This is a genomic window from Geobacter sp. AOG1 (genome assembly GCF_019972315.1).
In the GTDB taxonomy this organism is placed as follows: domain Bacteria; phylum Desulfobacterota; class Desulfuromonadia; order Geobacterales; family Geobacteraceae; genus Geomobilimonas.
This window is the reverse complement of the sequence record NZ_BLIZ01000001.1, coordinates 2,921,221-3,036,563: the sequence shown is the minus strand read 5'-3', so window position 1 is coordinate 3,036,563 and position 115,343 is coordinate 2,921,221. Positions and strand designations below refer to the sequence as shown.

The window sequence follows — 115,343 nt, the reverse complement described above, 5'->3', positions numbered from 1 at the left end:
GTCTCTTTGGCCCAGGCCGGGATGCAACCGTGCGTTGCATGCGATGCCTGCCACAGGACTGGCATCTGTCCCCTGCCAGACGACTATGAATCGATCAAGGAACAGCTCCTGGGGTGCGATGCGTTCATTCTCGCCAGCCCCAACTATATCTTCAGTGTCACCGCCCAGATGAAGACGTTCTTCGATCGCTGTAACGGTCTTATCCATTGCATGGCTCTTGACGGCAAGTACGCGGCGCTCGTGGAGACCTCGGGGAGTGGCGATGACGATGAGGTGCTCGCCTACATGGCGCATGTTGCAGGGACCTTGGGAGCGCTGACGGTCGGCAGCGTTGGCTCTGCTCAGGCCGGGGTGCGCACCTTTCCCAACGAGGACGAACTGTATGGAAGGGCGCGGGAACTGGGCGGGGCACTTTGCGCCGCGGTCCGTGAAAAGCGGGAATTCCCCGAACAGGATGCGTTCCGGCAGGCGTTCAGAGCCCGGATGCAGGGGGTGGTAGGGTACATGCAGGAGTACTGGCCCTTCGAACGGGAGTTCTGGCAGAAGAAAGGGTAGGTCGGGGGTCAGATAGCGGAGTTGAAATCGTTAAGTTCATGGGGGTCGAGTTCCACCCCTCCTTCGGCAACGGCGACACTCTTGATTTCCTGCGCCAGGCGTCTGATTGCTTCCATTGCCGTCATGATCAGCGAACTGGTATGGGAGTCGGGGCTCTCCGCGTAAGCCTGCTCAAGTGCATGCAGGGCGGTATCGGCATAGGACCGGGGGTCGGGATAGGAACCGGGCATTTTTTCTCTCCATGTTGCGTAGCGTTAAAAATGGTTATAAATCAGCATGGAGACTAATGTCAATTTGTTATTACTGAGGGACCTGGATATGCCAAGGTCACCCCAACCGGGCCAGTTTACCGCCCCTTTTTTGCTGGGGTATGTGAATTATGGTTCAACCAGCTTCCAGGTCTGGTCCGGATTATAGCTCGTCATTTTGCGTGCAATTTCTGCCGTTTTCGATCCCAGATTCTTCTCATACACCCTGCCCCGTTGATTCACGATGAACGTCATCACTCCCGAGACCCCCCACCGGGCGGGGTAGGCGACCAGCGCATGGCCGGCTACCATGTTGCCGTTGATGACGTAACTGAATTTCCCGCCTGGGGCGCTCGGTCCCTGCTGCTTGAGAATCCGGAAATAGTAGCCATTGTAAGGCCGTGGGCCACGCTCCCCCTCTTTGCGCGGTTGCATGTACCCTTCTTCCTTCGCTTTAGCGACCAGCGGACCGAGTGGGCTCTCTTTCTCACCGGCTACGGTCGGCCAGTAGAGGCCATCCTTTTTGCCTGGTTTGCTGATCATGTGCTGGGCATATTTCGGTAGTTGGTCGCCATCCGGTTCCGGCATGCTGTAATATTCATGCTGTGCCTCCACATAAGCCCGACAGACATTGATGGCAAGCAGTTCGTTATGGCCTATGCGGCGGTTGAGGATTTCTTCGCGCCCCTCTTCCGTGTTAAAAAGCCAGCTGGTACCTTTCTTGACGATTGGTACGGGGAAAGGCCATTTTTTCGCGCCGATAACGAGGATTGCTTTTGTTTCTCCCTCTTTGACGAGTTCGGCTCCCTCCGCCAAGTGGCTGGCAAAGTGGTCGAATTCAGTGGCCTGTTCCACCGGGTCGCCCGGTTCGAGCTCACGGGCAACCGGACCAAAAATCTCCCTCAAAGCTCCATGGTCTTTTTTCTGAACAGCACTGAGCAAAGCTTGCCGGGCCTCTTCCGGCGAGGCGAAAACCTGCTGCACCGTCTCAGGCTGGGTGGCGAAGCTGCCAGTCGGGAATGCCGCCAGTCCCAGTAGTACGGCCAGGCACCACATTCCCATGCCCCAGAACATGATTCTCCGAATATCTCTTATCATACCAGTGTTCCTTTCTTGAACAGGACCAGTAATCTGCAGGCACAAGTGTTGACGCCAGCGGGGTCAACCTAACGTTGTTGCAGTCTCCCCCCCCCAGCCGGTGCTTGGCGGGGAGCTTGCTGCTGCGTCGGGGTCGGGGTCGGGGCTGGCCTGGGGCTGGGAACCGCCGGGCGTTGTGCCGGGACCGGCCGGGTGAATTGTTGTGTGGCCCCCCTGCTGGTCTGGCCGCGTTCGCGGTACGTAGTAGCGTCCTTGCGGTTGCCGTAGCCGCCATAACCCGTTTGCGATGCTGGTTGTGCCTTCTGGACGTCACGGCCACGGTACACGTCCGTCGTGGCTGGACGTGCCGGCGGGCGACTTCCCGTTGAGGCCGGACCGGGCTGTACAACTCTGGCCGGAGGCAATGTGCGGCCAGTGCGCGCACGTTGGAGCTGCACGTTTCGACGAAGCTCCTCACGGTAGCGTACCGTATCGTGGCGGATTACTTTGTTGTTGACAGCTACTTCGCGGTAACTGTTGCTGATGTAGACATTGTTCCCGACACTGATATGCGGGCGGGAGCGGCTGATCCAGCCGCCTCCTTGCCAACCGTGGTAGTAGACACGATGCCTATGCCAGTCGCAATCGCGGTTCAGCCAGGCACCGATCGTGAATCCGATGCCAAAGGAAATGAACCCGTATCCAGCTGGGGGGGCTTCAACGTAAACCGCCATGGGATCGTACTGGGGGACATACACCACAGCGGGTTCGGCCGGAACGATACTGATGACCCCTCCTTCGTCGACCACCTGTTGCTCAGCAGTGGATACGAGATTGCCCTCAGCCTCTGCCTCTGCACGCAGGCGCTGGATCGCGTCCATCACATCCTGCGGCTGACTGGCGTAAGCCTGCCCCAGAGACACGGTCCAGTCATACTTCTGGTCCATCATGAAGAGCACGTCGGGATAATGGGCCACGGCCTTGACACTCACATCCCACAGCTGGTCGTCGATCCGGGCGGATTTCCCGTACTGTCCCACATAACGAGCCGCCAAATCGATCTCATCGATAAACGTCGCCGCCGGGAGGATCTGGGCGAGCAACGGATCAGGGTAGAGCGCAATAGGAGCGAGCAAATCATCCAGTTCCTCCGCAGTGAAAAGAGTAGCATTCCCCTCTTCCATTGTGTCGGGAGGAGCATACTGGTCACTGTCGGCGATTGCGACCTGTCCTGCGAAAAGACCCAAGGCGAGGAGTGCTGCAGGTAGGGTGATCAGAATTCTTGTCATGTGCCTCTCCATGAACTTCGGCTGTTGCACTCGTAGTGGTAAAGTTTACCACAAACTGGCAGAGCAGATATACGTGGAACTCGATGCCATTCGCGTCTACGGCCGTTTTCTGGCAGGTCAATAACTGGGATGCGGCGTGAAAGGTGCAAAGAGCCGGAGACCTCCTGTTGCCAGGAGGTCTCACAGGAGCATACATCGTTATTCAGCAGGAACAATAGGAGTGGCGTCATCTTTGTGACTTTTCTGGCGTAAGGATTTCAAGGTTTCCAACTGCGCGGGGGTCAGGATAGCGCGAAACTGTGCCCCAACCTTCGCCCTGTCAACATTGAGGTCGGCCTGAATTGCGGCTATTTTGGCAGTTTCCGCACGGATTGCCGCTTCATCGATGGTATCGGCATGCATCAGATCCCGAAGGTTTTTCTTCTCAGTGCGCAAATTTGCAACCATCGGTTTCACAACCGCTTTGTTCCCTTGAAAAATCACCTTTGCCTGCGCTTTCTGTGCGTCGGTCAGACCAAGTTTTTCCCCAAATTTCTTGAAATGTTGTCGCTGATGGCTACCACAATACCCGTCACCGTCACATCCCCCATCTCTTGCTTGCGCGATGCTTGCAAATGCCGTTAACGCCGCGATACAACACATCACTACGATTCTTGATACTGACATAACGATTTCCTTTCTGAATACTGAATGAGTATCTTTCTGCCCAAGAAACAATCTCCATTTTTTCTGGTATACGCGATGTATCACCTCCCTTTTGTCACTGTTCTTTCCACGCACTATCTCTGCCTTCCGCCACGAAATGCAGGACGATGGAATCGTCCATCAAAATGCTCTCGATCGTGCACATATCGCCCGTACTCCACGTCACGGAAATGACGGATTGAGTCAATTCGATACCTGCGTAAAGCTGGTGGGAAATATCTCCCCGGGGCGAGTACCCACGGGCCGTTGTAATAAGGCCCACGATACCAACGCCCGCCGTACAAGTACAGATAGTCGCTCCCCGTAAAGACCAGGTCATAAGGAACCCCGACTGCCACATACAGCCTGAGTGCAGGTGAATAGATGAACTGTGGGGCGTCATCCATATCCACCTCGGCGGGAGAGGGGTAGTCTTGCGGTGACAAGATCTCTGGCTGGCTGTCGGGTGGAACCATCACAGCTGGCGGGGGAGGTGTGGCAGGGGGCGCGGCTACTCCACGAGAGCGGTATCCTGGCACCTGATTCCCATAGGAATACATGCACTGAACATAGGCATTGTCATATCTGCGCTGTGCTTCCCTGCCGTATACCCTACCAGAATCCGAGCCCGCAGCCGTCCCGACGAGAAGCCCGCTTGCGGCTCCGATGAGGGCACCCGCACCGGTGTGACCGGAAGCTGAACCTAAAGCTGCGCCGAGCCCTGTTCCTACAGCCGTCCCGACGACTGCCCCTGTAGCAACATTTGTTTCGTAGGTCTCCTGCGCCGCTATCCCTATCTGTTGCTGTGCCCACTGCCTGCAGGTCGCGTCGTCGGTTCGGAACGTATCAAATGATTTCCCCTGTGCCGGCAGGACGTTGACGGACGGTCCCGGTGGAAGGGTTGCGCAACCGCCCAACACCAGCACCAGGAGAAGTGGTTTGATTCGTTGCATGGATCTCATGGGTACATACCTCCTGTCGGTAAAGGCGGAGAAGACACATCCAATGTCCTTACGCCTGGGAATACTCTCTATGGGTAGTTCGTCATTGTTGTTATTGCTGCTTTCTGGAAACAACGTACCTCAATAATGTGGAATGAATATGGAGAGAATGTGGATTTTTGCCCACTATCCGGAATCACGCTTTTATTTTTTCTGAAAACTGATTACGATTTCATCTGACTCACGCAGTCAATTCCATGAGTACGAGTTGTGAAACGATGAAAATGAATGTAACCCATAGGGTATTTGTGGCGATTCTCGCTGCCAATGCAATCATAGTCCTCTGCATGTTCCTGCTCATGCAGTGGAGTATGAATCGCGGTTTTCTCAAGTACGTTAACCAACTCGAACAAAACCGCATGGACCGCCTGGCGGTGAAACTCGGACGGGCTTACGGCACGGGGAATGGCTGGGAATCCCTGCGGAAGACACCCGACGAGATAGCAAGGTTAATCAGTGAAACGGTCGCCGAGGATTCCACCCAACCCCTCTCTTCTGTAGTTGCCAATGAACTGAAGCGTGACTCTCTTAACCATCCTGAACCATCCCCCCTGAGACGTTACTTTCGTCTGGAAAGACGTATCGTCGTCCTGAACGCCCGTCGGGAGCAGATCTTCGGCACGAGCAATCCCTCAGACATCGAAACCTTCAAACCAATTGACTTCAACGGGAAGGTGGTGGGGTATCTGGGGCTTCTCCCCAGTAAATTTCTTTCGGATATCCATCAGCTCAGATTCGTCAAAGAGCAGAAACTGGTTTTTGCTTTCGTTGCCCTGCTCATGCTGCTCGTTGCGGCCGCGATAGCGCTTCCCCTGGCGCGTCGTCTGGTCCGTCCGCTCAGAAAGCTGGCTGCAGCCACCAGCCATCTTTCGTCGGGGCGTTACGACATTCGGGTTCCCGTCGAGTCCGACGACGAGTTCGGTCACCTTTCCCGGGACTTCAACGCATTGGCGCTGAGTCTCGACAAAAACGAGCAGGCCCGTCGCCAGTTCGTGGCCGACATATCCCATGAATTGCGGACCCCGCTGGCCATTCTGGGGGGCGAAATAGAGGCTATCCAGGACGGGGTCCAGGATCTGTCGTACGAATCGATCTCTTCCCTCCAGGTTGAGGTTTTCCGCATTAACAGGCTCGTCGATGATCTGTACCAATTGGCCCTTTCCGACGTGGGAGCCCTTGCATACCGAAAATCCGAGGTAAACTTGTCGGAGATCCTCACGGAATCGATCAACCGCGTTCGACCGAAATTTGCCGAGAACAAGGTTTCCTTACATGTGGACGTGCCACAGGGGGCGGTTCCCGTCTACGCAGATGCAGAGCGTTTGGCGCAACTCTTCGGCAACCTGCTGGAAAATTCCCAAAAATATACCGATACCGGGGGGGCGCTTGACGTAACGCTCGAATCGGCAAACGGAGGGGTAATCGTCGATTTTAAGGATAGTGCACCGGGTGTTTCTGAAGAAGAACGGGGGAAGCTGTTCGATCGTCTCTATCGGGTGGAAGCATCACGCTGCAGGGCCACCGGTGGAGCGGGCCTGGGCCTTGCGATCTGCCGCAATATCGTCGAAGCCCATGAAGGTGCGATAGAAGCTTTCCCTTCGCCCCTTGGCGGTGTCTGGATAAGAATAACCCTGCCACTGGCGGAAAGTCACCGATGAATGATGCCATTCTGATTGTCGAAGACGAACCCAAGCTGGCGCGACTCCTGAGTAATTACCTGCTCCAGGCCGGGTATGAACCGCGTTGTCTGGAGAACGGCCTGGATGTCCTGCCGCTGGTTCGAGAAAGGATGCCGGCCCTGATCCTGCTGGACCTGATGCTGCCGGGGAAGAGCGGCATGGATATCTGCAAGGAGATCCGCTCGTTTTCAACGGTGCCGATTATCATGGTGACTGCCCGCATCGAGGAAATCGACCGGCTCCTCGGCCTCGAACTCGGTGCTGACGATTACATCTGCAAACCGTTCAGCCCCCGGGAGGTGGTGGCCCGCGTCAAGGCGGTGTTACGCAGATTCACCAACCAACAACCGTCCGGTGTGAATATCCTGCTTCGATTGGACGAAGAGCGCTTTCAGGCGACGCTGAGCGGCCGAGACCTGGAACTTACCGTTGTCGAATTCAAATTGCTCAGCTTTCTCGCGGCCAATCCCGGCCGCATCTATGGTCGCGACCAGCTTATGGATCATATCTATCCCGATCAACGCATTGTCAGCGACCGGACCATCGATAGCCACATCAAGAACCTGCGCAAGAAAATTGCTGGCATATCCCCGGAAACCGAGCTGATCCATTCGGTGTATGGGGTCGGGTATAAATATGACGAACTGCAGTGAAAACACAGATAGCCAATGAAATCGAGGGACGTACGCATGCAAGAAAATGGTAGCGAAACAATCGAATCAAATCCACACCCCGCCAAACGGCCATTCTTCAAGCAGTGGTGGTTCTGGATCATACTGCTCTGCCTGATTGCCGGCGGTTTCTTTGCTGTCTGGAAAGAACGGCAGCTTCCATCGTCAGCATCTGCGGCGGGCAAAAAGGGGGCCGTACTGCCAATGCCGGTATTCGTGGCTGCTGCCCGCACCGGCGACATGAATCTCTACCTGACCGGCCTGGGCTCCGTGACCCCCCTGAACACCGTGACGGTCCGCAGCCGTGTTGACGGCCAATTGATGGAGGTCCATTTTCGCGAGGGGCAGAATGTCACCAAGGGAAGCCTGCTGGCGGTCATCGATCCGCGACCGTTCCAGGTGCAGTTGACCCAGGCCGAGGGACAGATGGCCCGCGACCGGGAACAGTTGAACAATGCCCGACTGGACCTGGAGCGTTACCGCACCCTCTGGAGACAGGATTCCATACCCCGGCAACAGCTGGATACCCAGGAGGCGCTGGTCAGGCAGAATGAGGGGGCCGTCAAGATTGACCAGGGACAAATCGACAGTGCCAGACTCAACCTCACCTATAGCCGCATCACGGCTCCCATCAGCGGCAGGGCCGGCCTGCGTCTCGTGGACCCGGGGAACATGGTGCATGCTACCGATACGGGCGGCTTGCTGACGATCACCCAGGTGCAGCCGATTGCGGTGGTATTTCCGCTCCCCGAAGACAGCCTGCCCCAGGTTCTGCAAAAGATGAAGGGGGGGCGGCTGACCGTCGAAGCCTTCGACCGCGAGATGAAGCAGAATCTGGCTGCCGGAGAACTTGCCACCGTCGACAATCAGATCGACCCGGCAACGGGGACGGTCAAGCTCAAAGCGGTCTTTGCCAACCGGAACAGCGAGCTCTTTCCTAATCAGTTCGTCAATGCCCGGCTCCTGCTGGATGTGAAGAAAGATGCCATCATCATCCCGTCGGCTGCCATTCAGCGAAACCCTCAAGGGGCATTTGTCTTTGTACTGCGGCCGGACAAAACGGTGGCCATGCGAGCGGTCAGGATCGGTATTACCCAGGGAGGGGAAGCTACCGTCGTCGAAGGTCTGGCGGTAGGAGAGCAGGTGGTCGTAGACGGTGCGGAGCGGCTGCGGGAGGGGAGCAAGGTCGAAGTGAAGGAGAAGGGTAGGACACCCAACAAATGAATTTTTCTCGTCTTTTCATTCTGCGACCGGTTGCCACCACCCTGCTGATGATCGCCATCATCCTGGCCGGCGCCGTTGCCTACAAACAGCTGCCGGTTTCCGCTCTGCCGCAGGTGGATTATCCCACCATCCAGGTGCGCACCTTTTATCCCGGCGCCAGTTCCGATGTCATCGCCTCTTCCATAACAGCACCCCTGGAGCGCCAGTTCGGCCAGATGCCGGGGCTGACCCAGATGACCTCCACCAGTTCCCACGGCAGTTCGGTGATCACTCTGCAGTTCACGCTCGAACTCCCTCTGGATGTGGCCGAACAGCAGGTCCAGGCCGCCATCAACGCCGGTTTCAGCTTTCTCCCCAAAGATCTGCCCAACCCGCCGGTCTACAGCAAGGTCAACCCGGCCGACGCACCGATTCTGACCCTGGCGCTCTCATCCGATTCCCTGCCGCTGCCGAAAGTGGAGGATCTGGCCGATACCCGTTTTGCCCAGAAAATATCCCAGCTTCCGGGGGTGGGGTTGGTCAGTATCAGTGGTGGGCAGCGCCCTGCGGTGAGGATTCATGCCAACCCGACCGCCCTGGCATCCTACGGTCTGACCCTTGAAGACCTGCGCGCAGCACTAGCCGCAGCCAACGTGAACCAGGCCAAGGGGAGTTTTGACGGGCCCCGGCAATCCTTCATCATCGGCGCCAACGATCAGCTCTTTACCAGCAAGGACTACCGTTCCCTGGTAATTGCCTACAAAAACGGCGCTCCGGTCCAGCTCAAGGACGTGGCGGACGCCATCGACGACACGGAAAACGTCAACCAGGCGGCCTGGATGAACACAACTCCGGCGGTGATCGTCAACATCCAGCGCCAGCCGGGAGCCAACGTCATCGAAGTGGTGAATCGGGTCAAGCAGCTTCTGCCCCAGTTGCAGTCGGCACTCCCCGCCTCGGTGAAGGTCACCCCCCTGACCGACCGGACCGTCACCATCAGGGAATCGGTCAAGGATGTGCAGTTCGAACTGCTTCTGGCCGTGGCTCTGGTCGTGATGGTCATCTTCCTCTTTCTGCGCAACCTGCCGGCCACCACCATACCGAGCGTGGCCGTACCGCTGTCGCTCGTGGGCACCTTCGGTGTCATGTACCTGCTGAACTACAGCCTGAACAACCTTACCCTGATGGCGCTGACCATCTCCACCGGCTTCGTGGTGGACGATGCCATTGTCATGATCGAGAACATCTCCCGCTATGTGGAGGAGGGGGAAACGCCCCTGGAGGCCGCACTTAAGGGGGCTAAACAGATCGGCTTCACCATCCTGTCGCTGACGGTATCACTGATCGCGGTCCTGATCCCGCTCCTCTTCATGGGGGATGTGGTAGGGCGGCTGTTCCGCGAGTTTGCCGTTACCCTGGGGGTGACGATCCTGATTTCGGCGGCCGTCTCGCTGACCCTGACGCCGATGATGTGCGCCCGCATCCTGAAGCATGTCCCGGATGAACGCCAGGGACGCTTCTACCACGCATCGGGGCAATTCTTCGAGCGCCTGATCGCCTCCTACGGCCGCTCGCTTCAGTGGGTGCTGCGGCACCAGACCGCCACCCTGACCGTGGCCGCGGGAACCCTGTTGCTGACCGTCCTGCTCTACATACTGATACCCAAGGGGTTCTTCCCGGTCCAGGATACCGGGGTCATCCAGGGGATATCGGAGGCATCGCAAACCATCTCGTTTCCTGCCATGGCCGAGCAACAGCAGGCGCTTGCCAAAGTGATTCTCGAAGACCCGGCCGTGGAGAGCATTTCTTCATTCATCGGGGTCGATGGCACAAACACCACACTCAACAGCGGCAGAATTCAGATCAACCTGAAGCCGTTGAGCATGAGGGATGCCAACGCCACGGAGGTCATCCGTCGCCTGCAGCCCAAACTGGCCCAGGTGGCGGGTATCACCCTCTTCATGCAGCCGGTACAGGATTTGACGGTGGATGCCCGGGTCAGTCGTACCCAGTACCAGTTTACCCTGGAAACACCCAACTCCGATGAACTTGCGACCTGGGCTCCTCGTGTCGTGGAAGGGCTGCAAAAGCGGAGTGAATTGCGGGATGTGAGCAGCGATCAGCAGAATCAGGGGCTGCAGATGATGCTGAACTTCGATCGCCCCACGGCCGCCAGGTTCGGCGTTACCCCGCAGAATATCGACGATGCCCTCTACGACGCCTTTGGCCAGCGCCAGGTCTCGACCATCTTCACCGAACTGAACCAGTACCGGGTAATTCTGGCGGTCCAACCCCAGTTCCGGCAGGACCCCGGCGGCTTGCAGGCGCTCTATGTCCGCTCCAACAGCGGCGGCCAGGTGCCGCTCTCGGCCATCGCCTCGGCGACCGAGACCCGGGGGCCGCTGGTTATCAACCGCCAGGGGCAATTCCCTGCGGTGACTACCTCCTTCAACTTGGCGCCGGGCGTCTCCCTGGGACATGCCGTGAATGCCATCGAAGCCACCATGAACCAGCTGGGGTTGCCTGCCAGCATCGTGGGGAGCTTCCAGGGGACCGCCCAAGCCTTCAAGGCCTCCCTGACCAACGAGCCGATCCTGATCCTGGCGGCCCTGATCACGGTCTATATCGTGCTGGGGGTGCTCTATGAGAGCTACATCCATCCGCTCACCATTCTCTCCACCCTGCCGTCTGCCGGCGTGGGCGCGGTACTTTCCCTGATGCTGTTTCGCCAGGATCTTACAGTCATCGCCATCATCGGCATTATCCTTCTGATCGGCATCGTCAAGAAGAACGGCATCATGATGGTCGATTTCGCCCTGGACGCGGAGCGCACCGAAGGCAAGCCGCCTGAGGAGGCGATCTATCAGGCCTGCCTGCTCCGTTTCCGGCCGATCATGATGACTACCATGGCGGCGCTTCTGGGTGCCCTGCCATTGGCCATGGGGACCGGTGTGGGCTCCGAGCTCCGCCGCCCCCTGGGGATCTCGATTATCGGTGGCCTGGTGATCAGCCAGATTCTGACCCTCTATACCACGCCGGTCATCTACCTGGCCTTCGACCGGATGGCGCGCAGAAGAAGAGGGAAGGGTAGTTCCGGAGCGCCGATCACCCCATGAACGTCTCGGCCATCTTCATACGCAGACCGGTCGCCACCACGCTCCTGACCGCGGGGCTCCTGCTGTCCGGCATCATAGCCTTCCGGCTCCTGCCCGTATCGCCACTCCCCCAGGTGGACTTTCCGACCATCTCGGTTTCGGCCTCCCTGCCAGGCGCCGATCCCGAAACCATGTCCACATCGGTGGCCGCACCCCTGGAGCGGCAGTTCGGCCGGATCGCGGGGGTGACCGAAATGACCTCCGTCAGCAATCGCGGCAGCACCGGCATCACCCTGCAGTTCGACCTCAACCGGGATATCAACGGTGCGGCCCGGGATGTCCAGGCGTCTATCAACGCCGCCCGCAGCTATCTGCCGGCCAACCTCCCCAGCAACCCTTCCTACCGCAAGGTGAATCCTTCGGATGCACCGATCATGATCCTGGCGCTTACCTCGGACAGTGTCAGCAAGCCCCGGATGTACGATGCCGCTTCGTCGATTCTTCAGCAGAAACTGTCCCAGGTGAAGGGGGTCGGTCAGGTTTTCGTCGGCGGGGGTGCGTTGCCGGCCGTCAGGGCGGAGTTGAATCCCCTGGCTCTCAACAAGTACGGCATCAGCCTGGCCCAGGTTCGCGCAGTTCTGGCTGGCACCAACGTCAACCGCCCCAAGGGGATGCTTTCCAACGGCGACAGCTCGTGGGAACTGCATGCCAATGATCAGATGAAAAAAGCCGCCGATTATCGTGACCTGGTGATCAGCTACCATGGCGGATCCGCACTGCGGCTGGCCGACGTGGCCAGCGTCGAGGACTCGGTGGAGGATCTGCGGGTCAGCGGCTTTGTGAATGGCAAACCGGCGGTCATGGTGATCGTCTTCCGGCAACCGGGCGTTAATATCATTGACACCGTAGACAGCATCCGCGACTTGCTGCCGCAGATGGAAGCCTCCCTGCCGGGGGGGGTCAAGCTTTCCGTCGTGCTGGACCGGACCCCTCCCATTCGCGGCTCCCTGCATGACGTGGAGATTTCGCTGCTCTTGTCCGGAATCTTTGTGATCCTGGTGGTGTTCTGGTTCCTGCGCAACGTCCGGGCAACAATGATCCCGGCGGTGGCGGTCGCATCATCCATCATCGGCACCTTTGCCGTCATGTATCTGTTCGGCTACTCCCTCGACAACCTCTCTCTGATGGCCCTGACCATTGCCACCGGGTTCGTGGTCGACGATGCCATCGTGGTGCTGGAAAACGTCACCCGCTACCGGGAGATGGGGCAGTCACCGTATCAGGCAGCCCTTTCCGGCAGCCGGGAGATCGCCTTTACGGTCCTCTCCATGAGCGTTTCGCTGGTGGCGGTCTTCATCCCGATCCTGCTGATGGGGGGAATGGTAGGGCGTCTGTTCCGGGAGTTCGCCGTGACCCTCTCCGCGGCCATCCTGGTTTCACTGCTCATATCGCTCACTACGACCCCCATGATGTGCGCCACCATCCTCAGGGATGACACAGCCAAATCCCATGGCAAACTCTACCGGGCCAGCGAAGGGATGTTTGACTGGATGCACGGCCATTACGAAACCTCTCTCACCTGGTCGCTGGAACATCGTCGGATCATGCTGGGGGTGCTGCTTGCAACCGTCATGGCGAGTATCTCCCTGTTCATCGTCATTCCCAAAGGGTTCTTTCCCGAACAGGATACCGGCAGGATCGCCGGAAGTATCCAGGCTGCCCAGGACATCTCATTCCAGGCCATGCGGGACAAGCTGACCCAGGTTCTGGCGATCATCAAGCAGGACCCGGATGTGGAATACGTGATCGGCTTTACCGGCGGCGGGGGAGGTTCCACAGTCAATTCCGGCAGGATGTTCGTTTCTCTCAAACCCTTTGCACAACGGAAGGCAACGGCCAACCAGGTGATCGGGCGACTGCGCAAGAAATTGGCCCACATCCCCGGTGCCCCGACCTTCCTGCAGCCGGTCCAGGACCTGCGGGTCGGCGGCCGGATCAGCAACGCCCTCTACCAGTACACGCTGCAGGGGGAAAATGTCACCGAGCTGAACAGCTGGGGGCTGAAGATGCTGCAGAAGATGCGCAGCATGCCGATGCTGGCGGATGTGAGCAGCGACCAGCAGACCCGCGGGCTGGAGGCGGATCTGGTCATTGACCGACCGACCGCCTCGCGGCTGGGAATCACTCCGCAACAGATCGATGAAGCGCTTTACGACGCCTTTGGCCAGCGCCAGGTGTCCGTCATCTACACGCCGCTCAACCAGTACCATGTGGTCATGGAGGCGGCGCCTGCCTTCTGGCAGCAGCCCGACACCCTGCGGGACATCTTCGTGCTGTCGTCGGGAGGGCAGATGGTGCCGCTGTCCGCTTTCACTTCCTACAAGGCCGGCGCCAGCTCCCTGGCGGTCAATCACCAGAGCCAGTTCCCGGCGGTGACGACCTCCTTCAACCTGGCGCCGGGCGTTTCGCTGGGTGCAGCTGTCACTGCGGTGGAGGAGGCAACCCGCCAGATGGGGATGCCGGCCAGTATCAGGGGAAAATTTGCCGGTACCGCCCAGGCGTTCCAGGATTCGCTCAAGACCCAGCCTTTCCTGATCCTGTTTGCCCTGGTGGCAGTGTACATCGTTCTCGGGATACTGTACGAAAGCTACATCCACCCCCTGACCATCCTCTCGACGCTCCCCTCGGCCGGTGTGGGGGCGGTTGTTGCCCTGATGGTCTTCGGCTCCGATCTGAACCTGATCGCCATCATCGGCGTGATCCTCCTGATCGGCATCGTCAAGAAAAACGGCATCATGATGGTCGATTTTGCCCTGGCCGTGCAGCGGCGGGAAGGGAAGCCGCCTCGGGAGGCCATTTACGAGGCGTGCCTGCTCCGCTTCCGTCCCATCATCATGACGACCATGGCGGCCCTTTTCGGTGCGCTGCCGTTGGCCCTGGGGACCGGCGTAGGTTCCGAGCTCAGACGGCCTCTGGGAATCTCCATTGTCGGCGGGCTGATATTCAGCCAGATGTTGACCCTCTATACCACACCGGTGGTGTATCTTTATCTTGACCGGTTCCGGGCGTGGCTGGAGAGGAAGCGGCAGGGACGACGGATGGGAAAACGGATAGGAATGAAACGGGAGGACGCGTGAAAATATCAGGCATTACTGCACGGATTCTACTGGTTTTCTGCCCACTGCTGGGAGCCTGCACGGTTGGTCCGGACTACGTCAGGCCAACCCCGGTCGAAACAATGCCGACAGTATACAAGGAGCTGGAAGGGTGGAAGGTGGCGCAACCCCGGGATGGCAACATTCCCGAACGGTGGTGGGAACTCTACGACGATCCCGCGTTGAACTCCCTGGAAGAACAGGTGGCGATTTCAAATCTCACCGTTGCTGCGGCGGAGGCCCAGTTCCGTCAGGCGCGCGCGCTGGTGCAGGCTGCCAGGGCCGGCTACTTCCCCTCCGTTTCGGCAGGCGCCTCGGCGACACGCTCACGCAGTTCAGCCAATCTTGGTAACGGAAGAAGCGGGGGCGCAACGGTCTCTGATTTTCAGCTCCCGCTGGATCTGACCTGGGAGCTCGATCTCTGGGGCAGAATACGCCGCGGTGTCGAAGCCAGTCAGGCCAATGCCCAGGCCAGCGCCGCCGATCTGGCCGCAGTGACCCTGAGCACCCAGGCGGAACTCGCCAGCGACTATTTTCAGCTGCGGATACTGGACGCCCAGAAAGGGCTTCTCGACGCCACGCTCGCCACGTACCGGAAGTCCCTGGAATTGACGAACAATCGCTATGTCGCGGGGGTGGTGGCCAGATCGGATGTTCTTCAGGCCGAGACGCAGCTCAAAACCACCGAGGCGCAGCTGATCGATCTCGATGTGCAGCGTGCCCAACTGGAACACGCCATAGCCCTGCTGATCGGTAAACCTCCCGCAGCATTTTCACTGCCGGCAGCACCATTGACGACCGTATTTCCCCAAATCCCGACAGGTCTCCCGGCAGAACTCCTCGAACGGCGTCCGGATATCGCCTCGTCTGAAAGGAAGATGGCAGCGGCCAATGCCCAGATCGGCATTGCCAAGGCCGCCTATTTCCCGACAATCCGCCTTTCCGGTGCGGCCGGTTTCGAGGCTTCGAGTCTTGCCTCATGGTTTTCCTGGCCGAGCCGGTTCTGGTCGGTCGGTCCGGCAGTGGCGGAAACCTTGTTCGACGGCGGCCTGCGAAAGGCCCAGTCCGATCAGGTGAGAGCAGCCTATGACGCAACGGTGGCCGCCTACCGGGAAACGGTGCTGACCGGATTTCAGGAGGTTGAGGACAATCTGGCCGCACTGCGCATCCTGGAAGAAGAATCGCGGGTCCAGGATCAGGCGGTTCAGGCTGCGGAACAGGTTGTCAGCATTACCACGAATCAGTATCAGGCAGGAACCGTGGCCTATCTCAACGTGCTGGTCGCCCAATCGACTGCCCTTGCCAACGAGCGCACCGCCCTGGGGCTCCTGGGGCGAAGGCTTACCGCCAGTGTCTTGCTGGTGAAGGTGTTGGGAGGGGGATGGATTCCAAAGTGACCAACCCGACGGGGCTGGCAGTGAGCAGGGCAGGTCGGCCTGTCGGCCTGACGCCGCTACTGGCGTGAAAATCCTTTGCTGGGGGAGTGGAGCATGTTCGAATCGCAGTATAACGACGAGATGGAAGCGGAAGTGAGACGGCTGGAAGGGAAGCAGCGGGCCATCGCTGCCGGGCATCCCGAATGGGACAACGCCTGCGCGGGGTGCGGGTGCGAACTGCCGGTGAATGCCGTCGTGTGCGGGGAGTGCGAAGGGAAGGGGTAACCTTTTTGCACCGCATCGTTGCGGAGTTTTGTCACTCAACCGTTATTTCCTACACACTCGTCCGTGGTACAAATAAGCCCTGCAGACAAAGAATCTGCAGGGCTTTATTGTATCGTTTTACAACTGCAAATTCTGATCGAAATGAGAATTGAAATAGACTCTCCTAATAAAAACCTGTATATGGTTCTTCAGCGACCTACTGAATATTGCCGTAACACGAATAAACAGATGGAACTTGAGCAATTCGACAATATACCATTACATACGGACTCGACCAAGATAACGCCCAACAAGGAAGATTACCTGACCCAAAAGCCGTCAGGTGATCTTCCACACCGTTGGAAGGAAGAGGAAAAAGATTATGAAACAAAACATTGCCGCTTCTACCATGGCTCTTCTAATGTCACTGATCCTTGCTACGTCCACTGCCTATAGCAAGCCAACCGAGGGGGAAGGCCGCGTAGACCAGAATGACCGGACTGCCAAAGTAGAGATCAAGAGTATAGACGAGGTAGGCAGGGAATTAGCAATCAAGGGAGCCAAAGGGTTACAAAAAATTCTGGACAAAGCTATAGACGAGAAGCTAATCACCATCGATGACTTATTTGATGAGAATTATGTTTTAATCTCCCCGTCACCGCCACTTAAGTTCAGAACCCGTTTTGACTCCTTCCTTGACAAGTCTATCCAATCTTTTGAGGACAGCATCCTCACCTCTGACCTCCGTACAGATTTTGCGATTGCAGTGGACAGGAATGGCTATCTACCAACGCATAATTCCAAATTTTCCAAACCATTAACCGGAGACCCGGAGACGGATTTCGCAAATAATAGGGGGAAGAGATTCTTCAATGACAAACTCGGTATGGCTGCCGCAAAAAATCAGGGAGAGGTGCTTGTTCAGTGCTACGAGCGCGATAACGGTCAAAAGCTCTGTGACTTTGCCGCTCCGATTCTTGTGAAAGGTAAACACTGGGGTGCTTTCCGCGTTGGAATGAGAAGAGAATAAGATCAGCTTCCAACCACGCGGCGGCACACAGTCTACGCTTCGCTCTGCCGGTGCGTCCCGCTACCGTTAAACGCACCATCAACTACGGAGTTAAAGCTGATGTCGATTGATTTTACTGAACAAGATCACGATAACATCGCAAAGTTGTTTGACTATAGCGATATGTCAGAAGAAGACATGCGAAAGGCGGATGATAAATTCAAAATGTTGCTGGAATGTAACGAAGCGCCGAGATACTTATATGTAATCAGATGTTTCCCGCATAGCTATTACAAAATTGGCATTACGAATGATCTTGGTAAGCGTTTAAGAGATCATCAAACTGGATGTCCATTTGAACTAAGAATGATTTTTGCTGTTGAAGCAGACATGGCAGATTTTCTTGGAAGAGAAATTGCTTACTTGGAGAGTTTTTTTCATAATAACTACGAAAAGAAGAATGTGCGTGGGGAGTGGTTTGAACTTACTGATGAAGAAATTTCTGAAATGTGTATATTTTTACAAAATGATCGTGAATTCGACATCTTGCATTCAGAACCAGATGAGTTGGAGGCATTTCTCCGAGCAAATGAAGAGGCCTTATTAGACGAAGAAGAATAACAAGGCGCTAGACCTGATCGAAAAACCGTCAAGTTAGCGCCCACCCCGTTGGCAATGGAAGAAATGAACAAAAGAGAATACAACATAGCTGATTTCGCATGCATCGCCGGCTTGGGCAGCATCGCGACAATTGTTGTCTTGCTTGCACATTTGCGCGGGAACAACTCTGGACACACAGGAATGAACCCCTATGCGGCTCTTTTGGTGTTCGCTCCTTCCCTCGCTTTCGGGATAGCGAATATGACCGTAAATCGAAACTCTTGGAGGAATCTATGGACTGGCATTATTCCCACCCTGAGCGGCGGCTTTGGAACTGCTTTCTTGATCTATCTGGACAAGGCAAATGTGCTTCTCCAATACGAAACCTGGATTAGGCGGGGGATGCCGTAGAGGAAAGGGTCAAATCACAACTTTGGAGGATATACCATGACACGACGATTGCCACTACTGATACTCGGATATTTATTGCTGGCCGCGCCGCTCCACGCGCAAGACGACATGGAGGATAAAATCAGGTTGCTTGAGCAGCAGATTCAGGAACTGAAGACGCTTAGAGCACAACAAGCCGTTGGGAAACAGAAAGCTGACCAGTGTTTGAAGGCCGTTGGACGGGAAAAGTTCTGCAACTGTATCGGTGAAAATCTGCCCACTGCCGTGAGCTTCGAGCAGTACATTCACACCAGGTTACCTCAAAAGAAGAACTTGGTTACAGCGCCATGTTGCCCGAGCAGAAAAAACTGGTCGACGCCACCCTGGAAACTCGTGAAAAGTGCGTCGAAAAAGGTTTCTTCAAATAGTATGGTCCTTGTCTAACCGGGTCGCTGGGCCTGATCAATATAATCGTAAGGTCAGCGGCTGCACCGTTTGGCATAAAGTTAAGGTTAAGTGCACGTCGCGCCGACAGGGAGGAATGTCACCAAAATGAACGACGGGCCGTCGCAAAATGAACTGCTCGACGAGTTGGCTGTCCTGCTACGCTGCGGTGAAACCCATCTCCAGGTGATTCTTGACTCCACCGCTGACGGAATCCTGGCAGTGGACGCCCAGGGGAGAACGTTGCTCACCAACCGGAAGTTCGCTGAGCTGTGGCGGATTCCACGAGCTGTCATCGATACTGCTGACGACGAGACAATGCTCGCCTACGTGCTGACCCAACTGGTCGATCCCGATGCTTTCATGAACAAGGTCCGGTTGCTGTACGGCAGTGCAGATCAGGACATGGACGAGTTGCACTTCAAGGACAGCCGCATCTTTGAGCGATATTCCGCGCCGCTGCTCATGGACGGTGAGGTTGCCGGTCGCGTCTGGTCGTTCCGTGACGTTACCGCACGAAGGATGGGCGAGGAGGCCCTGCGCAAGAGCGAAGAGAGGTATCGGCTCCTGACCGAAATTTCTCCCAACTCGGTTACTGTTACCGATACCTCGGGAAATATTAGGATAGCGAACCGGCAGGCTCTGGCCCTGTACGGTTACGAACCGGATGCTGACGTCGTTGGCCTGAATGTGTTCGATTTCGTCGCACCCGAGGACCGTGAACGTGCCGGTCATGCCTTCGCGGGACTGATGGTCACCGGAACCGTAGTCGATTTGGAGGTTGCACTCCTCAGGAAGGATGGTTCCCGTTTTTCAGGGATGACCAGTGCCTCCATCATAAGTGATGCCACCGACGAACCCCATCTGGCGATCATCGTCACTACCGACATCACCCAACGGAAGCAGTTGGAAGAAGAGCGGCTGAAGCTTCAGAAAATGGAATCCCTGGGAGTTCTTGCGGGCGGGATCGCCCATGACTTCAACAACCTGCTTCAAGCCGTTTTCGGCAACATTTCCGCAGCTAGGGCCAGCTACGAACGGGGGGAGAACGGAATCCACCTCCTGGAGCAGGCCGAGCAGGCCCTGAAGCTGTCCATCAACCTCACTACGCAACTCCTGACGTTTGCGAAAGGGGGACAGCCGATCAGGAAGGAACTCGCGTTGGCACCGGTAATCGAAACCGCCGCGACTTTTGCCTTGAGCGGCGCACGTTCCGACTGCCGTTTCACGTCGGTCGAAGGGTTATGGCCGGTATGCGCCGATGAGGGGCAGATCGCGCAGGTGGTGCAGAACATCGTCCTGAATGCAGGCGAAGCCATGCCCCAAGGGGGGAGCGTACGGATCGACCTGACGAACGTGACCCTGCCTCCAGCAGTTCATCCCATCCTCCAGGAAGGGGGGAGGTTCGTTAAAGTCGATATTTCCGACTCCGGTTCCGGCATCATGCCTCAGCATCTGCCGAGGGTCTTTGACCCCTACTTCACCACCAAGGGGAAAGGAAGCGGACTCGGGTTGGCTACCGCTTTCGCCATAGTGAAGAATCATGGCGGGGCGCTTGAGGCTTGCTCTCAACAAGGAAGCGGTAGTACCTTTTCCTTTTACCTCCCCGCGTACGAAGGGACCGGAGGGAAGGAAACACTGCCGGCAGCCGCAAACGTTGCCCGTAAAGGACGCATTCTGGTGATGGATGATGTGGAAAGTGTCCGCCTTGCTATCTCCAGCATGCTGCGACTGCTTGGTCACGAGGGGGATGTGGCGGAGGATGGTGAGACGGCAATTGTCAAGATACGCGATGCCGTAGACACTGGTAACCCTTTTGATGTGGTGATTCTCGACCTGACAATCAAAGGGGGGATGGGCGGAGAAGAGATGATGGCGCATCTGCCCGGTATCGACCCTCACCTCAAAGCCGTCGTTTCCAGTGGCTACTCCGACAATCCCGTTATCTCCGATTACGCCTCCTACGGCTTCTCCGCGTATCTGGTGAAGCCATATTCCATCGAGGTGTTGCGGGACGTGTTACAAGGAGTGATGGGCTAATGCTTGTATAAGGCTGCTCATATCCTCCGCACATGTAAGCAGAACTGCGGCGGCAGACGGACAAGCCTCTGCGTCTTGAGACGTTATGCGATAAACACAAATAAAGCCCCGCAGAAACGAATCTGCAGGGCTTTATTTTATACAATCTTGCGAGACTACGTAACGTTACATCTTCTAGGTACTACGCACACTCGCTGTAGCCGCACACCCGGCACACCGCGCAGCCCCCTTCGTGCTCAACCACCCCACCGCATTCCGGACAGGCGCCCCGTTCCGGCGCAGCCTGCTCTAGGGTGGTGTCGTACCCGGCGGCGACCATATGGGCCTGGATCGCCTTGGCGACGGCGTCGGCGCAGGAGAGGACCCGGTTGTCACCGAAGCCCGACGGGCAGTGGCAGGAGATACCGAGGAGCTGCTTGACTACTTGGCGCGCCTGAACGCCGCTCCGCCAGGCCAGGGAGACCATCCGGCCGATGGCCTCGCTCTGGGAGGCGGCACATCCCCCCGCTTTCCCCATGGTGGTGAAGAGTTCGAAGAGGCCGGTTCTGTCTTCGTTGATGGTTACGTAGAGCGGGCCACAGCCGGTCTGCATCTGGTAGGTCCACCCTTTGAGGGCTTTGGGACGGTCCCGCTTGATGGCCGACTTGTCCTCGTGCACGGGTGCAGCTTTCTCTTCCTTCTTGCCGGTGGAGAGGACCTGTTCGTCCCGGGAACCGTCACGGTAGATGGTTACCCCTTTGCAGTCCATCTGGTAGGCGAGCCGGTAGACCTTTTCCACATCCTCGATGGTGGCGGTGTTGGGAAAGTTGACGGTTTTGGAGACGGCGTTGTCGGTGTACTTCTGGAAGGCCGCCTGCATCTCGATGTGCTCTTCCGGCGTGATTTCGTGGGCGGTGACGAATACCCTGCGCACGTCTTCGGGGATTTCCATGATGTCGTGGACGGTGCCGTGCTCGGCGATCCGCTGCATGAGTTCTTCCGAGTAGAAGCCCCGCTCTTTGGCCACCTGCTCGAACATCGGATTGACCTCGACGAGGATGTTCTTGTCCAGCACCTGGCGCACGTAGGAGACCGCAAAGAGCGGCTCGACGCCGGAAGACGTGTTGGCGATGATGGAGATGGTCCCCGTGGGGGCGATGGTGGTGACGGTGGCGTTCCGGATCGGCGCTTCCCCCGGCCGGTCGAAGAGGGAACTCTTGAAGTTGGGGAAGGCGCCCCGCTTCCTGGCCAGCTCGCGGGAGGCGGCGTGCCCTTCGTCGTTGATGAACTTCATCAACTTTTCTCCGAGGGCGATGGACTGGGGGGAGCCATAGGGAATGCCGAGGAGGATGAGCATGTCGGCCCACCCCATGACGCCGAGACCGATCTTCCGGTTGGCCCGGGTCATCTCGGAAATCTGGGGGAGAGGATAGTTGTTGACTTCGATGACGTTGTCGAGGAAGTTCACGGCGAGCCGGACGACCTCCCCCAGCTTGTCATAGTCAACTGCGCCGTTTTTGACCATTTTCCCCAGGTTGATGGAACCAAGGTTGCACGATTCGTAGGGGAGGAGCGGCTGTTCGCCGCAGGGGTTGGTGGATTCGATGACGCCGATGTGGGGCGTGGGATTGTCCTTGTTGAGCCGGTCGAGGAAGATGATCCCCGGCTCGCCGTTCTCCCAAGCCTGTTTGACAATGCGGCTGAAGACCTTGCGGGCGTTGAGGCTGCCGGCCGGCTCGTTGCTGCGGGGGTTGAAGATGGTGTAATCGGCGTCGTGCTCCACCGCCTCCATGAACGCTTCCGTGATGCCGACGGAGATGTTGAAGTTGTTGAGGTGGCGCTGGTCCGCCTTGCACATGATGAAGTCCATGATGTCCGGGTGGTCCACCCGCAGGATTCCCATGTTGGCACCGCGCCGGGTGCCCCCCTGCTTGATGGTCTCGGTGGCGGCATCGAAGACACGCATGAAGGAAATGGGGCCGCTGGAGATGCCCGAGGTGGAGCGAACCTGATCGTTGGCCGGCCGCAGCCGGGAGAAGGAGAAGCCGGTGCCGCCGCCGGACTTGTGGATCAGGGCGGTGAACTTGACCGCGTCGAAGATCTCCTCCATGGAGTCCCCCACCGGCAGGACGAAGCAGGCGGAGAGCTGACCCAGTTCCCGCCCTGCGTTCATGAGGGTGGGAGAGTTGGGGAGGAACTCGAAATTAGTCATCATGGCGTAAAACTTGTCGGCAAGCCCGGCCACGTCGGCTTTCTTGTCGAAGCTACTGTCCGCCGAGGCAATGGTTTCGGCAACCCGGCGAAACATGTCCACCGGTGTCTCCAGGATACGTCCTTCCTTGTCCCGTTTCAGATAGCGCTTCTCCAGAACGGTCAGTGCGTTTTTCGTCAAGCCCGGAATCGCTCCCTTTGCCTTTGTTTTACCCATGGTTTACGTGTCTCCTTAAACGGGAAATTGGTGCATAACAGTTGAATATAAGCGGGCCTTAACCCAACATTTTGTGGCACGCTGTGAAATTAACCACAACATATATGGCCTGTCAAGGGATTTAAGATTAAAGTTGTAACTTCTTGATAAGATTTCGCAAAATTGTGAAACACCGCTCCAGAACGTGAGATTGCATTTACAATGCGGTTCGATTGTGTTAAAAACGTCGTGGTATTCTGCATGCGATGAGGACTGTCATGACCGACTGCAACAACTGCAAGGATTCGCTGGAGGCCCAGGTAAAGGCACTCAAGGACCTGATTGAGGTGGCCCGGGCCGTCGTTTCGACCCTTGATCTCGATACGGTGTTGCAGGCCATCCTGACGAGCGCCATGCGTTTTGCCGAGACGCCGGCCGGCAGTGTTGCCCTTTACGATGACCGGAAGATGGAGCTGTCCCTCCATGCCCATGCAGGCCTGTCGGCAAATTTCATCAAGACGGAGCGCTGGGATGTGAGCCCGGGGGGGCTTACGCAAAAAGTGCTCTCGGCCGGCGAGATACTCTTCATCGAGGACACCCTCGATACGCCGTTCTTCAATAATCCCATCGCCCTCAACGAAGGGATCAGGTCCCTCATCTGTGTGCCGCTGGTGATCCAGAAACGGACCGTCGGGGTGCTCTATCTGGACGATTTTGTCCCCCGCATGTTCGACCGGGAAAAGCTCAATCTTCTCTCCGTACTCTCCTCATTTGCAGCCATGGCCATCTACAATGCAAAGCTCCACAACCGGACCAAGCTGATGGCCATCACCGATGCGTTGACCGGCCTTCACAACCACCGCTATTTCCAGCAGCAGTTCCCCCAGGAGCTGGGACGGGCCAAGCGCTACCAGAAACCGCTTTCCCTGATCATGCTCGACGTGGATGATTTCAAGAAATTCAACGACACCTACGGCCATGCCTGCGGCGATCTTGTCCTGGCCGCCATCGGCGAGATCATCACCATGACTCTGCGCCGGGTCGACTTCGCATTTCGTTACGGTGGCGAGGAGTTCATCGTGTTGTTGCCGGAAACGAAGCTGGAGAGCGCAATCCAGGTGGCTGAAAGGCTCCGGGAGCGGATCGAACGGGAGACGGTGACGGCGCTCAAGGGGATTGCCAGCCATGGCGTGACGGTCAGTGTCGGTGTGGTCGCCTGTCCTGAAAACGGCAGCGGCCGGGACAAGTTGTTCAATAAGGTCGATGCATTGCTCTACCGGGCAAAGGGAGAAGGGAAAAACCGGGTATACTATGAGCAGGCAGATGGGGACGGTACGCAGTCCTGATAGGTTCACCTGTACGCATCTTTTGTGGTCTAACGTGACAAGCCAATGGGACAAATTGTGAGAGTAATCTTCTGCCGGCTGCTGCCGGTTGTTTTAATTCTGGGGTTGTGGATCGTTGTGGCGGCAGCCGCCGCACCGCAGCGCACGGTATCCGCCCGGACACCCGTCTTCAGCTATCGGGACCAGGTGCTGGCCGAAGACACCACCTGGCGTGGCGAGGTGCTCGTCGAGGGGGGAGTCACCATCGCTCCCCAGGCAACCCTGACCGTCGAACCGGGAACCGTCGTCAGGTTCCGCCGTGCGGATGGCACCGTTGGGGGAGGCGCCGCACTTCTCGTACGTGGACGCATTTTGGCCAACGGCAGCAAGGAGAAGCCGGTACTTTTCACTTCCGCATATGACGGCGCCGTCGCCGGTGACTGGGACGGTATCGTGCTTCTGGCCAGTGAAAAGAAAAATCTCCTGGAGCACTGCCGGGTGGAAGGAGCTGTGACCGGTTGCGAGGTCTTGTTTTCCAGTCTGACCCTGAAGCATGTCCGGTTTACCACCTGTGGCACCGGAGCCGAGTTCAAGGACAGTTCCGCCGTCATTAGCGGCGGCGGAGCGAGTGATTGCGTTACGGGGATGGTGCTGAGAGAAAGCGAGGTCGACCTTCGGGAGGCCGGTTTTACCGGAAACCGCCGAGGGGTCGTTGCTGCCGGCACCTCACTCTTTCTCTCCGGGACCACGTTCTCCGGCAATGGGGAGACGGGGCTTGTCGCCGACGGATGCCGTCTCAGGGTGACTGGCAGCAGCTTCGCGGATAACGGCAGCGGTCTGCGGCTGACTTCCTGCGAAGGGGGGATTGCCGCCAGCCGGATTGAAAAGAACGCCGGCGACGGTCTGTTCCTCGACAGGTCCAGGATGAAAGTCAACGGCAACGAAATTTCCCGTAACGGCAAGGCCGGTCTCCGGGTGACCGACGGCGGCAGCGTTGCCTGGGGAAACAGTCTCGGTGCCAACGGCGAGTACGATCTCTGCAATGACGGCAGCGACGACTTCACCGCTCTGGGTAACTGGTGGGGCGGGGTGCCGGCGAGCGGCATCGGCCAGCGTATTTACGGAGGGCACCAGGATGGGAGCCGTGGCAAGGTAAGGTTTATTCCCTACCTGACGGAGAGTGCCACCACCGGTCTTTGACCACTGCGGCAACGGCGGACATATCCCGAAAGCGGTTGCCAATTGGCCCCCAACATGGTAGTTTTGCCCTATGTCGGTCTACCTTGACAACGCTGCCACCTCCTTTCCCAAACCAGATACGGTCTATCAGGCTGTCGATCACGCCTTCCGCGAAATAGGGGTTGGCCCCGGCAGGGGTGGATACCGCCGCGGCCTTGAGGCGGGCCGGTTGATCTTCCGTGCGCGGGAAGCGCTTGCCGCGCTGATCGGTGCCGGGGATTCGGAACGTATCGTCTTTACCCACAGCGCAACCGAATCACTCAATCTGGCGGTGACCGGCCTGCTCCGACCGGGCGACCACGTCGTAACCACCACCATGGAGCACAACTCCCTGGCCCGGCCTTTGCACTTGGCGGAACAGCTGGGGGTAGACGTTACCTGGCTGAAGGCCGACGGGAGCGGCTACATCGACAGCAGGCAGGTTGCCGATGCCTTGCGCTCCGCGACCCGTCTGGTTGCGCTTTCCCATTGCTCTAATGTCACGGGGACCATACAGCCGCTGGCCGAAATCGGCGCCATTACAAGGGGGGCCGGTGTGTTCCTTCTGGTGGATGCTGCCCAGAGTGCCGGGTCGTTGCCGATTGACGTAAAGGAAATGGCTGTCGATCTCCTGGCGGCACCTGGGCACAAGGGTTTGCTTGGCCCCCAAGGGACAGGGTTTTTGTATGTTGCTACGGGGATCGAGCTGACACCTCTCCTGGTGGGGGGGACCGGTGGCCACTCCAGCGGGCTTGATCAGCCGGCCGCCATGCCTGAACGGCTGGAAAGCGGCACCCTCAACACCCCCGGGATCGCCGGGCTGCTGGCCGGCATCGAATTCATTGAAACCACCGGGCGGGGGGCCATCCGTTCGGCAGAGATGGCCCGGGTCGCCCAGCTTGTCGCGGGACTCGGTACGATTCCCGGTGTCACCCTGTACGGTCCTGCCGACCCGGAGCGCAGGGGGAGTGTCGTCTCCTTTACCGTTGCCGGTCGCGACCCGTCCCAGCTCGGATTTCACCTTGACCGGGACTACGACATCAGCGTCAGGGTCGGGCTTCACTGTGCTCCCCTGGCCCACCAGACCATCGGCACCTACCCGGAGGGGACCGTACGGGTAAGTCCCGGCTGGTTCACCACCGCCCGGGATATCGACCTGTTCCTGCAGGCGCTGCATACCATCGTAAAACGATAAACAAGGGGGAAGGGATGAGAAAGGGAGTACTTGCGCTGCTCTGTTTCCTGATGCTGTTCGCCGGGTGTTCGCTGCCGCCGGAACGGCCGGTCACCAAGGATGAACTTTACAAGACCGGTATCTACAACTATTACACCATCAAGGAGTCACCGGAAAGTGTGCTTGCCGCCCTCAACCGGGAGGGTGAGGTCGTTCTCGAAGGTCAGTACAAAGATCGTCTGATCTATATCAAGATCCTGGCCACCAGCCAGGGACTGCAACTCCATTTTTCCGACCGCTGATTCCCACCGAAGAAAGGTACCGATGAAAAACTTCGTGCTCGACACCAATGTACTGCTCTATGATCCGCAGGCGCTGTTCCGATTCCAGGAAAACAACATCATCATCCCCATCACTGTCATCGAGGAGATCGACCGGTTCAAGAAGGACATGAACGAGACCGGCCGCAACGCCCGGCAGGTCTCCCGTTATCTCGACGATCTCCGGAAGAAGGGCTCCCTTGCCGAAGGGCTTACCCTGGAGAGCGGTGGCAGCCTGCGGGTTGAGATCTACGAAGAGCGGGTCATGAAGCGCCTGCCGCCCGAACTGCGGGAAGAGCGGGGGGACAACCGCATTCTCGCGGTTGCGGTAGATGTCAAGGAACGCAACCCTGATCTGCCGGTTATCTTCGTCACCAAGGATACCAATCTGCGCATCAAGGCCGATGCGATCGGACTGGTGGCGGAAGACTACGAATCGGACAAAGTGGCCATCGAGGAGCTCTATCCGGGTTTTGTGGAACAGGATGCGGAACCCGACCTGATCGACCGCTTTCACGGACAGGGGTGGGCGGAACTCGAGGGAGACTACCTGCCCAACCAGTTTGTCACCCTGCGGGATGCCCTGAATGCTTCCCATACCGCCATCGGCCGCTACGATGCCGGCCAGCATCGACTCGTGCCGCTTCGCAAGGTCGGCAGGGAAGGTATCTGGAGCATCCATCCCCGCAACCGCGAGCAGGCATTTGCCCTGGACGCGCTTCTTGATGACAACGTCAAACTGGTGACCCTGGTGGGGAAGGCGGGAACCGGCAAGACCCTCCTGGCAATCGCCGCCGGTCTCCAGAAGACCGCCGAAGAAAATATCTTCAACCGGTTGCTCGTTTCCCGGCCGGTGTTCCCCATGGGAAGGGACCTGGGGTTTCTCCCCGGGGACATCGAGGAAAAGCTCACCCCCTGGATGCAGCCAATCTTCGACAACGTGGAGCTGCTTCTCACGGGACACGAAGGGGAGAAACGCCACAGCAAGGGATACAAGGAGCTTATGGCCATGGGGCTCATGGAAATCGAGCCCCTGACCTACATCCGGGGTCGCTCCATCCCGAATCAGTTCATGATCGTGGACGAGGCTCAGAACCTGACGCCCCATGAGATCAAGACCATCGTCACGCGGGCCGGCGAAGGAACCAAAATCGTTTTGACCGGTGACCCGTACCAGATCGACAACCCCTACGTCGACTCTTCCAGCAACGGCCTCACCTACGTGGTGGAGCGCTTCAAGGAACAGGCCATTGCGGGGCATGTGACGATGATGAAGGGGGAGAGGTCGGACCTCGCCGAACTCGCCGCCAACCTCCTGTAACAAAACGCGCCTTTTGCCCAATCTCTGCGTTGGGCTGCGTATTTGGTTGTGCGGCGTACCTCCAGTACGCCTCCGCCCAAATCCTTGCCCGCCTTGACCTTGGCCAAAAATCGCGTTTTGTGCGAAGTCTTAAATCCAATAAGAAATCTAGCGGATGAATGGGGCGTGCTGAGCGCCCCGCCTTTTTTTAACCTCGAACCTTGAACCTTGAACTGAACGGCTTTTTTTATGCTCTTGCTTGCCATAGAATCTTCCTGCGATGAGACCGCCGCCGCGGTGGTGCGGGATGGGAGGACGGTACTCTCTTCCGTGGTTGCCTCCCAGATAGCCGTCCATGCCGAATACGGCGGGGTGGTGCCGGAGATCGCGTCTCGCCGACATCTGGAGGCTGTGGTCCCGGTGGTGGAGCAGGCGCTCCACCAGGCAGGTGTCTGGTTTTCCGATCTGGGGGGGGTGGCGGCGACCCAGGGTCCGGGACTGGCGGGTGCGTTGCTGGTGGGGCTCTCCACCGCCAAGGCTCTGGCGTTCGCCAACCGGCTCCCCCTGGTTGGCATCAACCACATCGAAGGGCACCTGTTTGCCTCCTTTCTGGAACGACCGGTGGAGTTTCCCTTTCTGGCGCTCGTGGTCTCCGGCGGGCATTCCCATCTCTACCGGGTGGACGGCTTCGGCCGCTACCGGACCCTGGGGCAGACCATCGACGACGCGGCCGGCGAGGCGTTCGACAAGGTAGCCAAGCTCCTCGGTTTTTCCTATCCCGGCGGTGCGCTCATTGACCGTCTGGCGGTTGATGGTGATCCGGCTGCCGTCAAGTTTCCCCGGCCCCTCCTGCATGACGGGAGCTGCAATTTCAGTTTCAGCGGGCTCAAAACGGCGGTTCTGACCCATCTGCAGAAATTCCCCTTGAGCGGCCCCGATGACCCGCGGCTCCCCGATCTCTGTGCTTCCTTTCAGGCCGCCGTCTGTGATGTTCTCGTCGCCAAGACTTCCGCGGCATTAATGGGTTCCGGCTGCAATCGGCTGGTGGTTGCCGGAGGGGTGGCATGCAACAGCGCCCTGCGACGCGAGATGGGCTGTCTTGCCGACGAACGTGGCATTGAACTGCATATTCCCACGCCGGCGCTCTGTGCTGACAATGCCGCCATGCTGGCCGTTCCGGCCGATTACTATCTGGAACACGGTATGGAGAGTGGTCTGGGGCTTGACGCCCTGGCCGTCTGGCCCCTCGACAGCATTACGGCTCATTTGGCGGCGAGGTGACGATGGAGCGGATACGGCCCAAAAAGGCTCTCGGACAGAATTTCCTCACCGACCGGAACGTCCTTGCCCGCATCGTGGATACGGTGGGGCTTGCCCCGGATGACCATGTGCTGGAAGTCGGGCCGGGTCAGGGGGCGCTGACACGTCTTCTTGCCGCCCAGGCAGCCCGGGTAGTGGCGGTGGAGCTTGATCGGCAGCTAGTGCCGCTCCTGCGCCGGGAATTTGCCACCAGCGGAACGGTAGAGATCGTGGAGGCGGATATTCTTCGGACCGATCTGTCCGACCTGCTCCGTACCCGCTGGGGGGGGCGCTGGAAAGTTGCCGCCAATCTCCCCTACAACATTTCCACCCCCGTTCTGTTCCAGTTCATGGAGCACCGCCAGCTCTTTTCCCGTCTCGTGCTCATGCTCCAGAGGGAAGTAGGGGAACGTCTGGCTGCGCCCCCAGACTGCAAGGAATACGGGGTCCTTTCGGTCCTCTGCCAGCTCCATTTCGATATCAGCCGGGTATTTCTCGTCAAGCCGGGCTCTTTTTTCCCGGCACCCAAGGTCGATTCGGTCGTCCTGCGGCTCATACCGCTTCCCGAACCCCGGGTTGCCGTAGGGGACGAAGCGCTGTTCCGGCTTGTGGTGAAGGCAGCCTTCAGCCAGCGGCGCAAAACCCTCTGGAATTGCCTGAAAGCCGCCCAGTTCGTGGCGGAGGAAAAGCAGTTGCGTGGAGTTCTCGCCGGTTGCGGTATCGAGCCGGGGAGGCGCGGTGAAACCCTTTCCCTGGAGGAGTTCGCCCGTCTTGCGAATGCCATGGAAACGGCCGTAAAGCTGTGAAAAGGGTGGCATGCGAGCCCCGCTTTGTGGTATAAAATGCGCTTGATTACAATCGGGAGGATCCCATGAAAATATGTGTTTTCGGTGCTGGCTACGTCGGTCTGGTGGCTGCTGCCTGTTTTGCCGAGAGCGGCAATACCGTTGTCGCCGTCGATGTGGACCAGGCCAAGATCGAGGGGTTGAAACAGGGTGTAATTCCCATCTACGAGCCGGGGCTCAAGGAACTGGTGCTCCGCAATCAGGCGGAAGGACGACTTTCCTTTACCACCGATGTCTCCCAGGCGGTGAAAAGCTCACTTATCAATTTCATTGCCGTCGGTACCCCGCCGGGTGAGGATGGTTCGGCCGATCTCCAGTACGTTCTGGCCGTGGCCCGCGAGATCGGCCGCAATATGGAAAGCTTCAAGATCGTCGTCGACAAGTCGACGGTGCCGGTGGGGACTGCCGACAAGGTCAGTGCCGCTCTGCAGGAAGAGCTGAACAAGCGGGGAACCTCCCTGGAGTTCGACGTGGTTTCCAATCCTGAATTCCTCAAGGAGGGGGCGGCCATCGAGGATTTCATGAAACCGGACCGGGTTGTGATCGGCACGGACAACGTCCGGACCGCCGAGCTGATGAAGGAGCTCTACGAGCCGTTCATGCGCAAGCATAACCGGTTGATCGTCATGGACATCCGGAGCGCCGAGATGACCAAATACGCGGCCAACGCCATGCTCGCCACCCGGATTTCCTTCATGAACCAGGTTGCGCTCCTCTGCGAGCGGATGGGTGCCGACGTGGCGGCTGTCCGAGAGGGGATCGGATCCGATTCCCGCATCGGCTACGACTTTCTCTTCCCCGGTCCCGGCTATGGCGGCTCCTGCTTCCCCAAGGATGTGAAGGCGCTTATCAGGACCGCTGAAGAAAACGATTACGATTTTCTCCTTCTCAAGGCGGTGGAGGAGGTGAACGAGCGGCAGAAACAGGTCCTTTCCCACAAGGTGCTGCAATTACTCGGCGATCCCGCCAAGGACCGGCCGCTGGCAGGGCGCACCGTGGCCTGCTGGGGGCTTTCGTTCAAGCCGCGAACCGATGACATGCGGGAGGCGCCGGCGATCACCATCATTGAAAACCTGCTTACCCAAGGGGCCACGGTGCGTGCCCACGATCCGGAAGCGCTGAAGGAGGCGAAGAAGCAGTTTGGCGACAGGATTACCTACAGCACTAACCAGTACGAGATTCTGACGGATGCGGACGTTCTCGTAATCGTCACAGACTGGAGCGAGTACCGCAATCCCGATTTCGACCGGATAAAGGCCGAGCTCAAAGAGCCGTTCATCATCGACGGCCGCAATCTTTACAAGCTCGGCAGGATGCGCGATGCCGGCTTCCGCTACATCCCGCTGGGGCGCAATGGTGTGTCCCCGGAAGGTAAATAGCCATGCGTGTTCTCGTTACCGGCGGCGCCGGTTTTATCGGCTCCCATCTCTGCCAGCGACTTGTGCGGGAGGGGCATGACGTTCTCTGTCTCGACAATTTCTTTACCGGGACCAAGTGCAATGTCGCCCATCTTCTGGGGGAGCCGCGGTTCGAGCTGATTCGTCACGACATCACCCAGCCGATTCTGCTGGAGGTCGATCGGATCTACAACCTGGCCTGTCCGGCTTCGCCGATCCATTACCAGTACAATCCGGTGAAAACCATCAAGACGAGCGTCCTCGGCGTCATCCACATGCTTGGGCTGGCGAAGCGGGTCAGGGCGAGAATCCTCCAGGCCTCCACTTCCGAAGTATACGGTGATCCCCAGGTCCATCCCCAGACTGAGGAATACTGGGGGAATGTCAACCCCATCGGGTTCAGGAGTTGCTACGACGAGGGGAAGAGGGTGGCCGAGACTCTGATGATGGACTATCACCGCCAGAACGGTGTGGACGTCCGCATCATCCGCATCTTTAATACCTACGGGCCGCGCATGGCCATAAACGACGGGCGGGTCGTCTCCAACTTCATTGTCCAGGCACTTAAGGGGGAGGATCTGACTGTTTACGGCCGGGGGGAGCAGACCCGTTCCTTCTGCTTCGTTGACGACCTGGTGGAGGGGATGGTCAGGATGATGGAGTGTGAAGGCTTTATCGGCCCGGTCAACTTGGGGAACCCTGCCGAGACCACCATTCTGGAGTTTGCCGAACGGATCATCAGGCTAACCGGTTCCCGCTCGAAGATCGTTTTCAAACCCCTTCCTGCCGACGATCCCCAGCAGCGTCAACCCGACATCAGTCTGGCCGGCAGCCGGCTCGGTTGGAGCCCGGCGGTTGACGTGGAGACGGGGCTGAAGCAGACCATCGACTATTTTGCCGCACTCCTGAAGGGGGCGAAGTCCTGAGCGGGGTCCCCATGCGCAAGCGGATGTATATCATCCCGGCCGGTGTCATCCTGTTCATCCTTTTTTTCACCGTGTTCGGCGAGCGCGGCCTGTTGCGGATATATCACCTCTCCAAGGACAAGCAGGAGATGGAGAAGCGGGTGACGGAGCTGAAGGCCGAAAATGACCGTCTCCGGCGGGAAATCGAGGCGTTGCAGTCCGACCGCCGCTATCTGGAAAGCATCGCCCGGCGTGACTTCGGTCTGGTACGGCCAAACGAGATCATCTACCAGTTCCCGACCCAGGAGAAAGCCGATCCGAAAGCAGGTGCTGTGTCGTCTGTCAAGGCGGCTCCTGCGGCCGCGCCTCCGGTAACCAAGCGTTAACCACGGAGGACGTAGGAGCACGGAACAGAGATACCCTTAAGGTTATTGCTCTGGTAGCTACACATCTTAACGGCAGGGTGGGTCTTGCATCCGTCCAATCGGTTACCCGCAAGGGGTACCGCTACATTTCCGATTAGGTATCTGTGCAGTATGAAAATGATTTTGCATGCTCTCTGTAGACCTTCGTGTCCTCCGTGGTGAGAGCTTGTTGCAGTTTCAAACAATAGGTAGACAAGCACGAAACGGTGAGCCCATGAGCGATAAACGACAATTTTGCGCGATATGTGCCTGGCGGGAGAACTGCGCCAAGAAATTCTGCGTTCCCGATGGTGGCGTCCACTGTCCCGATTTTACCCGCGACATATCCTTGAAGGTTGAGAGCGATACGGCAGAACAGAAGAAGCAGGAGGAATGATGCGAAATGTAGTGCGCGAGCTGGTCGGAAAGGTGTTGGAAGAGTGCATGGCAGACGGCACGCTCCAGTCCGGACAGCTGCCGGCGATAGTGATAGAGACCCCGGCCCACGCCGAGCATGGTGATTTTGCCACTAACGTGGCGATGCAGTTGGCAAAGGGGGAGAGGAAAGCTCCACGTGCCGTAGCGGAAGCTCTGATGCCACGCCTGGCTGCGGCCGACCTCTTTGTTCGGGTGGAGATTGCCGGTCCCGGTTTTATCAATTTCCATCTCAAGGACGATGCCTGGCGTCGGACTCTTTTGCCTCTTGACGCCGCCGGTAGCGACTATGGCAAGAGCCAAAGCGGTGCGGGGAAAAAGGCCCAGGTTGAGTTCGTCAGTGCCAATCCGACCGGACCCCTTCATATTGGCCACGGTCGGGGGGCTGCCATCGGCGATACTATCTGCCGGCTGCTTGCCGCCACCGGCTGGGATGTTACCCGCGAGTTCTATTACAACGACGCGGGACAGCAGATCAGCAACCTCGCTCTCTCGGTGCAGGCACGCTGTCTCGGGATAGAGCCGGACGATCCCCGCTGGCCCACTGACGGGTACCAGGGGGATTACATCCGGGATGTGGCTCGCTCCTACCTCGCACGGGAAACGGTAGACGCCGACGACCAGCACGTCACGGCCGACGGCGATCCCCAAGAGTTGGATGCCATCCGCCGCTTTGCCGTCGCCTGTCTGCGTCGCGAACAAGATCAGGATCTCACTGCCTTCGATGTCCATTTCGACGTTTATTCCCTGGAGTCTGAGCTCTACTCCACGGGGAAGGTCGAAGGGGTTGTTCAGCGCCTTATTGCCAAAGGGCATACCTACGAACAGGACGGCGCACTCTGGCTCCGCACTACCGACTTCGGCGACGACAAAGACCGGGTGATGCGCAAGGCTGACGGCGGCTATACCTATTTTGTTCCCGACGTCGCCTACCATTTGGGGAAGTGGGAACGGGGATTCAGTCGGGTCATTAACGAGCAGGGTGCTGACCATCACAGTACCATAACCCGTGTACGGGCCGGCCTTCAGGCGCTGGACGCGGGGATTCCCCAAGGGTGGCCGGAGTATGTGCTCCACCAGATGGTGACGGTCATGCGGGGCGGCGAGGAGGTCAAGATATCCAAGCGGGCAGGGAGTTACGTCACCCTTCGCGACCTCATCGACGAGGTGGGGCGTGACGCTACCCGCTATTTCTTCGTGATGCGCAAACCCGATTCCCAGCTGGTTTTCGATATCGACCTGGCGAAGCAGCAGACCCTCGATAACCCCGTCTATTATGTGCAGTATGCCCATGCGCGGATTTGCAGCATTTTCGAGAATGCTGCTGAGAAGGGGTATGCCCTGCCGGAGGCGGAGAAGGTCGATCTGTCCCGTCTCTCCACCTCCGAAGAGATGGCGATCCTCAAGCTTCTCGACCAGTTTCCGGAAACGGTGGAGGGGAGCGCCCAGAATTTCGAGCCCCACCGCATAACTTACTATCTTCAGGAACTGGCGGGTCAGTTCCATACGTTCTACAACAAGAACCGGGTGATTACCGAAGACAGTGAACTGACCATTGCCCGTCTGTTCCTTCTCCACTGTATCCGACAGACTCTTCGTAATGCACTTACCATCCTCGGCATATCTGCCCCGGAAAAAATGTAGTCAGGCGGCTGTGTTATGGTTCTGGATTACAGGGAACGGAAGCCGGTCAGCAAAAACCGGCCACGCAAGCAACCACTGAGCGTTTTTGCCGTTCTTATCACGATAGCAATTGCGGTTTCTTTCGCTGCCGGACTTGCGACTGGCTGGCTGGTGTTCCGGCCGAAACGGTCACAGCTTGCTGTGGCTCAACAACAACCGGCTCCTGGTCAGCCTGGCCAGGCCACGACAACCGATGGTAAGGCGCCGGCTTCGGACGTACAAAAAACGGGAGAGCCGCCCCTGACCTTTTACGAAACCCTCCCGAAGGGGAGCAGGGCTGTTATCGGAAGCGGACTCAATCCCCACAAGCAGGCACCTTCTTTGACGGCCAATCCGACCATTCCGCCTCCGCCGGTGCCTGCTGCTCAACCGCGGCCGACAGCTGCGCCCCAGCCCACGCCGTCTCCCGTCAAGGCGCCGGTGGTTGTCAAGCAACAGGAAGCCAAGGAGAAAGACGAACCTCCCAAGGCAGCTGCTGCTGCGCCAAAAACACCTTCAGCGCTTCCAGTTGTTACGAGCAAACCTGCTCAATCAAGAGGTACGTTCTCGGTGCAGGTGGCGTCTCACAAGGATCGCAAGGAAGCGGAGGCGGTCCGCGACCGCCTGGTAGCGCGGGGGATGGCGGCATATATCGTCGAGTCACATCTGCAGGACAAGGGGGTCTGGTATCGGGTCCGTGTTGGACGCGGTCTGGACCAGTCCGCAGCCAACGAACTGGCCGCCAAGGCCGGCAAGGGAGCCATGTCTATCCCGGAATAAAGCTGGCTGCTCAATGCGGGGGCAAGTCACACAAAAAAAAGATAGCGACGGTACTTTTTGGTTGACAGTGTGTGAAAAGGTATGGTACAAGTTGTACTTCAATTGACGCGGGGTGGAGCAGTCTGGTAGCTCGTCGGGCTCATAACCCGAAGGTCAGAGGTTCAAATCCTCTCCCCGCAACCAATACTACCAAGGCTTTACAGGAAAACTGTAAAGCCTTTCTTTTTTAGAATCAATGTTGCAAGTAGTCATGTATCAGTTCACTCGCGCGCGGAGGACGTGGAGGCGCTGGCGGACTACGTTGAACTATGAAACCCTAGCACTAGCTGGGGTTTTTCAGTTTTTGCATTTTGAATGGGAAGGGGAGGGGCGTATACTATTTACGACATAGTTGTTGTACCGCTAATGAATGTCTTTACCCAGGAGGTTTGCCATGGGAGAAGATACCAAATGCAACAGTGAAGAAAAGCATCAATGCCATATGTGTGTGTTGAGAAATATGGGGTTAACCAGCAAGATTAAGCAATTGACCCGTACCCCAAATGTAGCATGCAGTAAATGTGGTGAAGAGGCCAATTCAAAGGATTGTGTCTGTATTCCGGTTCAGTTATTCATATAATCCCTTAAAGCTCCAGTGGTATCCTTGTCTGGATGGCAGTATTGCCCTATTGTAATGCGGTAATAATGTAAGTATATTTTTACAGTGCTCAAATTGCCGTTGAAGTACGAGGATATTATGGTGGGAAGGGCTATATTCCGATAAGAAGGTCGCGATAGGTGCTCAATAACCGGATATGAACAGCCATGACTAAATTTTTGAACTTACCGATACGGAGCCAGCTGATTATATTGGCCGTTCTGCTGACACTTCCCGCTCTGGGAATAATTGTCTATTCGGGGCTTAAGCAACGCGCTGATGCTTACGACGATGCAGTGGTTGAGTCTCAGAAGCTTGCCGACAATCTGGCAGCACAACAAGAAAGCCTTACAAATGAAGCCAAACTGTTGTGCATGTTATTATCAGACCTTCCTGAAGTAAAAAGCCACAACGTTAAAAAAATACAATCTATTCTTGCTACTATACTTAAAGAAAATCCAAAATATATAAACATACTTATAGCTGATGCGGCAGGTTATGTTTGGGCATCTGCAGTTCCCATAAACAAAATGGATACACTAGCTGACAGGCGTTATTTTGAGAATGCACAGAGGACTCTGCAGTTTTCGTCAGGTGAGTATGCTATTAGCAAGTCGACAAAAAAACCCACCGTACATATGGCATATCCCCTTGTTGAGCGTAATGAATTCAAGGGGGTTGTTGTTGTCGGTTTTGACCTTGATGCTATGCGCTCTATCCTGGAACAATCTCAACTACCAGGGGGTAGCAACTACATAATCACTGACCATAATGGCATCATAATCAGCAGAGGCAAAAATGTTGGTCAGGATGTTGGCAAGCCTATTCAGCTGGTTGATTTAAAAAGAATGGAAAATGGTCCTGACAAAGAGACTTATGAGTTTACCCGTATTGATGGCGACCCTCGAATAACTACCTATCACAAGATTCGGCTCAAGGGTGAACAGACTCCCTATATCTACATAAGAGCGGGTATATCGAAAAAAGATGCTTTAGCTAAGGCAAACAGGGCGCTAATCATCAATCTGTCGACATTGTTGTCTTTCGTTTTACTTGCATTCGGTTTGGCGTTCATCATCGGAAAACACTCGATCATTGATCGAATCTCTTTATTGCAGCGAGCCTCTCAACGGTTGGCTAGTGGGGATCTTGACTTTAAGGTTTCCGACCATCTATTAGGCGGTGAGTTGGGGATCTTAGGCCAGACATTTGATACTATGGCATATCAGGTTGCTTCGCGAGAAAAGGCACTGCATGAAAGTCAACAATTCCTGACCACTATTATTGAAAATGAACCGGAATGCGTCAAACTGCTTGCTCCCGACGATACTATTCTCATGATGAATAGAGCAGGGCTCGACATGTTTCAATTGGAATCTTTTGATCAGATTAAAGGTAAAACGCTCTATTCGTTTATCGCCCCGGAATATCTGGAAGCATATAAAGCTACTAACAAAGATGTTTTCAATGGCAAACAAAAACGTTTTGAATTTAAAATTACTGGCGCGAAAGGTCGCCCAATTTGGCTTGAGGCCCATGTTGTACCGCTGAGAAACAATGACGGAGAAATCGTTTCCCTTCTCGGGATAACACATAACATCACCGAGCGCAAAGAAATGGACAACATGAAAGATGAAATGATATCTGCCGTGAGTCATGATATGCGCACACCGTTGGCGGCAATGCTCGGTTATCTACAGTTCGTGATGGAAAACCCGGTAGAAGAAGAGCAGATGAGAGATTATCTCGGTATTATGTATAGGGAAGGTAATCGTCTTAATGAATTGATCAGCGGTTTTCTCGACATGCAACGTTTTAAAGCCAAACAGAAAACATATGTCTTTAAGCCCATTGATGTCAGACCAATAGTGGAAGAAGCAGCAGCAATCTTTGCCTGTCCATCTGACAAACATCAAGTCGTAACGGATTTGCCTTCTGATTTACCTCTGATTTTAGGTGATGAGCTATTGTTACACCAAGCGTTCAGCAACCTTCTATCAAATGCCATAAAATATTCACCTGGCGGTTGTGAGATCATCCTTGGTGCAAAATCAGAAAAAGATAGCGTTACTCTATGGGTAAAGGACGAAGGAATAGGCATTCAACCAGAATTGCTGGATAAGATCTTCGACATGTTTTATCGGGTAGACAATAAATCCAGCCGTCAGACAAACGGAACGGGTCTTGGGTTAGCGCTCGTCAAAGAAATTGTTAATGCACATAGTGGACGTGTTTGGGTTGAGAGTGAACCTGAGAAGGGGAGTATTTTTTATATCACGCTGCCAGTTGCGAATAGATAATTAAAAAAGAATTTGCCATTTCGTCCGTTTGTCAGGGCCATTAATGGGTTGCTGGCGACTTCTTATCGCGTCTCGACCAATTTTCGCCCATCCATCTGATCTCTTGAAGGCAATAACTTCTCTCTTCTCTATTAGGTAGTTGAGAGTAGACGAGGTGACATCCCCACAGTATCCATCTTGGTAAATAACCTTTATTGCCATGACTCTCTCCCCAATGGGCACTATCGTTATTTACGTGGTTAAATATTGTTCTTGTGGTGAGGGTTTGGCATCTGCCCGCCTATCCGCTCCATCAAATGGTTGCTGGCAGGTTCTTATTGGTTCTTGGCCTATTCTTACCCATCCATCTGATCTCCTAAAAGCAAGTATTTCGTGGTTTTCAATCAGATTGTCAAGATCTGCTGACGAGACAATTCCAATGAAGCCATACTTGCTCATAATGGTTATATCCATGACTATGACCCCCAGAGTCGATCAGTATATCGTTAAATATATCTAACTACAAGATCGTTGCAACCCCCTATTTTCTTACTACCTGCCATACTTCTTAGACCACCTACCTGAAGATTCGTCGTTAGTTCGAGAGAAGAGGGGGGATAGGTAGCGTTGGTTGTGAATCAGGTGAAAAATGATATATTTTGCGGATGGAACCGATTCGAAAATTACCTGATCCAAGAATATGTCGCACAAGCCAGCTATTTGATACATCGTACTATTTGTGTCTTGTAGAAGACCCGATCTCCTGCCCACAACTGAACATGATCCGTGATACAAACATCTGCAATCATTATCTTAGACGTAACTTTTCGATGGCTGAACCATCACATGAACTAACCGGTTTCAACGAGGAAATTGCACATGAATAAACGAACCACGATCGTTACCGTCACTCTTGCCATCTTGCTTGTTGGCAGCATTGCGTATGCAGCAGAAAAGAGGAAGCAATCCAAGTTGGCACTTAAAGGCCTTGATTCGATCCCTGACGAAGCCTTGGCAGCAGAACTATTGGAGGCAACAGAAGAGCATAAGGTAAAAGATGCTGATAGTGAAGTAGTTACTTCCCCTTCAGACAGCAACGAAAAGAGTAAGACCCAGAGCATAGCAAAACAGACCCCAGATAAGCTGCACTAGATATGGCGATTCAAGATAACCCTGGCTTAGGCTGACTGAGGCCGGAAGACGTTTCGCTAAGACTCTTAGTTCAAGTTTTACTGCGCTTTTATTTAACCGAATGGGAGAACTAGCTCTTGCAACGTCTTATAATTTAACGTAAGTTTAGCGCTCGATACTATTGAGAAGTTACGACTGTAGGTGTTGTTATAGGGCTAATTTTCTATGTCCAGATTCTATTCAATGTCAATCAGAGCGCAGTTGTTTCTCATCGTCTTTGTTGTGGCCCTCCCCGCAGCCGGCATTATCATTCATTTGGGAGTTAAGCTTCGAAATGAAGTGTACGACCAAGCCCGTCTGGATTCGCAAAAAATCGTCGACAGGATCGTAACCGAGCAACAGAACCTGGTACTTGGCGCCGAGCAGCTCATGACTGCCGTTGCCCAACTCCCTGATGTAAAGCAGCATGACGCTGCGAAGACGGTACCGATCCTGACCGAACTGCGTAAATTGAACCCCATGTATTCAAACATATTCATCGCGGACAGGGATGGAACGGTCTGGGCCACAGCCGTTACCGTCACAGGTCATTTTAACGTTGCCGACCGGCGCTACTTCAAAAATGCACTGGCAAGCGGGAAAATGTCATCCGGTGAATACCTTATCAGCCGGGCTACCTCCAAGCCTGCCTTCAATTTTGCATCCCCCCTCAGAGATGACAAGGGCACTATAGTCGGGGTTATCAGTGTCGGATTCATTATTGATCATTACCGGGAGTTGCTGGGACGTATGCAGTCACCTGCCGGCACCAACGCTGTTCTCATCGACCATCAAGGGATAATCATAAGCAGAGCCGTAAACCCGGAACCGTTTATCGGTAAAAAATATTTCCCTGAAGTGTTCAGGAGGATACAGGAAGGGCCTGAAGCAGGTACTTCTGTCAGGGCAGGGCTTGGGGGCGATATGCGGATTATCAGCCATCAAAAACTGCGTCTCAAAGATGAGCAGACCCCCTACATGTATGCCACCGTGGGGATCCCGGTAGAGGTCGTCCTGACGCGTGCCAACAAGGTGCTCTTGTACAACGTTGTCCTTTTCATGTCGGTGCTTACCGTGGCATTCATTCTTGCCTGGCGCATTGGCAAACGCTCGATTGTGGACCGTGTCGCTTTGCTGGAAAAAGCCTCGCAACGGCTGGCAAACGGTGATCTTGACGTCAGGGTTTCTGACTATGTACTAGGTGGCGAATTGGGGAACCTGGGTCAGGCATTCGATACCATGGCCCGTCAGCTTGCACTGCGAGAGCAGGCGTTACGCGAAAGAGAGAGCAGCTATCGCGATATTTTCAACACTACTCGTGATGCATTATTTGTACATGATGCGGATTCCGGGAAAATTATCGAAGTTAACAAAGCAGCTGAAAATATGTTCGGTTATAACCGTGAAGAGATGCTTCATGCTCTGCCGGAGTTAGGTACGGGAGAGCCGCCCTATTCATCAACGGAACTAGTACGGTGGATTCAGAAGTCCGTTAAGGAAGGCCCCCAGAAATTCGAATGGTTAAGTAAAAGGAAGAATGGTGAATTATTCTGGAGTGAAGTCGTACTCTCGGCCTCGAGCAGCGTCGGGGAAAGACGTGTCCTCGCGGTTGGTCGTGACATAACCGAACGCAAAGAGATAGAGCGCGTGAAGGATGAAATGTTGTCTGCCGTCAGTCATGAAATGCGTACACCATTGACGGCAATGCTCGGGTTTCTTCAATTTGTAAGAGAAAACCCCGTGGATGAAGTGCAGTTGAGAGATTATCACGGCATTATGTACAAGGAAGCTGAGCGCCTTAATGAATTGATCGGTACATTTCTCGACATGCAAAGATTTCGGGCCAAGCAGAAAAACGTTATGTTCAAACCTCTGGCGGTAAGGCCATTGCTCGATGAAGCCGCCGCGATCTTTACGGGCCCGTCCTGTAAGCACCGAATAACGGTGGATTTGCCACCGGATTTACCGCAGATTTACGGTGACGAGACGTTGCTGCACCAGGCTCTCAGCAACCTGCTCTCCAATGCTATAAAATATTCTCCTAGCGGTAGTGCGATCAGCCTTGGTGCACGTGGTGACGATGACAGTGTTATCCTATGGATAAAGGATGAAGGGATAGGAATTCCAGCTGGATCGCTGGATAAAATTTTCGAGACATTTTATCGGCTGGACAATACGGCTCGTCGCCAGGTTGGCGGAACCGGACTTGGGTTGGCTCTCGTCAAGGAAATCGTTACTGCGCATGGTGGGCGGGTCTGGGTAGAAAGTACCATCGGGAAGGGGAGTACCTTTTTCGTTTCATTGCCGGTCGCATGCGGTTAGTAAAAAACTACAGATTAACCGATCTACAAGGAGGATTCATTTGACCCATCCCCCATTTCCACCGCCGTACCGGCATGAACACGGTCCGATAAAGAACGCCAACGAGGTCGTGAAAGAACAAATAACATTTGGCCAACGTGCAGCTGACTGGATTGCCGAAAAGGTGGGATCTTGGGAATTCATCATAGGGCAGTCAGCTCTCCTCACCATCTGGGTAATACTGAATGTCACGGCCTGGGTACGGCATTGGGACCCTTATCCGTTCATTCTGATGAATCTCGTACTGTCTCTCCAGGCAGCCTACACCGCACCGATGATCATGATGAGCCAAAACCGCAAGGCGGACCGCGACCGTATCGAGGCGCACATCGATTATGAAGTCAATCTTAAGGCGGAGACCGAAATTAAGATCATCCTCGACAACCTCGAGGCGCAGAATATCGCTATTACCGAGATGCACAAAATGCTCGATGAAGTGTGTGGAACGAAAGCAGCAAAAGTCTGATATCTGAAAAGTATGGAGCCGGGCTTGCAGCTCATGGCGGTGGTCTATCCCCGTGGAGTCCGCAGGTTCCGTTTCGGCACGTACTGTGATTTTCAGGCAGGAATTTTCTGATCCGGGCGAAGCACCAATAGGCGAGCCCGGCCAAGAGATGCAACCCGGGGAGAGCTACCAGCGCAGCGAGCAGACTGTACCAGGGTGAGGCCGGAAAGGCCAGCCAGATCGCCCGGAACGCATCCACTCCCCGATAGACATGCCGCTCCTGGTCGATGGCGTGCATTTCGCGCATGAATGCAGCCAGGGTGCTGCCGTATGAGGTCGGATCGAACTCCGGCGCACTGATGTCCACGAACTGAAGGCGGTCGGCGTGTTCCTTGCGCCGGTAAACCTCCATCTCCGCTGCACAGACCGAACAGGAGCCATCGAAAAATATCTTCAGGGGAAAGATGGGCCTTTGTAGTGATTTACGGTACCGATTAATAAATGGCATACAGCAAGTTTGCCCGGAAATCTGCAATTGTCGAGCACTGCTCTCCCCATGTAGGCAAAGGATAGTGATGATCGTGTTTATCAAAAGATCGCCCACTTGACATATAGCTGCATGCTTACACAATTGATGTGCTATGAAAGTTTTCAAGGCAAACACGAATGTCTTGCCGCTCCCCTGCAACGGTAAGGCGAACACCAGTAGCGGGGTTTACGGCGTCGATGTATGGCTGGTGAACAAATTCCTGCAAGCCATTGGCGAACCGGCATTGCGCGTGGTTTTGTGGGATGGTAAAGAAATAGTCCCTCCCGGCTCTAAACCTGCTGTCGGCATGGTGATCCGCAACCGGGCTACTCTGTGGCGACTGTTGGCCAATCCCCTTCTCCATTTCGGTGATGATTACAGTACCGGCCGGATCGAGATAGAAGGGGGACTTGTAGCGTTCATGGAAACCGTTTACCGGACCATGGACAACACGTCCAAATTTCGACGTGTTCCCGATCCTCTCGCGTACCGTCGCAATCAACCGAGGCTTAACTCTCTGCTGGGATCACAGCATAATATTCATCATCACTACGATATCGGCAACGCATTTTACCAGCTGTGGCTTGACGCGGAAATGCTCTATACCTGCGCCTATTTTCCGGATCCGGCCGTTTCACTGGAAGAGGCCCAGACCGCCAAGATGGACCTTGTCTGCCGCAAGCTGTGCCTGCAGGCGGGGCAGACCGTAGTGGAAGCGGGCTGCGGTTGGGGCTCTCTGGCGCGGTACATGGCCCGACGATACGGGGTCAACGTCAGGGCGTACAACATCTCCCGCGAGCAGATCGCCTTTGCGCGTCAGCGGGCCAAGGCCGAAGGGGTGGAGAGGCAGGTCGAGTACATCGAGGACGATTACCGCAACATCACGGGAACCTACGACGCGTTCGTTTCGGTGGGGATGCTGGAACATGTGGGGCCCGACCATTACCGGGAGCTCGGTACGGTGATCGACCGTTCCCTGCGAGACGAGGGGATCGGCCTGATCCACACCATCGGGCAAAATATCGCGACACCCATGAGTCCCTGGTTCCTGAAGCGCATTTTCCCCGGCAGCTACCCCCCGACCCTCAGGGAGATGATGGACCTTTTCGAGCCCTGGGAGTTCACCGTCCTGGATGTTGAGAACCTGCGACTTCACTATGCGAAAACATGCGAGCACTGGCTCGAGCGATTCGAACGGAACCGGGGCCAGGTACAAGAGATGTTCGACGAATCCTTTGTCCGGGCCTGGCGCCTCTACCTGTCCGGTTGCATCGCGAATTTCACTATCGGTACCCTGCAACTGTTCCAGGTCGTATTCTCCCGCCCCACCAATAACAACGTTCCCCAGACCCGCTCCCATCTCATCGCTCCCGCCGGGAAGTCGTGATGGAAACCTGTGATGTCCTCATCGTCGGTGGCGGGCCGGCAGGGTCGACCTGTGCCGGGAAACTGCGACAGGCCGGGCTTGATGTCCTGCTGCTGGACAAGGCTGAGTTTCCGCGGGACAAGCCGTGTGCCGGCTGGATAACGCCTGCGGTGCTCACAACGTTGGCAATCGATCAGGAGGACTATTGTCGGGGACGGGTGCTTCAGGAGATCAGCAGCTTCCGCACAGGCCTCATGGATGGAGTCGAGGTTGTTATCCCCTATGGCAAAACAGTCAGCTACGGCATTCGACGCTGTGAGTTCGATCAGTACCTCCTGCAGCGAAGTGCCGTACGCCAGGAACTGGGCACACCGGTAACAACGCTGGCCCGGTACGACGGCGGGTGGCTTGTGAACGGACGGATCAGAGCCCGACTTGTGGTTGGTGCGGGTGGCCATCATTGTCCGGTTGCACGCCTCTTAGGTGCAAAAATCGGCAGAGAGGACGTTATAGTTGCACAGGCTGTAGAGTTTGCCATGAGCCAGGAGCAGGAGCGTCTCTGTCGCGTCCCAGTCGATACGCCGGCACTGTTTTTCAGCCGGGATATGAAAGGCTACGGGTGGCTTTTCCGGAAAGGGAGGTTTCTCAACATCGGCCTGGGACGGATGGACCGGCAACATCTCAGCCGCCATACGCGGGACTTTTGCACGTTTCTCGTACAGCGGGGGTATCTGACAACAGGTGTTGCCGGCGGTTTCCAGGGACATGCCTATCTTGTGTATCAGCGGCAGGGGGGGCGCACGTGCGTGGGTGATGGAGCGTTGCTGATCGGTGATGCGGCCGGGCTTGCCCAGCCGCAAAGCGGCGAAGGTATCCTCCCCGCGATCGAATCGGCACTGCTGGCTGCGGATACCATTCTGGCGGCAAAGGGCGATTATCGGTCTGTCAACCTGGAACCGTATGCGGCAAGGCTGGCCACCCGTTTCGGCAGCGGAAGCATGAAAATCCCCTCTACGCGACTTTCCTCCGGGGTGTTGCGTTTTCTCGGCGCAAGACTTCTCTCCTCTAACTGGTTTGCCCGCCATGTCGTTCTGGACCGCTGGTTTCTCCATACCTGGCAGGAGACGCTCCGATCTCATTGATACCAGGGGGCGCGAAGATGGAAACGCGGATTACCGTTCAGACCTATGCCGGTTACAAAGGGGATGAGAGACCGGTCTCGTTTTTGCGTAATGGACTGACCTTCACGATCAGGGAGATTGTCGATCGTTGGTACGATCCTGACTATACCTGTTTCAAGGTGCTTGCGGACGATGGCAAGATATATCTTCTGCGACACGACACGCATGCCGATGGCTGGGAGTTGATGGCGGCGCGGGACATTGAAACGGTTTCGCATGGGGGGGGAAGATGATCATCGGCGTACCGAAGGAGATAAAACGGCACGAATACCGGATTAGCCTGACACCAGCCGGCGCAGCCGATTTGACGGTGGACGGGCATACCGTGCTTGTTGAGGCGGGGGCCGGGGACGGAAGCGGCTTTGGTGATGATGCGTACCTGCAGGCGGGGGCTGCAGTATGCACCAGGGAAGAGCTGTTCGGCAGGAGCGAATTGATCGTCAAGGTCAAAGAACCCATTCCCGGCGAGTACGACCTTCTCCGGGAGGGACAGGCACTCTTCACCTACCTCCATCTCGCTCCCAATTCCGCGCTGACTGAAATTCTCCTCACCAGGGGGGTGACGGCGATCGGCTACGAGACGCTCGAAGAACATGGAACCCTGCCGCTCCTCTCCCCCATGAGCGAGATCGCCGGGAGGATGGCACCACTCATGGGGGCTTTTTATCTGCAAAGGATCCATGGCGGAACGGGGGTGCTGGCGTATGGGGCAACGGGTGTGAAACCAGCGCGAGCGCTGGTTCTGGGCGCCGGTATGGTCGGTACGAATGCCGTCCGCGCAAGCATCGGCCTCGGCATGGACACGACCGTGCTCAACAGGGGGATCGACAGATTACAAAGAGTGGAGGAACTCTTTCCCGGCAGGGTGAAAACTCTCGTTCTCTATGAACAGACTCTCCGGGAAGAGATCCGGGAGGCCGACCTCGTCATCGGAGCTATCCTGGTTCCCGGGGGGAAGACACCGGTGTTGATTCCCCGGGAGATGCTCAGGGTCATGAAACGCGGGTGTGTACTCGTCGATGTCTCCATTGACCAGGGTGGGTGTGCAGAAACGAGTCGTCCCACCACCCACGACGATCCGGTCTACGATGTGGACGGCATTATCCACTACACTGTGGCCAACATGCCCGGTGCCTACCCCTGGACATCGACGCTGGCGCTTACCAACGCCACTCTTCCGTATGTGAAAGTCCTCGCCGACCGAGGAATCGACAGAGCACTTAAGGAGGAACCGGCACTGGCCGGCGCACTCAACACGTATCGCGGTTGCATAGCTCACAAGGCACTTGCGAAGTCTCTGGGGGTGATGTTTCGCCCCTTCTCCGCCGAATGACAGTTGTGCGAAGCACTGTGCATGGTTTATACTGACTTCGTTATATCTGGGAGCATTGATACTGTATACGTGCCAGAGAGTCATTCCCCTAGAGGTTCTACAACCATTGCACAACTGAACGATGAAGGTCACCATGGAAACCGATAAAAGAACCCGTGAAGAATTACTCGCCGAGATAGGTACGCTTCAAGGTCGTCTAGACGAAGCGGAACATGCCTTGCGTGCGGCACGGCAAAAGAACGCGGATGCTATCGCGGATGATGCTGTCTATCGCGCCATAGGTGAATCGATAGAGTACGGTGTCTGGGTCTGCGCACCCGACGGCCGCAATATCTACGCCAGCGAAAGTTTCCTCGCATTGGTGGGGATGACACAGGAACAGTGCTCAAGCTTCGGGTGGGGTGACGTGCTGCACCCCGATGACGCAGAAAAGACTGTCGAGGCCTGGAAAGAATGCGTGCGCACCGGTGGTACGTGGGATATCGAGCATCGCTATCTCGGCGTGGACGGGGAATATCACGACATTCTTGCACGTGGTGTGGCGGTGAAGAATGAGTTGGGCAAAATCCTCTGCTGGGCGGGCATCAATCTTGACATCAGCCGTTTTAAACACACGCAGAAGGAGCTGGTCAAGAGCAACCAGCGGCTCGACCTGCTCTCCAGGACCGCCCGCCGACTGCTGGAAAGCGAGACGCCCCAGGTCATCGTCGATTCTCTCTGCAGGGAAGTCATGGACTTTCTGGAGTGTGACGCTTTTTTCAATTTCCTGGTCGATGATGTCCGGCAGTGTCTGCACCTCAATGCCTGCGCCGGCATCCCGGAAGAGACGCAGGCCGAGATCGAGTGGCTTGAATACGGAGTAGCCGTCTGTGGCTGTGCTGCCCGTGATGCTTGCAGGATAGTGGCTGAAGATATCCAGCAAACGGCCGATCCGCGAACGGACTTGGTGAAATCCTTCGGTATTCGTGCCTATGCCTGTCATCCGTTGATGGCCCAGGGGAGAGTAATCGGGACACTCTCCTTTGGCACGCGCAGGAATGACAGCTTCTCGGACGACGAACTTGCGCTCATGCGGGCTGTAGCCGACATGGTCGCCATCGCAATGGAGCGGAAGCGAACGACTGCCGAAATCGAACGTCTCGCAACGTTCCCGCAACTGAACCCGAACCCGATTGTCGAGCTGGACATGGCTGGCCGGGTGACCTTCTGTAACCGTGCCGCGCAGGAAATCGTGAACAGTATCGGCGCCGGTGACGTTCACGTTCTTCTCCCGTCGGACATACACGAAATTCTGGCATCGATTAACGCGGGAGAGGTACACCAGTGGATTCGGGAACTGGAGATCGACAACCTGGCGTATCAGGTAAATGTGTACCATACCTCGCAGCACCAGGCTGTCCGCCTGTACATCAACGATATCACCGCCCTGAAACTGGTCCAGGAAAGGTTGGTGCGTGCCAACGAAGAGTTGGAGAAGCGGGTTGCGTCGCGGACCGCGGACCTGATAATAACCATCGAACGTATCCAAGAAGAAGTCGCCGAGCGCCAAAGGGTGGAAACCGCGCTCCGCAAGAGCAAGGAACGTTATATCCTGGCTGTTGAAGGGGCCAATGACGGCATCTGGGATTGGGATATCGAACATGGCACCGCGTTTGTTTCGCCCCGTTGGAAGAGCATGCTCGGCTATGGCGACGACGAAATCACAGATATTGTCAGGGAGTGGAAGGACCTTATTCATCCCGACGATTACCAGCGTTCCATTGACACAATTAACGACTATCTGGCCGGCAACACAACCGAATACCAGTTGGAATACCGGCTTCGCCACAAGGATGGCAGCTACCGCTGGATACTGACCCGCGGCACCTGTGTCCGTGATGCCGACGGAAAGCCGACCCGACTGGCAGGCTCCCACACCGACATAACTGAGCGCAAGGCCGATGAAGAACGCCTTACCCGGTTAAACCGCATTCATGCCGCCCTCAGCGGAACCGGCCTTGCCATTGTCCGCGCTACGGACCGGGAGGCCCTGTTCCGTGACATCTGCCGGATTGCGGTCGAGAGCGGCAATTTTCGTCTTGCCTGGATCGGTTTGCTGGATGTGGCAACAGGAGCCGTTGAGGTCGCTGCATCTGCTGGCCTTACCGGTTATCTGGACGGCATCCGGGTAACGGCCAGGGACGAGCCCGGGGGATGGGGGCCGACCGGTACCGTCATTCGTGAAGGGAAGAGTTGCATCTGCAACGACTACGAACATGACCCCCGCACCGCTCCCTGGCATGAGCGGGCACGTACCTACGGAATCATGTCTTCAGCGGCAACTCCCCTCAGGCTTGAGGGTGCTGTCATCGGCGCCTTGACCCTCTATGCGGGAGAAAGGGATTTCTTCGATGTCGACATGATCGATCTTCTCGAGCAGATGTCCGCGAACGTCTCTTTTGCTCTCGACAATCTCAACACGACAGCCCGCCGTCGGGAGGCGGAAGCGGCCCTGCAGAGGGAAACCCTGGAACGTCTTCAGGCCATCGAGGAACTGCGCGCCAGGGAACGCATCATGATTCAGCAGGGGCGACAGGCGGCCATGGGAGAGATGATCGGCAATATCGCCCACCAGTGGCGGCAGCCACTCAATACCCTCGGCCTCATCATCCAGCAGATGAAGTATTATTACGAACTGGGCGAATTCAATGGGGACTTTCTGGAGAGCAGCACCCAAAAGGCAATGGCGCTGATCAAGCACATGTCGCATACGATTGAGGATTTCCGGGATTTCTTCAAACCGGACAAGGAAATGTCCCCCTTCAGTATCAATACCGCGGTCAAGCAATCTGTCGCGCTTATCGATGCGAACTTCAAGTCCCAGTTCATCAACCTGGAGGTGGACACTTCTGTCGATACAATCATCAACGGGTATGCCAATGAATTTTCCCAGGCAATCCTGAATATCCTGGTCAACGCCAGAGACGTTCTCCAAGAACGGTCAGTTGCCAATGGTCAGGTGCGGATACAGTCGCAAAAGGAAGACGGCAACGCGGTCGTCGTCATCTCCGATAATGGCGGCGGCATCCCTGACGAGATCATGGAGAAAATATTTGATCCTTATTTTACCACCAAGGGGCCGGACAAGGGGACCGGGATCGGCCTGTACATGGCGAAAACCATCATCGAACGGAACATGGGGGGGAGACTGATTGCTTCCAACAGTCAGGGAGGCGCCATGTTCAGGATTGAGGTTAAATATGGGGACAATTGATCCGGACGGTCACGGCATATCCTTACTCTATGTGGAAGATGAACAGGATGCTCGGGAGATGCTCGGCGAGATCATCGGCCGCCATTATCCGGACGTACGGATATTTGTCGCCGAGAATGGTGAAGCTGGGCTCGACTCATTCAAGCGAAATCGGCCGGAAATTGTCATTACCGATATCAACATGCCGGTTACCGACGGCATCCGGATGGCGACGGAAATCAGATCGTTGAGTCCCGCCACCGAGATTATTGCCCTGACCGCGTATACCAATACACAGCACCTGCTGCAAGCCATCGAGATCGGCATCAGCAATTACATCCTGAAGCCGATCGACATGGAACAGATTTTTCGGGTCATAGACAAGGCCCTCGCCCTGATCCGGTCGGAGCGGGCGATTGTCCGGCAAAACGACGTGATCAGGAACCTCAATGAAGAGCTTGTCAAAAAGGCGGCGGAACTTGAAATGGCGAACCGGGAGCTTGAGTCGTTCAACTACACCGTTGCCCACGACCTGCGTTCACCCATGGCCGCCATAAGCGGCTACTCCCAGGTACTGCTCGACATGCATGCCTCAGGCCTAGACGACGCGGGCAAAGGCTATCTTCAGGTGATTAACCGGGAGATTCTCCGCATGAACAACCTCACTGGCGCCCTGCTCAAATTCTCCGTACACTCGCGAAAGCAAGTGGTAAAAAGATGGACGAACCTCAGCGTCATGGCCAACGAAATCAAGGACAATCTGCTGGCACTTGAACCGGGGCGACGGGTGGATTTTTGTATAGTCGAGGGGATCAACGGATATGGAGATCCGGACCTTTTGCGGATAGTCCTGGAAAATCTGCTCGGCAACGCCTGGAAGTATTCCGTGAAAAAGAAGGGTGTCCGTATCGAGTTCGGTACGATCAACAAGGAAGAGGATCTCGTCTATTTTGTACGTGACAACGGTCAGGGGTTCGAACAGCAGGATGCGGAAAAGCTTTTTGTTCCCTTTCAGCGCCTGCAGCATGAAGACGAAATAGACGGGTTGGGCATCGGCCTCTCAACGGTGTACAGGATTATCCAGCGTCATGGCGGCCGGGTCTGGGCCGAGGGCGAAAAAGACAAGGGGGCTGTATTCTTCTTCACTCTCTGATGCCGGGAAATCAGGAATTCTTGCTTGATTTTTTCAGTCGTGACGGATAGACTGAAACCCGTTATTACACAAATAGATAGACGACAATACTAAACTGTCCGCAAGGGCAGGACGGAAAGCCTACAGGGTCTCACCGAGACAGCCGGGTCGCCGAAATATCGAACTTCGATACGAGGCCCCGGCATTTTTTGTTCTTATCCGGGGGAAAGGACAAAAGAGATGGGGTCCGAGGCGGGAGAAGTAGGTTGCTCGTCACACGTGCAGGTGTCGGGAAGTAACGGCAGGTTTGTGCCGCATATCCGTAGACCCGTTGTTTCCCGTTTTCTCGCCTTGGTGGCAGTCGTAGCATCCTGTGCGTTTGTCATCCCGGCGTTCAGTGCGGAACAGCCCGATGACTGTCAGTCGTTTATAGACGGCTTCGAGGCGTATAAACAGAAGGATTTCGACACGTCTCAGGGGAAATTGAGGGGGGTGCTGGAAAAATATCCCGACAGTCCCCTCAGGGATGTGGTTCTTTTCTGGCTGGCCCGTTCCTACTACAAGAACGGTAACCAGTTGGAAGCGGCGCGCTACATGTCCACGTTTGCCAGGGAATATCCTGACAGCCCGCTGCTCGCGCTTGTGGAGGACGATTTGAACGGGCTGGTTGTCCGTTATGAGAAGGGGGAATTGCTTCCCACTCTGGCCGGAAAAGCTGCGCCCCTCGGCGGCTGAGCATAGGGAGTCGGGTCTCTCTGCAGAGTGTAAGCATTCAATAGATGCTCTTTGCACTTTATGGCAAGGGGCAAGTGTGGTAATAGTTATTCCCATCTCACGATAAACGACTGTCAGGGAATGACCATGTATTGGGAGCATTTCGGATTTACCGAGCCACCGTTTGCCCTTACGCCGAACCCCGAATTTCTCTTTCTGAGCGCTAATCATCAGGAGGCATTCGCCCATCTCCTGTTTGCCATCGATACCCGTGCCGGGTTCATCGAACTTTCGGGGGAGGTGGGAACCGGCAAGACGACCATCATCAGGACCATCCTGAACCAACTTGACCCTGAAACCCACCGGACCGCCCTCATTTTCAATCCGAGCATTTCCCCCCTCGGTCTCCACCAGGAGATCAACCGTGAATACGGCCTTCCCTGCAGCAGCCAAGATGTACGCGAACTACACACGTCGCTCAATGAATTCCTTCTCGAACAGAATCGCGCCGACCGCACCGTCGTCCTTGTCATCGATGAGGCCCAGAATCTTTCGAGCGACGTGCTCGAACAGGTGCGCCTCATTTCCAATCTGGAAACCGAGCGTGCAAAGCTGATCCAGATCGTGCTCGTGGGACAGCCCGAACTGCAAACTCTTCTTGCTCGTCAGGATCTCCGGCAACTCAACCAGCGGATCACGGTCCGTTATCATTTGAAACCGATGGAGTTCGACGATGTCCATGACTATATCCGTCACCGGATAAAAGTTGCCGCGGACGGGGGGGAGCCGGTCGCCTTTTTGCCTCGCGCGGTCAAGAGGATATGCCGGTTTTCGGGGGGGCTCCCCCGACTGATAAACGCCGTCTGTGACCGGGCGTTGCTTCTGGCGTACACGATGGAGACCAGAGAAATTTCCCCTGCCATGGCGATGCGGGCGATTCGTGACGTCAACAGGGAGGAGCGACGCCCGGCGTTTTGGATCAGCCGTGTCGCCATTGCCGTACTCGTCGTGCTCCTGCTGGCAGCGGCCGTGATGGCATTTCTTACCCAACGCACTGTTGGAGCACGGGAACAGAAGGCAGGTCTCTCAATCACCCCTGCTGAACGCACTGTTGTGAATCAGGAAGAGGCTGTCGGCGGGGTAAAGGTCCTCCAGCAACTTCTCAAGGGGACTGGTCACTATAACGGCGCCCTGACCGGCATTTTCGACAGTACGACAGAGAATGCTGTCCGGGGCTTTCAGCAGGCGGAACGATTGAAAGTTGACGGCAAGCCGGGAGGGAAAACTCTGGCACGCCTCTATCAGCGGGCTGGGGGAACGTTTGCATCCGTGTCTTCATCGGTTGGTGGAAGGGGAGGGGGTGCCGCTGCGGGTGGGGCGTCCCCAGGGCCGGCGGATGCGGGGCGGTCGCGATGAGCATGATACTCGACGCATTGCGGAAAATGGAACAGGATCGCAAGCTGCGCCGCCAGGGTGCGGCCAGTTTGCGCCCGGAGGTGCTCAGTTACCGGGGCCGTTCGTCGAAACACCGCCGGACCTCTTTTATTTTCTGGATCATTGGTGCCCTTCTCGTTGTTGCAGGTGCCGGCGGGGGGCTATGGATAAGCAGCGGTAAAAGCAGTACCCCATTGCGGCCAGCACAGGAAATCCAGGTTGCCGCGGCTCCCGAGGTGATCCCCCCCGTACGGCCCACTGCCCCTCCGGCACCTATGTCTCTTCCGCAATCACCAGCGCCTGCCACCCTGACGCCCCGTCAGTTGCCGGTCCGGAAGGCACCCGTTGCCGCGCCCCTCACCCATGCCGAGGAATCGCTAGGCAATGCCGGCATTACCATTTCGGGGATAGCATGGCAGGATGAGCGTGAACTGAGGCGGGCGGTGATCAACGGAGCACTGGTCGGGGAAGGAGCCGATGTGGGGGGGGCTCGCGTTGTTGAGATCAAGGAAAATCGTGTCAGGTTTTCGCGAGGCGGCCAGGTATTTGAAGTCCTGTACTCCTCGGCCTTTCCATTTCAATGATGGGTAGCCAGCGCCGTCATTGCATAACGCTTGTTTTCCTGCACTCCCCACGGAGGCGGGGTCATTTCCCCTGAAAGGAGCGGAACATGAACGTACTACAGAGAATATCGAGGCTTCTCACTGCCATGACCCTGGGGTGCCTGCTCGCAGGATGTGCCGGTGATGGCAGCCTGCTGGCTGACAAAATCAAGGCCGGTGAGAGTGCGGTCGTAGCCGCGCGGGATAGTTCGGCCTCGGTTAGTGCTGCAGCTGATTTGAAGAGTGCGGAGGAAAAGCTTGCCGCTGCACGGGCTGCAGAGCTTGAGAAGGAGTATGACGCGGGAGTCCGTCTGGCAGAAGAGGCGCAGGTTGACGCCGACTATGCCCGGGCACGGGCAACTGCAGCCAAAGCCAGAAAAACGGCCGACGACATGCGTGCAAATGTCAAGGCCTTGAAAAAGGAAGTCGAGTCGATGCCACTGCAGTAAAGTGGGGCGCTCACGATGCAGAGACTACTGACAACAAGACTCTACTGACAAGTTCTTATTCAAGAGGGGGTAACCCATGACCAGATTTTTATCTACAGCAATGGGGAGAGTAACGGGCAGTATCATACTGTTGAGTCTGATGGCGGCGTGCGGTCCATCCCAGTCGGACACGATGGCTAGGGACCGGCTTGAGCAGGCGCGTGCCGCATATAACACGGCAAAAAACAATGAGAACGTCCAGGTGTATGCGCCTGTCCCCTTGATTGAGGCGGAAAAAGCCATGACGCTGGCGGAACGGGCAAAAGACCCGATCGATATCTCTCATCTGTCGTACCTCGCCGAAAAGCGATCGCTCATAGCCGTTGCCATTGCCGAAGGGAAGGTGGCTGAGAACGATGCCCTCCTTCTCAATCGGGAGAGTTCGGAGATTCTACTGATGAAACGTGAGCGGGAGGCGAAGATAGCCAGGACCCGGGCCGATGCAACGGCGGCGGAATTGGAAAAAATACGGCTGGAATCCGAAATAAAAACGCGTGAACTTGACATGATGAAGCGGGAAGCGGAAAAGGCCAGGTTGCTGGCAGATGCCAAAATCCGTGAATCCCAGCAGTTGCTGAAAGAAATGTCCGAACTCAAGGCGCGACAGACCGAGCGGGGGATTGTCCTCACCATTGGCGATGTGCTTTTTGCCACCGGCAAGGCCGACATCACGAGCGGTGCCATGCGCAGTATGGACAAGTTGGCCGAATTCCTCAAGGCCCAACCGACGCGCAATGTTGTGATTGAAGGCTATACCGACAGTGTGGGAGGTGACAATTATAACCTTGAACTTTCGGAAAAGCGTGCCGAATCTGCTAAAAATGAGCTCGTCGTGCGGGGAATAGCGGTTGAGCGGATCACGACAAGAGGGTTTGGCAAGAGAGATCCGGTGGCGAGCAATGACACGCCGGAAGGACGTAAATTGAACAGACGGGTGGAGGTAATCATTCTGAATGATGTGGTAAAGCCGGATGGGGTCAAACTCGATACTCTGTGATGTTTTTGACTCTTGTGAAACTGCTTGACACATTTCTACAGAGGATGTCAGTATTTATAATTATCTAATTCATTTAGCCAGATAGTCGCGAGACAGATTTCACATGAAAGAACACCATGTTATGGATATTGAGCAGATACACATCACGACAGATGCCACATCCGTCGTGGACACGGAATGCTGCACCCGCTTTATGAAACAACTGAAATGGCGGGTGGGGATGGGGATCTTCATTGTGGTTTCCCTCCCCGTAGTCCTGCTCCCCCGGAGGGTTGCCGTGAAACTTGGCGAACTGACCGGCATCCTTCTTTTTCATCTGTTCCGCCGCGAGAGGGTCAGGTCCATCGAAAACATCCGGGAATCTCTCTCCTTTTTCGAACGAAGGGGGGGATTGGATCCAGCGCATGGTTCTCCCTACGCGATAGCCCGAAGGACGTTTGCACATTATGGCAAATCCATGGTCGAAGTCCTCAAGCTCTACTATGGAGTTGGGCAGGGGATTATAGACAGTGTGGAAATCCGGGGACTGGAGCATTACCGGAAAGCCTGTGAACGGGATAAAGGGGTCGTCTTTATTACGGGGCATTGTGGGAACTGGGAGTTGATGGCCCTGGCATTCGGAGCTCGTCATGCACCCGTTTCGGTCGTCGCGAAGCGTCAAGGTAATCAGTTTTTTAATTCAGCGGTAGAGAGGCTTCGCAGCAATTTTCGCAATGGTGTGATCTATGCCGATGGTGCGGCACGGAAGGTTTTCTATGAACTGAGGGGGAAGGGGGTAGTGGGGATACTCCTGGACAAGGTGGTAAAACCTCAGGAGGGGGCTCTGGTCGATTTTCTGGGGAGACCGGCCTGGACACCGACCATGCCGGCCATCATAGCTGAAAAGACCGGCGTTCCCCTTGTCCCCATATTCATCCATCGGGAAGGTAATGGGCATGTCATCACCATATCCCCCGAGGTGCAACTTCCAACTGACGACACGGGAAAGGCGGACCCCGTGGCCGTTACGCAAGAACTGACAGGCCATATTGAAAATCATATTCGGATGCACCCCCACGAATGGATGTGGATGTACAAGCGCTGGAAAAACGTGTGAGGGTGCGAATCATGTGAATCGAGGTATGCTTGAAAGTGTCCATCTGCACATGCCGGATGTGACACTTTCTGCTTTCAAGCCGGCTACGAGAAAGTGCACGACGCTTTCGAGGAGGTTGCAATGAATCGCTATCCCATGCTGTCCCGTTTCCTGCTGTTTGCCCTGCTCTGCACTGTTATATTCCTGTCTGGCAACGCTGTGGCTGCTGTCGCCAATACGGAGTGGCCCCGGACGTTCAGCGACCAGGGGATGACTGTCACCGTTTATCAACCTCAGCCGGAGTCCCTGGAAGGAAACCTGCTGAAAGGCCGTGCCGCTATTTCGGTCATACCCAAAGGGGAAAAGGAACCTGTTTTCGGCGCAGTCTGGCTTGAGTCCAAGGTCGCCATCGACCGGGACCAGCGGACCGTCCAGGTCCTCAGTACCAACGTGCCGCGGGTACGATTCGCGGATGCCACGCCGGACCAGCAGGCATATTTCAGCAGATTTCTCGAAAATGAGCTCAATGCGGCTCACCTCTCCATGAACTATGACCAACTCCTCGCCAGCCTCAGTGTCGCTCAGAAGGAGCGCCGGGAAGCCGAGGAGTTGAACATGACCCCGCCGAAAATTATCTTCGAGACGGTCCCTGCGATACTGGTTCTGATCGACGGCGAACCTCGCCTCCGTGACGTGGAGGGGACGAAGCTGAAGCGCATCGTCAACACTCCCTTCTTCATCGTTCTCGACACCTCGACGGGGACCTACTGGCTGAACGGTGGAAGCAGATGGTTTGTCGCGCGCGAAATAAAGGGGAACTGGCAACAGAATCCGACACCTCCCAAAGAGGTAGCCGGTGCGCTCGCGGCCGAACTGGACACCGTAAAGGCAAAAATCACCAAACCGGAAACCTCTGGCGACCAGCGGGTACCCAAGATTATCGTCGCCACCGAGCCTACGGAACTGATTGTCTTCGACGGCGAGCCTAAGTTTACCCCCCTCACCGGTAGCGATCTCCTCTATGTCATCAACACGGAAGACGATGTTTTCATGGATATGACAGGTCAGCAGTACTACGTGGTCCTTGCCGGCCGGTGGTACCGGAGCGGCTCGCTCAGGGGGCCGTGGGAATTTGTCCGCCCTGACCACCTTCCGCAGGCATTCGCCAGAATACCCGAGTCGTCGGAGAAGGGAAAAGTGCTCCCCTTTGTGGCTGGCAGCCGACAGGCACAGGAAGCATTCATGGATGCCCAGATTCCGCAGACCGCTGCCATTAAGCGCAATGAGGCCAGTCTGAACGTCGTTTACGATGGTGAGCCCAGGTTCGAGCCGGTTCCTAAAACGACCATAGAGCAGGCGGTCAATACCCAAGAAACGGTACTCAGGATTGGCGACAGGTACTACTGTTGTCACCAGGCGGTCTGGTACGTGGCCGATTCGCCTGAAGGGCCATGGGTGGTTGCAGACTATGTCCCCCCCGAGGTGCAGACCATTCCCCCCGAGAGCCCGGCTTACAATGTTAAATACGTCCGGGTCTATGATGCGACCCCTGATGTTGTGTACGTCGGCTACACACCTTCCTATCTGGGGTGCTATCCCTATTACGGGACGGTCGTGTATGGTACCGGCTACTATTATCCCCCCTACTTTGGTCCCCTATACTACTACCCGCGCCCGTTCACCTGGGGGTTCCATGTGAACTTCAACCCCTGGACCGGCTGGAGCTATGGCATGAGCTGGAGCGCCGGCTGGTTGGATTTCAGCCTCGGTTTCGGGTACTACGGCGGTTGGTGGGGGCCGGGAGGGTACCTCTGGCGCCCCAACCACAACTACTTCTACCGGCCGGTCAATATCTACCGTCCAGTGGGTACGAATGTCGGCATCAGGGGCACCGGTACCCGGTCCTTCAGCGGCAATAGACCTCTCCGGAACGTCACGAGCCTCTACAGTCGTGGCGACAACGCCAGGATACTTGCTGGCAGTGGTGCATGGAACCGGGTGGGGAGACAGACTGCTGCTCCACGAGTCTCCACCAGAGGGCAGGTGAACAATGTCTTCACCGACAGGGAAGGGAATGTCATGCGCCGTGGCAAGGACGGCAGCTGGCAGCGACGGGAGCAGGGGACATGGAAACCGGCTGATAGAAAAACGGGTGCAACGGGGGCTGTGCCTCCGGCAATGAATCGCGGCGGAGGGGGCACACTCGATCGCGATTATGAAGGGCGCAGGAGGGGGATCGAGCGGGCACAGAGTTATCGTCCTCCCCAGAGCTACCAACGCTCCCAGGGATATCGTTCGCAACAGGGGTACCAACGGCCGGCCGGTGGCTATTCCCGTCCTTCAGGGGGAGCTGTTGCACCATCCCGCGGTGGCGGTGGTTACTCCCGTCCTTCGGGGGGCGGTTCTTCCCGAGGTGGTGGTTATGTCCCCTTGCCGGGTGGCGGAGGGCGGAGCCGGTAGGGAGGGCATCGTTGTTTGTGGTCCGTCCCAGCAGTTGTGACCTCATGTCAGAAAGCAGATCAAGTTGCCAATCGGGCAACCACGGGAAAGGTGTGCAGCGGATGCGGGTACTTGCGGGTGATATCGGCGGAACATCGGCGCGGCTTGCCTGCTTCGCCGTGCATGACGGAGGTTTGGAAACAGTCGCTGAGCGCTGGTACAAAAGTGGTGAACATGGCAGCCCTATTGAAGTAGTCCGGAACTTCATGGATGAGTACGGTGTGACGGTGGACCGGGCCTGTTTCGGTGTTGCCGGACCTGTCCTGGAGGGGAGGGTGCAGACGCCGAACCTGCCATGGATAGTGGATGGGGAGGAACTGGCGCGGACCCTGGCGCTTCCGGAGGTAATGGTCATCAACGACCTGGAGGCAAATGCCCACGGCATCGACCTCCTGGGAGGCGAGGATTTTGCCATTCTCAATCCAGGTGTCACCAGCCCGGGCGGAACCATTGCCGTTATTTCGGCGGGCACCGGGTTGGGGGTCGCCTTTGCATACTGGGACGGAACCGGCCATCGGCCCCTTCCCAGCGAAGGGGGGCACGCCGATTTTGCCCCCCGGAACGAGCTGGAGACGGAACTCCTCCTTCATCTTCGCGCCACACATGGCCGGGTCAGTTGCGAACGGGTGGTTTCCGGGCCAGGGCTCCGGAACATCTACCGCTTTCTCCGTGATTGCAAACATGTCCCGGAGAGCCAGGAGGTAGCCGCGGAAATGCTCGCCGACGACCCCTCCCGTGCCATATCCCGGGCAGCCCTTGATGGGAGGTGTGAGCTCTGCATCCGGACCCTCGACCTGTTCGTCTCCCTTTATGGGGCCGAAGCGGGAAATGTGGCGCTCCGTTATCTCGCCACTGGCGGAATTTACGTGGGTGGGGGGATTGCCCCCCAAATCATCGACAAGCTCAAGGAATCGGCATTCATGATGGCCTTCACGGCCAAGGGGAGGCTTAGCCCTCTGCTGGAAACCATTCCGGTGCGGGTCATCCTCAACGAGAGGACTGCCCTGCTGGGGGCAGGCCGCTGCGCTGCGCGGGAGCGGCGAGTTGGTTGAAGGTCGCAGGTGCATGTCTTGATGACCGAGATGCAATGCAAAGAGGCACTCCTTTTTTCTTGACACCAGTAGGGAACTGTTTTATAAACTTTGTTTCCTGAGGTTTTAATTTCGTTGCATCTTCCTTCCGCACCTACATACCGACCTCTTTGGCCATCCCAGGGAGGTTTTTTATACACGAGCTTGGCGGTGTAGCTCAGCTGGTTAGAGCATACGGCTCATATCCGTAGTGTCCGGGGTTCAAGTCCCTGCACCGCCACCATTTTTACAGCCCCTCTTTACGAAAGAGGGGTTTTTTTATGCCCGCAATTTGCTAGTATAGCGACATACAAGGATTACCATCGGGAGCTACGTGTGCAGCGTCAGGTTTTGGACACAGTAAGAGAATACGGGTTATTCGCGGAAGGGGAGCGGGTCGTGGTGGCTGTGTCGGGTGGGGCCGATTCCGTGGCGCTGCTCGATCTCCTCGTTAACCTGCAGGAGCTTGGGCTTTATCTTGTGGTAGCCCATCTCAATCACCAGCTTCGGGGTTCGGAGTCCGATGGTGATGAGGAGTTCGTTGTCAGACTGGCGGATAGCTACAAGCTTCCCGTAGAAGCCCGCCGAGTGGATGTGCGAAAACTCGCTCGTCGGCAGAGGCTTTCCCTGGAAGAGGCGGGAAGAGTGGCGCGCTATCGTTTTTTCGACGAGATTGCCGCAACCCATGGCGCCCGGTGTGTGGCCCTCGCCCACCATGCCGATGACCAGGCCGAAACGGTACTGCTGCGCCTGCTGCGTGGAGCGGGAGGAAGCGGTTTGGCTGCCATGCGTCCCCGTTCGGCTGATGGAAGGTATGTGCGGCCTCTCCTGCGGGTAAGTCGCCGTGAAATTGAGGAATATCTGGCAGGACGCAATCTTTCCTGCCGTACGGACAGCAGCAACAGCGATACGAGCTTTCTGCGCAACCGTGTGCGTCATGAACTACTGCCATTCCTTGCCGGCTATAACGGGAGAATCGCCTCACAACTGGCGACGACCGCCGAAATGCTGGCGGCGGACGAGGAATTGATGGAGCAGGTCGTTGCCGCTGCGTTCACCCGTTATGGCGTCTTTGAAAATGGAGAGTCCATCTTGAACATGGAAGGAGTGTCTGCCGAGCCTCGCGGCTTGAGGCTTCGCCTCTACCGGCATGCACTCCGCCTGGTCAAGGGGAACCTGGCCCGAATCGGCTTCGTTCATCTTCACGCCATTGACCGCCTCTTGCATGATGCCGGCACGGGTGCGAGCCTTGACCTGCCGGATGGCACCCGGGTGAAAAGGGGATACGGGCAGCTCATCTTTACCATCGGAGGGCGTGAAGAACTGTCCAGAGAGTGGGAGGTCGTGGTGGAAGGGGCGGGGAGCTATAACCTTCCCGGCGGTACGGTGCTGGTTGTGGAGCATGGGGAAGTACCCACCAACCTGCGTGAAATCAAACCGACAGTTGTCTATCTGGATGCGGAACGGGTCCCTTTCCCTTTGCATGTGCGCAACTTTCGCCCGGGGGACCGGTTCGCTCCCCTTGGTATGGCGGGACACAAGAAGGTAAAGGAGCTTTTCATCGACTGCAAAATCCCCCGTGACAGGCGGTGGCGTGTACCTCTTGTTTTCAGCATGTCCCGGTTGGTCTGGGTTGCAGGGGTGAGACCTGCCGCTGAAGCCTGTCTGACGCCGTCTACGGCGGATGTTCTGAAAGTCGAAATTCTCGGTCTTATGCCTTAAAGAGCTTGTAAAACAAGGGCTCTTATGGTACTTTTCAGCGTTAAAACGCGTTGTAAAAAGCCATTGCAGACCATACCCATGCTGTCGGCCATGACGCCGCAGTTCACCCGATTCCCCGAGGAGGCCCCTTGAACCAGTTTTATAAAAACCTTGCTCTCTGGCTCGTCATCAGTCTCATGATGATACTTCTCTTCAACCTCTTCAACAAACCGAAACCGACCCAGGAAAAGCTCGCCTTCAGCGATTTCATCGCGGCGGTTGATTCGGGCAAGATCAATGCGGTTACCATCCAGGGTAACGAGGTGTACGGCAAGTTTACGGACGGCAAGGATTTCCGCACCTACAAGCCTTCCGATGCCATGCTCTCCGAAACGCTTCTGGAGAAGAAGGTTGCCATCAATGCCAAGCCGGAGGAGGAAAAATTCTCCTGGTTCTCCATCTTCATCTCCTGGTTCCCGCTTCTCTTCCTTGTGGGGATATGGATTTTCTTCATGCGCCAGATGCAGGTGGGTGGCGGCAAGGCCATGTCATTCGGCAAGAGCCGGGCAAAGCTCCTGACCGAGGCTCAGGGAAAGATCACCTTCGAGGACGTGGCTGGGATCGAAGAGGCGAAGGAGGAACTGGAAGAGATCATTTCCTTCCTCAAGGACCCGAAGAAATTCACCAAGCTGGGGGGTCGTATCCCCAAAGGTGTGCTTCTCATGGGCCCCCCGGGTACCGGTAAGACCCTTCTTGCCCGTGCCATCGCCGGTGAGGCGGGGGTGCCGTTCTTCTCCATCTCCGGTTCGGATTTCGTGGAGATGTTCGTTGGAGTCGGTGCGAGCCGGGTCCGTGATCTTTTCGTCCAAGGGAAAAAGAGTGCTCCGTGCATCATCTTCATCGACGAGATCGATGCCGTCGGACGTCACCGCGGTGCCGGTCTCGGCGGTGGCCACGACGAGCGGGAGCAGACCCTCAATCAGCTTCTCGTGGAGATGGACGGCTTCGAGTCCAACGAGGGGGTCATTCTGATTGCCGCCACCAACCGTCCCGACGTCCTCGACCCGGCGCTGCTCCGTCCCGGCCGTTTCGACCGCCAGGTGGTGGTTCCCCGTCCCGACGTGAAGGGTCGCGAAATGATCCTCAAGGTGCATGCCAAGAAGGTACCCCTCTCTCCCGAGGTCGATCTGGGAGTCATCGCCCGCGGTACTCCCGGCTTCTCCGGTGCCGATCTTTCCAACGTGGTGAACGAGGCGGCACTTCTTGCCGCCAGGAAGAACAAGAATGTTGTGGAGATGATCGACTTCGATGACGCCAAGGACAAGGTTCTCATGGGGGTTGAACGACGCAGTATGGTGATCTCCGACGAGGAGAAGAAGAACACCGCCTATCACGAGGCGGGGCATACCCTGGTGGCCAAGCTGATTCCCGGCACCGATCCGGTGCACAAGGTTTCCATCATCCCCCGTGGTCGAGCGCTCGGTGTTACCATGCAGCTTCCCATCGAGGACAAGCACAGTTACACCAAGGAGTCGCTCCTCGACCGGATCGCCGTTCTCATGGGTGGCCGGGCTGCCGAGGAGATCATCTTCAATAGCATGACCACCGGCGCCGGCAACGACATCGAACGGGCCACCGAAATTGCCCGGAAGATGGTCTGTGAGTGGGGGATGAGCGAAAAACTCGGCCCCGTGACCTTCGGCAAGAAGGACGAGCAGATTTTCCTCGGCCGGGAGATGGCTACCCAGAAGAATTTCAGCGAGGCCACGGCGGTGGAGATCGACGGCGAGATCCGGCGGATCGTGGAGCAGAATTACAGTCGTGTCATCCGACTGCTCAGCGCCAACGTCGACGTACTTCACCTGCTTTCCAAGGAACTCATTGAGAAGGAAAATCTCACGGGGGACGAAGTGGACACCATCATCAAGGGTGCAGCTGCCGGCCAGCAAGGTGAGGTCGCCCCATCCTGACCGGTTGTCGTGGCCATTCCCCGCAGTCGTTGCGTTGGACGATTGGCCGGCGCACCATCGATCTGGCAGTGCGTCCCTGTATCATGGGGATACTCAATGTCACCCCTGATTCCTTCTCCGACGGAAACAGATTCTTTTCCCAGGAGAAGGCCGTTGAACGTGCATTGGCGATGGAAGCGGATGGTGCGGACATCATCGACATCGGTGGCGAAAGCACCCGCCCCGATGCGCTGCCGGTCTCCACGGAAGAGGAGTTGGGGCGGGTAGTCCCGGTCGTGGAACGTCTTGCCGGTCGTTTGCGGGTGCCCCTGTCCATTGATACTACCAAGGCCGTGGTGGCTGAAGCTGCTCTGGCTGCCGGTGCAGAGATTATCAACGACATCAGCGCCATGACTTTCGATCCCCGGATGGCAGAGGTTATCGCTGCTGCCGGCGCGGGGGTTGTGCTCCAGCACACCCGGGGGACTCCCGTGGAGATGCAGAAGGACACCTGTTACGCTGATCTTGTCGGCGAGGTAAAGACGTTCTTGGCGGAGGCAATCCGGAAGGCCAGTCAGTCTGGTATTGCCTCCGAACGGATTGTCGTCGATCCCGGCATCGGTTTCGGCAAGGATTGCAGGGGTAACCTGGAGATCCTCCGCCGTCTGGATGAATTTTCCTCCCTTGGCCGGCCGATTCTGGTCGGGACTTCACGCAAGGCGTTCATAGGCAAGGTGCTGGATCGGAATGTGAGTGACCGTGTTTTCGGAACGGCCGCAACGGTGGCCCTGGCGCTGGCCGGTGGCGCTTCTATTTTCCGGGTTCATGACGTCAGGGAGATGCGTGATGTAGTGGATATGAGTTGGGCCATCACGCAGGGAATCAGGTGACGTCGAGTACGTGGCAGCCCATGCATATCACCCGCCTACCCTGGTAGGCCCCCTTATCCGGTCAGGTGACAGCGATGCTCTCTTCTCTTCACAACTGGCAATGGCTTGTCGACCTGCTGGACATCCTGCTGCTGGCCTTTGTCATCTACCGTCTGATGCTCCTGGTAAAGGGTTCGATGGCGGCATGGGTGATGTTCGGCCTGATCGTGCTGCTAGCCTGCCATGGCCTGTTTCGACTGACCGGTTTTCAGACCGTCAACTGGCTCCTCGACAATCTCCTCGGTTCTATCGTTCTTGTCCTCGTCATCATTTTTCAGCACGACATCCGTCGAGCCCTTGTTGCCCTGAGCCGTAGCCGGTATGGCAAGGAACGGGACAGCGAAGCGACAGCCGCGCTGATCGAGGAACTGGTCATGGCAGCTGAAGGTCTGGCCGGCAAGAAGATCGGTGCCCTGATGGTTGTCGAGCGGGGAATGTCCCTCGATACCTACATGGCGGTCGGAACGGAGATCGATGCCAAGGTGACGAGTGAAATCATCTCTTCCATTTTTCTCCCCTATTCGCCGATTCACGACGGAGCCGTCATCATTCAGCATGGAAAGCTCACGCGGGCCGGCTGCTTCCTCCCTCTGACCCAGAATCCCGACGTGAACAAGGCTCTCGGAACTAGGCACCGGGCTGCCATCGGGCTCACCGAGATTGCCGATGCGGTGGTGATTGTGGTTTCCGAGGAAACCGGCAGGATTTCGGTGGCAGTTGGCGGAAAGATTACCCGCGACCTGGAGAGCGAGACCCTGCGCAAGGTGCTGAACCGGCTTCTTGAAACACGGTGGCTCACATGAAGGTCCCCGTCTGGCTGCAAGAAAATCTGGGGCTCAGGATCATGTCACTGATCCTGGCGTTTTTCCTCTGGTCCTACGTGACTGGCGGTGGGGAAACGGAGCGTGCTTTCATCGCCCGGGTCGAGACGATGAATCTCCCTGCCGGACTGGTCGTGGTGGGTAAGCCGACGGAGCGGGTGGAACTTCGGCTTGCCGGGCCCCGCTTTCTCTTGGTAAAATTAGCAGCGGCAAATCGCTTGACGATTACCCTCAACCTGGACGGGGTGCGGGAAGGGGTTGTTGCCTTTACCGCGCTGGATACGAGGTTACAGCTACCGACGAGCGTGCGGGTTACCCGTGTCTATCCTTCGACGGTTGAACTTCGTCTGGTAAGAGACGAAGGAGGGGGGGCGCCTTCGGCCCGTGGGGACAGGTAGGTGCGGGTACCGCCAGCATGCAGAACCCCGATATCAATCCGGCATGTCCGGAACAGGAGTGCAGTATGAAGAAACTTTTCGGAACCGACGGCGTGCGCGGCGTGGCGAACGTCTACCCCATGACCAGCGAGATGGCCATGCAGATCGGTCGGGCTGCGGCCTATATTTTCAAGAACGGTCGTCAGCGGCACCGGATCGTCATTGGCAAGGACACTCGCCTCTCCGGGTACATGCTTGAAAATGCCCTGGTGGCGGGTATCTGCTCCATGGGGGTGGATGTACTGATTGTCGGTCCGCTCCCTACGCCCGGCATCGCCAACATCACCTCCTCCATGCGTGCCGATGCGGGGGTTGTCATTTCCGCGTCCCACAATGCATTTCAGGACAACGGCATCAAGTTTTTTTCCCGCGACGGCTTCAAGCTTCCCGACGAAATGGAACTGAAGATAGAGGATCTCATCTTTTCCAAAAAGATCGATTCTCTTCGCCCCACTGCCACCGAGGTCGGCAAGGCATACCGTATTGATGATGCAGCGGGCCGCTATGTGGTCTTTCTCAAAAACACCTTTCCCAAAGAACTGGATTTGACCGGGTTGAAGATCGTCCTCGATTGTGCCAACGGCGCTGCGTACAAGGTTGCACCAGCGGTTTTCGAGGAGTTGGGGGCCGAAGTGATCCCCATCGGCGTGAGGCCGAACGGCACCAATATCAATGCCGGCTGCGGTTCCCTCCATCCGGAGGTTATCAGCGAGGCGGTCAAGGAACACCGGGCCGATTTGGGGATTGCCCTGGACGGTGATGCCGACCGGGTGATCTTTGTGGACGAGTTCGGTAACGAGGTGGACGGTGATCACATCATGGCCATCTGCGCCACACATATGATCAAGCAGAAGAAACTGCGGAAGAACACCTTGGTCGCTACGGTGATGAGCAACATGGGGCTCGATATCGCCGTCAAAAAGGCGGGGGGGAAGATCATCAAGACCGCCGTTGGAGACCGTTACGTGGTGGAGGAGATGCGGAAGGGTGGATATAATCTGGGGGGTGAGCAGTCGGGGCACATGATATTCCTCGACCACAACACGACCGGCGACGGTGTCCTCTCCGCCCTGCAGGTGCTGGCGATCATGCGCCGGACCGGTAAAACCCTGGCTGAGCTGGCGGAGGTGATGATTCCCCTGCCGCAGGTGCTGGTGAACGTCAGGGTTCGGGAAAAAGCAGATATCATGACCATACCCGAAGTTGCCTTGAAAATCCGGGGGATCGAAGCGAAGGTAAAGGACGAGGGGCGAGTACTGATACGCTATTCGGGGACGGAACCGCTGCTCCGGATCATGCTGGAGGGGCAGGACAAGTACCAGATTACCACCTGGGCCAAGGAGATTGCGGATCTGGTGGAAAGTAAGATCGGAGGTAAGTGAGCATGGCCAAGCTGGGGGTCAATATCGACCACGTGGCGACTATCCGCCAGGCGCGGGGGGGGATGGAACCCGATCCGGTTGCTGCAGCCGCCATCGCCGAACTGGCCGGCGCCGATGGTATCACGATCCATCTGCGGGAGGACCGCCGTCATATTCAGGACCGGGACCTGAAAATCCTGCGGCAGACCGTCAGGACCAGGCTTAACCTGGAGATGGCCGCAACCGCTGAAATGGTGGCTATAGCCTGTACCCAGAAACCCGAGATGTGTACCCTCGTGCCGGAAAAGCGCCAGGAACTGACCACGGAAGGGGGGCTGGACGTTCGCATTCATCAGGAGAGCCTGGCCGATGTGGTCGAGAAGCTTCAGGAAGGGGGGATGTTCGTCAGCCTCTTCATCGATCCCGATCCTGATCAGGTCAAGACGGCCAGCAAGATAGGAGCCGATTACATCGAGATCCACACCGGGGCCTTTGCCGAGGCGCGGGGGTTCCGCAACCAGGAGGCTGAGCTGCGCAAGATAGAAAATGCGGTCAAGCTCGCTGCAAAACTCGGGCTCGGCGTCAATGCGGGACACGGTCTCAACTACAACAATATCAAGATGGTGGCAGCACTTGGCGGGATCGAGGAATTCAACATCGGTCACTCAATCATTTCCCGGGCGGTGCTGGTCGGACTCGACCGGGCAGTGCGGGAAATGGTGGATCTGGTAAAATATGCCTGACGGGACGACATGATCTTCGGAACCGGTATCGATATCGTGGCTATCAGCCGCTTCGAGCGCTTTGTGGCGGAGAACAACGTCTTGCTGCTGGAGCGGCTTTTTACCCTCCACGAACGTGAGTACTGTGCTGCTCGCAAACGTTGCGCCCAGCACTACGCCTTGCGCTTCGCCGCCAAGGAGGCTTTTTTGAAGGCTCTCGGCACGGGACTCCGTGACGGCATAAGCTGGCATGACGTTGAGGTCGTTAACGACCCCCTTGGCAAGCCCGAACTGAGGCTCTATGGTCGTGCCCGTGAACTGTTCGCGGGCCATGGGTTGCGGCGTCATTTCCTGTCTCTGTCCCACGACGGCGACGTTGCTGCCGCATCCGTCATCCTGGAGGGAGAATGAAGGTCGTCACCGGGATAACCATGCAGGAGATCGACCGGCGCACCATTGAGGAGTTCGGGGTGCCTGGACTCCTCCTGATGGAGAACGCGGGGATCGGCTGTGTTGCGTCAATCACGGAGATGTATGGCGGTCAAAGCGGAAGACGTGCCGTTGTGGTGGCAGGCAAAGGGAACAACGGCGGCGATGGCTTTGTCATCGCCCGCCTCCTGCACGAACAGGGGTGGCAGGTAGCTACCTTCGTCATCGCTCGCAAAGAGAATATCGGCGGCGACGCCCGTCCCAATCTGGAACGTCTGGGGGAGGGCGCGATTGCCTTCTGTCCTGAGCCCGGCATGCTCGGACATTACGTTACATCGCTGCGGGAGGCGGACGTCATCGTCGATGCCCTGCTCGGTACCGGCCTCAGTAGTGAGGTGAGGGGGGTGTATGCCGAGGCGATTTCCCTGATGAACGATGCCGGTCGGCCGGTGGTGGCGGTGGACGTCCCCTCGGGGATCGACGCGGCCACCGGGAAGGTCTTGGGAACAGCGGTGCGTGCCGACCTCACGGTGACCTTTGCCCTGGCCAAGTGCGGGCATGTCTGTTATCCGGGGGCGGAGTTCACCGGCCACCTGAAGGTAGTGGATATCGGTATTCCCGCAGTGGTGACCGATGCCGCTCCGGGGCTCGAATACCTTGATGCCGATGCGGTCCGGCCGTTGTTGCGCAAGCGCGGGCCTACTGACCACAAGGGGAGCTTCGGCCATTGCTTCATCGTCGCCGGCTCCACCGGCAAGACGGGGGCGGCAGCCATGGCGGCCAACAGTGCAGTGCGAAGCGGTGCCGGCCTCGTTACCCTGGCAGTTCCTGCCAGTCTCGGTCCCATCCTGGAGGTCAAAACTACCGAAGCCATGACGCTCCACCTTCCCGACGGCGATCTTGGTTATCTCGGCGATGCGGATCAGGCGTTCATCGATAATGCCCTGGAGGGAAAGAGTGCGGTGGCCGTGGGACCAGGTCTTGCCCTCCATCCCGAGACCGTCCAGCTGGTTCGTCGGCTGGTTTCGGACATTTCCCTGCCCCTGGTGCTCGATGCCGATGGGCTGAACGCTGTCGCCGGGGAGTCGGCGGTGCTGCTCCGCAAGAAATCGCCAGCCGTTATACTTACCCCCCATCCGGGAGAGATGGCGCGTCTGGCCGGCTGTTCGGTTGCCGATGTAGAGAGCGACCGGATAACTGCCGCCCGCGAGTTTGCCCAACACTTCGCAGTATATGTAATCCTCAAAGGGGCGCGTACCATCATTGCCGCCCCCGACGGGCGGATGGCCATCAACGGCAGCGGCAACCCCGGCATGGCGTCGGGGGGGATGGGGGACGTCCTTACCGGCATTCTGGTGGCCCTTCTCGCCCAGGGGTACGACCCGTTTACCGCTTGCCGTATCGGGGTATTCATCCATGGCCATGCGGCCGACATGGTGGCGGCGGAGATGGGAGAGATTGGAATGGCTGCCGTGGATGTTCAGGAGCGGCTTCCCTATGCCTGTAGACAATTGACGACATGAAATGGAGAATACTATGCTGACCGTTGCCGATGTAATGACCAAAGAAGTGATCACTGTAACGAAAGACATGTCTATCCGTGAGCTGGCCGGACTGTTTGCCCGGCACCGGATCAGCAGCGCACCGGTGGTCGATGCTGCCGGAGATCTCCTCGGTGTTGTCACCGAGAGCGATCTGATCGAGCAGGACAAGAACCTCCATATCCCAACGGTCATTTCTCTGTTCGATTGGGTTATCTACCTGGAAAGCGAGAAAAAATTCGAGCGGGAGTTGCAGAAAATGACCGGCCAGACCGTTGGGGACATATACCGCGCGGAAGTCGAGACGGTGACGCCGGTAACCACCTTGAGTACCGTTGCCGATCTCATGAGCAGCCGGAAGCTTCACGCCCTGCCGGTGGTGGAGGGGAAAAAGGTGGTCGGCATGGTGGCTCGCATCGATCTTATCCGTACCATGACCGGCCAGGGATGACCGTGCTGGAGGTAGTCACCGGCAGTGCAATGGAAACCGGATCCTTGGGGCAGCGGGTCGGTTCGCTTCTCGGACCGGGTGATTTCGTGGCGCTGACGGGTGATCTCGGAACAGGCAAAACCGAGTTTGCCAAGGGTGTGGCAGTCGGCATGGGGGTGGATGCGGCAATCCCCATCACCAGCCCGACGTTTACCCTCCTCAATATATATCAGGGACGTATTCCTCTCTATCATTTCGACCTGTACCGGCTTGCCGGCGAGGGTGACATTCTGGAACTCGGTTTTGAAGAGTATTTTTATGGTAACGGCGCCAGCCTGGTGGAGTGGGCGGAGCGGTTGCAGGGTGAGATGCCCGGCGAACGTCTGACCATAACGTTCAGCCATGGAGAAAACGGGAGCAGACACCTGCTCTTCGAACCCCATGGTAAGCGCTATGAGGAGCTCATGAGGGAGCTTTTCCCCCATAACCGGAAAAAATGTTTTGACCCGTTGCAGGATTCCTGCTAATAAAAACAATTCAACCGCTTACCCTGTGTCTTGATTGGGTGAGACAAGGTTTTAATCAAAGGAGGATAGCTCTGATGGCTCTGGTGGTTCAAAAATACGGCGGCACGTCGATGGGGTCGATCGAACGGATCCGCAACGTGGCCAAGAGGGTCGCCAAAACCTACGATGCCGGTAACGATATGGTGATCGTTGTGTCGGCCATGTCCGGCGAAACCAATAAACTGGTAGCCCTGGCCAATGACATCTGCGAGTTCCCCGATAATCGCGAATATGATGTCCTGGTGGCATCGGGCGAACAGGTTTCCATCGCGCTTCTCTCCATCTGCTTAAAATCCATGGGGTACAAGGCCAAATCCTATCACGGCTGGCAGGTGCCGGTCATTACTGACAGTGCCTTCAGCAAGGCGCGTATCGAAGAGATTCCCGACACCAATATGCGCGCGGACCTCAAGGACGGCACCATCGTTGTCGTCGCCGGGTTCCAGGGAATAGACCGGGAAGGGAATGTCACCACTCTCGGGCGGGGCGGTTCGGACACGTCGGCGGTTGCCCTGGCGGCTGCCCTCAAGGCGGATGTCTGTGAAATTTATACAGACGTGGATGGAGTTTACACCACTGATCCCAACATCTGCACCGATGCCCGCAAGGTCGAAAAGGTTTCCTATGACGAGATGCTGGAACTGGCCAGCCTGGGGGCGAAGGTCCTCCAGATCCGTTCGGTGGAATTCGCCAAGAAATACAATGTGGACGTGCACGTCCGCTCCAGCTTCAATGATAATCAGGGTACCATGGTTACCAAGGAGGATAAGGAAATGGAAGCAGTACTCGTATCAGGCATTGCCTATGATAAGAACGAAACCAAGATTGCGGTGATGAACGTTCCCGACAAGCCGGGGATCGCTGCCAAGATTCTCTCCCCCCTTTCCGACGCCAATATCTCCGTCGACATGATCGTGCAGAACGTGAGTGAATCCGGGCACACCGATTTCACCTTCACCGTCACGAAGGCCGACTTCAAGAAGGCGCTTGCCATTACCAAGGAGACCGCAAAGGATATAGCGGCCAAGGATGTGGTGACCGATGAGAACATCTCCAAGATTTCCATCGTGGGGGTCGGGATGCGGAGTCATGCCGGCGTGGCTACCAAGATGTTCCAGACGTTGGCCAAGGAGGGAATCAATATCCAGATGATCTCCACGTCCGAAATCAAGGTATCGGTGGTGATCGATGCCAAGTACACCGAACTGGCGGTACGGGTACTCCACGATGCATTCGGCATGTCGGGTAAGGACGTGAAAGGGGAGTAACACCCTTCTCGCTTGTTCTGTTCAATAGTCTCAAAACGCGAGGCACAGAGATACTCGAGTTGGTAATACTGACCGACGTTGTGCTCTGTGCCTCTTGTTGCAGGATTCAAATCCATCGGGTAAAGGTGAATGCATGAGCCTGGTAAAATTGTACGATACGACGCTGCGGGACGGAACGCAGGGAGAAGACATCTCCTTTCTGGTGGAAGACAAGATTCGCATCGCCCACAAGCTGGACGAGGTGGGCATCAACTACATCGAAGGGGGATGGCCGGGGAGCAATCCCAAGGATATTGCCTTTTTCAAGGAGATTAAAAAGGAGAAGCTCTCCCAAGCGAAAATTGCGGCCTTCGGTTCCACTCGGCGAGCAAAGATAACGCCGGATAAGGACCAAAACATCCGGACCCTGATCCAGGCCGAACCTGATGCCATCACCATCTTCGGCAAGACCTGGGATTTCCACGTGCGGGAGGCGCTACGCATCCCGCTGGAAGAGAACCTGGAACTTATTTTCGACTCCCTGGAATACCTCAAGTCCCGGGCACCGGAAGTCTTCTACGATGCGGAGCATTTCTTCGACGGCTACAAGGCCAATCCGGAGTATGCTATCAAGACGCTCAAGGCTGCCGAGCAGGCTAAGGTCGACTGTATCATCCTTTGCGACACCAACGGCGGCACCATGCCGTTCGAACTTGCCCAGATCATCAAGGATGTGAGGAAGCACATCACGACCCCCCTTGGCATCCATACCCACAACGATTCCGAGTGCGCTGTCGCCAATTCTCTCCACGCCGTGGATCAGGGGATCGTGCACGTGCAGGGGACTATCAACGGTTTCGGCGAGCGGTGCGGCAACGCCAATCTCTGTTCCATCATTCCTGCCCTTACGCTGAAGATGGGTAAAAAGTGCGTCAGTACTGAACAGCTCCGCAAGTTGCGCGAGCTTTCACGCTTCGTCTACGAACTCGCCAATCTTTCCCCTGACAAGCACCAGCCCTATGTGGGTAACTCTGCTTTTGCCCACAAGGGTGGGGTTCACGTCAGTGCCATCCAGCGCCACCCGGAAACCTATGAGCACCTGCGTCCCGAACTGGTGGGGAATACCACGAGGGTGCTTATCTCCGATCTCTCCGGACGTGCGAACATCCTTGCCAAGGCTGAGGAGTTCAACATTAATCTGGACAGCAAGGATCCCGTTACCCTCGACATACTCGACAATATCAAAGATATGGAGAACCGGGGGTATCAGTTCGAGGGTGCGGAAGCCTCCTTCGAACTGCTCATGAAACGTGCCCTCGGAACCCACCGCAAGTTTTTCTCGGTCATCGGCTTCCGGGTCATCGACGAGAAGCGCCATGAAGACCAGAAACCCCTTTCGGAAGCCACAATCATGGTCAAGGTGGGGGGGAAGGTGGAGCATACCGCGGCCGAAGGGAACGGGCCGGTGAATGCGCTGGACAACGCAATTCGAAAGGCGCTGGAGAAGTTCTATCCGCGGCTCAAGGAGGTCAAGCTCCTTGACTACAAGGTCCGCGTACTCCCTGCAGGCCAGGGTACCGCGTCGGCCATCCGGGTGCTCATCGAGTCGGGTGACAAGGAGAGCCGCTGGGGAACGGTCGGCGTTTCCGACAATATCATCGATGCGTCTTATCAGGCGCTCATCGACAGCATCGAGTACAAACTGCACAGGGGCGAGGAGGGGGAGGCCGGCAAGAAGTGACACGGCGGAGCGAACGTTTCGTTCTCTGGCTGCTTGCAGCCACCCTCTGCATATCGTATCTGCACAAAGGCCACGGTGTTCCCCTGCAAGGGGAATCCGTGGCCTTTATACATCGGACCAGTGCCCGGCTTACCATCCGTCTTGCGGGACGTGTACCGAAGCCGGGAGTATATCGATTTACAGAAGGGGTCTCAATTGCCGACGTCATAAATATGACGCTGCCCGGATCGCTCACTGAACAGGATGGTATGTGTCTCTGTTCCCGTGATATTACAGCTGGCGATGTCGTAACAGTTCTTCCGGGTAAGGACCAACATGTTGAAATATCATTAAGTAAGATGAGCGCACGGGAGCAGATGCTGCTTGGAATTCCGTTAAATCCCGACCTGATGGATGGCGCGGATTGGGAGGCGCTACCGGGGATAGGCCCCGGTCTGGCAAGAGACATTGTTGTCGATCGTCATAAAAATGGCGAATTTTGCACGATTGACCGCCTGGAAAGGGTCCCCGGTATCGGTTCGAAACGGATCGAGGCACTCAGACGTTATTTTTAAGGGATATATAATCGCTTGAAATCCAAGAAGAAATCGACAATTGAACCTAATGTGCACACACTATCTTTTTTAGCATGTGCACGTTGGCACATATGATGAAATACCCACCCGTACTTGCGATTGAGTAAATTATCCAGTGTGGGGGTGACCATTATGAATTGTCCCAAGTGTAAAGGTCGTATGTTTGCCGAGAAATTCTATGATTTCGTCAGGTCGTTCGATGCATGGAAATGCACCTGTTGTGGCGAGGTGCTGGATCCTACCATACTTGCTAACAGGGCCAGGAATCACAACCTTTACTTGGGGTAATCGGTCTGAACATAACAATGAGAAAGAGGGGGAAGCGGGCTTCCCCCTCTTTTTTTGTGCCTGAGCGGTCGGCGCAGGGTGGCGGTCCCTGCTTGTCGTGTCGGGCGGATAGGGTACACTTAGCATGAAATTACCGGAAACGGGGAGATGGTTATGCCAACCGCTGATGAACGAAGTGGCACCAGGCTGTTTACCGACAATCTGCTGGCGTGGGTACGCGGTAAAGGGAAAATAGTTATCGTCGTCCACGACAATCCCGATCCCGATTGTCTGGCATCAGCCATGGCATTGCGACATCTGTTCGTCATGAAGCTGAACAGGGAGGCATTGATTACCTTTTCCGGAATGATAGGCCGGAGTGAAAACCTGGCCATGGCAAAGGAACTCCAGATTCCCCTCACTCCCCTCGGCATAACCGATCTGTCTGAATTTCAGGTAATTTGCATGCTCGACACCCAACCCGGAACCGGGAACAATTCCCTTCCGTCCGGCACCCGCGTAGATATTGTCATCGATCACCATCCCCTCAGGGATGCAACGAGGCAGTGTCGCTGGGTTGATGTGCGCGAGGAGTACGGGGTAACTGCCACCATCCTCTATGAATATCTGCAAGTTCAAGATGTGCCCATAGGGACGAAGCTTGCAACGGCGCTCTTTTATGCCATAAAGTCGGAAACCCAGGACCTTGGGCGTGAGGCCAATCATCCGGACCGGGAGGCGTACCATCGGCTTTTCCCCCTGACGAACAAACGTCTTCTCAACACGATTACCCATCCGAAACAACCTATCGAGTATTTCGCGACGGTCAGCGCTGCGTTGACAAGCACCTTGATTTGCGGAAATGGACTCGTTTCCCGACTCGGGTCGGTGGCCTTCCCCGAACTGGTAGCAGAAATGGCCGATTTTATGCTTCGACTCGAGGATATAGAGATGGTTTTGGCCATGGGGATGTACAACAATGAGATGATTATCTCTATGCGCAGCAATCGGTACGATATGAACGCCGGCGATGTGCTCAGGCAGCTGGTTGCCGGATTCGGTGCCGCCGGAGGCCATGGCATGATGGCGGGTGGCAAGGTGGAAATCGCGTTCCCAACACCGGCTGCTATCGAAGAAATGGAAGAACTTCTGACGAAGAGGTTTCTTGCCGAGCTGGGTGTGGCTTCCCTGCCGGTTCGTCATCTAATCACGTGATGCGGTTGACAAGTGACGGGGATTCCGGCTATATATGCCAGACACTAGCGACATGGGGAGTATTATGCGACGGGATGGAAGAGGGGCGGAAAGCCTCAGGGAAATAAGCATTACACGGCAGTTTCTGAAACATGCCGAAGGTGCGGTTCTTGTGGAATTTGGTGATACAAGGGTCATCTGCACGGCTTCGGTGGAGGAAAGCGTTCCTTCTTTTCTGCGGGGAAAGGGAGGGGGATGGGTTACAGCCGAATATGCCATGTTGCCCCGGGCTACTCACACACGTTCGTCGCGAGAGGCAGCAAAGGGGAAAATTGGCGGGCGCACCCACGAAATCCAGCGCTTAATAGGACGATCTCTGCGAGCCGTCACAGATTTGACACTACTGGGAGAACGAAGCATTCTAATAGACTGTGATGTCATTCAGGCTGATGGCGGAACCCGTACCGCATCCATCACCGGTGCCTATGTAGCACTCGTTGATGCTGTGCATTGGCTGATGGGGAAGGGGGCCGTATCCCAGTTTCCCCTCAGGGAAGCGGTGGCAGCAGTGAGTGTAGGGATCGTGGCGGGGATCCCCGTTCTTGATCTGGATTATATGGAAGATTCGTCCGCCGAGGTGGACATGAATATTGTCATGACCTCCTCCGACCGGTTCGTCGAGGTGCAGGGTACGGCGGAGGGGACACCGTTCACCGTTGCCGAGATGGATGCCATGCGTATTCTGGCTCAGAAAGGGATAAGGCAGTTGTTTGCGATCCAGAATGAGGTTCTTGGCCGATGAACGAGCTTCTTGTTGCGACGGGCAACCGTGGCAAGCTGCGTGAATTCGAGGCGCTGCTCCGCGATATCGAGGTGCGAGTCTATTCCCTTGTGGATTTCCCCGAAGTGCCGCCAGTTGAAGAAGATGGCATCAGCTTTGCGGAAAACGCTATGAAAAAAGCACGTAATGCCGCTCTGGCAACCGGTAAACCGGCTCTGGCCGACGATTCGGGCCTGGTGGTGGACGCTCTCGGCGGCCGACCGGGAGTGCATTCAGCCCGGTTTGCCGGCAGTGGTGCCGACGACGGTGCAAATAATGCGAAGCTGCTGCGAGAGCTTGCCGGCGTGCCAAGGGAGTCGCGCAGAGCAGCCTTTCATTGTGTGATTGCACTCTGTCTGCCTGAAGGTGAGTGTCAGACATTTGCGGGTGAATTATCGGGGATTGTTCTGGATGCCCCCCGTGGTGAAGGAGGGTTCGGCTACGATCCGTTGTTTCTTGTTCCTGAGTACGGCCGCACCCTAGCTGAATTGCCATTGGCACTGAAAAACCGCATTAGCCACCGGGGGCGGGCACTTAATGAGCTGAAAGATTTTCTGCAGGCACACGCCGGGTCGTGAGTAGGCCTCCATCCAGTTTTTCCGGAGGTGCGGCGGTGATAAAAATGCTTGCATGATTTTGGTCGGTATGCTATAAACACATTTTTCTCGGGGTGTAGCGCAGCCGGGCTAGCGCACCTGCCTTGGGAGCAGGGGGTCGGAGGTTCGAATCCTCTCACCCCGACCAAAACTCTGCGCCTGTAGCTCAGCCGGATAGAGCAACGGCCTTCTAAGCCGTAGGTCAGAGGTTCGAATCCTCTCAGGCGTGCCAAAACCCAGTATGGTGGCTATGGTGAAGCGGTTAACACAAACGACTGTGACTCGTTCATACGTGGGTTCGAATCCCACTAGCCACCCCATTTAAACACCAGGCCCTGCGCAAGCGGGGCTTATTAGTATATGTTGCAGTCCTGGCGAGAGTGGCGGAACTGGCAGACGCACTGGACTTAGGATCCAGCACCGCAAGGTGTAGGGGTTCAAATCCCCTCTCTCGCACCATATTCAGTTCCCTTCTGTAGTACTTCATGCGGGCTGAGTGCCCGATTCGTAAACCGGCCAAATCCAACTTCGAATACAATAGTGAGGTTTAAACATGCAGATCAACGTGGAAGCTCTTAGCAAAGTGAAGAAGAAAATCAGTTTTGAAATTCCTGCCGACCGTGTGACGGCTGAAATTGAAAAGGCCTACGACGAGATTCGTAAACAAGTGGCCATCAAGGGTTTCCGCAAAGGGAAAGTGCCCCAGGCTCTACTGGAGAAACACTACAGCGACAGAATGGCGGACGATGTTCTGAAGAATCTGGTCAACGAGACTTATTTTAGTACCCTCAAAGAGCACAAAATTTTTCCTGTTGCACATCCTTTGATTGACAGTGACGTGCTGAAGAAAGGTGAGAACTTTAAGTATTCAGCCACCGTTGAAGTCTTTCCTGAAATCGAAGTGAAAGATTACATCGGTCTTTCAGTGAAGAAGGAAAAATATGTCAGGGATGAGGCGGTCATTGAAAAGCGTCTTGAAGAAATGCGCGAAGGGATGGCCCAACTGGAGCCGGTAACGGGAAGAGCTGCTGCCTTGGGGGATTTCGTCACCATCGATTTCAAAGGATTTCTCGCTGGTGTTCCCTTTGCAGGCGGCGAAGCCACGGACCATGTATTGGAACTCGGTTCGGGGCGTTTCATCCCCGGGTTCGAGGAACAACTGGTGGGGATGGAAGTAGATACCGAAAAGGATATCACGGTGACCTTTCCTGCGGAGTATGGCAGCGAGGACCTGGCTGGCAAGGAAGTGACCTTCGCCATCAAGCTTAAGGAAATCAAGGCTAAAGAACTTCCTCCTCTTGACGATGAATTTGCCAAGCAGTTCGGTGAGTTCGAGACGCTGGCAGATTTGAAGGCAAAGCTGACGGAAATGCACGATCTGCGCGAAAAGGAAAGGATCGATGCCGACCTGCGCGACCGGGTTGTAAAGGCGCTCATAGAGAAGAACGAGATCGAAGTGCCCGAGACGATGGTGGAGCGGCAACTCGACATGATGCTGGAAAGCACCAAGCGGCGCCTGGCCAATCAGAAGCTCTCTCTGGCTGTCATGGGGCTTGATGACGAGAGTTATAAAGTCCAGTTCAAGAGCGTCGCCGAGCAGCAGGTAAAAGGTTCTCTGCTGTTGGATGCGCTGTCAGGCCAGGAGAAGATCACCGTCGGTGAAGCTGATGTGGAGGCGCGACTGAAAAAGATCGCGGAAGAGAACGGACAGCCATTCGAGCGGATCGATGCCTTCTATAAACAGAACCAGCAGACAATGGATAATCTCGTGGCACAGGTTAAGGAAGATCGGGTAGTTGAATTCCTGCTCGACAAGGCGACTGTTTCAGAAGTTGACAAGAGCGAAATCTAACGAGCGGGAGGCAACATGCTGGTACCCATTGTAGTTGAGCAGACCGGACGGGGCGAGCGTTCTTACGATATCTATTCGCGGCTGTTGAAGGACCGGATTGTATTTCTCGGCGGTCAGATTGACGACAACCTGTCAAATCTTGTCGTTGCTCAGCTACTTTTTCTGGAGGCGGAAGACCCAGACAAAGACATTCATCTCTACATCAATTCTCCCGGCGGGGTTGTTACGTCGGGTATGGCGATTTACGATACCATGCAGTACATCAAAGCTCCTGTTTCTACAATTTGCGTTGGCCAGGCCGCGTCCATGGCGGCACTTCTTCTTGCTGGGGGTGAAAAGGGAAAGCGTTTCAGTCTTACCCACTCCCGCATAATGATTCATCAGCCGTTGGGTGGTTTCCAGGGGCAGGCGACGGATATTCACATCCATTCCCAGGAAATTCTCCGGATGAAAAAGACGCTGAACCAGATACTTGCCTCCCATAGTGGGCAAACGCTTGAAAAGGTGGAAGCAGACACGGAGCGTGATTATTTTATGTCTGGAGAAGATGCCCGCAACTATGGTATCATAGACTCAATGATTGCACGAAATACCCTTACGGGAGGCTCCCGGTGAGCAGAAGAGACGATAGATCCGACAACCTGATCTGTTCTTTTTGCGGTAAAAGCCAGGACGAAGTCAAGAAATTGATTGCTGGTCCGACGGTCTACATCTGCGATGAATGCATAGAACTCTGTAATGACATCATTGCCGAGGAGACCAAGCTTGAGGAGGCGCTGGGACCGGACGTCAGGAAGCTCCCCAAGCCCCAGGAGATCAAAGAAGTACTAGACGAGTATGTCATCGGGCAAGAACGGGCCAAGAAGATCCTTGCCGTTGCTGTCTACAATCATTACAAACGTATCGAGGCGATGGGGAAGCCGGGTGACGTGGAGATGCACAAGAGCAACATCCTGCTCCTCGGTCCAACCGGTTCCGGCAAAACCCTTCTGGCACAGACGCTGGCGCGTATACTCAAGGTTCCGTTCGCCATGGCGGATGCCACCAATCTCACCGAAGCCGGTTACGTCGGCGAAGATGTCGAAAACATCATTCTCAACCTTCTTCAGGCGGCGGATTACGATGTGGAGCGCGCCCAGAAGGGGATCATCTACATAGACGAGATCGACAAGATTGCCCGCAAATCCGATTCGCCCTCCATAACCCGCGATGTTTCCGGCGAGGGGGTCCAACAGGCGCTTCTGAAGATCATCGAAGGGACTGTCGCGAGCGTTCCTCCCAAAGGTGGGCGCAAACACCCGCAACAGGAATTCCTCAAGGTTGATACGACTAATATTCTCTTCATCTGCGGAGGGGCTTTTGCCGGACTGGACAACATAATCCAGCAGCGGATCGGGGTAAAGACCCTCGGTTTTGGTGCCGATGTAAAGAAGAAGGTCGAGAAGCGGGCCGGCGAATTGTTGACGGAATCGACACCCGAAGATTTGCTCAGGTTTGGGTTTATTCCCGAATTTATCGGGCGTTTGCCGGTTCTTGCCACCCTGAGTGAGCTGGGCGAAGATGCCATGGTTCAGATACTGAAAGAGCCGAAAAACGCATTGGTGAAACAGTATCAAAAGCTCTTCGAGATGGAGCACGTAAAGCTGAAATTCACCGACGGTTCGCTGATTGCCATTGCCAAAGAGGCTCTGAAGCGAAAAACGGGTGCACGCGGTCTTCGCTCCATTCTGGAAAACGCCATGCTCGACATTATGTATGAGATTCCTTCCCAGACCATGGTAAAAGAGGTAGTCATCAATGATGACGTGATCTACAACAGGGAAAAACCGATAATAGTCTATGAAAATGTGGCGGAGTCCGCCTGATGACAGGATTGAACATGGAAACAACGAGCACCAACAAGAGAGGGAATCCGTCAAGATTCCCTCTCTTGCCGTTAAGAGATATAGTTGTCTTCCCCGCCATGGTGGTACCTCTCTTCGTCGGGAGAGATAAGTCCATTCAGGCACTGCAGGCGGCCATGGCTGACAGGAAACTGATTTTTCTTGCGACGCAGAAAAACGCTCAGACAGAGGAACCGACAGCTGGCGATATCTATGCAGCCGGTACCGTTTGCCAGATACTCCAGTTACTCAGGCTGCCCGATGGAACGGTAAAGGTCCTGATAGAAGGGAAGCGACGGGGGAACATTGTCGGTTTCGAATCCACTGAAGACTATTTTGTTGTAGAAGTTGTTGAAGTTGCAGAAAAGAGCAACCCGAAATCCGAGGTAGAAGCGCTTGTTCGGGGGGTGACCGCAACTTTTGAAAATTACGTCAAGCTTGCCAAATCAATCCCCAGCGAGATCGTGACAACCCTGACCGCTAATAATGATCCGGGACAACTTGCGGACAGTCTGGTCGCCCATCTCAATCTCAAACTTGCAGACAAGCAGGAGCTTCTTGCAACACGAAACGTGGCGCGGAGGCTTGAAAAGCTGCTTGCGCTCATGGAATCGGAAATCGAAATACTCCAGATTGAGAAAAAAATCCGGACCCGGGTCAAGAAACAGATGGAAAAATCCCAGCGTGAGTATTATCTGAACGAGCAGATGCGAGCCATTCAGAAAGAATTGGGAGCCAAGGACGAATTCAAACAGGAAATCAGCGAACTGGAGCAAAAGCTTGAGAAGCTCAAGCTCTCCGATGAGGCAAGGAAGAAGGTGAAGGCCGAGCTTAAAAAACTCAGACTCATGTCACCTATGTCCGCCGAGGCAGCTGTCGTCAGAAACTATGTGGACTGGCTGGTCACGCTTCCCTGGGGGGATTACGTTGATGAGAAAGACGATATACGGCTCGCGGAGAAAATCCTTGATGCGGATCACTGTGGCCTGGAGAAAGTAAAAGAACGCATTCTCGAATATCTTTCGGTTAACTCACTAGTCAAGAAGATTCGGGGGCCGATTCTCTGCCTGGTGGGCCCTCCGGGGGTCGGAAAAACATCGCTGGCCCGCTCAATTGCCACGGCGACCGGCCGCGGCTTCGTAAAAATGTCCCTTGGCGGAGTTCGTGACGAGGCCGAAATCAGGGGGCATAGACGCACTTACGTGGGCGCGATGCCGGGAAGAATAATCCAGAACCTGAAAAAAGTGGGAAGCAATAATCCCGTTTTTCTCCTGGATGAAATCGACAAGATGAGCTCCGATTTCCGCGGCGATCCCGCCTCTGCTATGCTGGAAGTGCTTGACCCCGAACAGAATGCTACGTTCAATGATCATTTTCTTGAGGTCGAGTACGATCTTTCCCGAGTCATGTTTATCACCACGGCTAACTCTCTCCATACCGTTCCCCGGCCGCTTCTTGACAGGCTTGAGGTCATCAGAATCGAAGGCTACACGGAGACTGAAAAACTGAAGATCGTTCGCCAGCATCTGCTGCAGAAGCAGCTTGCTGCCCATGGTTTGCAGTCTGGAGCAGTTACCGTAACTGACCGGGCAATTCTTGAGGTGATTCGACATTACACCCGGGAGGCAGGTGTGCGCAACCTTGAACGGGAAATTGCCTCAATCTGTCGTAAGATTGCCCATGGCATAGTCAAGGGTGCTCGACGGAAATTCAACGTCCAGCCGAAGCAAGTGCGTGATTATTTAGGTGTGCAGCGTTTCAGGCATGGCATTGCAGAAGAGAGTGATGCCGTAGGGCTTGTTACCGGCTTGGCCTGGACCGAAGTAGGGGGGGAATTACTTGTCATTGAGGTGGCGGTTTTACCTGGTAAGGGAAAGCTAACCATCACGGGCAAACTGGGTGACGTTATGCAGGAGTCAGCACAAGCAGCCATGACCTATGTCCGTTCGCGGGCACAATCCCTCGGGTTGGAACGTGAGTTTTACCAGGACGTGGATATTCATATTCACGTTCCCGAGGGGGCTATTCCCAAGGACGGCCCGTCTGCAGGCATCTCCATGGCCACAGCCATTACGTCGGCATTGACCGGCAAGCCGGTACTACGTGACATTGCCATGACTGGCGAGATAACACTGCGAGGCCGGGTTCTTCCTATAGGAGGTTTGAAGGAAAAGATTCTGGCCGCGAAGCGGGGGCAGATCAAAACGGTCCTTATCCCTGTTGACAATGCAAAGGATTTGGCGGAAATACCCAAGGAAATTACAACCGGACTCGTCATTCATCCGGTCACTCACATGGACGAGGTCCTGGTGCTATCGCTGAGGGGTGATCCCACTGTTTCACTCTTGCCGGTTGCCATGGGCGACCGCTCGATAGTTGACGATGCGGTGACGGCGCACTGATCTCTGTCAGTACGGAAATAATTCTTGACACTGTCGGTTCTGCTCTGCTATAAATCACATTCTCTTTTGCTAGGGGAACTGGAGAAGTAAGCAGCACCAGTGCTGGACGTATATACTTTCGGGGTCGTAGTTAAGTTGGTAATAACGCCGGCCTGTCACGCCGGAGGCCGCGGGTTCGAGCCCCGTCGACCCCGCCATTTATCCGGGCGAATAGCTCAGCTGGGAGAGCGCCAGCCTTACAAGCTGGATGTCACAGGTTCGATCCCTGTTTCGCCCACCATGCATACGCGGTTTCGGTACCGCTACAATTTGATGTAACTGGGGTCGTAGTTAAGTTGGTTATAACGCCGGCCTGTCACGCCGGAGGCCGCGGGTTCGAGCCCCGTCGACCCCGCCAGTCCCTGAGGGCCATGATTAATCATGGCCCTTTTTTTATCGATCTTGTAATCTGTGTAACCCGTAATGTCCCGCCAATCTTCCCTTTCCCTTGACTAAGCGGACTGAAATCGTTTATCCTTGCCAAAAATATGTAGTTAGGGGACGTTATGACTGTTTGTCGTCTGATTGTGCTGTTTGTTTGCTTGACGTGTTCCTGTTTCGGCGTCGCATCTGCTGATGAATTGGGGAGAGTTGTCGTATCCGTAAACGGTGAGGATCTGACAGTTGCGGAGTTGTCTCAGGAAGTACAGAAGATTGTCCCCATGGAGGCCAGTTTCCATGGCGGAATGTCGGCCGAAAAAATCAAGGGTATCGAATCGAAGGCCCTTGCCATCATTATTGAGAAGGAACTTCAGTATCAGGACGCACTTTCCAAGGGATTGAAGCCGGACAAGGAGGCCGTAAACGTCGAATTCAAGAACGTTGTTGAACGTTTCAACAGCCGGAAGGAATTCGAGAAGGCTATCAAGAAGGCAGGATTCTCCGAGAAATTACTGAAACGATTCATCACTCGTGACCTGTTGGCCGAAAAAGTACGGAAGCAGGAGGTTGACGACAGGATTAGCATTTCCGATGCAGCCATCAGAGAATATTACGAAACGAACAAGAACAGATACATGAAGCCTGAGGAATACCGGGCAAGCACTATTCTGGTCAAAGTCGATCCGGCTTCCACTGCCGAAGAACGTGCAAAACTCAAAGAGCGTGCAGAGGCATTGCTGAAAAAAGTAACGGAGGGTGCCGATTTCGGTCAGATTGCGTATGACAATTCTGATGATATGTCTCGGATAAAGGGGGGGGATATCGGTTATTTCCATGTGGGAAGGACGGTGCCGGAGTTTGAAGAAGCGGTGAAAAAACTCAAGGTCGGTGAAGTGAGCGGCGTAGTAGAGTCGATGTATGGATATCACCTCATCAAGCTTACCGACAAAAAAGAACCGCGCCTACTACCCTACGAGGAAGTAAAAGACAAGATCCGGGCACAACAGATCGAGAAGGAAAAAAAACAACTGTTTGACACGTGGATGGCTGGATTGAAGGCAAAGGCGAAGATTGTCTATCCCGGAAAAGAGTAGCCCTTGTGAAGGCTTTTGTCGTCATCCCGACCTATAACGAACGGGAAAATATCGAAAAATTGATTGGTGAAGTACTGGCTCAAGATGCCGGTATTCATGTACTTGTCGTCGATGACCATTCTCCCGATGGCACAGGGGAGGTTGTGGACAGGCTTGCTTCCACCTCAGACCGTGTTCATGTCCTCCATCGCGCGGGTAAACTTGGTCTTGGCTCGGCATATCGGGAAGGTTTTCGGCTTGCTCTCGAAAGGGGCGCAGACTACATCATAGAGATGGATGCGGATTTTTCCCACGACCCCGCTACCCTGCCGCTTTTTTTTGCCCGTATGGAAACATTCGATCTGGTCATAGGTTCCCGCTATCTCAACGGGGTGAGTGTTGTTAACTGGCCACTCCGACGACTCATGCTCAGCTATTTTGCGAGTATGTATACCCGGGCGATTACCGGACTCAAAATTTCCGATTGTACAAGTGGCTACAAGTGCTTCAAACGCAGGGTACTGGAGGCAATCGACCTGTCAAAAATCAAATCTGACGGTTATTCCTTCCAGATAGAGATGAATTATCGCTGTGTCGAGAAAGGGTTTCGCATTGGGGAAATCCCCATCATATTCATCGACAGACATGCCGGTTCGTCCAAGATGTCAAAAAAGATAGTTCGGGAAGCGATACTGATGGTCTGGAAGCTTAAACTGGGCTCGCTGCTCAACAGATTTCTCCCGTCGGGAGGGCATCGTGAGTAACAACATCTGGTCCATTTTATGTGTTACTGGATTCTGGGGATGGGTTCTTGCTGCCGTTGGCTTCATAATCAAGGCCTTCCCGTCAGTTGGCGTTTTCCGTGGCAAGATGGCTCTCCGGTGGGGATGTAGTGTTATCTGTTTCTATTCTCTGTGGGTGGTGAGCATGGTGCACGCATGAAGAGAGTACACCTAACGGTGAAACCGCTGCTCTGTTTGATGCTTCTACTTCTTTCAGCATGTGCTGTCACTGAACCTCTCGTATTGCGAGATCCCAGCGTCAATCTTGCTTGGCCCCCCCCCCCAAATCCTCCCCGCATCAGTTTTCTGCGTGATGTGAAGGGACCGGTTGACGTCTTGCCGGAAAAGGGTAACCTCGCCCGCTTCATGGAGTTTGTAACCGGCGAGGATACAACGAAAATGGTGCTTAATACACCTTACGGAGTTGCAAGTAACGGTGATTCAATCATTTATGCGACCGATATTGCAGCGGGTGTGGTACATCGCTACGATTTGGCGAAACGAACGGTTGTCTACATAACGCAGGCGGGGGAGGAACCACTCATTCGGCCAGGGGGGGTTGCTGTCGACCAGGACGGAAATGTCTATATTTCCGATGCTGGGAGCGCCAAAGTATTCAAATTTGATAAAAATGGTGATTTCATCCACGAATTGGCCGGGCAATTCCAGCGTCCGGCGGGGATTGCCATCAACAGTCGCGGGGAGAAATTTGTTGTTGATGTGTTGGCACATAAATTGAAGGTTTTCGATGTTCATGATACCTTTATCCGAAACTTTCCCCGGGACGACACGCGAGAACCGCTCAATCTCCCTTCAAATGTTGCAATTGGCCGAAATGACGATGTTTACGTAACCGATTCCATGAATTTTATGGTTAAGGTTTTCGATCAGTCCGGCAGCTACAAAAGCAGCATCGGTGAAATAGGGGATGCGCCCGGTTCTTTCGCGAGGCCAAAGGGTGTTGCGGTTGACACTGACGACCACATTTATATTGTTGACGCGAGCCATGGGAATTTCCAGGTTTTTAACCGGGACGGGAAACTTCTGCTCTTTGTAGGGAGGAATGGCGCCGGCCCCGGCGAATTTTCCCTGCCAAGTGGTATCTCTATCGATTCTAAAGGGCGCATCTTTGTAGCTGATACCTACAATCACCGCATTCAGATTTTCCAGTACATGCCAGAGGGTGGTCCACGATGAGACGTACTACGTTCATAGTTGCACTTCTTTGCCTCGTTTTCGCTGCAGGTATTGCCTCGGTAGCTGCCGCGGGGCCAAAATTTCGCGATGGAGGCAACAAGCATAATCTTTCTTCGTTGGACAGTAATATTGGTGTGACATACAAAGCTAAACCTGGAGACCCTTTGCAGCGGGACACACAGGTCTGCATCTTTTGCCATACCCCCCATAATGCATCTCCCCAAGGAGCTTTATGGAACCGTAAGGACACCACGTCTGTTTTCGGGATATACACCTCCAGCACTCTCATCATTCGGCGAGCAGGCGTACCGTCAAACTACAATGAACCCAATGGTTCTTCCCGACTCTGCCTCAGCTGTCACGACGGCATTACCGCGGACTTGAACGTCCTTGGGAATGTATATGTTGGTGGCCCGATCGAATTCCCGGCAGGAAAAGGGAAAATAACCGGAGTTGCTGCGTTCGATGCGAAAAAGGTTAGTCTAGGGCACCACCCTGTGTCGTTTGTGTACGATACTGCTGTCCTTGTAGCGATACAGAGTGGTGGTAAAAGTACGCAGGGATACAAGCTGCCGCCACTGAATGATCCCGTAAAATTACAGAAATTACAGAACAAGGAATGGATGCAGTGCACGACCTGTCATGATCCCCATCAAAACCAGACGGCCGAAACTGCATACCCTGCTGGTTCACCGGCAGCTGGAAGAAAGATAGCGCCGTTCTGGGTTCTGGGCACTTCGGGTAATGCCAGCACTGACCACGACACGGTCTGTCTGAAATGTCATAACATAACAAAATATGGCAACTATTCGGCTTGGCCATGGCCCTAGTCTCTCTCAAGGAACGCGTGCTCATGCTAAAACTACCCGTTATTGTCTGTATGTTACTTCTGGGATCTGCAGTTCCGCTTTTGGCAGCCGGTCAGAATGCCAGACCCCATATTGACAGAAACAGACTCCCCTATGGATGCGGTACCTGCCACGTGGGATTCGATTTTAATTCGGGAGGCGGCTCGGATGGGTGTGTCAGCTGTCATGGTAAGTCACGTCCATCTCGAGAGTTTGTAAATTCAAATGCGGTCTTGAGCGACGTGGAGAGTGAATTCAGAAAGAGATACCGCCATCCGACATTTGATGTCCGTGGAGTACACAGGGCCAATGAAGTCCTGCCTGAGCAGAATCCCCGTGCTTCGCGCCATGCGGATTGTGTGGATTGCCACAATCCGCACCTCACCAACTCAGCCAATGTGTTCGCCGGCATTAAAGGGAAGAGGGTGGGGAACAGCATCACCGAGATTGTCAACGAGTACGACCTCTGCTATCTCTGTCATGGGGACAGTCTCAATTTGCCGGGACGGGCAACCAACAAGCGGGCCGAGTTCTCGCTCAACAACCCGTCATTTCATCCCATGGAAGGTGAGGGGAAGAACCTTGCGGTGGTAAGTCTTCTCAAACCGTATCGCGAGAAAAAAACCGAGCCTGGCGATGTCTCGGTTATTGGCTGTCGGGATTGCCATGGTAGCGAATCGTCGTCTTCTCCCCGAGGACCGCATGGTTCGGCGAATCAGTATATCCTCGTGGAGAATTACTCCACGAGGGACAGGGAACCGGAGAGCGCGACGGCTTATGCTCTCTGTTACCGTTGTCACAATCGTACCAGTATTTTGGGTGATGAGAGCTTCCGTCTCCATTCGCTGCACATAAAAGGTAAAGTGACGGTGGGAATGAATAACGGTACATCCTGCTACACCTGTCATAACTCCCATGGGAGTTCCGATAATAAATACCTGTTACGTTTTAACCGTGATATTGTTTCGGCCAGTTCGTCCGGTTTGTTGAAGTTTACGGAAAAAGGGACCAATGCCTTTCGGGGTGAGTGTTATCTTACCTGCCACGGTGTTGACCACAACCCTAAGAGTTACTGAGTATGTCTATCCGGGAGAAATCTATGAAACGGTTACTCGTTGCCAGTTTCATGGTAGTTGCATTATCCGGTGCAGGGTTTGGGGATGAAGGGATGTCTCCTCCAAAAGGGAAGATATCCCCTCATGGTGCGGATGCGGACTGCACCATCTGCCATGTGGCCTCGAGGGCAGACCTGGAAAGCTGGTTCACTTTCCCTTCAACCAAGAGAAAGTTCAAGGCGGACTATAACGCTCTGTGCCAGCAATGTCATGGAATAGAGTTTGGCCATGGTGCCGGTAAAAAACCGCGTATAAATCGCGATGGATTGCGACTTGATGCCGATGGGAAGATTGCCTGTGCCATCACCTGTCATAACATGCATATCAAGAGTGATGACGCGACGCAAAACAAATACCATTTGCGAACTTTGCGTGAAAATCTCTGTTTTTCCTGCCACGATAAATAGTCGTTGTGTAATAAACAATTATTTCAGTACGTTACTTGAAAACCACGGGTGAAAGCCTGTGGTTTTTATATTTAACTTCTATCATTATTATGGTAAAGTTTCATACTTATGGCTATCTATACCTGTAAACTTGGCTCAACTGACGGAAGGATCATTGTCAAGGAGCTTGAGGCCACAAACCGGGAGTACTTGCGGCAAAGCCTCGAAGATCAGGGTTTTTTCGTCTTTGAACTGAAAAAAAAATCATTACAGTTTTTGTGGGACAAGGGTGTTTCGCGGAAAAAAGTAGATAACCGCGAACTTCTCTCCTTCAACCAGGAGTTGCTTGTCCTCATAAAGTCGGGGATGCCAATCATACAGGCGCTTGATGTCGTTCTTGAGCGTGGCGGTAAGGGAAAGCTGCAGGAGATTCTCCATGAAGTCAGGGAAGACATCAAGGGGGGGGCTTCGCTATCCGATGCATTCGAGAAGCATCCCCGGGCATTTTCACACCTGTATATTGCATCAATCCGTGCAGGTGAACGAACCGGCGACCTCCCTCTGACGATTCGGCGTTATGTAGCGTTTCTGAAAAGGATGGAAGGGTTCCGGAAAAAGGTCATTTCCGCACTTATTTATCCTTCTATCCTGCTCACCCTTGCCACGGTAGTCGTCACCGTGCTGTTAGTCTACGTAGTTCCCATTTTCAGTCAGATTTTTGCGGATGTCGGTTCGCAACTCCCCTTACCGACCCGCATACTTATCGGTTTCACCGTGCTGTTGAAGAACTATTTGCCGCTGATAATCGCAGCTGCTGTCATTGCTGTGTTTTTTGCACGTCGTTGGATACGGACAACAGCAGGGAGATACACGATCGACCGGGTGCTCTTGCGCATCCCCTTTCTTGGGCCGCTGGTATCCCAGTATGCCGTCGCAGGTTTTACCCGTACATTGGGGACGATCCTCGGGAGTGGCATACCGATTGTCGAATCCCTCAAGATGGCGGTCGGGACCTTAAACAACAAGGTCCTTGAACGCAATCTCCTGCAGGCTGTCGTTCGAGTGGAGGAGGGGACGACCCTGGTAACCGCGCTGGAGGGAGTAAAACTGATGCCTCCCCTTGCTCTCCGTATGCTCGGGGTCGGTGAGACGACGGGAGCGCTGGAGGAGATGCTCGCAGACATATCCGAGTATTTTGAGGAGGAGATCGACCGGAAACTCCACGTCCTCACCACGGCCATTGAACCTGCTATACTTATAGTTACCGGCCTCATCATCGGGGTTATTATCATCACCCTCTACCTGCCAGTTTTCAAAATCGGCGCAGCAGTCGGATAACGGATCTGTTCATGGGCGAATTTTTCAAGCAGAGAAGAATCGGCGATATCCTGATGGAGAGGGGCGATTTGACCTCCGATCAACAGATGTATGCTGCTGACCGCCAAAAAAACAGCAGTGCGCGATTCGGCGAAATCTGCATCCAGGATGGGCTTGTTACCGAAGAGGCCGTTACTCGGGCCTTGGCGGACCAGTTTGGCATGGAGTATGTCGATCTTGGCGGGTTCAAGATGGACGAGACTATCTTGAACTCCCTCATACCAGATAGTATCTATCGTTATCATTTTGTCCCCCTTGAGTTGAGAGACGACGCGCTCGTGGTGGCCATTGCCGACCCCACCGATGTCGTGAAGCTCGATGAGCTGGAAATGTTTCTGAACCAGCCGCTTGTCATGAAGCTCGCTATGGAGTCGTCGATAGAGCAGGTGCTCAAGCGTGGTGAAGGGACGAGCAGGGTCCTGAAAGAGGTTTCCGAAGACTTCATGCTGCAACTTGTCACGGAAACAGACAAAGGGGAAGAGGTCCTGTCGGTGGAAAAGATTTCCACCGATACCAGCCCCATCATCAAGCTGGTCAATTCCACCGTTCTCGACGCCCTTAACAAGCGCGCGAGCGATATCCACATTGAAACTGCCCAGGAAGGTGTCATTATCAAATACCGGGTAGATGGTGTCCTCTATAAGGCTACCGACCCCATAGATAACCACTTCCAGGGCCCCATCATCTCCCGTCTGAAGGTTATGAGCGAGCTGGACATATCCGAACGGCGCATCCCCCAGGATGGACGATTCAAGGTGAGGATCGGCGGCAAGTCCATCGATTTCCGGGTTTCCATCATGCCGAGCGCCTTTGGCGAGGATGCGGTCATCCGTATTCTGGATAAAGAGAGTATCGCCTCCGACCTGAAGGGGCTTACTCTTGACACCCTCGGGATGTCCCAGCGTGAAATCAAGCGTTTTCGCAAGATGATCCGGGAACCATACGGAATGGTGCTGGTGACGGGGCCGACAGGGTCTGGGAAGACGACCACTCTCTACGCCGCTTTGACCGAAATCCACACGGGTGAGGAAAAGATTGTCACCATTGAGGATCCGGTCGAATATCTGCTGCGCGGCATAGTCCAGATTCCGGTCAACGAGAAAAAGGGTCTCACCTTTGCGCGGGGACTCCGATCTATTCTGCGGCACGACCCCGACAAGATCATGGTCGGCGAGATCCGGGACCCGGAAACAGCACAGATTGCGGTACAATCAGCCCTCACCGGCCACTTGGTGTTTACCACGGTCCATGCCAACAACGCCTTCGACGTTTTGGGACGTTTCATTCATATGGGGATAGATCCCTACAATTTCGTCTCCTGTCTCAATTGCGTCATGGCCCAGCGTCTGGTGCGGAAAATCTGTCCGAAATGCAAGTACCCCGTTTCCATTTCAGACGAGACTCTGCGGGAATCAGGGATAGATCCCGATCAGTGCCGTGATGTGACTTTTTACGACGCCAAGGGATGCGACGAATGTAATCATACCGGGTATCGCGGCCGTGCGGCCATCGTCGAACTGCTGGATCTCAACGACGACATCCGTGAACTGATTATCAGCAAGGCACCGACCGCTCAACTGAAACGGGCCGCCAGTGAAGCGGGGACAATCTTTTTGCGGGAATCCGCAGTCGAGAAAGTCCTTTCCGGTGAGACGACCTTGCGGGAGATTAACCGCGTCACCTTTGTGGAGTAATCATGTTTTTCACCAGTAAAACCATCGGATTGGACCTCTGCCAGGAAGGCGCCAGGATCGTACTGATCAGCGGCAAGCGCAATCAGCCGCAACTCGATGAGTTTCGCATTGCAACCTTCCCTGCAGAAACGGTGAAGATTTCTATCCGTGAACCGAACGTAATTAACCAGGGTGCCTTTGTTGCGACGATCCGGGAAAACTACCTGCAACTCCTTACCGGCATCAAAAAAGTTGCCGTATCTATCCCCGACGCAGCCGGCCGGATTGTCCTGGTCGATCTGGAGACAAGGTTCAAGAACAAGAAGGAAGGGGCGGATATCATCCGCTGGAAGCTGAAAAAAAGTTTTCCCTTCAACGTAAATGACATGCACCTTGATTACCAGGTGATTCAGGAAAAGGAGACCGGGGAGGTGGAGGTGCTGGTTTCCCTGATTTCCCGGCAAGTGATAATCCAGTATGAAGATCTGTTGGGAGAGGCGGGGCTTGAGCCGAACCGCATAGACTTCACGACCTTCAATCTTTATCGTCTCTTCGCCCCCCGTCTGGAACTCGTCGAAAATGTTGCGTTCGTGGCTTCTTTTGGCGGGATGTTCAGTATACTGGTATTTACCGGGGGGATATTGACGTTTTACCGTTCCAAGGAACTGCCAGGAGGGGGACAAGACGCTGCCCGTCTTTTCCGGGAAATTAACAGTTCGTTCCTGGTCTTTCAGGACAAGCATCCTGGGCACGAGATCAGTGAAGTCTATTGTCTCTGTGCCCGCGAGGATGCGGAAGCTTTAACCGCCGTGGTGGGTGATGCGACAGGCTGTGATCCTCTGCTGCTCGATGCTGACCGCTCAATTGCCCGGCGATCCAGCCTGGTCGGTGATCATGCCGTTACACACCTGCTGAATGCAGCCATCGGTGCGGCGACAAGGAACCTCTGATGCGTATCGACATCAATCTTGCGACAAGGCATTATATCAACACGCGTCAGCTCAACCTGACAGTGGCTGCTGCCATCATACTGCTAGGGGGGATGCTTGCATCGAATCTGGTTGCGTTTACCAGCGCTTCCTCCGAGATCGGGCGACTGACTGCTGATCTGGCGGGACACGCCTCGAAAGAGATGAAAAACGTGCCACCCCAGGAATATCAGGCCCTCCTGCGAAAGATTAGCTTCGCAAACGCCATAATCGCCCGTAAATCATACGACTGGCTTGCTCTTCTCGACCAGCTTGAGGTGGTGGTGCCAGATGGTGTGTCCCTTTCCTCGCTGGATCCCGACCCTAAGGGTGGCAGCCTGAAGATTGCGGGAGTTGCACTCAATTTCAAGGCATTGCGCACTTTTGTGGAGCAGTTGGAAGTTTCCAGCTTCTTTACCGATGTGTATCTGGTGAGTCAGTCCGAGAGCAAGGTTTCCGAAACGCAAAAGGGAATCTCCTTCTCCATTACATGCAAGGTTCCGGGCAAATGAACGGCAAACTCCTCTGGGATATCGTCAAATCGCGGCCGAAATCGCTGGTAGTGGTGCTCCTGCTGGTCGTTCTCAACTGCGGACTGTTTTTCGTTATTTCATACCACCAGCAACCGCGACTGCAAGATCTGCGGCAGCAGTGGGCAGAAAAGCGGCGGATTGCCGGCAGCGGCGGAGTGCGTGATGGAGCAACCATTTTCCGGCAGGGGACCAGCGACCTTGCCACCTGGCGGGGGAGAATAGCTCCCAAAAAGGATTTCGCCCGGTTGATCGGCAGCCTTTTCGACTTGGCAGCCAGTAATTCCCTCAAGGTTGGTGGCGTCAGTTACAAACCGGTGCCGGTCAAGGAAGACAACCTGCTTGCCTTTACCATCAGTTTCGGCGTCTCCGGCAAGTATGCCGCAGTGAAAAGCTTCATCGCCGACCTGATGCGTTCCAGGGAGATCATGGCCCTGGACAACATCTCTCTTGCCAGCACAAAATTGACCGAAGAATCCGTTGACATGAGGGTCCAACTCACGGCCTATTTCAAGTCGGAGGGGCCATGAACCGGCAAAAACTGGCCTTGGCCATCCTTCTTGGCGTATTTGCCTGCTCCCTGATTGTCAGTTATTTCCGACTGCCACGCCAGCAGACCGTCGCCAGGTTGACCTATACGCAAGGTTCGCGGGCAGAGGCAAAGCGGCCGGTCGCAGCCTCGCAGCAGGATGACACGAAGCTCCATCTGGAACTGCTAGACCGGGAACAGTCGCGTTTTTCCGGTTTTCGTCGGAACATTTTCAAACCACTATTCCATGAGGAAGTAAAAATACCGACGGGGCTGCCGTCCCATCCTCCTGTTATTCCCCTCCCGCCGCCACCACCACCGCAGCCCGCTCAGTCACCCCAGGCGGTAGTGGAGCCTTCGCCTCTTCAACAGGATATGGCGCGGTTTACGTTCCTCGGTTTCCTGAAAAAAGATGCTCTAAAAATAATTTTCCTCGCCAAGGACAAGGATATTTTTCTTGTCAAGAAGGGTGATAAACTTGCTGGCAAGTACGATGTCACCAATATCACCGACGAGGCACTGACCATCCAGGTGCAGGGGGATGGCGGCGAAATAGTCATACCGCTCACGGAGAACCGGGCGCTCAGTGCTCCGCGCAGGTAAGTTTGCCCCGATCCGGGTGTGCCTTCCGGGTCGACAATTCAAGGAGAGGCTTCTCATGCAATTGTTACGTAAAATATGCCTGTTGTGCTGCCTGTTGTCACTCGTGGGAGGGTGCGCGGCCGGTCGTTCCGCCTTTGTCAAGGGGGAAGAGTTGGAGCAGCAGGGAAAGCTTGATGATGCGCTCCTCAAATACGCCGAAGCTGCCACGGCGAATCCATCCGTTTCGGAATACCGGGTGCGTTTTCTGAAAGCCGGAGTTGAGGCCGCGAAGAAGCATCAGAAGAGTGGTGACGCATTTCTTGCGTTGAAAAATTACGATGAGGCCCTTCGTGAATTCCAAACCGCTTTTACCCTCGATCCGTCACTGCAAATCGCCCGACAGCAGGCCGACCATGTCCTGAAACTGCGAAGTTCCCATGTCTATTACCTTGAAGGCGACGAACTGGAAAAGGGACACAAAGTCCGTGAAGCGCTCCGCTCCTACCAGCGGGCAGTTGACCTCGATGCCGACAATAAGGAGGCACGCGATGGTGTCGAACGTCTGCTTAAAGCCCGTCGCCCCAGGATGGACGGCTTCGAGCTCAATCTCAAGTCCAACAAGCCGATCACCCTCAAGTTCAAGGACGCAAAGATCAAAGAGGTCTTTACCATTCTGTCCCAGCTTTCCGGGATTAATTTTATCTTCGATGAAGGGGTCAAGGATCAGAACGTCAGTGTCTTCCTGGAAAACGCCACGTTTAACCAGACTCTCGACATTCTTCTGAGTATCAACAAGCTAAGCAAGAAGGTTCTCAATGAAACCACCATCATCGTCTATCCCCGGTCGCCGGATAAGGCGAAGCAGTATGAAGAGCTGATGGTGCAGACGTTCTATCTCAACAAGCTGGAGGCGAAAAAGGCGGTCAACCTGATCCGCACCATGCTCCAGGTCAAGAAAATCTACGTGAACGAGGAGATGAACGCCCTGGTTCTCCGCGACACCGCCGACGTGATCGAGGTGGCGCGGAAGATCATCGAGGCCAATGACGTTCCCGATGCGGAAGTGGTACTCGAAGTAGAGGTGGTGGAAATTTCCAAGAGCAAGGCCGACAGTTTTGGTCTCTTGCTGAGCAAGTACAATGTCAGCCTCAACACACTTTCACCGGATAAGGCGACGTTCCTTTCCGACACATTCACCCCGAGTACCACAACTACTATCATTCCTGCAGGCTCAACGACAACACCAACGACACAGTCGACACAAAACAATCTGCTCAACGTCTTCAGTTGGCGTGGCTTCGGCGGGTTCATCACCGTGCCAAACGCTCAGTTCAACTTCGGAAAATCATTGGCCAACGGTGAATCCCTAGCCAACCCCAAACTTCGGGTCAAGAACCGGGAAAAGGCCAAGTTCAACGTCGGCACCCGGGTGCCGATCACCACAACGTCATCACCCACCGGCGGCGGGGTCTCCGTCAACGTCCAGTACGTGGATGTGGGGGTAAAGCTGAATGCCGAACCGACCATCCAGCTGAACAACGACGTCAGCATCAAGCTGAGTCTGGAAGTCAGTTCCATTCTGTCACGCGACAAGATCGGGGACAACACCTCTCTTACCACCGTCGTCACCATCGGTACCCGCAACCTGGACACGGTTCTGAATCTCAAGGACGGGGAGACCAGCATCATCGGCGGCCTCATCCAGGACACCAAGAGCACCAGTAAAAAGAAGATCTCTATACTGGGCGATATCCCGATTCTCGGCTCGCTTTTGGGAAGTACCGACAATACCAACGACAAGACGGAACTGGTGCTTGCCATAACCCCCCGCCTCGTGCGGGGCGTAACCCTCCCGGATGCAGATGTATCCTCGTTCTGGTCCGGCAGGGAAGATGAGCCGGTTGCAGCCAAGCTGTATTCGTCATTCCAGGATTCTGAAACGGACGTTCCCCAAGCGGGAGCAGTACTGCCAGCAGGTGCACAAATGCCGGGAGGTGCGGCTGCGCCATCTCTCCCGGGTAAGGCCATGTCACCTGTACCGGCACCCACGGCTGCGCAAAAAATGCCGGTAACTCCTCCGACCGCACCGGTTCCAACTCCCGAACCGCCACAACGGATCATGCTGAATCTCCTTGCCCCGCCGACGGTCAAAGTTAGCGACCAGTTCCGGGTCGAGATCAAGGTGTCCGATGCAAGGAATCTCTACAACGCTCCCTTTACGCTGGTCTATGACCCGCTCTTCCTGGATTTTGTCGGCATTGAAGAGGGCCCGTTCCTGAAAAGCGACGGCAAGCCTACCCTGTTCAAAACCAGTCTGGACGCGAACGGCGGGCAAGTGGCCGTAACCCTTGGGCGGGTAGGCGATGTGCCCGGTGTTACCGGCTCGGGGACCATCGTCACCGCTCTCTTCAAGGCAAAGAACCAGGGGCCTGCAAGCCTCGGTTTCATCAATGCCAATTTTGCGGCACCCGGCGGGAAACCTCTTGAAACCCTTCCCTACAATACGGCCGTGGAGGTACAATAGCCTGGCGCTACCATGAAGATACCGGGACTGAACAGCCGGGGCCTGAGCCTCATCGAACTGGTGGTGACCGTTTCGATTCTTGCCATACTGGCTGCCCTCGTTCTGCCATCGGCGCAAATGACCAGCAAGAGATTGAAGGAGCTGGAGTTGCGGCGCGAGTTGCGGACCGTCAGGACTGCTCTGGACGATTTCAAGAAAACCTATGACAAGGCGGTGGACGATAAGAAGATCGTCGTGTCCATGAACAAGTCCGGTTATCCTGAGACCCTGAAGCAGATGGTGGAGGGGTATGATTTTGGCGGGGCGATCAATTACAAGAAGAAGTTTCTCCGCAGGATTCCGGTCGATCCGTTCAACCCGCCGAAACCTGGCGAGGAGCCACAATGGGGACTCCGTTCCTATGTGGACCAGCCGGACTCCACAACCTGGGGAGGGGAGGATGTGTATGACATCTATTCCCTCAGCGAAGAGACGGCAATCGACGGGTCTCACTACAAGGACTGGTAATTTCATGACGAAACGGTTACTGAAACGACAGCGCGGTTTCACGCTCATCGAACTGATGATAGTCATGACCATAATCGGCATCCTCGCCGCCATTGCCGTTCCCAATTACCAGCGGAGCCTTATCAGGGCAAGGGAGACGGTTCTCAGTGAAAATCTCTACAATTTCCGCAATACCATCGAGCAGTTCAATGCTGACCAGGGCAAATTCCCCGATTCTCTCCAGGAGATGGTAGACAAGAAATATTTCCGTTCCCTGCCGATAGACCCTTTCACCAAGAAGAGCGATACCTGGGTGACGGTTGCACCGCCGGCTCCGACTGACGGAAGCGAAGTGAAAGGTTCCATTTACGACGTGCACAGCGGCTCAAATCTGGTTGGAACAAATGGTGTTCCGTACAATGAGTGGTAGCACGTGCTGATGTTGCATCGGAGCGCGATTCGGGCTTGTTCCGATCTATGCGATGCTGCAAATGTTTCACGAGGATTGTTAATGATTCAATTGCATAATGTGTTCTTGTCCTATCAGAAGGAAGTCACCGCCCTGCATGGCATCAACCTGCACGTCCCACGCGGCGAATTCGTGTTTCTCACCGGCCCGTCCGGAGCCGGGAAATCGACCCTCCTGAGGCTCCTCTATGCGGCGCTCACTCCCACGCGTGGCCAGGTGGTAATCGACGGCCAGAACGTGACCCGCATGACGCGTTCTCAGATTCCCCATCTGCGCCGCTCCATCGGGGTGGTGTTCCAGGATTTCAAACTTCTGCCTAACCGGACGGTGCTGGAGAATGTCGCCATTACCCTTGAGGTTCTCGGCTGGGGTAAGCAGGACATCAATAAGAAAGTCTTCCACATTCTCAAGCAGATGGGGCTGGAGCACAAAATCAACGCCACCCCTCTCAGACTTTCCGGTGGCGAACAGCAGCGGGTTGCCCTGGCTCGTGCCCTGGTGAACGACCCGAAAATCCTCCTGGCCGACGAACCGACCGGCAATCTTGACGAGGAAAACAAAGATCTCATCCTGAATATCTTCAAGGATGCGAACATCCGTGGAACCACGGTGGTCGTCGCAACTCACGATCGACGGCTCATCGAAAACTCTCACAAGCGAGTAGTTGCCCTTGACAAGGGCAAGATCATGGAGGGGCACGATGTCGCGCAATAAACCGGCAAAGCGGCCCAAGCTCGCCAACGAGGGATTAGTCGGCAGATTGAGATTCTTTATCGACCGGGCTCTTCTCAATATCCGCCAGAATGTCTTCGTCAATCTCGTCACCATCGGAACGATCACCCTAGCTATCCTCATCATTTCCCTGTTCATGCTCGTATTCGTCAACCTGGAAGGGGTGGCGAACGACTGGAGCAAACGGGTACAGGTGACTGCCTACTTCGAGCAGGAACTTGCTCCGCCGGAGCTTGCCGCACTGAAATCCCGGATCCAGGCCATTCCGGGAACGGACCGGGTAACCTATGTCAGCAAGGAGGAGGCGTTCAAGCGGTTTCGCGAGCGACTGAAGGGGCAGGAGCTTCTGCTGGAAGGTATTACCACCGATGTCCTCCCGTCTTCCGTCGAAATCAGCCTGAAAGGCGCCAGCCGAAACAGCGATGCAATTACAGCCTATGTCGCCCGGCTCAAAAAGGTGCCCGGCGTGGCAGAGGTGCAGCATGGCGAGGAATGGGTGCGGCGCTACACGACCTTTATGAATTTCATGCGCCTGACCGGGTTGCTGCTTGGCGGCTTTCTGTTTCTCGCGGTGGTATTCATCGTTTCCAACACGATTAAACTGACTATCTATTCCCGCAAGGAGGAACTGGAGATTCTCAGCCTCGTCGGCGCGACACGATTCTTCATAAAGGCGCCGTTCCTCATCGAAGGTGTCTTGCAGGGAGCGGCCGGCGCCGGACTGGCACTGGTTATCCTGACAGGCTGTTATTATGCCTTTCTCCACAATGCCGGTAATTTTCTCTCCTTCAATCCCGCAGCCGCAGGGTTGGCCTTTCTGCCACCGGTTTACAGTGCCGGACTGTTTGCCAGCGGGGTTCTGCTCGGTTTCATTGGCAGTGCCACGTCCCTTAAACGGTTCATCAGCGTTTGATCATGGTCCGAATCATCATTTTCCTTACAGTATGTGCCTGCTTCTTCTGTGCAGGTCCGCTCCATGCCGATGTCCGTGATGACTTACAAGGGGTGGCAAAGCAGATCAAGGAAAAAAAACTTCTCCTGAAAAAAACCAGGAAGGTTGAAACCCAGGTCAGTTCCGAACTGACCCAGATAGAAAAAAACCTGCACGAAAAGGAGAGCAACCTTGTCTCCCTCGGGCGTGATCTGAAGGGTGTCGAAACGGTCCTTGGTCGTACCCAGCGTGAAATAGAGGTGGCCAGGGGGGAGGCGGAACGCAAGCGGGACCAGATCCGCCGTCGTCTGGTTGCCCTTTACAAAACAGGCGAGATGGGGAGCGCCCGGATGTTTTTCGGCGCGGAATCGCTGCCACAGATGGTTGAGGGACAGCGCTACATGCAGGCCGTGCTGGAGCGGGACAAGCGACTGTTTGCCGAGTATAACCAGAAGATCGACCAACTGAGGCTCCTCAAGATTCGTCTCGAAGGTGATGTCGCCCGCAAGGAGAAGATCAAGGCGTCCATCGAGGTGAAGAAGCACGAGATCGAGGAGGAGAAGAATAAAAAAGCAGAATATCTGACAAAAGTCCGGGAGGAAAAAAAGTCTTACCAGACGTCGATCAAGGAACTGGAGGCAAATGCACGGCGGCTCCAGTCCATGGTGGAAAGGCTTGAAGCGCGTAGCAGAAAAAGTTATACTGCAAAAAAAGATAAAACGGGAATCGGTAGCGGACCGCCCCTCCCGCTCATACCGGACAAGGGATTCGGCGCCCAGAAGGGGCGGCTCCACATGCCGGTCAAAGGGGAAATTGTCGAGGGGTATGGCAGGCACAAACATCCCGAATTCAATTCCTACACGGTCAGCAATGGTGTTTCCATAGCGGCGCCGACGGGGGCCGATATCCACGCGGTGTTTGACGGCCAGATTATCTTTGCCGACTATTTCAAGGGGTATGGCAATATGGTTATCGTCGATCACGGCGGTGGTTTTTTCAGCCTTTATGCCCATACTTCCCGTATCATGAAAAGAGTAGGTACGACCGTTTCACGTAACGAGGTTCTGGCCAGCGTTGGGGATGTCGATTCCTCACGGGGCTCGATGCTCTATTTCGAAATTCGTTATCAGGGTAAGCCGATCGATCCGACCCCCTGGATACGCTAAGCACCATAAGAAAATGGGGAGGCACGATGTCAGTTCGTAACAAGGGTAAAAAGGCAGCCTTGCTGGTTGCCGCGATAACCGTCCTGGCAGTTTTTATCGGCACGGGTGCCCAACGCAGATGTGCGGCGCAGGGAGGTAACGATTACGAGTCCATTGAGCTCTTTACTGATGTGCTCGCCATTGTCAAGAAGAGTTACGTGGAAGAAGTGGACACGAAAAAGCTTATCTACGGCGCGATCAACGGCATGCTCACGTCCCTCGATCCCCATAGTTCCTTCATGCCCCCCGAGATGTACAAGGAGATGAAGATCGAAACCAAGGGTTCCTTTGGCGGGCTGGGGATCGAGATAACCATTAAGGACGGCCTCCTGACGGTAATTTCCCCGATCGAGGATACTCCCGCTTTCAAGGCCGGCATCAAAGCGGGCGATCAGATACTCAAGATCGACGACAAGTTCACCAAGGACATGACCATCATGGATGCGGTCAAGCGGATGCGTGGCCCCAAGGGGACCAAGGTTGTCCTGACCATCTTCCGTGAGGGGCTGGACAAGCCGAAGGAGTTTCCGCTGGTCCGTGATGTCATCCAGGTGAAGAGCGTCAAATACAAAACTCTGGACGACGGTTTCGGTTATGTCCGCGTTGCCCAGTTCCAAGAGAAGACCGATGAGGATCTGTCCAAGGCGCTCAGTGCCTTGCGGCAGGACAATGGCGGGAATCTCCGCGGGTTGGTTCTCGACCTGCGCAACGATCCCGGCGGGTTGCTCGATCAGGCGGTACGGGTTTCGGAGCATTTCATCGACGAAGGGCAGTTGATCGTTTATACCGAGGGACGGGAGAAGGAATCCAAGATGCGGTTCAACTCCCGGAAAGGGGACAAGGAATCGTCCTACCCGATAGTGGTCCTCATCAACAGCGGCAGCGCCAGCGCTTCCGAAATCGTGGCGGGTGCCCTCCAGGATCACAAACGTGCGGTTATCATGGGTACTCAGAGTTTCGGCAAGGGGTCGGTGCAGACCATCATTCCGCTTTCCGACAACTCGGGTCTGCGCCTCACCACTGCCCGTTATTACACCCCTAGCGGTCGTTCGATCCAGGCCAAGGGGATCACCCCCGATATAACGGTGGAGCGGATGGACCTTCCCGCAACCGATAAGAAAGAAGGGGCGCACCTGCGCGAGAAAGACCTGGAAAACCACTTTGAAACGGCTGACGGGAAGGAAGTCCCCACAGAGAAGAAAAAGGAGGAGGGTAAACTCCCCGCCTACAAATCCGATGAACTGATTAAGGGTGACTACCAGATTCTGCGTGCCCTCGATCTCCTGAAGGGATGGGAGATTTTCAAGAAGGTCAGCAAAGCGCCTTAAGCTGCTAATATCACAACGAGAGCGGGAGCGGATACATCTCCCGCTCTCGTTGTGAGACGGAATTGATCTCAGTTACCTATTTTTAGCTTTTACTTAATCTGTAGTTGTAGTATACAGAGACGTTGCATAGTAGCGGATACCGTAGATAGGAAAGACCCAGAATGGCTAGAACAAAAAGCGACAGCAAGGCAAGTGAATCCGTAAAGCTCGATGTTCGCGCGTTCGGTGGGCTGTCTATCTACTACAAAGGTGCCCCGATCACCGTCCTCTGGGAAAGCCAGAAGGCTCGTCTCCTGTTTTGCTATCTGCTGGTGACCTACGATCAATGGGTACACCGAGACAAGCTTATCGAAGTTCTCTGGCCCGGATGCGATGTCAAGGCCGGCGCAAATAACTTCAAGACCACCGTCAGTCGTCTCAGGAAGTCCTTCAGTGGCCCCCAAACCATCAACCCCGTCATTACCCAGGGGGAGGCAGTGCGGATCAACGTCAATGCCATCTCTCTCGATGCGAGCCTGTTCCGTTACAATGCCACCAATGGCATCAAGTTACAGGCCCGGGGAGACCACAAGGCCGCCCGTGACTTTCTTGAAGCCGCCCAGGACCTGTACACGGGCGACTTCCTTCCCGAAGAGCCTTTCAATCCTTTCATCACTGCTGCCAGGAGCGAATTTCACATGTTCTATGTGTCGGTAATTACCTCCTTGGAAAAGGTTTACCAGCAGGAACAGAATTCCGATGCCATGGAAGCGCTTCTTATGCTCAAGAACTCGTTGACACTACACCAAGTCTGACGAGTTCACCTGCTTTCCCGCCGGGAGAACACGGCGCCGCATCTCTGAAAACCTCGACCCGGTTCGGCTGCAACGCCAGACCGGGTTTTTATGCATCCACACCACAAAATTTCCCTTTACCTGCGTTATGAAATAATTCTAAACTGAACGAGTCATAAAATAAGACGTGGAGGATAGTTTTATGGGACTGCGGAATTTTTTCCGGATGCTGGCGATGAGCGCGGTTATCGGTGTCGCGGGGTGTGGTGGCGGCGGTGGTAGTAACAGTGGAGGAGGAACTCCTCCGCCGGCAACCACGTTTACCATCGTAGCGTCAGCAGGTACCGGTGGCAGTATTTCCCCGGTTGGCACCACAACCCTGACGAGCGGCGCAAGTCAGTCCTACATAATTAAAGTCAATGCTGGATACACCATCCAGAATGTCTTGGTCGATGGCGTTTCAGTTGGAGCGGTATCCAATTACACGTTTAGCAATGTCACCGCCAACCATACCATTGCCGCCAGTTTCAGTACGTCATCACCTCCACCAGCAACTACGTTCACTATTGTAGCGTCAGCAGGTATCGGTGGCAGTATTTCCCCGGTAGGTACGACAACCCTGACGAGCGGCGCAAGTCAGTCCTACACCATTACACCCCAAAATGGATTTACCATCCAGAACGTCTTGGTCGATGGTGTTTCGGTCGGTGCGGTGCCTACGTACACGTTCAGCAATGTCATCGCCTTCCACACCATTTCAGCAAGTTTTGCGCCCAGCACTTTTACCGTAACGTTGGCTGCGTCGAAGAATATCGCACTGAACGATAATAATGACACTGTCAATTTGTCAGCAACCATCTCTCCTGCGGTTCCCAACGGGACTGCCGTTGCGTTCACCGCGCCCAGCGGTACAACCATCAGTAATGTAACCCTTACTTCGGGGAATGTCGCAACGGCTGTGGCCAGATCAACGACGCACGCTTCTGTCAGCATTACCGCTTCCTCTGCGGGTGCCAATGGGAGCGTAATTGTAAAGTTCATTCCCCAGCCGGCGAGTGCCGACGTGTTCATCGCCCTTGACAGTGCAATAACGAAACTTGATTCCTTGAATTTGAAATTTGTTAATGACGCAGGTGCTACCTACTCGAGTGCCGCCAGTTTGAATCAGCTACTGGCAGATACCGGTTCCCTCCTTACAGCGGGCCCTGGAGTCTCAGATCCGGCCAATACGATCACGATTGGTGTTGCTAGTGCTGCAGGATTTTCTACGGTCGCAAACACACCAATAATTCAGCTGACGTACACTGGCATAACGTCGGGTATTCCTGGTTTCCGGGTCGCTTCAGTCGTCAGTGCTTCGACATTCCCGAGTGTCCCGCTCACGCTGTCCACTTCCAATTTTGTCGTAACCGTTATCTATAAGGACAGTGGCGGGAATTCTCTCTAGTGGTAATCAGATAGGTTACAAAATAGGCCGGGAAGTGCCCCGGCCTTGAAACGGAGGATACTTTTATGGGACTGCGGAATCTCTTCCGGTTGCTGACGATTGGCGCGGTTATCGGCGTTGCGGGTTGCGGTGGAGGCGGTGGAGGCGGAACGACTACACCCCCGGTGACGCAGACGGTGTCACTGGTGGCGTCGAAGACCGTCGCATTGAACGTTCCCACCAACGACAGTATCTCTCTGATTGCTACCGTTTCACCGGTAGTTGCAGATGGCACCACCGTTACGTTTCTGGTATCCAGTGGGACCGCCACGGTAACACCGCTTTCTGCAACAACGGTGGGGAGCACGGCGACGGCTGTAGTCACATCGGCAACAGCCGGTTCGGTGACGGTTACTGCATCCACGGGGCATGGGACTGGAAGCGCTACCATGAAGTTCATTCCCCAGCCGGCGAGTGCCGACGTGTTCATCGCCCTTGACAGTGCAATAACGAAACTGGACTCCTTGAATTTGAAATTTGTTAATGACCAAGGTGCTACCTATACGAGTGCCGCTAAATTGAATCAGCTGCTGGCAGATTCCGGCTCCCTCCTTACAGCGGGCCCTGGAGTCTCAGACCCGGCCAATACGATCACGATTGGTGTCGCTAGTGCTGGAGGATTTACTACGGTTGCAAATACACCAATAATTCAGCTGACGTACAGTATAACGTCGGGTATTCCTGGCTTCCGGGTCGGTTCAGTTGTCAGTGCTTCGACATTCCCGAGTGTCCCGCTCACGCTGTCCACTTCCAATTTTATCGTAACCGTTATCTATAGGGACAGTGGCGGGAATCCACTCTAGTAGTAATCAGATAGGTTACAAAAATAGGCCGGGAAGTGCCCGGCCTATTTTTGTAGTAAATCCTGTATTCTCTTCGAGTAGGGGAGATTCAGTTATTCATAATCCTGAGTCTTGGGCGGCAAAGCTTTTTGTGATGTCTGGCAAAAAAAGTGTTGACTCCCGAGAGCTGTTTTGTTATAAAAAAAAGCTCGTTGAGCGGGAATAACTCAGTGGTAGAGTGCGACCTTGCCAAGGTCGAAGTCGCGGGTTCGAATCCCGTTTCCCGCTCCAAAAAAGCTAAATAGTTTCAGTTGGATGTAGCTGAAACGTAGAAACTGTGCCCGGTACTGTATCTAAGTACCGGGTTTTTACTTTTCCGGGGCGAAATGAAGTCCTGGCCGAAGTATTCGAAGATGTTCTCTGCATCATCTTCCAGCCCCTCCACGTAGTTTCCGTAGACCTCAAACACCATCTGTTTTGATGCATGCCCCATAAGACCGAACAGGCGTAGCGGATTGATCCCGATTGTCAGGCTCCAGGCCGCGAATGAATGCCGTGCTGAATAGGAAGTCATGGGAGCTATTCCGGCTTGATCCACTCCCTTTTTCCAGACCTTGGCAAAGTCGGTGCTGTTGAGCCTGGTTCCCCTCGGTGTTGTGACCAGGTAAGGGGAGCTTGTCCGATCTTTGAGAATGTCGAGCCGTTCCCTGATGGCCTCGGTAATGAAGATTTGCCGCTTTCTAAAGGCAGTCTTCATGCTCGCTTTCTCTTCGCCCAGGACATAGGATTTGTTGAGGTTGATATATTCCCCGTCTATATCCTCTTGCCGAATTCCGGCCAGTTCCGAAGGGATCATTCCCGTCAGGATCATAAGTTCCGCTATGGGGCGGTAATGCTCTTCCAGGTTGTCAATGAACTTGAGCCAGTCATGGAACCTTATGACCGTATGCTCTTTCTTCTCGGTTTTCGGCAGCTTCTTGTGCAGGTTGTCAAAGGGGCTCTTGATAACCCAACGGTGTTGATCGCAGGCGTCATTCCAAATGGCCCGGAAAGGAATCAGCAGATTGATCTTCCGTGACCGTGACAGCGGCTTTCCCTTGTTTGCTCCCCTGGTGCATTTCAGTGACTCGGTGAACTTGAACAGCTCATGGCCGCTGATCTGGTGGAAGGTCATGTTCCGGAAGTAGGGGAGTATCTTGGTTGTGATCGCCTCTTTGTAATCCCGGTGCTTGGTCGGTGAGCCAAAGGTGGGGAAGATGGTCTTCATCCATTCGTTTGTGTACTCTCCAAATCTTACCTGATGCGGTTCCGGCCGATACTCCCTGCCTTCCAGGTTGGTAAAGAACGCCTTTTCCTGTTTGGTTGCCCCTGGGAACGCTTCGGCAAACTTGAAGGTTCCCTCTTCGATCCGCTCCATGATCCGGTTGAGGAAGTCGCGGACTCTTCTTTCATTGGCGTTGGTGTCATCCAATTCCGTTGAACGGATGATCCTACGACCAAAGTAATAGAAGTCCACATAGAGCTTTTTCGAATCCTTGCGCCGTTTGACGCTGCCGATTTCTTTTACTGGTGTTTCTAGGGCGAGATTGCCCTTTCTGCTTCTCATTGTGTCACCTCGTGACGTTACCCCTCCCTTCAGTGTGTCTTAGTCCGAGGGAGAGCATAGCGCCATTACATTTCATTATCAATAGTCAAGGTTGATGACCGGCGCAGCGCTTCGCGCTAAAGGCAAAGGCGGGTTGTTGACCGTGGCTTCGCCACGCTGAAAATCTTGCGCCGTGTCATCCAATAGTGGAGCAGGGGAGGCGGCATTATCGGCACTGTTCGACATGGGCCGGTTGTTGAAGAAAAGGTCGTCCTGCCAACGGAAGCGGAGTATTCGGCCCAGGCGGAAGTAATGGACGCCTTCCAGGATGGCACCGGACTTCATCCAGCCGAAGACGGTGGTGCGGGAAACCTGCAACCGTTCCGCGAACTGGTCAACGGTGAGACAGAGGGGATCACTGTTCATCTTTGTCCCCTTCCTCCTGCATGATGGTGCCGAGCTTGATAGCCCGTTTCAGAAACTCTTTTTCGAAGTCCCTTCCTTTCCAGTGGTCAATGAGGTGTTTGCCGAGCTTAAGGATTGCTTCTTGATAGGTCCTTGCGTTCACTCGTGCCGCAAACGAAGGGAGGCATCCGGCTATATGGAAGACATACCATCCCACGGAGGTTGAAGAGTATCCCTTGTACATCCTCTTTATGATCAAGGCTTCGCCTAGTCTGTTTATCCGAACATCATCCCACCACGGGTGAACGGTTCGTCGTTCCGCCTTCTCATTGTCAGGAAGACGTAGGGAAAACCAACTCCCGGTGAGATATTTCCATATGCCGCCCAATTTCGCCCCGAGATCATCCATTGTATTTACACCAAACTGACGGAGGGCAGTCCGGCGCAACTGGAACTCTACCCGCCAGATGTCTTGAAAAGTGGTATCGTCCCAGAACTCAGGAGCACCGAACCAGAGCTTTGTCCCTTTTTTGAGGACTTCATTCCCTTTGTTGTAGATTCTGAGCCTGATTGGTGCGTTGGAGTCGCCCAAATAGTAGGTTCCGAGAACATCTTCGTTGAAGTAAAAGGTAGTTTCACGGCTACGGGAGACTCTGTGATTTTGCAGGAATTCGAGACTTAAGCCGCCGGGTATTTTGAAGTCAACGGAGAGATCGCAGCGGCTCGGTTGGATGGCTTTGATTATGCCGCCGTAGTGGGAGAGATCATCTTCCAGAAGCTCTAGCGCGGTAGAAAGACCGGATTTCCAAAGCATCTCGGAATTGATTGAGACATAGACATTTGGCATGTCCGTGAACTCTTCCGACTTGGCAATAAATATGTGATATTCGGGGAACTGTAGATGGTAGCGGTAATTGCGCTTGCCGCTGGGGAGGTGGAGGAAGTCCCGGCCACTGGTAGCCTGGTCAAGGATGCCGTCTGTTCCTTGGGCTTCTTCCTTTTTCTGGTCCAATTGTTGGGAGGTTTTCTCCCAGTTACCCATCCAGGCAACATAAAAGCCCAAATCAAGGGAATCTATACCGGATAGAAGGTACTTGGAATTTTCTGCTACTGGGTTTTGCGCATGGCGTGTTACAGACTCCGCCATGCTCTCCGAAGCAACCGGCTTCGCTACCACGGAACCGGCCGAGCCGGAAACCGCGGCAGTTCCGCCGGGTGCTTCAGGGACGCAAAGGGATTCAGTTTGCTCGGGCTGAGGTGAATGTTCCGGGGAAATGGTGCGTGACTTTTTCATGGTGCCTCCTAAGGATTTGAATTTTCCTCAGGGTTCCATGAAGTCGGGGAAAGTACCCGGACAGTACTTCTACTTTTTTTTGTCCGGGTCTAATAGTTTTTGCCAGGGTTCACGCTTCCGTTGGATAGCTTTGGCAAATGATTCGGGGCTGTCGGGGAGGTCTGTGTCAATCTGTTTGCCTTGAGCATCCTGGGCGACGGCATCGAATAACGCGCGAATCTGTGGTTCTGTCAGAGGTTGTTTAATTCCATTTGCCATGAAAGAAATTAGCCCAGCCTGGAAAACTTTCATCTTGTGTCGAGATAGTTTCTTTGGTTTGAAAGGTTTACGGGCCGTTTCAAGGAGTCGTTCATAAGAGGTTGATTTATTATTGAAACGAAGGTCCTGTATTTGTTTCCCAATAGAGGGATCATGAAGCAAAAGAGGATCAATGCTTAAGAGCTTTTCAATTGCTGCAATGTCGCCTCTCCTGGCATTGCGATATAGACGGGTTGGCGACATTTGAAAAAACAGGAAACAAGGGCACATCACAAGAAGGAAAAAACTGATTGCCAGTTCATTTTCTTCTGTGAATCGTAAGAAATCCGCATTTGTTTCTTGATCGAATGGAACACCAGAGAAGTCCTCTTGCAGTCCCTTAAAGGATTTTGAGTGCATATCACGAAGGACTTGCTGAGCGTTTTCAACTTCTGTTTGTGAAAATTCGATTTTCTTGTCGGGGTTTTGTTCAAGGGTTTCCTGGAGGGCATGGAATCCCCCTACAAGGGAAAGAGCATCTTTACCAAAATCAGAAAATCTGCTTACAAGCTCCACGAAAGCTATTTCAGATTTTGAGTGCGAACAGTACATCTTAAACCATGAAGGGAGATGTGGAAGGGGAAATTGAAAATTATAAACACGGCGTTCTTTTATATGTCCCATTGCTTCGTGCATATCCCTTGCAAAAGCAGCGGTATTGGTAGCGAAAAGTCCAATAAAGAAGCTTTTATCTTGTGCCCACTTTTCAATTTCAAGCATGGAACCTCACCGGTATTTATATTGACGGCTTTTAACCAATGGTTTACAACATGGTCTAAGTTAGCAAATTATGGTTTCAAGGTAAACAGAAGGGATGTGTTTTTAGCTCCCGTGTTACTGAAACGGGGGAGCGATCAACCAAATGGAAAGAGAATGAAAAAGTATCCTATATAGGATGCCGGTATCCTATATAGGATACATGCATCTCATATAGGATACTTAGAGGTGCAACTCAATCATATGTTGGATTGATAAAATGATAAATTTGAAAATCATAAATTGGAATGATGATAACGCTTGGACAGATTGGTCTGGTCATGCGAGGGTTCAACTCGTGGCTCGTCTGAAGGAATATGGTGGTTTGCCTCTTACTAAGACAAAACGACTCGTGCGGCAAATACTTGAACGCGAATGCATTACAATACAACTACCCAAAATTGAAGGGGCTGAAGGCATTCGCCACGTACTAGAATCGCTTGGGGCAGAGGTGTTGTTGGAAGAAAATGTGGTAGAGCGCCATTATTGCTGTAATCGATTCCAAGACAGCGTCATTGAGGGCAAGTTTCAGCATAGTAATGAACCTGACGAAACAGAGTGGTTCATGCCGGAATGGCTTCACATCTATTACTGCCCATTTTGTGGTGAATCGATCAGGGGTAAAGGTTTCGGCAGCTATGATCAGGAGCGAGATAAAGCCACAATCCAACAAGACCACTAGACCTGACCGATAAAGCCGTCAGGTCAGCGGCCGAACCGTTGGGCACCGGATACCAATGAAAGAACAAAATGAAAGATAATAGTATTTTTAGCAGATTTAGACTGATAGCGTTTAGTGCTTTTTTTGGAATAGTTGGAGTTCCAATATATGCGTGGTCCGTATTTTGTTTTCTGGGTGGCCCCTGCGGAAGCATAGGAGAAAGAGATTCCATATTGATCGGAGCTATTTTTGCTACTTTTGGGAGTGGTTGCTTTTTAGCATGTATTCACTTTGTCAAGAAAAGCAGAGCTGAAATATTCTCAATGTGCTGTCATTATGGAATTAGCCTGATTGTCGGACTATCTGGGGCCTTATATCTACTCATACCGACATTGCTATTTATAAATCGATCATTCATTAATGACTATAAGCATTACAGAATTATCATAGTCTTTATAACACTGAGTGTTGTGTGCTGCTGGTCTTCTTATAAATTGGCGTCTAATGGCAGAAGAATATTTATAAATTCATGGCATAAAGATCGCCCAACACCGGCGTAGACACTGTCGCGGCAAACAACGCCGCGCAGGTCACGCCGTGACACGTTAGCTTAAAGGAAAATATGATGGCTTGTGTGTTCCGAGTTTTTGGCGACAATCTTGAAATTGATGCTCTCCTGGAAAAACTGAATATGGAGCCTTACCGTCTGTGGCGCAAAGGCGAACCACGAAACTGGAGATTCCCTGAGGGAAAGAAAAGTGAATGTTCGGGAGCATGTTTCACCGCCAGTGACGCAGAGATGTGGGAATTTCCCATCCAAGTAGAAGAGACAACTGAATTCTTGAAGATGCATGAGAAAGACATTAAAACTATTGTCGCTTTTCCTAATGCTGAAGCAGCATTGGATTTCGGCATAGAGTTAAAAAGAGACTTTCTAAACTGCGACTACTTACCTCCTGAGCTTTTACGACTCGCAGGGAATCTCGGAATTGGGATTGAACTCTCGCATTATGCGCCGACTGAAGAAGAGGACCAAATAGAGGAACAGAGCTAACAACGTGGCGGCACACAGGCGCTGACGCGCTGGTGCGCCCCGCCACCGTTAACTGTACCCATACTGTCACCAGGATTAATTGATTACGTCGAATTTTGACGTACTTAAACGGACTAAAGACACACCGAAGAATGATGTAACTGTTATTAATTTATTGAATTTCTTTGTGTTTGAGTGTATATCTCTTTTTGCCTATGGGCCTTCGAATCCCGTTTCCCGCTCCAGATAACTACAAGGAATCCTTCGGGATTCCTTTTTTATTGCCCCGACTTTCACCAAAACTTTCACTAAAAAGTTTTTAATGGGAGTGCGGGGTTTCTCGTTTCTTCGCTAATGCCTTGGTGAAAGCCAGGTTGAACCATCATGCCAGGATAAGCCAGGAGGTGGGCAGGTTGCTTTGCCTTTCTCTCCACGAAGTCCCTGCCGAAGTATTCCAGGATCAGCCAGAAATCCCCTTCCAGCCCTTCGATGTAATCCCCGTAGACCTCATAGACCATCTTCTTCGATCCATGCCCCATGAGCCTGACCAGCCGGTTAGGATCGATCCGCAAGGTTAACGCCCAGGCCGCGAAGGAATGGCGCAGGGAGTAGGGTACTTTATCGGTGATCCCGCTGGCCCTGGCAGCTTTGGCCCAGACATCCTTGAGGAAGTTGGCAGGTCTGAAGATCGATCCGTTCTCGGTGGTGACGAGCAGTTCCCCGGTGCTTCTCTCTTGGAGGATGTCGAGCCGCTTGCGGATCGCCTGGGTGATGGGGATTTTTCTGATCCGGTAGACGGTCTTCGGCGTGTCGTGTTCTTTTCCCCTCACAATGGTATGTTGCACCAGGATGTAATCGGGTCGGATGTCGCTTTTCCTGAGGCCTGCAATCTCCGAATTAATCATCCCGGTAAGGATCATCAATTCCACCACCGGCTGGTACCAGGGATCAACTTCTTTGAGGAATGCCAGCCACTCATGGAAGCGGAACCCCTCCCGGCGTTTGGCCGGAGCTTTGGGAAGGTGCTTCTTGAGATTGCCGAAGGGGTTATGGAGCACCCAGCGGAACTGGTCACAGGCATCATTCCAGATGGTGCGAAGGGGAATGAGGATGTTCTTTGCCCTGGCCTTGGAAAGCGGTTGCCCCTTCTTTGCCCCTTTCTTCCACTTCATGGAGTTGATGAACTTTTGCAACTCCACTCCGCTGATCTGGAAGAAGGTCATCTCCTTGAAGTACGGCACCAGCCAGTAATCGATTATCAGCCGGTAATCGTCCTTCTTCGTCCCTTCGGGGTAGTGCTTCCAGACGTTTTGATACCACTCATGGACGTAGTTCCCGAAGATGATGTCTCTCGGTTCCGGTGCATACTGCCACCCCTCCAGCTTGGCGAAGTAGGCCTTTTCCGCTTCCGGTGCGCCGGGGAATGCTTCGGCAAAGATGAGCTTTCCCGCATCCCGCCTCTCGATGATCCGATCCAGCCAGAGCCGGACTTTTTCCCGGTTCTTCCCGGTGTCGTTCAGTCCGGTGGTCTTCTCCACGCGCCGGTTGAAGTAGTAGAAGAGGATATACAGCTTCCGTGAGCCAGGTTTCCTGATGATGGTTCCCTGTTTCTTCTCCTCGTTGTCAAAGAGCAATACATCCAGGTGGTGGTTAGTGCGCTTCATGGTGTTCTCCATTCCGCTGTCCACATTCCCACCTGCCATAGTCCGAAGAAAACATAACACAATTCAAAACGCATTTCAGTACTCCCAATTGATGGGGTTGGATTTTTGTTGCCGGATCGGTACGGGAGAAGGCTTGACCGGTTTAGCCTCTGTCGATCCCTCCAGAAGTTCGCTGATCATTTCCGCACTCCAGATAAAACGGAGGATTCGCCCCCGCTTGAAGTAATGCCTTCCTTGCGCGAGGATTCCTTTCTGCATCCAGGTGAAGAGGGTGGCCCTAGATACCTGGAGCCGTTCGGAAAGTTGCTCCACGGTCAGGATTTCGCAGGAAGAAAGGGGATCGTTCATGGCAGCCTCTCATTGATTACCCGATTGAAAGCCGCTTCTTCCGCATCCTCTTCCATGAGCCGTCCATCCTGGAGTAATCGCCCAAGATATTCCCGGTACTGTCCCAATTCCTGGGGGGTTAACGATTTAAGGGAAGTCTCTCTGTCATATTCGCACATAAGACCCCCTCAGAACGGCAGATCATCGGAAGAGTTATCAGGATGGGCCGCATCCACGTCCTCTTCGAAGTCGATCCGCTTCATGGGTTTCTCCAGGGCATGGAGGAACCGTTCGGAAAGTTCCTTAGGTACCCCCTTGGTGGCGCGGATTATGCCCCGCTTGTCCCGCCATACCCTTGATCTTCTCGGTGCCGGTATGGAGAACCCGAAATCAGTAACCTTGCCGCCGCTGTTCTCTATGTCCCAATAGAACTCACGCTTGACCTTTCTAAATGCTTCACGCCTGTTTTCACCGGCAAAGCGAAGCTTTAGGGGGCGTATCTGAGCCAGAAGGTTTTGCGTCATCCCATAGCGTTTGCCTTCGATGGGGCAATGCCCCTTGCTCATGTATTTGAGCATGTACTTTGCCGCGTGTTCCTGGTTTGTGATCCTCTTGACGTTGACGCTGTTTGCCGCCTGACCCCAGATTTTGACAAGCCATTGAACGGGAATGAAGGGTTGATCCACCAGGAGGTGGAAGTGAATGTTCTTGGTGTTCAATTCCTGTATTTCGGCTGTCCAGATGTAGCTGAGTTCGTCCTTTGCCGTTTCCGCCTTTTCTGCTTTCCGGTCATACTTCTTTTTGACCGTATTGAGGAACCGCTTGAACTTCTCCTTGGCCCACGACTGATCCACGTGGCCCGCTTCATCAAGTTGGGACTGTTTCGGA

The 115,343-nt window shown here is 55.0% G+C and carries 108 protein-coding genes, 10 tRNA genes and 1 riboswitch (2 of these 119 only partly in view); of the genes, 99 read left to right on the top strand and 19 right to left on the bottom strand.

The window, feature by feature from the left end:
- Nucleotides 1–555: the 3' portion of a flavodoxin family protein gene (locus LDN04_RS13810; protein WP_223911729.1), read on the top strand. The gene continues 111 nt to the left of window position 1, outside the view; only the last 555 of its 666 coding nucleotides appear in the window; its start codon lies off the left edge, out of view; the stop codon is at nucleotides 553–555.
- 8 nt (nucleotides 556–563) lie between these two features.
- Here the strand turns inward: LDN04_RS13810 and LDN04_RS13805 are convergent, their stop codons facing one another.
- The 3 genes from LDN04_RS13805 to LDN04_RS13795 form a co-directional block, all read right to left on the bottom strand.
- Nucleotides 564–785, bottom strand: coding sequence for a hypothetical protein (locus tag LDN04_RS13805; protein ID WP_223911726.1), 222 nt, complete (start codon nucleotides 783–785; stop codon nucleotides 564–566).
- Nucleotides 786–932: 147 nt separating this feature from the next.
- Nucleotides 933–1,901 carry a DUF2950 domain-containing protein gene (locus LDN04_RS13800; RefSeq protein WP_223911722.1) on the bottom strand — a complete coding sequence of 323 codons (969 nt, stop codon included), beginning with the start codon at nucleotides 1,899–1,901 and terminating at the stop codon, nucleotides 933–935.
- Nucleotides 1,902–1,969: 68 nt separating this feature from the next.
- Nucleotides 1,970–3,169, bottom strand: a complete 1,200-nt coding sequence (locus tag LDN04_RS13795) for a DUF3300 domain-containing protein (RefSeq protein WP_223911719.1) — start codon at nucleotides 3,167–3,169, stop codon at nucleotides 1,970–1,972.
- Here LDN04_RS13795 and LDN04_RS13790 point away from each other — a divergent pair.
- The gene (locus LDN04_RS13790; RefSeq protein WP_223911716.1) at nucleotides 3,150–3,293 is read left to right on the top strand and encodes a hypothetical protein; all 144 of its coding nucleotides are present in this window, start codon (nucleotides 3,150–3,152) and stop codon (nucleotides 3,291–3,293) included. The genes LDN04_RS13795 and LDN04_RS13790 overlap by 20 nt on opposite strands.
- Before the next feature lie 74 nt (nucleotides 3,294–3,367).
- Here the strand turns inward: LDN04_RS13790 and LDN04_RS13785 are convergent, their stop codons facing one another.
- Both LDN04_RS13785 and LDN04_RS17000 read right to left on the bottom strand, forming a co-directional pair.
- Nucleotides 3,368–3,835 (bottom strand): Spy/CpxP family protein refolding chaperone, encoded by a 468-nt coding sequence (locus LDN04_RS13785; RefSeq protein ID WP_223911713.1) that lies wholly within the window; start codon nucleotides 3,833–3,835, stop codon nucleotides 3,368–3,370.
- 113 nt (nucleotides 3,836–3,948) lie between these two features.
- Nucleotides 3,949–4,806, bottom strand: a complete 858-nt coding sequence (locus LDN04_RS17000; protein ID WP_374045171.1) for a glycine zipper family protein — start codon at nucleotides 4,804–4,806, stop codon at nucleotides 3,949–3,951.
- 266 nt (nucleotides 4,807–5,072) lie between these two features.
- On the opposite strand from LDN04_RS17000, the gene LDN04_RS13780 reads away from it, so the two are divergent.
- From LDN04_RS13780 to LDN04_RS13735, 10 genes are all read left to right on the top strand, one after another.
- Entirely contained in the window at nucleotides 5,073–6,512 is a 1,440-nt protein-coding gene (locus LDN04_RS13780; protein ID WP_223911711.1) for an ATP-binding protein, read from the top strand.
- Complete coding sequence (locus LDN04_RS13775; protein WP_223911708.1) at nucleotides 6,509–7,186, top strand: response regulator; 678 nt, start codon at nucleotides 6,509–6,511, stop codon at nucleotides 7,184–7,186. Before LDN04_RS13780 ends, LDN04_RS13775 begins: the two co-directional genes overlap by 4 nt.
- Before the next feature lie 36 nt (nucleotides 7,187–7,222).
- On the top strand, nucleotides 7,223–8,428 hold the full coding sequence (locus LDN04_RS13770; RefSeq protein WP_223911705.1) for an MdtA/MuxA family multidrug efflux RND transporter periplasmic adaptor subunit: 1,206 nt from the start codon (nucleotides 7,223–7,225) through the stop codon (nucleotides 8,426–8,428).
- Complete coding sequence (locus LDN04_RS13765; protein ID WP_223911702.1) at nucleotides 8,425–11,523, top strand: MdtB/MuxB family multidrug efflux RND transporter permease subunit; 3,099 nt, start codon at nucleotides 8,425–8,427, stop codon at nucleotides 11,521–11,523. The genes LDN04_RS13770 and LDN04_RS13765 overlap by 4 nt, the downstream gene beginning before the upstream one ends.
- On the top strand, nucleotides 11,520–14,639 hold the full coding sequence (locus tag LDN04_RS13760) for a multidrug efflux RND transporter permease subunit (protein ID WP_223911699.1): 3,120 nt from the start codon (nucleotides 11,520–11,522) through the stop codon (nucleotides 14,637–14,639). The genes LDN04_RS13765 and LDN04_RS13760 overlap by 4 nt, the downstream gene beginning before the upstream one ends.
- The gene (locus tag LDN04_RS13755; RefSeq protein ID WP_223911696.1) at nucleotides 14,636–16,054 is read left to right on the top strand and encodes an efflux transporter outer membrane subunit; all 1,419 of its coding nucleotides are present in this window, start codon (nucleotides 14,636–14,638) and stop codon (nucleotides 16,052–16,054) included. Before LDN04_RS13760 ends, LDN04_RS13755 begins: the two co-directional genes overlap by 4 nt.
- 93 nt (nucleotides 16,055–16,147) lie before the next feature.
- Nucleotides 16,148–16,318, top strand: coding sequence for a hypothetical protein (locus LDN04_RS13750; protein ID WP_223911693.1), 171 nt, complete (start codon nucleotides 16,148–16,150; stop codon nucleotides 16,316–16,318).
- 361 nt (nucleotides 16,319–16,679) lie between these two features.
- Complete coding sequence (locus LDN04_RS13745) at nucleotides 16,680–17,327, top strand: hypothetical protein (protein ID WP_223911690.1); 648 nt, start codon at nucleotides 16,680–16,682, stop codon at nucleotides 17,325–17,327.
- 99 nt (nucleotides 17,328–17,426) lie between these two features.
- The gene (locus LDN04_RS13740; protein WP_223911687.1) at nucleotides 17,427–17,927 is read left to right on the top strand and encodes a GIY-YIG nuclease family protein; all 501 of its coding nucleotides are present in this window, start codon (nucleotides 17,427–17,429) and stop codon (nucleotides 17,925–17,927) included.
- Nucleotides 17,928–17,975: 48 nt separating this feature from the next.
- A complete protein-coding gene (locus LDN04_RS13735; protein WP_223911684.1) occupies nucleotides 17,976–18,317 on the top strand; it encodes a hypothetical protein in 342 nt (113 codons plus the stop codon).
- A gap of 72 nt (nucleotides 18,318–18,389) precedes the next feature.
- Here LDN04_RS13735 and LDN04_RS13730 read toward each other — a convergent pair whose 3' ends face one another.
- Nucleotides 18,390–18,605 (bottom strand): hypothetical protein, encoded by a 216-nt coding sequence (locus LDN04_RS13730; protein WP_223911681.1) that lies wholly within the window; start codon nucleotides 18,603–18,605, stop codon nucleotides 18,390–18,392.
- Nucleotides 18,606–18,848: 243 nt separating this feature from the next.
- Between LDN04_RS13730 and LDN04_RS13725 the strand changes: the two genes are divergently transcribed.
- Nucleotides 18,849–20,780, top strand: a complete 1,932-nt coding sequence (locus LDN04_RS13725; protein ID WP_223911678.1) for a PAS domain-containing sensor histidine kinase — start codon at nucleotides 18,849–18,851, stop codon at nucleotides 20,778–20,780.
- A gap of 181 nt (nucleotides 20,781–20,961) precedes the next feature.
- Here LDN04_RS13725 and LDN04_RS13720 read toward each other — a convergent pair whose 3' ends face one another.
- Nucleotides 20,962–23,187, bottom strand: a complete 2,226-nt coding sequence (locus tag LDN04_RS13720; protein WP_223911675.1) for a vitamin B12-dependent ribonucleotide reductase — start codon at nucleotides 23,185–23,187, stop codon at nucleotides 20,962–20,964.
- Nucleotides 23,188–23,444: 257 nt separating this feature from the next.
- Here LDN04_RS13720 and LDN04_RS13715 point away from each other — a divergent pair, with 257 nt between their 5' ends.
- From LDN04_RS13715 to LDN04_RS13645, 15 genes are all read left to right on the top strand, one after another.
- Nucleotides 23,445–24,512 (top strand): sensor domain-containing diguanylate cyclase, encoded by a 1,068-nt coding sequence (locus LDN04_RS13715; RefSeq protein ID WP_223911672.1) that lies wholly within the window; start codon nucleotides 23,445–23,447, stop codon nucleotides 24,510–24,512.
- A 57-nt stretch (nucleotides 24,513–24,569) separates the two neighbouring features.
- Complete coding sequence (locus LDN04_RS13710; protein WP_223911669.1) at nucleotides 24,570–25,691, top strand: right-handed parallel beta-helix repeat-containing protein; 1,122 nt, start codon at nucleotides 24,570–24,572, stop codon at nucleotides 25,689–25,691.
- A gap of 70 nt (nucleotides 25,692–25,761) precedes the next feature.
- Nucleotides 25,762–26,904 carry an aminotransferase class V-fold PLP-dependent enzyme gene (locus LDN04_RS13705; RefSeq protein ID WP_223911667.1) on the top strand — a complete coding sequence of 381 codons (1,143 nt, stop codon included), beginning with the start codon at nucleotides 25,762–25,764 and terminating at the stop codon, nucleotides 26,902–26,904.
- 14 nt (nucleotides 26,905–26,918) lie between these two features.
- Nucleotides 26,919–27,185: a hypothetical protein gene (locus tag LDN04_RS13700; RefSeq protein ID WP_223911665.1), complete on the top strand. Its 267-nt coding sequence runs from the start codon at nucleotides 26,919–26,921 to the stop codon at nucleotides 27,183–27,185.
- Between the two features lie 22 nt (nucleotides 27,186–27,207).
- Nucleotides 27,208–28,524 carry a PhoH family protein gene (locus tag LDN04_RS13695; RefSeq protein ID WP_223911663.1) on the top strand — a complete coding sequence of 439 codons (1,317 nt, stop codon included), beginning with the start codon at nucleotides 27,208–27,210 and terminating at the stop codon, nucleotides 28,522–28,524.
- Between the two features lie 228 nt (nucleotides 28,525–28,752).
- Complete coding sequence (gene tsaD, locus LDN04_RS13690; RefSeq protein ID WP_223911661.1) at nucleotides 28,753–29,784, top strand: tRNA (adenosine(37)-N6)-threonylcarbamoyltransferase complex transferase subunit TsaD; 1,032 nt, start codon at nucleotides 28,753–28,755, stop codon at nucleotides 29,782–29,784.
- A complete protein-coding gene (gene rsmA, locus LDN04_RS13685) occupies nucleotides 29,781–30,608 on the top strand; it encodes a 16S rRNA (adenine(1518)-N(6)/adenine(1519)-N(6))-dimethyltransferase RsmA (RefSeq protein ID WP_223911659.1) in 828 nt (275 codons plus the stop codon). Before tsaD ends, rsmA begins: the two co-directional genes overlap by 4 nt.
- 65 nt (nucleotides 30,609–30,673) lie before the next feature.
- Entirely contained in the window at nucleotides 30,674–32,026 is a 1,353-nt protein-coding gene (locus LDN04_RS13680; RefSeq protein WP_223911657.1) for a UDP-glucose/GDP-mannose dehydrogenase family protein, read from the top strand.
- Nucleotides 32,027–32,028: 2 nt separating this feature from the next.
- Nucleotides 32,029–32,970, top strand: coding sequence for a UDP-glucuronic acid decarboxylase family protein (locus LDN04_RS13675; RefSeq protein ID WP_223911655.1), 942 nt, complete (start codon nucleotides 32,029–32,031; stop codon nucleotides 32,968–32,970).
- An 11-nt stretch (nucleotides 32,971–32,981) separates the two neighbouring features.
- A complete protein-coding gene (locus tag LDN04_RS13670; protein WP_223911653.1) occupies nucleotides 32,982–33,335 on the top strand; it encodes a septum formation initiator family protein in 354 nt (117 codons plus the stop codon).
- A 253-nt stretch (nucleotides 33,336–33,588) separates the two neighbouring features.
- Nucleotides 33,589–33,750 (top strand): hypothetical protein, encoded by a 162-nt coding sequence (locus LDN04_RS13665; protein WP_223911650.1) that lies wholly within the window; start codon nucleotides 33,589–33,591, stop codon nucleotides 33,748–33,750.
- Complete coding sequence (gene argS / locus LDN04_RS13660; RefSeq protein ID WP_223911647.1) at nucleotides 33,750–35,432, top strand: arginine--tRNA ligase; 1,683 nt, start codon at nucleotides 33,750–33,752, stop codon at nucleotides 35,430–35,432. The genes LDN04_RS13665 and argS overlap by 1 nt, the downstream gene beginning before the upstream one ends.
- Before the next feature lie 15 nt (nucleotides 35,433–35,447).
- A complete protein-coding gene (locus LDN04_RS13655; protein ID WP_223911644.1) occupies nucleotides 35,448–36,230 on the top strand; it encodes an SPOR domain-containing protein in 783 nt (260 codons plus the stop codon).
- A 106-nt stretch (nucleotides 36,231–36,336) separates the two neighbouring features.
- Nucleotides 36,337–36,413 (top strand) — tRNA-Met (locus LDN04_RS13650).
- Between the two features lie 621 nt (nucleotides 36,414–37,034).
- Nucleotides 37,035–39,167, top strand: coding sequence for an ATP-binding protein (locus tag LDN04_RS13645; protein ID WP_223911641.1), 2,133 nt, complete (start codon nucleotides 37,035–37,037; stop codon nucleotides 39,165–39,167).
- Here the strand turns inward: LDN04_RS13645 and LDN04_RS16995 are convergent, their stop codons facing one another.
- Both LDN04_RS16995 and LDN04_RS13640 read right to left on the bottom strand, forming a co-directional pair.
- Nucleotides 39,168–39,368 (bottom strand): GSU3473 family protein, encoded by a 201-nt coding sequence (locus LDN04_RS16995; protein WP_374045152.1) that lies wholly within the window; start codon nucleotides 39,366–39,368, stop codon nucleotides 39,168–39,170.
- Nucleotides 39,369–39,398: 30 nt separating this feature from the next.
- Nucleotides 39,399–39,620, bottom strand: a complete 222-nt coding sequence (locus tag LDN04_RS13640; RefSeq protein WP_223911638.1) for a GSU3473 family protein — start codon at nucleotides 39,618–39,620, stop codon at nucleotides 39,399–39,401.
- A 405-nt stretch (nucleotides 39,621–40,025) separates the two neighbouring features.
- On the opposite strand from LDN04_RS13640, the gene LDN04_RS13635 reads away from it, so the two are divergent.
- The 3 genes from LDN04_RS13635 (at nucleotide 40,026) to LDN04_RS13625 (ending at nucleotide 43,143) form a co-directional block, all read left to right on the top strand.
- The gene (locus LDN04_RS13635; RefSeq protein ID WP_223911635.1) at nucleotides 40,026–40,298 is read left to right on the top strand and encodes a hypothetical protein; all 273 of its coding nucleotides are present in this window, start codon (nucleotides 40,026–40,028) and stop codon (nucleotides 40,296–40,298) included.
- 222 nt (nucleotides 40,299–40,520) lie between these two features.
- Nucleotides 40,521–42,638 (top strand): ATP-binding protein, encoded by a 2,118-nt coding sequence (locus LDN04_RS13630; protein ID WP_223911632.1) that lies wholly within the window; start codon nucleotides 40,521–40,523, stop codon nucleotides 42,636–42,638.
- Between the two features lie 40 nt (nucleotides 42,639–42,678).
- Nucleotides 42,679–43,143, top strand: a complete 465-nt coding sequence (locus LDN04_RS13625) for a DUF1003 domain-containing protein (RefSeq protein ID WP_223911629.1) — start codon at nucleotides 42,679–42,681, stop codon at nucleotides 43,141–43,143.
- 31 nt (nucleotides 43,144–43,174) lie between these two features.
- Here LDN04_RS13625 and LDN04_RS13620 read toward each other — a convergent pair whose 3' ends face one another.
- Complete coding sequence (locus LDN04_RS13620; protein WP_223911626.1) at nucleotides 43,175–43,630, bottom strand: thiol-disulfide oxidoreductase DCC family protein; 456 nt, start codon at nucleotides 43,628–43,630, stop codon at nucleotides 43,175–43,177.
- A 133-nt stretch (nucleotides 43,631–43,763) separates the two neighbouring features.
- On the opposite strand from LDN04_RS13620, the gene LDN04_RS13615 reads away from it, so the two are divergent.
- The 64 genes from LDN04_RS13615 to LDN04_RS13300 all read left to right on the top strand — a co-directional run bounded on the left by LDN04_RS13615 (nucleotide 43,764) and on the right by LDN04_RS13300 (nucleotide 105,612).
- Entirely contained in the window at nucleotides 43,764–45,038 is a 1,275-nt protein-coding gene (locus tag LDN04_RS13615; protein ID WP_223911623.1) for a cyclopropane-fatty-acyl-phospholipid synthase family protein, read from the top strand.
- Nucleotides 45,038–46,159: an NAD(P)/FAD-dependent oxidoreductase gene (locus LDN04_RS13610; RefSeq protein ID WP_223911619.1), complete on the top strand. Its 1,122-nt coding sequence runs from the start codon at nucleotides 45,038–45,040 to the stop codon at nucleotides 46,157–46,159. The genes LDN04_RS13615 and LDN04_RS13610 overlap by 1 nt, the downstream gene beginning before the upstream one ends.
- A gap of 17 nt (nucleotides 46,160–46,176) precedes the next feature.
- Entirely contained in the window at nucleotides 46,177–46,431 is a 255-nt protein-coding gene (locus LDN04_RS13605; protein ID WP_223911616.1) for a hypothetical protein, read from the top strand.
- On the top strand, nucleotides 46,428–47,531 hold the full coding sequence (gene ald, locus LDN04_RS13600; RefSeq protein WP_223911613.1) for an alanine dehydrogenase: 1,104 nt from the start codon (nucleotides 46,428–46,430) through the stop codon (nucleotides 47,529–47,531). Before LDN04_RS13605 ends, ald begins: the two co-directional genes overlap by 4 nt.
- A 133-nt stretch (nucleotides 47,532–47,664) precedes the next feature.
- Nucleotides 47,665–50,784, top strand: a complete 3,120-nt coding sequence (locus LDN04_RS13595) for a PAS domain-containing protein (protein ID WP_223911610.1) — start codon at nucleotides 47,665–47,667, stop codon at nucleotides 50,782–50,784.
- Nucleotides 50,771–51,916 (top strand): response regulator, encoded by a 1,146-nt coding sequence (locus LDN04_RS13590; RefSeq protein WP_223911606.1) that lies wholly within the window; start codon nucleotides 50,771–50,773, stop codon nucleotides 51,914–51,916. Before LDN04_RS13595 ends, LDN04_RS13590 begins: the two co-directional genes overlap by 14 nt.
- A gap of 78 nt (nucleotides 51,917–51,994) precedes the next feature.
- A riboswitch (cyclic di-GMP riboswitch) is annotated at nucleotides 51,995–52,071 on the top strand.
- Nucleotides 52,072–52,249: 178 nt separating this feature from the next.
- Complete coding sequence (locus LDN04_RS13585) at nucleotides 52,250–52,630, top strand: tol-pal system YbgF family protein (RefSeq protein ID WP_223911603.1); 381 nt, start codon at nucleotides 52,250–52,252, stop codon at nucleotides 52,628–52,630.
- Between the two features lie 126 nt (nucleotides 52,631–52,756).
- Nucleotides 52,757–54,025, top strand: a complete 1,269-nt coding sequence (locus LDN04_RS13580; protein WP_223911600.1) for an ExeA family protein — start codon at nucleotides 52,757–52,759, stop codon at nucleotides 54,023–54,025.
- Nucleotides 54,022–54,627, top strand: a complete 606-nt coding sequence (locus tag LDN04_RS13575) for a hypothetical protein (RefSeq protein ID WP_223911597.1) — start codon at nucleotides 54,022–54,024, stop codon at nucleotides 54,625–54,627. The genes LDN04_RS13580 and LDN04_RS13575 overlap by 4 nt, the downstream gene beginning before the upstream one ends.
- Before the next feature lie 86 nt (nucleotides 54,628–54,713).
- A complete protein-coding gene (locus tag LDN04_RS13570) occupies nucleotides 54,714–55,094 on the top strand; it encodes a DUF4398 domain-containing protein (protein WP_223911594.1) in 381 nt (126 codons plus the stop codon).
- Between the two features lie 76 nt (nucleotides 55,095–55,170).
- Nucleotides 55,171–56,130, top strand: coding sequence for an OmpA family protein (locus LDN04_RS13565; RefSeq protein WP_223911592.1), 960 nt, complete (start codon nucleotides 55,171–55,173; stop codon nucleotides 56,128–56,130).
- Between the two features lie 103 nt (nucleotides 56,131–56,233).
- Nucleotides 56,234–57,226, top strand: coding sequence for a lysophospholipid acyltransferase family protein (locus LDN04_RS13560; RefSeq protein ID WP_223911589.1), 993 nt, complete (start codon nucleotides 56,234–56,236; stop codon nucleotides 57,224–57,226).
- 120 nt (nucleotides 57,227–57,346) lie between these two features.
- The gene (locus LDN04_RS13555; protein WP_223911585.1) at nucleotides 57,347–59,665 is read left to right on the top strand and encodes a hypothetical protein; all 2,319 of its coding nucleotides are present in this window, start codon (nucleotides 57,347–57,349) and stop codon (nucleotides 59,663–59,665) included.
- A 101-nt stretch (nucleotides 59,666–59,766) separates the two neighbouring features.
- The gene (gene glk, locus LDN04_RS13550) at nucleotides 59,767–60,756 is read left to right on the top strand and encodes a glucokinase (RefSeq protein WP_223911582.1); all 990 of its coding nucleotides are present in this window, start codon (nucleotides 59,767–59,769) and stop codon (nucleotides 60,754–60,756) included.
- Between the two features lie 185 nt (nucleotides 60,757–60,941).
- Nucleotides 60,942–61,018 (top strand) — tRNA-Met (locus LDN04_RS13545).
- A gap of 107 nt (nucleotides 61,019–61,125) precedes the next feature.
- Complete coding sequence (gene tilS, locus LDN04_RS13540; protein WP_223911579.1) at nucleotides 61,126–62,496, top strand: tRNA lysidine(34) synthetase TilS; 1,371 nt, start codon at nucleotides 61,126–61,128, stop codon at nucleotides 62,494–62,496.
- Nucleotides 62,497–62,624: 128 nt separating this feature from the next.
- A complete protein-coding gene (gene ftsH, locus LDN04_RS13535; protein ID WP_223911576.1) occupies nucleotides 62,625–64,445 on the top strand; it encodes an ATP-dependent zinc metalloprotease FtsH in 1,821 nt (606 codons plus the stop codon).
- An 83-nt stretch (nucleotides 64,446–64,528) separates the two neighbouring features.
- A complete protein-coding gene (gene folP / locus LDN04_RS13530; RefSeq protein WP_223913397.1) occupies nucleotides 64,529–65,314 on the top strand; it encodes a dihydropteroate synthase in 786 nt (261 codons plus the stop codon).
- Nucleotides 65,315–65,388: 74 nt separating this feature from the next.
- The gene (gene cdaA, locus LDN04_RS13525; protein ID WP_223911573.1) at nucleotides 65,389–66,156 is read left to right on the top strand and encodes a diadenylate cyclase CdaA; all 768 of its coding nucleotides are present in this window, start codon (nucleotides 65,389–65,391) and stop codon (nucleotides 66,154–66,156) included.
- Nucleotides 66,153–66,572, top strand: a complete 420-nt coding sequence (locus tag LDN04_RS13520; protein WP_223911570.1) for a YbbR-like domain-containing protein — start codon at nucleotides 66,153–66,155, stop codon at nucleotides 66,570–66,572. The genes cdaA and LDN04_RS13520 overlap by 4 nt, the downstream gene beginning before the upstream one ends.
- A gap of 65 nt (nucleotides 66,573–66,637) precedes the next feature.
- The gene (gene glmM / locus LDN04_RS13515; RefSeq protein WP_223911566.1) at nucleotides 66,638–67,993 is read left to right on the top strand and encodes a phosphoglucosamine mutase; all 1,356 of its coding nucleotides are present in this window, start codon (nucleotides 66,638–66,640) and stop codon (nucleotides 67,991–67,993) included.
- A 2-nt stretch (nucleotides 67,994–67,995) separates the two neighbouring features.
- Nucleotides 67,996–68,715, top strand: coding sequence for a pyridoxine 5'-phosphate synthase (locus LDN04_RS13510; protein ID WP_223911563.1), 720 nt, complete (start codon nucleotides 67,996–67,998; stop codon nucleotides 68,713–68,715).
- A 9-nt stretch (nucleotides 68,716–68,724) separates the two neighbouring features.
- Nucleotides 68,725–69,105 carry a holo-[acyl-carrier-protein] synthase gene (locus LDN04_RS13505; RefSeq protein ID WP_223911560.1) on the top strand — a complete coding sequence of 127 codons (381 nt, stop codon included), beginning with the start codon at nucleotides 68,725–68,727 and terminating at the stop codon, nucleotides 69,103–69,105.
- Nucleotides 69,102–70,646 (top strand): NAD(P)H-hydrate dehydratase, encoded by a 1,545-nt coding sequence (locus tag LDN04_RS13500; RefSeq protein ID WP_223911558.1) that lies wholly within the window; start codon nucleotides 69,102–69,104, stop codon nucleotides 70,644–70,646. The genes LDN04_RS13505 and LDN04_RS13500 overlap by 4 nt, the downstream gene beginning before the upstream one ends.
- Nucleotides 70,647–70,659: 13 nt before the next feature.
- Nucleotides 70,660–71,115 (top strand): CBS domain-containing protein, encoded by a 456-nt coding sequence (locus LDN04_RS13495; protein WP_223911555.1) that lies wholly within the window; start codon nucleotides 70,660–70,662, stop codon nucleotides 71,113–71,115.
- On the top strand, nucleotides 71,112–71,621 hold the full coding sequence (tsaE, locus tag LDN04_RS13490; RefSeq protein ID WP_308464666.1) for a tRNA (adenosine(37)-N6)-threonylcarbamoyltransferase complex ATPase subunit type 1 TsaE: 510 nt from the start codon (nucleotides 71,112–71,114) through the stop codon (nucleotides 71,619–71,621). Before LDN04_RS13495 ends, tsaE begins: the two co-directional genes overlap by 4 nt.
- A 74-nt stretch (nucleotides 71,622–71,695) precedes the next feature.
- On the top strand, nucleotides 71,696–72,928 hold the full coding sequence (locus tag LDN04_RS13485; RefSeq protein WP_223911540.1) for an aspartate kinase: 1,233 nt from the start codon (nucleotides 71,696–71,698) through the stop codon (nucleotides 72,926–72,928).
- A 133-nt stretch (nucleotides 72,929–73,061) separates the two neighbouring features.
- Nucleotides 73,062–74,648, top strand: coding sequence for a citramalate synthase (cimA, locus tag LDN04_RS13480; protein WP_223911537.1), 1,587 nt, complete (start codon nucleotides 73,062–73,064; stop codon nucleotides 74,646–74,648).
- Between the two features lie 212 nt (nucleotides 74,649–74,860).
- Nucleotides 74,861–75,202: a helix-hairpin-helix domain-containing protein gene (locus tag LDN04_RS13475; protein ID WP_223911534.1), complete on the top strand. Its 342-nt coding sequence runs from the start codon at nucleotides 74,861–74,863 to the stop codon at nucleotides 75,200–75,202.
- 462 nt (nucleotides 75,203–75,664) lie between these two features.
- Nucleotides 75,665–76,705 (top strand): bifunctional oligoribonuclease/PAP phosphatase NrnA, encoded by a 1,041-nt coding sequence (locus tag LDN04_RS13470; protein WP_223911531.1) that lies wholly within the window; start codon nucleotides 75,665–75,667, stop codon nucleotides 76,703–76,705.
- 64 nt (nucleotides 76,706–76,769) lie between these two features.
- Nucleotides 76,770–77,486 carry a ribonuclease PH gene (gene rph / locus LDN04_RS13465; RefSeq protein ID WP_223913396.1) on the top strand — a complete coding sequence of 239 codons (717 nt, stop codon included), beginning with the start codon at nucleotides 76,770–76,772 and terminating at the stop codon, nucleotides 77,484–77,486.
- Nucleotides 77,483–78,082, top strand: coding sequence for an XTP/dITP diphosphatase (locus LDN04_RS13460; RefSeq protein WP_223911528.1), 600 nt, complete (start codon nucleotides 77,483–77,485; stop codon nucleotides 78,080–78,082). The genes rph and LDN04_RS13460 overlap by 4 nt, the downstream gene beginning before the upstream one ends.
- A gap of 88 nt (nucleotides 78,083–78,170) precedes the next feature.
- A tRNA-Pro gene (locus tag LDN04_RS13455) sits at nucleotides 78,171–78,248 on the top strand.
- A 7-nt stretch (nucleotides 78,249–78,255) separates the two neighbouring features.
- A tRNA-Arg gene (locus LDN04_RS13450) sits at nucleotides 78,256–78,332 on the top strand.
- Between the two features lie 12 nt (nucleotides 78,333–78,344).
- Nucleotides 78,345–78,420, top strand: a tRNA-His gene (locus tag LDN04_RS13445).
- A gap of 54 nt (nucleotides 78,421–78,474) precedes the next feature.
- Nucleotides 78,475–78,559, top strand: a tRNA-Leu gene (locus tag LDN04_RS13440).
- Between the two features lie 94 nt (nucleotides 78,560–78,653).
- On the top strand, nucleotides 78,654–79,952 hold the full coding sequence (tig, locus tag LDN04_RS13435; RefSeq protein ID WP_223911526.1) for a trigger factor: 1,299 nt from the start codon (nucleotides 78,654–78,656) through the stop codon (nucleotides 79,950–79,952).
- 15 nt (nucleotides 79,953–79,967) lie between these two features.
- Nucleotides 79,968–80,567 (top strand): ATP-dependent Clp endopeptidase proteolytic subunit ClpP, encoded by a 600-nt coding sequence (clpP, locus tag LDN04_RS13430; protein ID WP_223911523.1) that lies wholly within the window; start codon nucleotides 79,968–79,970, stop codon nucleotides 80,565–80,567.
- On the top strand, nucleotides 80,564–81,817 hold the full coding sequence (clpX, locus tag LDN04_RS13425; protein WP_223911520.1) for an ATP-dependent Clp protease ATP-binding subunit ClpX: 1,254 nt from the start codon (nucleotides 80,564–80,566) through the stop codon (nucleotides 81,815–81,817). Before clpP ends, clpX begins: the two co-directional genes overlap by 4 nt.
- Nucleotides 81,817–84,237: an endopeptidase La gene (gene lon / locus LDN04_RS13420; RefSeq protein ID WP_223911517.1), complete on the top strand. Its 2,421-nt coding sequence runs from the start codon at nucleotides 81,817–81,819 to the stop codon at nucleotides 84,235–84,237. Before clpX ends, lon begins: the two co-directional genes overlap by 1 nt.
- A 120-nt stretch (nucleotides 84,238–84,357) precedes the next feature.
- Nucleotides 84,358–84,434, top strand: a tRNA-Asp gene (locus LDN04_RS13415).
- A 7-nt stretch (nucleotides 84,435–84,441) separates the two neighbouring features.
- Nucleotides 84,442–84,517: transfer RNA gene (locus LDN04_RS13410), tRNA-Val, on the top strand.
- A 40-nt stretch (nucleotides 84,518–84,557) separates the two neighbouring features.
- Nucleotides 84,558–84,634: transfer RNA gene (locus LDN04_RS13405), tRNA-Asp, on the top strand.
- Between the two features lie 148 nt (nucleotides 84,635–84,782).
- A complete protein-coding gene (locus LDN04_RS13400) occupies nucleotides 84,783–85,751 on the top strand; it encodes a peptidylprolyl isomerase (protein ID WP_223911513.1) in 969 nt (322 codons plus the stop codon).
- A gap of 5 nt (nucleotides 85,752–85,756) precedes the next feature.
- Complete coding sequence (locus LDN04_RS13395; protein WP_223913395.1) at nucleotides 85,757–86,494, top strand: polyprenol monophosphomannose synthase; 738 nt, start codon at nucleotides 85,757–85,759, stop codon at nucleotides 86,492–86,494.
- A 384-nt stretch (nucleotides 86,495–86,878) separates the two neighbouring features.
- Nucleotides 86,879–87,709 (top strand): 6-bladed beta-propeller, encoded by an 831-nt coding sequence (locus LDN04_RS13390; RefSeq protein WP_223911510.1) that lies wholly within the window; start codon nucleotides 86,879–86,881, stop codon nucleotides 87,707–87,709.
- Nucleotides 87,706–88,539, top strand: coding sequence for a cytochrome C (locus LDN04_RS13385; RefSeq protein ID WP_223911507.1), 834 nt, complete (start codon nucleotides 87,706–87,708; stop codon nucleotides 88,537–88,539). The genes LDN04_RS13390 and LDN04_RS13385 overlap by 4 nt, the downstream gene beginning before the upstream one ends.
- Nucleotides 88,540–88,916: 377 nt before the next feature.
- On the top strand, nucleotides 88,917–89,633 hold the full coding sequence (locus LDN04_RS13380) for a cytochrome c3 family protein (RefSeq protein ID WP_238482233.1): 717 nt from the start codon (nucleotides 88,917–88,919) through the stop codon (nucleotides 89,631–89,633).
- A 23-nt stretch (nucleotides 89,634–89,656) separates the two neighbouring features.
- Nucleotides 89,657–90,079 (top strand): cytochrome c3 family protein, encoded by a 423-nt coding sequence (locus LDN04_RS13375; protein WP_223911503.1) that lies wholly within the window; start codon nucleotides 89,657–89,659, stop codon nucleotides 90,077–90,079.
- Between the two features lie 108 nt (nucleotides 90,080–90,187).
- Nucleotides 90,188–91,396, top strand: a complete 1,209-nt coding sequence (locus LDN04_RS13370; protein ID WP_223911500.1) for a type II secretion system F family protein — start codon at nucleotides 90,188–90,190, stop codon at nucleotides 91,394–91,396.
- A gap of 11 nt (nucleotides 91,397–91,407) precedes the next feature.
- Nucleotides 91,408–93,129, top strand: coding sequence for a GspE/PulE family protein (locus tag LDN04_RS13365; protein WP_223911498.1), 1,722 nt, complete (start codon nucleotides 91,408–91,410; stop codon nucleotides 93,127–93,129).
- 2 nt (nucleotides 93,130–93,131) lie between these two features.
- Complete coding sequence (gene pilM, locus LDN04_RS13360; protein ID WP_223911495.1) at nucleotides 93,132–94,058, top strand: type IV pilus biogenesis protein PilM; 927 nt, start codon at nucleotides 93,132–93,134, stop codon at nucleotides 94,056–94,058.
- Nucleotides 94,058–94,588: a PilN domain-containing protein gene (locus LDN04_RS13355; protein ID WP_223911492.1), complete on the top strand. Its 531-nt coding sequence runs from the start codon at nucleotides 94,058–94,060 to the stop codon at nucleotides 94,586–94,588. Before pilM ends, LDN04_RS13355 begins: the two co-directional genes overlap by 1 nt.
- Nucleotides 94,585–95,136, top strand: coding sequence for a type 4a pilus biogenesis protein PilO (gene pilO / locus LDN04_RS13350; RefSeq protein ID WP_223911490.1), 552 nt, complete (start codon nucleotides 94,585–94,587; stop codon nucleotides 95,134–95,136). The genes LDN04_RS13355 and pilO overlap by 4 nt, the downstream gene beginning before the upstream one ends.
- Entirely contained in the window at nucleotides 95,133–95,738 is a 606-nt protein-coding gene (locus LDN04_RS13345) for a hypothetical protein (RefSeq protein ID WP_223911487.1), read from the top strand. Before pilO ends, LDN04_RS13345 begins: the two co-directional genes overlap by 4 nt.
- A gap of 55 nt (nucleotides 95,739–95,793) precedes the next feature.
- Nucleotides 95,794–98,241: a cohesin domain-containing protein gene (locus LDN04_RS13340; RefSeq protein ID WP_223911484.1), complete on the top strand. Its 2,448-nt coding sequence runs from the start codon at nucleotides 95,794–95,796 to the stop codon at nucleotides 98,239–98,241.
- Nucleotides 98,242–98,253: 12 nt separating this feature from the next.
- Entirely contained in the window at nucleotides 98,254–98,748 is a 495-nt protein-coding gene (locus LDN04_RS13335) for a type II secretion system protein (RefSeq protein ID WP_223911481.1), read from the top strand.
- A 4-nt stretch (nucleotides 98,749–98,752) separates the two neighbouring features.
- Nucleotides 98,753–99,157 (top strand): type IV pilin protein, encoded by a 405-nt coding sequence (locus LDN04_RS13330; protein WP_276572191.1) that lies wholly within the window; start codon nucleotides 98,753–98,755, stop codon nucleotides 99,155–99,157.
- A gap of 81 nt (nucleotides 99,158–99,238) precedes the next feature.
- Nucleotides 99,239–99,910, top strand: a complete 672-nt coding sequence (gene ftsE, locus LDN04_RS13325; RefSeq protein ID WP_223911479.1) for a cell division ATP-binding protein FtsE — start codon at nucleotides 99,239–99,241, stop codon at nucleotides 99,908–99,910.
- Nucleotides 99,897–100,841, top strand: a complete 945-nt coding sequence (gene ftsX, locus LDN04_RS13320) for a permease-like cell division protein FtsX (protein ID WP_223911477.1) — start codon at nucleotides 99,897–99,899, stop codon at nucleotides 100,839–100,841. The genes ftsE and ftsX overlap by 14 nt, the downstream gene beginning before the upstream one ends.
- Nucleotides 100,842–100,843: 2 nt before the next feature.
- The gene (locus LDN04_RS13315; protein WP_223911474.1) at nucleotides 100,844–102,025 is read left to right on the top strand and encodes a murein hydrolase activator EnvC; all 1,182 of its coding nucleotides are present in this window, start codon (nucleotides 100,844–100,846) and stop codon (nucleotides 102,023–102,025) included.
- 26 nt (nucleotides 102,026–102,051) lie between these two features.
- Complete coding sequence (locus tag LDN04_RS13310) at nucleotides 102,052–103,392, top strand: S41 family peptidase (RefSeq protein WP_223911471.1); 1,341 nt, start codon at nucleotides 102,052–102,054, stop codon at nucleotides 103,390–103,392.
- Nucleotides 103,393–103,553: 161 nt separating this feature from the next.
- The gene (locus tag LDN04_RS13305; RefSeq protein ID WP_223911468.1) at nucleotides 103,554–104,186 is read left to right on the top strand and encodes a BTAD domain-containing putative transcriptional regulator; all 633 of its coding nucleotides are present in this window, start codon (nucleotides 103,554–103,556) and stop codon (nucleotides 104,184–104,186) included.
- Between the two features lie 181 nt (nucleotides 104,187–104,367).
- Entirely contained in the window at nucleotides 104,368–105,612 is a 1,245-nt protein-coding gene (locus LDN04_RS13300) for a hypothetical protein (RefSeq protein WP_223911465.1), read from the top strand.
- Here LDN04_RS13300 and LDN04_RS13295 read toward each other — a convergent pair.
- On the bottom strand, nucleotides 105,578–106,042 hold the full coding sequence (locus tag LDN04_RS13295; protein ID WP_223911463.1) for a hypothetical protein: 465 nt from the start codon (nucleotides 106,040–106,042) through the stop codon (nucleotides 105,578–105,580). The genes LDN04_RS13300 and LDN04_RS13295 overlap by 35 nt on opposite strands.
- On the opposite strand from LDN04_RS13295, the gene LDN04_RS13290 reads away from it, so the two are divergent.
- Both LDN04_RS13290 and LDN04_RS13285 read left to right on the top strand, forming a co-directional pair.
- Nucleotides 106,041–106,454, top strand: coding sequence for a hypothetical protein (locus LDN04_RS13290; RefSeq protein ID WP_223911460.1), 414 nt, complete (start codon nucleotides 106,041–106,043; stop codon nucleotides 106,452–106,454). The two genes, LDN04_RS13295 and LDN04_RS13290, sit on opposite strands and share 2 nt — an antisense overlap.
- Before the next feature lie 195 nt (nucleotides 106,455–106,649).
- Nucleotides 106,650–106,724: transfer RNA gene (locus LDN04_RS13285), tRNA-Gly, on the top strand.
- Between the two features lie 16 nt (nucleotides 106,725–106,740).
- On the opposite strand, the gene LDN04_RS13280 is transcribed toward LDN04_RS13285, so the two are convergent.
- From LDN04_RS13280 to LDN04_RS13265, 4 genes are all read right to left on the bottom strand, one after another.
- Nucleotides 106,741–108,039 carry an Arm DNA-binding domain-containing protein gene (locus LDN04_RS13280; protein WP_223911457.1) on the bottom strand — a complete coding sequence of 433 codons (1,299 nt, stop codon included), beginning with the start codon at nucleotides 108,037–108,039 and terminating at the stop codon, nucleotides 106,741–106,743.
- A 78-nt stretch (nucleotides 108,040–108,117) separates the two neighbouring features.
- A complete protein-coding gene (locus LDN04_RS13275) occupies nucleotides 108,118–108,444 on the bottom strand; it encodes a helix-turn-helix domain-containing protein (protein WP_223911454.1) in 327 nt (108 codons plus the stop codon).
- Nucleotides 108,434–109,717 carry a replication initiation factor domain-containing protein gene (locus LDN04_RS13270; protein WP_223911451.1) on the bottom strand — a complete coding sequence of 428 codons (1,284 nt, stop codon included), beginning with the start codon at nucleotides 109,715–109,717 and terminating at the stop codon, nucleotides 108,434–108,436. The genes LDN04_RS13275 and LDN04_RS13270 overlap by 11 nt, the downstream gene beginning before the upstream one ends.
- A gap of 69 nt (nucleotides 109,718–109,786) precedes the next feature.
- The gene (locus LDN04_RS13265) at nucleotides 109,787–110,734 is read right to left on the bottom strand and encodes a hypothetical protein (RefSeq protein WP_223911448.1); all 948 of its coding nucleotides are present in this window, start codon (nucleotides 110,732–110,734) and stop codon (nucleotides 109,787–109,789) included.
- 334 nt (nucleotides 110,735–111,068) lie between these two features.
- Here LDN04_RS13265 and LDN04_RS13260 point away from each other — a divergent pair, with 334 nt between their 5' ends.
- On the top strand, nucleotides 111,069–111,452 hold the full coding sequence (locus tag LDN04_RS13260) for a hypothetical protein (RefSeq protein ID WP_223911445.1): 384 nt from the start codon (nucleotides 111,069–111,071) through the stop codon (nucleotides 111,450–111,452).
- A 604-nt stretch (nucleotides 111,453–112,056) separates the two neighbouring features.
- The gene (locus tag LDN04_RS13255; protein ID WP_223911443.1) at nucleotides 112,057–112,485 is read left to right on the top strand and encodes a DUF4279 domain-containing protein; all 429 of its coding nucleotides are present in this window, start codon (nucleotides 112,057–112,059) and stop codon (nucleotides 112,483–112,485) included.
- 287 nt (nucleotides 112,486–112,772) lie between these two features.
- Here LDN04_RS13255 and LDN04_RS13250 read toward each other — a convergent pair whose 3' ends face one another.
- The 4 genes from LDN04_RS13250 to LDN04_RS13235 all read right to left on the bottom strand — a co-directional run.
- Nucleotides 112,773–114,128: a site-specific integrase gene (locus LDN04_RS13250; RefSeq protein WP_223911440.1), complete on the bottom strand. Its 1,356-nt coding sequence runs from the start codon at nucleotides 114,126–114,128 to the stop codon at nucleotides 112,773–112,775.
- A gap of 75 nt (nucleotides 114,129–114,203) precedes the next feature.
- Entirely contained in the window at nucleotides 114,204–114,476 is a 273-nt protein-coding gene (locus LDN04_RS13245; protein WP_223911437.1) for a helix-turn-helix domain-containing protein, read from the bottom strand.
- Complete coding sequence (locus LDN04_RS13240; protein WP_223911435.1) at nucleotides 114,473–114,634, bottom strand: hypothetical protein; 162 nt, start codon at nucleotides 114,632–114,634, stop codon at nucleotides 114,473–114,475. Before LDN04_RS13240 ends, LDN04_RS13245 begins: the two co-directional genes overlap by 4 nt.
- Before the next feature lie 9 nt (nucleotides 114,635–114,643).
- On the bottom strand, nucleotides 114,644–115,343 hold the 3' portion of the coding sequence (locus LDN04_RS13235) for a hypothetical protein (RefSeq protein WP_223911432.1). It continues 473 nt past the right edge of the window; the window shows 700 of its 1,173 coding nt (coding positions 474–1,173); its start codon lies beyond the right edge, outside the window; it ends in the stop codon at nucleotides 114,644–114,646.

Coding starts and splice junctions, on each gene's coding strand:
- LDN04_RS13805 (WP_223911726.1), bottom strand. CDS start 785: ATGCCCGGTTCCTATCCCGACCCCCGGTCCTATGCCGATACCGCCCTG.
- LDN04_RS13800 (WP_223911722.1), bottom strand. CDS start 1,901: ATGATAAGAGATATTCGGAGAATCATGTTCTGGGGCATGGGAATGTGG.
- LDN04_RS13795 (WP_223911719.1), bottom strand. CDS start 3,169: ATGACAAGAATTCTGATCACCCTACCTGCAGCACTCCTCGCCTTGGGT.
- LDN04_RS13785 (WP_223911713.1), bottom strand. CDS start 3,835: ATGTCAGTATCAAGAATCGTAGTGATGTGTTGTATCGCGGCGTTAACG.
- LDN04_RS17000 (WP_374045171.1), bottom strand. CDS start 4,806: ATGCAACGAATCAAACCACTTCTCCTGGTGCTGGTGTTGGGCGGTTGC.
- LDN04_RS13780 (WP_223911711.1), top strand. CDS start 5,073: ATGAAAATGAATGTAACCCATAGGGTATTTGTGGCGATTCTCGCTGCC.
- LDN04_RS13775 (WP_223911708.1), top strand. CDS start 6,509: ATGAATGATGCCATTCTGATTGTCGAAGACGAACCCAAGCTGGCGCGA.
- LDN04_RS13770 (WP_223911705.1), top strand. CDS start 7,223: ATGCAAGAAAATGGTAGCGAAACAATCGAATCAAATCCACACCCCGCC.
- LDN04_RS13765 (WP_223911702.1), top strand. CDS start 8,425: ATGAATTTTTCTCGTCTTTTCATTCTGCGACCGGTTGCCACCACCCTG.
- LDN04_RS13760 (WP_223911699.1), top strand. CDS start 11,520: ATGAACGTCTCGGCCATCTTCATACGCAGACCGGTCGCCACCACGCTC.
- LDN04_RS13750 (WP_223911693.1), top strand. CDS start 16,148: ATGTTCGAATCGCAGTATAACGACGAGATGGAAGCGGAAGTGAGACGG.
- LDN04_RS13745 (WP_223911690.1), top strand. CDS start 16,680: ATGAAACAAAACATTGCCGCTTCTACCATGGCTCTTCTAATGTCACTG.
- LDN04_RS13740 (WP_223911687.1), top strand. CDS start 17,427: ATGTCGATTGATTTTACTGAACAAGATCACGATAACATCGCAAAGTTG.
- LDN04_RS13725 (WP_223911678.1), top strand. CDS start 18,849: ATGAACGACGGGCCGTCGCAAAATGAACTGCTCGACGAGTTGGCTGTC.
- LDN04_RS13720 (WP_223911675.1), bottom strand. CDS start 23,187: ATGGGTAAAACAAAGGCAAAGGGAGCGATTCCGGGCTTGACGAAAAAC.
- LDN04_RS13715 (WP_223911672.1), top strand. CDS start 23,445: ATGACCGACTGCAACAACTGCAAGGATTCGCTGGAGGCCCAGGTAAAG.
- LDN04_RS13705 (WP_223911667.1), top strand. CDS start 25,762: ATGTCGGTCTACCTTGACAACGCTGCCACCTCCTTTCCCAAACCAGAT.
- LDN04_RS13700 (WP_223911665.1), top strand. CDS start 26,919: ATGAGAAAGGGAGTACTTGCGCTGCTCTGTTTCCTGATGCTGTTCGCC.
- LDN04_RS13695 (WP_223911663.1), top strand. CDS start 27,208: ATGAAAAACTTCGTGCTCGACACCAATGTACTGCTCTATGATCCGCAG.
- tsaD (WP_223911661.1), top strand. CDS start 28,753: ATGCTCTTGCTTGCCATAGAATCTTCCTGCGATGAGACCGCCGCCGCG.
- LDN04_RS13680 (WP_223911657.1), top strand. CDS start 30,674: ATGAAAATATGTGTTTTCGGTGCTGGCTACGTCGGTCTGGTGGCTGCT.
- LDN04_RS13675 (WP_223911655.1), top strand. CDS start 32,029: ATGCGTGTTCTCGTTACCGGCGGCGCCGGTTTTATCGGCTCCCATCTC.
- LDN04_RS13670 (WP_223911653.1), top strand. CDS start 32,982: ATGCGCAAGCGGATGTATATCATCCCGGCCGGTGTCATCCTGTTCATC.
- LDN04_RS13665 (WP_223911650.1), top strand. CDS start 33,589: ATGAGCGATAAACGACAATTTTGCGCGATATGTGCCTGGCGGGAGAAC.
- argS (WP_223911647.1), top strand. CDS start 33,750: ATGCGAAATGTAGTGCGCGAGCTGGTCGGAAAGGTGTTGGAAGAGTGC.
- LDN04_RS13655 (WP_223911644.1), top strand. CDS start 35,448: ATGGTTCTGGATTACAGGGAACGGAAGCCGGTCAGCAAAAACCGGCCA.
- LDN04_RS13645 (WP_223911641.1), top strand. CDS start 37,035: ATGACTAAATTTTTGAACTTACCGATACGGAGCCAGCTGATTATATTG.
- LDN04_RS16995 (WP_374045152.1), bottom strand. CDS start 39,368: ATGGCAATAAAGGTTATTTACCAAGATGGATACTGTGGGGATGTCACC.
- LDN04_RS13640 (WP_223911638.1), bottom strand. CDS start 39,620: ATGGATATAACCATTATGAGCAAGTATGGCTTCATTGGAATTGTCTCG.
- LDN04_RS13635 (WP_223911635.1), top strand. CDS start 40,026: ATGAATAAACGAACCACGATCGTTACCGTCACTCTTGCCATCTTGCTT.
- LDN04_RS13630 (WP_223911632.1), top strand. CDS start 40,521: ATGTCAATCAGAGCGCAGTTGTTTCTCATCGTCTTTGTTGTGGCCCTC.
- LDN04_RS13620 (WP_223911626.1), bottom strand. CDS start 43,630: ATGCCATTTATTAATCGGTACCGTAAATCACTACAAAGGCCCATCTTT.
- LDN04_RS13615 (WP_223911623.1), top strand. CDS start 43,764: ATGAAAGTTTTCAAGGCAAACACGAATGTCTTGCCGCTCCCCTGCAAC.
- LDN04_RS13610 (WP_223911619.1), top strand. CDS start 45,038: ATGGAAACCTGTGATGTCCTCATCGTCGGTGGCGGGCCGGCAGGGTCG.
- LDN04_RS13605 (WP_223911616.1), top strand. CDS start 46,177: ATGGAAACGCGGATTACCGTTCAGACCTATGCCGGTTACAAAGGGGAT.
- ald (WP_223911613.1), top strand. CDS start 46,428: ATGATCATCGGCGTACCGAAGGAGATAAAACGGCACGAATACCGGATT.
- LDN04_RS13595 (WP_223911610.1), top strand. CDS start 47,665: ATGGAAACCGATAAAAGAACCCGTGAAGAATTACTCGCCGAGATAGGT.
- LDN04_RS13590 (WP_223911606.1), top strand. CDS start 50,771: ATGGGGACAATTGATCCGGACGGTCACGGCATATCCTTACTCTATGTG.
- LDN04_RS13580 (WP_223911600.1), top strand. CDS start 52,757: ATGTATTGGGAGCATTTCGGATTTACCGAGCCACCGTTTGCCCTTACG.
- LDN04_RS13575 (WP_223911597.1), top strand. CDS start 54,022: ATGAGCATGATACTCGACGCATTGCGGAAAATGGAACAGGATCGCAAG.
- LDN04_RS13570 (WP_223911594.1), top strand. CDS start 54,714: ATGAACGTACTACAGAGAATATCGAGGCTTCTCACTGCCATGACCCTG.
- LDN04_RS13565 (WP_223911592.1), top strand. CDS start 55,171: ATGACCAGATTTTTATCTACAGCAATGGGGAGAGTAACGGGCAGTATC.
- LDN04_RS13560 (WP_223911589.1), top strand. CDS start 56,234: ATGAAAGAACACCATGTTATGGATATTGAGCAGATACACATCACGACA.
- LDN04_RS13555 (WP_223911585.1), top strand. CDS start 57,347: ATGAATCGCTATCCCATGCTGTCCCGTTTCCTGCTGTTTGCCCTGCTC.
- glk (WP_223911582.1), top strand. CDS start 59,767: ATGCGGGTACTTGCGGGTGATATCGGCGGAACATCGGCGCGGCTTGCC.
- folP (WP_223913397.1), top strand. CDS start 64,529: ATGGGGATACTCAATGTCACCCCTGATTCCTTCTCCGACGGAAACAGA.
- cdaA (WP_223911573.1), top strand. CDS start 65,389: ATGCTCTCTTCTCTTCACAACTGGCAATGGCTTGTCGACCTGCTGGAC.
- LDN04_RS13520 (WP_223911570.1), top strand. CDS start 66,153: ATGAAGGTCCCCGTCTGGCTGCAAGAAAATCTGGGGCTCAGGATCATG.
- glmM (WP_223911566.1), top strand. CDS start 66,638: ATGAAGAAACTTTTCGGAACCGACGGCGTGCGCGGCGTGGCGAACGTC.
- LDN04_RS13510 (WP_223911563.1), top strand. CDS start 67,996: ATGGCCAAGCTGGGGGTCAATATCGACCACGTGGCGACTATCCGCCAG.
- LDN04_RS13505 (WP_223911560.1), top strand. CDS start 68,725: ATGATCTTCGGAACCGGTATCGATATCGTGGCTATCAGCCGCTTCGAG.
- LDN04_RS13500 (WP_223911558.1), top strand. CDS start 69,102: ATGAAGGTCGTCACCGGGATAACCATGCAGGAGATCGACCGGCGCACC.
- LDN04_RS13495 (WP_223911555.1), top strand. CDS start 70,660: ATGCTGACCGTTGCCGATGTAATGACCAAAGAAGTGATCACTGTAACG.
- tsaE (WP_308464666.1), top strand. CDS start 71,112: ATGACCGTGCTGGAGGTAGTCACCGGCAGTGCAATGGAAACCGGATCC.
- LDN04_RS13485 (WP_223911540.1), top strand. CDS start 71,696: ATGGCTCTGGTGGTTCAAAAATACGGCGGCACGTCGATGGGGTCGATC.
- cimA (WP_223911537.1), top strand. CDS start 73,062: ATGAGCCTGGTAAAATTGTACGATACGACGCTGCGGGACGGAACGCAG.
- LDN04_RS13475 (WP_223911534.1), top strand. CDS start 74,861: ATGACGCTGCCCGGATCGCTCACTGAACAGGATGGTATGTGTCTCTGT.
- LDN04_RS13470 (WP_223911531.1), top strand. CDS start 75,665: ATGCCAACCGCTGATGAACGAAGTGGCACCAGGCTGTTTACCGACAAT.
- rph (WP_223913396.1), top strand. CDS start 76,770: ATGCGACGGGATGGAAGAGGGGCGGAAAGCCTCAGGGAAATAAGCATT.
- LDN04_RS13460 (WP_223911528.1), top strand. CDS start 77,483: ATGAACGAGCTTCTTGTTGCGACGGGCAACCGTGGCAAGCTGCGTGAA.
- tig (WP_223911526.1), top strand. CDS start 78,654: ATGCAGATCAACGTGGAAGCTCTTAGCAAAGTGAAGAAGAAAATCAGT.
- clpP (WP_223911523.1), top strand. CDS start 79,968: ATGCTGGTACCCATTGTAGTTGAGCAGACCGGACGGGGCGAGCGTTCT.
- lon (WP_223911517.1), top strand. CDS start 81,817: ATGACAGGATTGAACATGGAAACAACGAGCACCAACAAGAGAGGGAAT.
- LDN04_RS13400 (WP_223911513.1), top strand. CDS start 84,783: ATGACTGTTTGTCGTCTGATTGTGCTGTTTGTTTGCTTGACGTGTTCC.
- LDN04_RS13390 (WP_223911510.1), top strand. CDS start 86,879: ATGGAGTTTGTAACCGGCGAGGATACAACGAAAATGGTGCTTAATACA.
- LDN04_RS13385 (WP_223911507.1), top strand. CDS start 87,706: ATGAGACGTACTACGTTCATAGTTGCACTTCTTTGCCTCGTTTTCGCT.
- LDN04_RS13375 (WP_223911503.1), top strand. CDS start 89,657: ATGAAACGGTTACTCGTTGCCAGTTTCATGGTAGTTGCATTATCCGGT.
- LDN04_RS13370 (WP_223911500.1), top strand. CDS start 90,188: ATGGCTATCTATACCTGTAAACTTGGCTCAACTGACGGAAGGATCATT.
- LDN04_RS13365 (WP_223911498.1), top strand. CDS start 91,408: ATGGGCGAATTTTTCAAGCAGAGAAGAATCGGCGATATCCTGATGGAG.
- pilM (WP_223911495.1), top strand. CDS start 93,132: ATGTTTTTCACCAGTAAAACCATCGGATTGGACCTCTGCCAGGAAGGC.
- LDN04_RS13355 (WP_223911492.1), top strand. CDS start 94,058: ATGCGTATCGACATCAATCTTGCGACAAGGCATTATATCAACACGCGT.
- pilO (WP_223911490.1), top strand. CDS start 94,585: ATGAACGGCAAACTCCTCTGGGATATCGTCAAATCGCGGCCGAAATCG.
- LDN04_RS13345 (WP_223911487.1), top strand. CDS start 95,133: ATGAACCGGCAAAAACTGGCCTTGGCCATCCTTCTTGGCGTATTTGCC.
- LDN04_RS13340 (WP_223911484.1), top strand. CDS start 95,794: ATGCAATTGTTACGTAAAATATGCCTGTTGTGCTGCCTGTTGTCACTC.
- LDN04_RS13335 (WP_223911481.1), top strand. CDS start 98,254: ATGAAGATACCGGGACTGAACAGCCGGGGCCTGAGCCTCATCGAACTG.
- LDN04_RS13330 (WP_276572191.1), top strand. CDS start 98,753: ATGACGAAACGGTTACTGAAACGACAGCGCGGTTTCACGCTCATCGAA.
- ftsE (WP_223911479.1), top strand. CDS start 99,239: ATGATTCAATTGCATAATGTGTTCTTGTCCTATCAGAAGGAAGTCACC.
- ftsX (WP_223911477.1), top strand. CDS start 99,897: ATGTCGCGCAATAAACCGGCAAAGCGGCCCAAGCTCGCCAACGAGGGA.
- LDN04_RS13315 (WP_223911474.1), top strand. CDS start 100,844: ATGGTCCGAATCATCATTTTCCTTACAGTATGTGCCTGCTTCTTCTGT.
- LDN04_RS13310 (WP_223911471.1), top strand. CDS start 102,052: ATGTCAGTTCGTAACAAGGGTAAAAAGGCAGCCTTGCTGGTTGCCGCG.
- LDN04_RS13305 (WP_223911468.1), top strand. CDS start 103,554: ATGGCTAGAACAAAAAGCGACAGCAAGGCAAGTGAATCCGTAAAGCTC.
- LDN04_RS13300 (WP_223911465.1), top strand. CDS start 104,368: ATGGGACTGCGGAATTTTTTCCGGATGCTGGCGATGAGCGCGGTTATC.
- LDN04_RS13290 (WP_223911460.1), top strand. CDS start 106,041: ATGAAGTTCATTCCCCAGCCGGCGAGTGCCGACGTGTTCATCGCCCTT.
- LDN04_RS13295 (WP_223911463.1), bottom strand. CDS start 106,042: ATGGTAGCGCTTCCAGTCCCATGCCCCGTGGATGCAGTAACCGTCACC.
- LDN04_RS13280 (WP_223911457.1), bottom strand. CDS start 108,039: ATGAGAAGCAGAAAGGGCAATCTCGCCCTAGAAACACCAGTAAAAGAA.
- LDN04_RS13275 (WP_223911454.1), bottom strand. CDS start 108,444: ATGAACAGTGATCCCCTCTGTCTCACCGTTGACCAGTTCGCGGAACGG.
- LDN04_RS13270 (WP_223911451.1), bottom strand. CDS start 109,717: ATGAAAAAGTCACGCACCATTTCCCCGGAACATTCACCTCAGCCCGAG.
- LDN04_RS13265 (WP_223911448.1), bottom strand. CDS start 110,734: ATGCTTGAAATTGAAAAGTGGGCACAAGATAAAAGCTTCTTTATTGGA.
- LDN04_RS13255 (WP_223911443.1), top strand. CDS start 112,057: ATGGCTTGTGTGTTCCGAGTTTTTGGCGACAATCTTGAAATTGATGCT.
- LDN04_RS13250 (WP_223911440.1), bottom strand. CDS start 114,128: ATGAAGCGCACTAACCACCACCTGGATGTATTGCTCTTTGACAACGAG.
- LDN04_RS13245 (WP_223911437.1), bottom strand. CDS start 114,476: ATGAACGATCCCCTTTCTTCCTGCGAAATCCTGACCGTGGAGCAACTT.
- LDN04_RS13240 (WP_223911435.1), bottom strand. CDS start 114,634: ATGTGCGAATATGACAGAGAGACTTCCCTTAAATCGTTAACCCCCCAG.